Below are 113870 nucleotides of genomic sequence, written 5' to 3' on the forward strand. Positions count from 1 at the left end.
AATACCGACGCCAAGGGCGAACGCTTCCTGGTGCTCAAGAGCGGCCGCCGCTACCAGGGCGTGCCGACACAGGCGGACTTCCAGACCATGGAATTCGAGCAGTACATCATGCGCATCGAGAGCAAGCAGCAGGAACTGGGCGCGGAACTGGGCGTGCGCGCCATGAGCACCATGGCCCTGGTCGCCGATCCGAATCCCTACACCATGGCCGAGTTGCTGTGGCGGGTCAGTGCGCCGCTGATCGGCCTGATGCTGATCCTGCTGGCCATTCCGCTGGGCTTTGTCAATCCGCGTGCCGGCAGTTCGGCCAACCTGATCATCGCCCTGCTGATTTTCTTCACCTACAGCAATCTGATCAAGGTCGTCGAAGCGAGCGTGAAACAGGGGCGCCTGACCTTCGGTCTGGCCTGGTGGCCGCTGCACCTGCTGGCGGCGCTGGCCGTGGTTGCGCTGTTTGCGTGGCGCCTGAATGTGAATCACCGCTATCATCCGCTGGTCCTGCTGGCGGCTTTCAAGCGCGCGCGCCGCGCCGGCAAACCAAGTAAAGCGGTATCGAAATGAAGATTTTACAGCGCTATTTTGCGGTCTCGATATTCCAGGCGGTGCTGTTCGTGCTGCTGGCCTTTCTGGCTTTGCAAGCCTTCATCGACCTGACGGGCGAGTTGCCCAAGGTGGGCCGCAACGGCTACACCATCCAGTATGCCTTCCTGTATGTGCTGGTGCTGGTGCCGGGGCACGTGTACGAGGTGATGCCGATCGCGGCGCTGATCGGCACCATCTACACGATGGCGCAGTTTGCCGCCAGTTCCGAATTTACCATCATGCGCGCATCGAGCATGTCGACGGCGATGGCCGCCGGTTTCCTGTTCCGCATCGGTATCGTCTTCGTCGTCATCACCTTCATCTTCGGCGAGGTGATCACGCCGCGCACGGAGCCGCTGGCCGAACGCCTCAAGCTGACCTCGCGCGGCGCGGCCGTGTCGAGCGAGTTTCGCTCGGGCCTGTGGACCAAGGACATGGTCAAGAGCGACGGCCTGACGGGTACCGTCACCGGCTCGCGCTTTTTCAATGTGGGCGAAGCGCGTGCGGACGGCCAGCTGAAAAACGTCAAGCTGTATGAATTCGACACCGATATGCGTTTGCGCACCCTGACCGTGGCCAAAGGCGCGACGTATCAGGGCAATAATATCTGGCGTCTGACCGATGTGACGGAAACCTCGTTCTCGAACAGCGCGGCCACCTCGCCCGGCTTCGAGCCAAAGCTGGCGAACTACTATGGGCAGGAAACGAGTCTGGTGCGCACGGTGCAGAGCGCCAGCAAGGACATGACGTCGGAAGTGACGCCGAAGATCCTGACGGTGTCGGCGTCCGACCCCGAGCGCATGTCGGCCAGCGAACTGGCCGTGTACACGCGCCACCTGGCCGAGAACAAGCAGGAAACCGAGCGTTTCCGCATCGCTTTCTGGAAAAAGCTGATCGATCCGCTGGCCATCTTCGTGCTGATGGCGCTGGCGCTGCCGTTCGCCTACATGCATACGCGCAGCGGCGGCATCAGCCTGAAGATCTTCATCGGCATCATGATCGGCGTGAGCTTCATGCTGGTCAACACCCTGTTCTCGCATCTTGGCTTGCTCAGCACCTGGCCGGCCTTCCTGACGGCGGTGGCGCCGAGCGCCCTGTATCTGCTGCTGGCGCTGGGCGCCCTGTGGTGGGTGGAGCGGCACTGATGGAGACGAACGTGAAACAGGCATTGATCTTGTTTGCCCATGGCGCGCGCGCCGCATCGTGGGCCTCCCCCTTCGAGCGGCTGCGCGACCTGACCCAGGCGCGCATGCCCGGCGCCAGCGTGCACCTGGCCTTCCTGGAACTGATGACGCCACGCCTGCCCGAGCTGGTGGCGAGCCTGCTGGCCGAGCTGCCCGCCGGCGCCATCCTCGACGTCACCGTGGTGCCCGTGTTCCTGGGGCAGGGCGGGCATGTGCTGCGCGACTTGCCGTTGCTGCTGGAAGAACTGCGCCAGCAGCATCCGGCACTGCGCCTGAAGGTGGTCGAGGCGGTGGGCGAGAACGCCAGCGTGCTCGCCGCCATCGCCGATTACTGCGTGGCGGCGCCAGGTTCCAGCCCTTTGCCTTGAGCGGCATCGACATCGTCTACCTGTGGGTAGACGGCGCCGATCCCGCCTGGCGCGCGCGCCGGCGACACGCCTATGCCGCCTGGGCGCAGGCGCATCCCGGCCAGCTGGCCCTGCACGGCAACGTGGCGGGGCGCTACCGCGACAACGGCGAACTGCGCTATAACCTGCGCGCGCTCGAGCGTTTCTTTCCCGGCCATGGCCACATCTATCTGCTGACGGACCGGCAAGTGCCCCACTGGCTGCGCGCATCAAAGCGCCTGACGGTGATCGACCATGCGATCCTGATGCCCGATGCCTCCCTGCCGGTGTTCGACTCCGGTCATATCGAATCGTACCTGCACCATATTCCGGGATTGTCCGAACGCTTCCTGTATCTGAACGACGACGTATTTTTCGGCGCGCCGTTCGAGCCTGCATTCTGGTTTGGCGGAGAAGGGGACCGGCGTTTGAGTGTTTTCACGGAGAGCGCGCTGCACGATGATGTGCCGGGCTTGCGCGCCGACGTGGCGGCGCCCGTCAATTGCGCGACCTTGTCGCGGCAATGGCTGTCGTCGCAGTACCCCGCTTACCGGCATGAACCGCGCCTGTATGCGCATGCGCCGCGGCCCATGCTGAAAAGCGCGCTGCATGCGCTGGAAGGGCTGGCGCCGGCCATGTTTGCCGCTGTGCGCGCGACGGTGTTCCGCTCGTGGCAGGTGCCGGCATTGCTGCCCGACCTGGTGCCGCGCTGGATGGTGCATCAGGGGATTGCGCGCTCGCGCATGCTCGACCCGCTGCATATCGCCAGCGGCGATGCGCAGGCGCCGCAGCAGCTTGAGGAACTGGCGGCGCGTTTCGGCAGCTTGCCGTTTTTCTGCATCAACGATACCTGCGACGAGGCCGGGGACGACGACCCGCGCCTGCTGCGCGTGGCCGCTACCTTGCAGCGGCTGCTGCCGCTGCCGTCATCGTTTGAAGTTGCTTAAGCCGCTTTCTTCTTCGGCGCCAGGCTGATGCGGGCGGCGGCCGTGCTGTCGGACAGCGAAGTGAGGAACAGCAGCAAATAGGCGCCCAATTCGAGCACTTCTTCGCCCAGCAGCGCGTAGGCGTCCGGCATGCCATGAAAGACCTTCTTGTCGAAAGGCCAGCCAGCGACCATCAGCAAGCCGCCGATGGCCGTCAGGATGGTGATGCGCATGCTGAAAATCTGCGGCGCATGGGCAAACACCTTGCGCGCGCGCGGCGCGAAGAAGATCAGCAAGCGTATCAGGATCAGCAACTCCACCAGACGCAGGGCTTTTTCCAGCTGCGCCCAGGCGGGCGCCGTGCCGAACTGGTCGATATCGAGTTCGCGCAGCAGGAAGCCGAACAGCAGCGCGCACAGGCCCGCATGCATGAGGAAGCGCAGGGACTGGCGGTCAGTCTCTTGCCAGGCGCGCACGCCGTGCACGGTGCAAGCCAGGGCCAGGAACAGCGCCTGCAGCCATTCCAATAAGTGGTTTTCATCGTCGATATTCGGGAAGACCGTCCACAGGGCGATGGAGGCGAGCATGCTGAGCAGCACGGCGCTGGCGACGCCGACATTGCTGCGGCTGAGCGAAGTCAGGGCTTCGCGCATGGAGGTGAAATTCATGTGTGGTCGTAAGGCTAAAGTTGCGCGGCGCGGTATTGCAGCCTGCGGGCGCAGCTTTTTTCGGGGAGGGTCAGCCGGGATACCGCACGGCAAGCGCTATGGCGGGGCGAAGCGTGAATTTATTGCTATCACGCAACAACTTCTCGAGAAAAGATGCGTGAGCATCGTATCATGTTTCCCCGGAAGACGTCGGTTACTGACTTTAAAGTCGGTAAAATACGCTGTGTTTATTCAAGCATGGCGCGCCAGAATGGCGGCCGTTTCTTCGATGGACTGGTGCGTGCGCGCGGCCATGGCGTCGCCCAGCATCACCAGCACGGGGCCGTGGGTGTCGCCCAGGCCGTGCGCCAGGGCGCTCAGCGTCAGGCGCACGATGCGCTGGTCCGGGCGGCTGCAGTTTTCTATCACCACCACCGGGGTGTCGGCACGGCGGCCCTGGGCCAGCAAGCGCTGCGCCGTGGCGATGGCTTCGCGGCCACCCATGTATTGCACCAGGGTATCGCAGTCGGGAATGCGCGTCTGGTCCGGTTCGCCCGGCGCCGTGCTGGACGTGAAAAAGGCCACGCTGCGCGACACGCCTCGCTTGGTCAGCGGCTGCTGTGTTGCGGCCGCCGCCGCCAGCGCCGTGGTAATGCCGGGCACCACTTCGACGGCGATGCCCGCTTCTTCCAGCGCCCGCAATTCCTCGTCGGCACGGCCGAACAGCATGGGATCGCCCCCTTTCAGGCGCACCACGACGGCGTGCTTGCGCGCGTTGTCGACCAGTTGCTTGTTAATAAACGCCTGCGCCGTCGACAACTGGCCGCAGCGCTTGCCGACCAGGATTTTTTGCGCCTGCGGGCACAGCTCCAGCATCTCTTCGGTGACCAGCGCGTCGTGCAGCACGACGTCGGCCTGCGCCAGCAGGCGGGCGCCACGCAAGGTCATCAGGTCTTGCGCGCCGGGGCCGGCGCCGATCAGGTAGACCTTGCCGGGGAGAGATGCGGAGTTGTTCATGCTAGCCTTCTTCAGTCGAGATACGGGTTACAGCCGAACCATGCCCGCGGCCACGGTCTGGTGGGTGACTTCATCGATCAGGATGAATGCCCCCGTGGCGCGGATATCGGCATACGCATCGGCCGCCAGCGCCTGCTGCACGTTCAGGCTGATGCGGGCGATGTCGTTCAATTTCAAGCCTTCGGCCGGATGGCGCTGCTGCGTATTGATGTCGAGAATCGACTCGATCGCCGTCACCTTGGCCGCCGTCTGCCTGGTGCCGTGCTTGATCCAGTACTTGCGGCGCAGGTCCAGCGCGTCTTCCGACAGCCAGCACACGTCGGCCACTACCTGTTTCAGCAAGGTGGCGGGGCGCTCGCTGCTGGCCAGCAAGTCGCCACGCGAAATGTCCAGATATTCATTGAGCAGCAGGGTCACGGACTGGCCCACCACGGCCGTCGGCAGCGAACCGTCGAGGGTGACGATGTCTTTCACTGTCGCCGTCTGGCCCGATGGCTGCACCACCAGGGTGTCGCCGATGCTGACCTTGCCGGCCTCGATGCGGCCCATGTAGCCACGGAAATCGTTCGCTTCGTGGCCGTTGTGGCGCGCCACCAGCTGCACGGGGAAGCGGAATGGCGTGTCGTGCGATTCGTCGTAGACGGACAAGGATTCAAGCAGCTCGATCAGGGTCGGGCCCGTATACCAGCCCAGCTTGTCGCCGCGCTCGACGACGTTGTCGCCGGTGAGTGCCGACAGCGGGATCGGCGTGATGTCCTTCAGGCCCAGCGACTGGGCAAATTCGCGGTAGGCGGCGACGATGCGGTTGTACACCGTTTCATCGTAGTCGACCAGGTCCATCTTGTTGACGGCCACGACCACGTGCTCGATCTGCAGCAAATGGGCAATCGTCGAATGACGTTTGGTCTGTATCAGCAGTTCCACGCTGCCGTCTTCACCGAGTTTGACTTTCGATACGTCGATCAGGATGATGACGGCGTCGGCCGTGGACGCTCCCGTGACCATGTTGCGCGTGTACTGTTCATGGCCCGGCGTGTCGGCGATGATGAACTTGCGCTTCGGCGTGGCAAAGTAGCGGTAGGCCACGTCGATGGTGATGCCTTGCTCGCGTTCCGCTTCCAGGCCATCCGTCAGCAAGGACAGGTCGACCGTGTCGCCCACCGTGCGCTTGTGCTTGGAGCGCGACATGGCGTCGAGCTGGTCGGCGAAGATGCCCTTGCTGTCGAACAGCAAACGGCCGATCAGGGTGCTCTTGCCGTCATCGACGGAACCGGCTGTAATAAAGCGCAACATGCCGCGTTCAACGCTGTCGGTGAGAGTGGTGCTGGAGATTGCTGCGTTCATTAGAAATACCCTGCTTTCTTGCGTTTTTCCATCGAGGCTTCGGAAGTCTGGTCATCCATGCGGGTGGCGCCACGTTCCGTGATTTGCGTGATTGCCGTCTCGGCGATGATGGCGTCCACCGTCGCCGCGTCGGACGACACGGGGCAGGTGCACGAGATATCGCCCACCGTGCGGAAGCGCACGACTTGCGTTTCCACCGTTTCGCCGTCGCGCGGCGGTGTCAGATCCGTCAGCGGCACCAGCAGGCCGTTGCGCGGGATCACCTGGCGCTCGTGCGCGAAGTAGATCGGTGGCAATTCCAGTTTCTCGCGGGCGATGTATTGCCACACGTCCAGCTCCGTCCAGTTCGAGATGGGGAAGACACGCATGTTTTCACCGGGATGCACGCGCGTGTTATACAAGTCCCACAGCTCGGGGCGCTGGGCTTTCGGGTCCCAGGCGCCAAATTCGTCGCGGAAGGAAAAAATGCGTTCCTTGGCGCGGGCCTTCTCTTCATCGCGGCGCGCACCGCCGATGCAGGCGTCAAAGCCATGTTCGGCGATGGTTTCCAGCAAGGTCACGGCTTGGGCCGCGTTGCGCGAATCCGTGGCCGGGTTGCGCAGGCGCACGGTGCCGCGCTGGATCGAGTCTTCGACGGAGCCGACGATCAGGCGCTCGCCCAGCTCGGTCACTTTTTTGTCGCGGAAAGTGATGACTTCCGGGAAGTTATGGCCCGTGTCGATATGCACGAGGGGAAACGGGAACTTGCCCGGGCGGAAGGCTTTCTCGGCCAGGCGCAGCAGGACGACGGAATCCTTGCCACCGGAAAACAGCAGGGCGGGATTGGCCGATTCGGCCGCCACTTCGCGCATGATGTGGATGGCTTCCGATTCAAGGCTGTCGAGGTGACGCTGGTTCAAAATATTGCTCATATAGGATGCTTTCTTGTTCTGTGTGTCTGTTCAGGCTGCCACGGATTTGATGCGTATCAGTTTGCCGTCCACCATGTGCAGGCCGCATTCCTTGGAATCCGGGTTTTCCCACCACCAACGCCCGGCGCGCACGTCTTCGCCCGGCTGCACGGCACGCGTGCACGGTTCGCAGCCGATGGACGGGTAGCCCTGGTCGTGCAGCGCGTTGTACGGCACGTCGTTCGCGCGGATATAGTCCCACACATCCTGCTCGGACCAGTCGGCCAGCGGATTGAATTTCGTCATCGCGTGTGCCGCGTCGTCTTCCTGCACGTGCAATTCTGCGCGCGTGGTGGACTGGGCGCGGCGCTGTCCCGTGACCCAGGCCTTGTTGCCGGCCAGGGCGCGGCCCAGCGGTTCGACCTTGCGGATACGGCAGCATTCGCGGCGCATCTCGACGCTGTTATAAAAGGCGTTGAGGCCGTTCTGTTCCACGTAGGCGGCGACAAGCTCCGGTTGCGGGCGGTACAGGGTGATGTCGTGGCCGTAGCGGGTTTTCACCTTGTCGAGCACGGCCAGGGTTTCCTGGTGCAGCCGTCCCGTTTCCAGGGAAAAGATGCCGATCGGCAGCTTTGCCTTGAGAATCATGTCGGTCAGCACCATGTCTTCGGCTGCCAGGCTGGACGCGAACACGGCCGGCGAAAAATCCGCGGCGATGCGTGTCAGCGTTTGCTCGGTGGCGTGAATCAAAGAAGTCAGATCGCTCATGATGGGTCCTCAGATGCCGGCCGCGTTGTCGAGGTCAGGATTCTGGCCTTCGCGGTGGTGGCGGCGGAACAGCGGCGATTTCTGATCCCACGAGGCCTGGTAGGTTTCCGAAAAGACCGACAAACCTTTCAGGGCGTCATGGATGCTGCGGTCCGGACGCGTCGCATAGGCATCGAAGCCGACGCGGTGCATGGAAAACAGCTGGTCGCGCAGCACGTCGCCGATGGCGCGCAATTCACCCTGGAAACCCAGGCGGGCGCGCAAATTGAACGCGATGGAATAGCCGCGGCCATCCGTGAATTTCGGAAAGTCCACGCCGATGACGGGCAGTTGCGCCACGTCGGCCGCCAGTTCTTCCGGCCGTTCGTCGCTGGCCAGCCACACGCCGATGTCGGGCAGGCGCGCCGTCAGGGTTTCGCGCTGGGCTTGCCACACGGGCAGGGGGACGATGACCTTGCCGGCAGGCACAACCACCGTTTCCGGCGTGTCGGTCTCATCGAGGCGCAGCAAGCCCCAGGTATTCGGCACCACGGCGGCGTTCTTGATGATTTCTTCGCGTACTTCAAACATATTCGTCTTCTCCCACCAGGTTGCCGACCGTGATCGGCGTTGCATATACGTGTTCCTTGAACGGCGCCAGGCCCAGGCGCTGGGCCGTATCGACGAAGCGCTCGCCTTCATGGCGGTCGCGCACGTAGACGTGCAGCAGGCGGCCGATGACTTCAGGCATCTGCAGGGAAGAGAACGATGGTCCGATAATCTTGCCGATGGCCGCGTTGTTGCCTTGCGCGCCGCCGATCGACACTTGATACCATTCGCTGCCATCCTTGTCGACGCCGAGGATGCCGATGCTGCCCACGTGATGGTGGCCGCAGGCATTGATGCAGCCGGAAATATTCAGTTCGATCTCGCCGATGTCGTGCTGGAAGTCGATGCTGTCGAAGCGTTCCGCGATGGCGGCCGCGATCGGCAGCGACTTGGCGTTCGCCAGCGAGCAGAAATCGCCGCCCGGGCAGCAGATCATGTCCGTCAGCAAGCCGATGTTCGGCGTGGCCAGGCCGTGCGCCTTGGCTTCCTGCCACAGTGCGAACAGTTTCGACTGTTCCACGTCGGCCAGCACCAGGTTTTGTTCATGCGTCACGCGCAGTTCGCCAAAGCTGTAGCGGTCGGCCAGATCGGCCACGAAGTCGATCTGCTCGGCCGTCGCGTCGCCTGGCGGCACGCCCGTTTTCTTCAGGGACAGTACCACGGCCACGTAGCCTGGGCGTTGGTGCGGCTTGACGTTGCGCGCCAGCCAGTTCACATACGCCTTGTTGTCCGCGTGTTCGGCCTGGTAGTCGAGTTCTGGCAGGGCAAGGTAGGCGGGCGGATTGAAGAAGTCCGCCACGCGCCGCATTTCCTCGGCCGTCAAGGTTTCCGGACCATCCTTCAAATCGACCCATTCCGCTTCCACCTGGCGCGTGAATTCTTCCACGCCGATGGCTTTCAGCAAAATCTTGATGCGCGCCTTGTATTTGTTGTCGCGGCGGCCGTGCAGGTTGTACACGCGCATGATCGCCTGGATATACGTGAGCAAGTGCTGCCACGGCAGGAAGTCGCGCACGACGCTGCCCAGGATCGGCGTGCGGCCCATGCCGCCGCCGGCCATCACCTTGAAGCCCACTTCGCCAGCTTCGTTGCGCACGGCCGTCAAGCCGATGTCGTGCACGGCGATGGCGGCGCGGTCTTCCTCGGCACCATTGATGGCGACCTTGAATTTGCGGGGCAGGGCGATGAACTCGGGGTGGAAGGTGCTCCACTGGCGCAATACTTCCGCGTACGGGCGCGGATCGATGATTTCATCGGCGGCGACGCCCGCAAACGGGTCCGATGTTGTATTACGGATACAGTTGCCGGACGTCTGGATCGCGTGCATTTCCACGGAAGCGAGGTCCGTCAGGATATCGGGCGTCTGTTCCAGCTCAATCCAGTTGAACTGGATGTTCTGGCGCGTCGTGAAGTGGCCATAGCCGCGGTCATACTTGCGCGCGATGTGCGCGAACATGCGCATCTGCTTGGACGACAGCAAGCCGTACGGCACGGCGATGCGCAGCATGTAGGCGTGGCGTTGCATGTACAGGCCGTTTTGCAGGCGCAGCGGAATGAATTCCTCTTCCGTCAGTTCATTGGCGATACGGCGCGCAACCTGGTCTCGGTACTGGGCGATGCGTTCTTTGATGATGAGGTGGTCGTACTGATCGTAATGGTACATATCAATTCCTAAAAAAGCCGGGGTGCTTGAAGATTGCCTGGGATGATGTTCTTGATACTGCTCTTGTCACTTGTTCGGTCATTAATAGATTAGCTTCACTGCCACGCCGGTCAAGGTCATCGCCAGTAAGACTCTTAAAAACTGTTCCGGCACGGATCGCGCGACCCAGGAGCCGAGCGTGATGCCGGGCAGGGAGCCGACCAGCAAGGAGGCCAGCAATTCCCAGTGGATGGAGCCGAGCCACCAGTGGCCCAGCGCGGCGATGGCCGTCAGGGGCACGGCGTAGGCGATGTCGGTGCCCGCCACTTCGGCCGAGCTCATGCGTGGATACAGCATCACCAGCAAGGTCGCGCCGATGGCGCCGGCGCCGATCGACGAGACCGTCACCAGCACGCCCAGCACGGCGCCGGCAATGATGGTTGCGGCGGCAAGCTTGCTGCCTTGCAATTGTTTCTCAGGGTGGGCATTGATCCAGGCCAGCATGCGGCCCTTGAAAATGAGTGCCACGACGGTCAGCAGCACGGAGCCGGCGATCGAGTAACGGATGATCTGGCCGATTTGCGGCGACAGGGTGCCGAACGATTTGAGCGCCAGGGTCGCGATGACGGCGGCGGGCAGGGCGCCGATGCACAGGCGCTTGACGATATCCCAGCGGATGGTGCCGCGCAGGCGGTGCGTCAGGGTGCCGGCGCTCTTGGTGATCGAGGCGAAGGCCAGGTCGGTACCCACCGCCACGGAAGGCGGTACGCCAAACAGCAGGGTTAACAGCGGCGTCATCAGCGAGCCGCCGCCCACGCCGGTCATTCCTACGAGTAATCCTACGGCAAATCCTGAGACTATATAAGACAAAGTCATGCTTGCACCCCCAAAGTACTCGCAATAGTAATAAACTTAGTGTTTATTCCAAACTACTAAGTACGCATTTGCTTATATGCGATATGCGTATATGCATGCATGCAAAATCATGGGTGGGGCGGAAACTCGGCAAATCACGGCAATCTAGGGCAAACCAGCAATGAATCTCCATCAACTGCGCTTCGTGCGCGAAGCGGTCCGGCAGAACTACAACCTGACGGACGCCGCCAAGGCCTTGTTCACGTCGCAACCGGGCGTATCGAAAGCCATCATCGAGCTGGAGGAAGAGCTGGGCGTGGATATTTTTACGCGCCACGGCAAGCGCATCCGCGGCTTGACGGAGCCGGGCCGCCTGGTGCTGGAGTCCGTCGAGCTGATTATGCAGGAAATCGACAGCATGAAGCGCATCGGCAAGGAATTCGCGGCGCAGGACAGCGGCAGCTTTACCATTGCCACTACGCATACACAGGCGCGCTACACCTTGCCCAAGGTGGTGCAAGCTTTCATGCTGAAGTTCCCCAAGGTGCGATTGTCTTTACTGCAAGGAAATCCGCGCCAGATCGCCGAGATGGTGCAGCGCGACCAGGCGGATCTCGCCATCGCCACGGAATCGATCGCCGCCATCGATGGCCTGATCACCTTGCCATGCTATCAATGGGAACACGTGGTGGTGGTGCCCGTCGACCATCCGCTGCTCAAATCGAAGTCCGTGACCCTGGAAGAAATCGCCGCCTTCCCCCTGATTACCTATGACAGCGCGTTCGCCGGACGCAACAAGATCGACCATGCTTTCGTGCTGCGCGGCCTGAAGCCGGACATCTTGCTCGAAGCCATCGACGCGGACGTGATCAAGACTTATGTCGAGTTGGGCATGGGGATTGGTATCATAGCGGGTATGGCCTTCGATGCCGAGCGCGACAAAGGCTTGCGCGCCATCCCTGTCGGGCACCTGTTCGGCATGAATGTGTCGCGCGTGGCCGTCAAGCAGGGCGCGTATTTGCGCAGCTATATTTATACCTTTATCGAGTTGCTGACGCCGACCTTGAACCGCAAGCTCATCGAGCAGGCGATGAGCGGTGATAAAGAGCACTACGAACTATAACAATGCATGAAGTCGGCCGGGCGAGGTGCCTGGCCAAGATTATTTAAGAAGAGAAGAAACAATGATTACCGATCAGCTTGCCAAATATTACGCCACCATCGCGCAGCAGTACGAGCGCGTCTATGACAAGCCCGAACGCCAGGAAGACCTGGAAGTGTTGCGCGACAAGGTCGCCGACGTGCTGGAAGGCCACACCGTGCTGGAACTGGCTTGCGGCACCGGCTACTGGACGGAAGTGGTCGCCGAGTCGGCCGAGTCCGTACTGGCCACCGATATCAACGATGAAATGCTGGCGCTGGCCCAGGCACGCGGCTTGCCCGACAACGTCACCTTCGCCAAGCTCGATGCCTTCAACTTGCCCGACGACATGCTGGGCAAGTTCACGGCCGTGTTCGCGGGTTTCTGGTGGTCGCACGTCAAGCGCGAAGACCAGGACAAATACCTGAAGCAATTGCGCACGAAGCTGGGCAAGGACATCCTGCTGGTGCTGATCGACAACTCGTATGTCGATGGCAGCAGCACCGTGATCGCGCGCACCGACCTGGAAGGCAATACGCACCAGTTCCGCACGACGGAGGCGGGCGAGCGCTATGAAGTGCTGAAGAATTTCCCATCGGATAGCCACCTGCGCAAGAAGTTTGCCCACTCGGCCCGCGAAATCCGCATGAAGCGCCTGGAATACTACTGGCTGTTGAGCTGCCGTCTGAAGTAAGGCTGATCTGTCTATATGGTAGCGGTAGGTCGGATTAGCCCGTAGGGCGCAATCCGACAGGCGTTGCCGAAGGTGCTAGTCGGATTATGCGTGGCCTTGTCCCGCTAATCCGACCTACGGTAAATAGGCCTTGCCGCCGCATGAATCGCCTCCGGGCGGTTTTTTTTCGCCTGTTGTTTTTATCTGACAAGATGTTGTTCCAAAAAACAACATCTTGTCGATGTCATATTGTTGAAGTATTTCGTGGGCATGATTCGGTTCAGCAGCTAAGCAGCACCATTCTTGTCCAACCTAATGTAGAGAATCTCAAGTGAAAAAAATTACTCTGGCAGCATTGATCATCGGCACCTTCGCAGCAGCTACGGCACAAGCACAATCGAACGTCACCGTGTACGGCCTGGTTGACCTCGGTATTGCCAAGACCACTGGCCAGCCGACGGTACAACGCGAAAACAATGCGTCGCGCCTCGGTTTCAAGGGTACGGAAGATCTGGGTGGCGGCCTGTCCGCAATTTTCAACCTGGAAAGTGAATTCCTGGCCGACACCGGTGCGCAAAAAGGCGTGTTGTTCGACCGTCAAGCGTACGTGGGCTTGAAAGGCGCTTTCGGTACCGCCATCCTGGGCCGCACCAAGAATCTGGTCGATGGCACCATCGCCCGCGTCGACCCATTCAACACCTACGGCGTGGTCGGCAAGAACAATGAAACCCTGCTGCGTTCGGGCGTCGGCACGTCGCGCGTCAACAATGCCGTAACCTACAACAGCCCAAGCTTTGAAGGTTTCGTGGGCAGCCTGCAATACGTGCTGAGCGAAGTCAACAGCGCTGACGCGGGTGTGATCGGCCTGGCAACCTACGACAATGGCCCGATCAGCCTGCACGCCGGCTACGAAAAAGCCGTACAAGCAACGGCAACGGCCGCCAAGCCTGACCTGTGGTCCATCGGTGGCGGCTATAAATTCGGCCCGGCCAAGATCACGGCCGCCTACTCGAAAGGCGACACCAAGGTTGCGACGACTGGCGAATTCAAGTCCTACTTGATCGGCCTGAACTACACGGTGGGCGGCGGCGATGCCAAAGTGTCGTATGGCAAGCAAGAGCAAAGCAACAACAAGTTCAAGGATCAGGACACCATCAAGGAATTCGGCGTCGGTTACGACTACCACCTGTCGAAGCGCACCGACGTGTACGCTTACGCTGGCCGCGAGCGCGTCAAGTCGCTGACTTCGTACCAGATCGGTCTGGCACACAAATTCTAAGCATCATTCGATGTGACGAAGCAAAGGCGCCTGCGGGCGCCTTTTTTATTGCATCGCCGCGGATGCCGCCTCGGCATTCATGGGCAGCGAGATGTCGATGCGTGTGCCGCCCAGCTCGCTATCGGCGCCGATATGGATGCTGCCGTTCAAGCCCCAGACCCGCTCGCGCATGCCCAGCAGCCCTAGTGCCGTGGCTTTTTCCAGGTCGTGTTCGGCAATGCCGCGGCCGTCATCCTGGATGGTGATGGCCAGCGAGGAATCGATGCGGTGCAGGGCGATGGTGATGTGGTTCGCTTCGGCATGGCGCGCGATATTCGTCAGTGCTTCCTGCACGATGCGGTAGATGGCCGTGCTGCGCGCATCGTCGAGCACGAGGTCGGCCTCGTCGGCCAGCAAGTCGAAATGGATGGCGCGGCGCAGCAGGAAGTCGTGGCGCAGTTTTTGCAGCGCAAAATACAATCCCCCTTCATCGAGCGCGCGCGGGCGCAGGTTGCTGGCGATGCGCCGCAGCGAGGTAATGGCCGTCACCAGCAAGCCGTCCATGCTGTGCAGCAGGGCTTGCAGGGGCGCGGTGGTGTCCGTGTGCTGGCGCACCAGGGTCAGGTCGACGCGCAAGGTGGCCAGCAATTGCCCCAGGTCATCATGCAGTTCGCGCGCGATATGCTTGCGTTCTTCTTCGCGGATGGTTTGCAGCGCGCTCGACAATTCACGCAATTGCGAAAAGGAGCGGGCCAGCTGTTCATGCATCTGCTGACGCGCCGTAATGTCGCGCACGATGATGGTAAAGACGCTGTGGCCGTCTTCCTGCATGGCCGAGAGCGATCCTTCGAGGGGAAACATGACGCCATCGCTGCGCCGTCCCGTCAAGGTGTAATCGGTGGCGCGCCGGCCCGTCAGGCGCAGTTCCTGGCTGATATCGCCAAACGGCGGCTCGCCATCGTGCTTGCCCAGGCCGCCGAGGGTGCGCAAGTCGCGCAGGATGTAGTGACCCAGGCGCATGCCGCGCATGCCGGCCGGCGTGTCATCGAACAATCTGGCCGCTGCCGCGTTCGCATGCAGGATGATTTGCCGGCTGTCGATGCTGATGATGGCGTCGCTGGCGCTGTCGATGATGGCTTGTCCGCGCGCCTGCTGCTGCCGGCGGGCTTTCAGTGGCGGAAACAGGCACAGCAAAAGCGCAGCCGCCATACCCAGCGGCAAGATGCGCAGCAGTGCAGGACTGCCTCGGTCGGGCATGGGGCTTCTCCTTGCGAACGTGTACGAAGGCAGACAGGACAGCGATGGAGAGTTGGACTTTATCTAGCCTATGCCTGCTGGTGCGGCGCGGCTTGATGTGGCGCAGGAAGGGGAAAGGAAGAGATCAAGGCGCCGCACCGGCCTGGGCCGGGCGGCGGCGGAGTCTTACATTTGCTTGAACAGGTGCAGGAAGCTGCGGCTCACTTCGAGCTTGTCGGATTTGCCTTTGATGAGCACCAGGTGGCGGCCGCGGATGTCGCGCGTCACGCCTTCGATGGCATTCACGTTGACCAGGGTGGCGCGGTGGATTTGCCAGAACAGCGAAGGGTCGAGCTCTTCGGCCAGGTCGCGCACGGGCTTGCGGATCAGCGCTTCATACTTGGCCGTCTGCACGCACGTGTATTTCTCGTCAGAACGGAAGAACAGGATCTCTTCCACGGGGATCATGCGCAAGTCCTGGCCGATGCTGGCCTGTATCCATTGCAAATACGTGGGCTTGGCCGTGATTTTTTCCGCCAGCTGCGACAGCATGGCCGTGACGCTGCTGTTGACGTCCAGCGCCGGCTTGTTCAAGTGCGTTTTCAGGCGCTCCACCGTCACCAGCAGACGCTCATGCTCGGGCGGCTTGAGCACGTAGTCGACGGCGCCCCGCTCGAAGGCTTCGACGGCGTGACTGTCATAGGCAGTGACGAAGACGATATGCGTCTTGCTGCCTATTGCATGCGCCGCCTCCATGCCCGTCTTGCCCGGCATGCGGATATCGAGGAAGGCAAAATCGGGTTTGAGTTGTTCCACCAGTTCGATCGCCTCGTCGCCATTCTTGGCTTCGCCGATGATTTCCAGTTCAGGCCATGCCTGGCCCAGGCGCAGGCGTAGCTGGTCGCGCATCAGTCTTTCGTCGTCGGCAATAATAGCGGTAGGCATAGGTCTCAAGTGTGAACAGGCGAAGATTGATTATTCAATGATTTAGCGTTTTTATCAACTACTCTGTCTTACTTGGACAATTGATATGGCACTTCGATCACGGCGCACACGCCGGACGGTTGATTTGGCGTAATGGTCAGGCTGCCCTCGTCGCCATGCAGCAGCTTCAGGCGTTCGCGTATGGTGGGCAAACCCAGTCCCGTGCCATCGCTGGGTACTACGCCAAAGCCCAGGCCGTCATCGGTGACGGTCACGCGCAGCTTGCTGTGCGCCACTTCGGCCACGATGCGCAGGGTGCCGCCTTCCGGTTTGACTTCCAGGCCGTGCTTGATGGCATTTTCCACCATCGATTGCAGCATCATGGGCGGGAAGGCGGCGCTGCGCAGGCCGTCGGGAATCTGGAAGTCGACGGTCAGGCGTTCTTCCATCCGCATTTTCAGCAGGTTCAAGTACGCTTGCACCATGTCCGCTTCACGGCCCAGGTTGGTAATCAGGGCGTTGTCGCGCATTTGCGGCAGCACGGCGCGCAGATACTGGATCAGGCTGCGCTGCATCTTGGCCGCGCGCGGCGGATCGACCTGGATCAGGTGTTCGACGGAGGCAAGCGTATTGAACAGGAAGTGCGGCTCGACTTGCGCCTGCATCATCTGCATCTTCGCTTCGCTGAGCTGGCGCTGCATGGATTCGCGCTCGGCCGCCTCATTTGCGGTGACGGTTTCCGCTTCGGCGCGCTTCTTGCCGCCGACCAGGGCCTTCATGGCGAACAGGGCCAACACCAGCAAGGAGACAAAACTCTTGAACCATGTCGAGGCTTGCTGGTGGTAGCGCGACACTTTTTGCTCGGCGGCATCATCGACCGCTTCTTCGATGGCATTCGACAACTCTTCGCCGATTTGCGGCGGTAATTCGATATGGACTTCTTCCCCTGAAGCATTGGTGGTCACCGGATAGTTGGGCTTGGCGGGGGCGGCTGGTGGTTGCGGCGGTTCCGGCGGCACGGCACTGGCTTTTGCGTCCGCCTCGGCGGCATCGGCTGGATCGCTGACCGCCTCGGCCGCGCTGCTGCGGCGATTCTTGCCGCTGCGGGGATTGAAATGGATGCCCGTATCGTCGATCAGGATATTGGTTTCCCCCGAACCCTTGCTGCTGCGTTTATGCGACTTGATGACCACTTCTTCGTCCGGGCTGGACGAGAACAGCTCATCTTGCAAAATGGAGCCGGCGATCAGAGCCAGCGCAGCGAACAGGAAGAATTTCCACCAAGACAGTTGGGTGACCCAGGTCGTCGTCGCGTCGAATGCCCGTTGTAACCAAGCGAGGATGGTTTTCAACAATTGGGGCAGGCTGGAAATCGGAAGCATGAGGGGACACTTTCAAGTACTAGAGTTTAATCGACGCAGTGGGCAAGTTTAACCCCTTGTTGAGTAGCGTCAGAGTCTGATATTGCCACTGTGCCTAAAGACCACGAACTACGCCAGCCGATTGCGACAGGCTGCACAAAAAGGCGCTTGAAGTGAAGACAAGGCTTGCTGGGCGGTGAGCGCGGGAAAATAGCGCTTGCGGCGCGCGCGGGGCAGGGCTATAATTCGCCCCCTCGCTGAACGACGCATGCAAATGCCGAGTAAAGTGAGAAAAAAGAAGGAGTTGACGGATGTAGTGAAATGCTTCATACTCTTCCTTCTTCGCAGCTGACAAACACAACGCTTTGTCGATAGCGCGAGAGTAGCAAATAAGCAGTAACCGAATACCGTTCTTTAACAATTAACAGTCGATAAGTGTGGGCATTTGATGTAAGTGCAGCGCTGCGCAAGCAGCGTAAAACTTAAAATATCAAATGTTCACGAAGAAATAAATGAAATAGGCGCTACGAAAGTAGTGGCCTGTCAGTTGTTTTTGAAGTGAGCGACCCGTCAGCAATGACGGTGCCGGTAAAACGGCAAAGTAACAGAGATTAAACTGAAGAGTTTGATCCTGGCTCAGATTGAACGCTGGCGGCATGCCTTACACATGCAAGTCGAACGGCAGCACGGAGCTTGCTCTGGTGGCGAGTGGCGAACGGGTGAGTAATATATCGGAACGTACCCTGGAGTGGGGGATAACGTAGCGAAAGTTACGCTAATACCGCATACGATCTACGGATGAAAGTGGGGGATCGCAAGACCTCATGCTCGTGGAGCGGCCGATATCTGATTAGCTAGTTGGTAGGGTAAAAGCCTACCAAGGCATCGATCAGTAGCTGGTCTGAGAGGACGACCAGCCACACTGGAACTGAGACACGGTCCAGACTCCTACGGGAGGCAGCAGTGGGGAATTTTGGACAATGGGCGAAAGCCTGATCCAGCAATGCCGCGTGAGTGAAGAAGGCCTTCGGGTTGTAAAGCTCTTTTGTCAGGGAAGAAACGGTGAGAGCTAATATCTCTTGCTAATGACGGTACCTGAAGAATAAGCACCGGCTAACTACGTGCCAGCAGCCGCGGTAATACGTAGGGTGCAAGCGTTAATCGGAATTACTGGGCGTAAAGCGTGCGCAGGCGGTTTTGTAAGTCTGATGTGAAATCCCCGGGCTCAACCTGGGAATTGCATTGGAGACTGCAAGGCTAGAATCTGGCAGAGGGGGGTAGAATTCCACGTGTAGCAGTGAAATGCGTAGATATGTGGAGGAACACCGATGGCGAAGGCAGCCCCCTGGGTCAAGATTGACGCTCATGCACGAAAGCGTGGGGAGCAAACAGGATTAGATACCCTGGTAGTCCACGCCCTAAACGATGTCTACTAGTTGTCGGGTCTTAATTGACTTGGTAACGCAGCTAACGCGTGAAGTAGACCGCCTGGGGAGTACGGTCGCAAGATTAAAACTCAAAGGAATTGACGGGGACCCGCACAAGCGGTGGATGATGTGGATTAATTCGATGCAACGCGAAAAACCTTACCTACCCTTGACATGGCTGGAATCCCCGAGAGATTGGGGAGTGCTCGAAAGAGAACCAGTACACAGGTGCTGCATGGCTGTCGTCAGCTCGTGTCGTGAGATGTTGGGTTAAGTCCCGCAACGAGCGCAACCCTTGTCATTAGTTGCTACGAAAGGGCACTCTAATGAGACTGCCGGTGACAAACCGGAGGAAGGTGGGGATGACGTCAAGTCCTCATGGCCCTTATGGGTAGGGCTTCACACGTCATACAATGGTACATACAGAGCGCCGCCAACCCGCGAGGGGGAGCTAATCGCAGAAAGTGTATCGTAGTCCGGATTGTAGTCTGCAACTCGACTGCATGAAGTTGGAATCGCTAGTAATCGCGGATCAGCATGTCGCGGTGAATACGTTCCCGGGTCTTGTACACACCGCCCGTCACACCATGGGAGCGGGTTTTACCAGAAGTAGGTAGCTTAACCGTAAGGAGGGCGCTTACCACGGTAGGATTCGTGACTGGGGTGAAGTCGTAACAAGGTAGCCGTATCGGAAGGTGCGGCTGGATCACCTCCTTTCTAGAGTTTGCACGAATCATGTAAATGATTCACGCATCAAATGTTCACACTTATCGGCTGTTAGTCAAAGAAGAAACAGTAGTCGTAGAAGTTCCGCGTTGGGGCTGTAGCTCAGCTGGTTAGAGCACCGTGTTGATAACGCGGGGGTCGTTGGTTCGAGTCCAACCAGCCCTACCAGTAAGACCCGAGTCGTAGAAATATCCTGGGGGATTAGCTCAGCTGGGAGAGCACCTGCTTTGCAAGCAGGGGGTCGTCGGTTCGATCCCGTCATCCTCCACCAAAGTTTTACTCGAAAGTGCAAACGTAAGCCAGTCAGGTTTAGGTTTGATCTTTTAGCGATCAAAGCTGTTTCGTTCTTTAACAATCTGGAAGAAGTAAAGATTATTTATTGATCGGTTTGCCGTAAAACGCAGATCGATGGGTAATGATTGTATGTATCAACAAACAAGCAACAACGTTGTACTTTCTTATCCCTGTAGCGCTCTTTTCGTTTGAAAGAATGAAGAGGCTAACGTTATAGGGACAAGCGAATAAGTGCACATGGTGGATGCCTTGGCGATTACAGGCGATGAAGGACGTAGTAGCTTGCGATAAGCTGCGGGGAGTGAGCAAACACACTTTGATCCGCAGATTTCCGAATGGGGCAACCCACCCTTTTAGGGTATTGCATACTGAATACATAGGTATGCAAGGCGAACGCGGCGAACTGAAACATCTAAGTAGCTGCAGGAAAAGAAATCAACCGAGATTCCCAAAGTAGCGGCGAGCGAAATGGGAAGAGCCTGTACGTGATAGTCGGACCGATAACAGAATCCTCTGGAAATAGGAGCCATAGCGGGTGATAGCCCCGTATGTGAAATCGGACCGGTGGTACTAAGCGTACGACAAGTAGGGCGGGACACGTGACATCCTGTCTGAATATGGGGGGACCATCCTCCAAGGCTAAATACTCGTAATCGACCGATAGTGAACCAGTACCGTGAGGGAAAGGCGAAAAGAACCCCGGAAGGGGAGTGAAATAGATCCTGAAACCGTGTGCATACAAACAGTAGGAGCGGACTTGTTCCGTGACTGCGTACCTTTTGTATAATGGGTCAGCGACTTACATTCAGTGGCAAGGTTAACCGCATAGGGAAGCCGTAGAGAAATCGAGTCCGAATAGGGCGATCAGTCGCTGGGTGTAGACCCGAAACCAAGTGATCTACTCATGGCCAGGATGAAGGTGCGGTAACACGCCCTGGAGGTCCGAACCCACTAATGTTGAAAAATTAGGGGATGAGCTGTGGGTAGGGGTGAAAGGCTAAACAAACTTGGAAATAGCTGGTTCTCTCCGAAAACTATTTAGGTAGTGCCTCAAGTATCACCATCGGGGGTAGAGCACTGTTATGGCTAGGGGGTCATTGCGACTTACCAAACCATTGCAAACTCCGAATACCGATGAGTGCGAGCTTGGGAGACAGACGTCGGGTGCTAACGTCCGGCGTCAAGAGGGAAACAACCCAGACCGCCAGCTAAGGTCCCAAAGATTGGCTAAGTGGAAAACGAAGTGGGAAGGCTAAAACAGTCAGGATGTTGGCTTAGAAGCAGCCATCATTTAAAGAAAGCGTAATAGCTCACTGATCGAGTCGTCCTGCGCGGAAGATGTAACGGGGCTAAGCCAGTCACCGAAGCTGCGGATATGCGTAAGCATATGGTAGGAGAGCGTTCTGTAAGCCTGCGAAGGTGTCTTGTAAAGGATGCTGGAGGTATCAGAAGTGCGAATGCTGACATGAGTAGCGATAATGGGGGTGAAAAGCCTCCACGCCGTAAGCCCAAGGTTTCCTGTTCAACGTTCATCGGAGCAGGGTGAGTCGGCCCCTAAGGCGAGGCAGAGATGCGTAGCTGATGGGAAGCAGGTTAATATTCCTGCACCGTCGTATGATGCGATGGGGGGACGGATCGCGGAAGGTTGTCTGACTGTTGGAATAGTCAGTTTCTGTCTCATAGAAGGCGCTTAGGCAAATCCGGGCGCGGAATTCAAGGGGATGGGACGAGTGAACTTGTTCACGAAGCAATCGGAAGTGGTTCCAAGAAAAGCCTCTAAGCTTCAGTCATACGAGACCGTACCGCAAACCGACACAGGTGGGCGAGATGAGTATTCTAAGGCGCTTGAGAGAACTCGGGAGAAGGAACTCGGCAAATTGGTACCGTAACTTCGGGAAAAGGTACGCCCCGGTAGCTTGACTGGTTTACTCCAGAAGGGTGAAAGGGTTGCAATAAACTGGTGGCTGCGACTGTTTAATAAAAACACAGCACTCTGCAAACACGAAAGTGGACGTATAGGGTGTGACGCCTGCCCGGTGCTGGAAGATTAAATGATGGGGTGCAAGCTCTTGATTGAAGTCCCAGTAAACGGCGGCCGTAACTATAACGGTCCTAAGGTAGCGAAATTCCTTGTCGGGTAAGTTCCGACCTGCACGAATGGCGTAACGATGGCCACACTGTCTCCTCCCGAGACTCAGCGAAGTTGAAATGTTTGTGATGATGCAATCTACCCGCGGCTAGACGGAAAGACCCCATGAACCTTTACTGTAGCTTTGCATTGGACTTTGAACCAATCTGTGTAGGATAGGTGGGAGGCTTTGAAGCGGGGACGCTAGTTCTCGTGGAGCCAACCTTGAAATACCACCCTGGTTTGTTTGAGGTTCTAACCTTGGTCCGTTATCCGGATCGGGGACAGTGCATGGTAGGCAGTTTGACTGGGGCGGTCTCCTCCTAAAGTGTAACGGAGGAGTTCGAAGGTACGCTAGATACGGTCGGACATCGTGTTGATAGTGCAATGGCATAAGCGTGCTTAACTGCGAGACTGACAAGTCGAGCAGGTACGAAAGTAGGACATAGTGATCCGGTGGTTCTGTATGGAAGGGCCATCGCTCAACGGATAAAAGGTACTCTGGGGATAACAGGCTGATTCCTCCCAAGAGTTCATATCGACGGGGGAGTTTGGCACCTCGATGTCGGCTCATCACATCCTGGGGCTGTAGCCGGTCCCAAGGGTATGGCTGTTCGCCATTTAAAGTGGTACGTGAGCTGGGTTTAAAACGTCGTGAGACAGTTTGGTCCCTATCTGCCGTGGGCGTTGGAAATTTGAAGGGGGCTGCTCCTAGTACGAGAGGACCGGAGTGGACGAACCTCTGGTGTACCGGTTGTCACGCCAGTGGCATTGCCGGGTAGCTAAGTTCGGAAGAGATAACCGCTGAAAGCATCTAAGCGGGAAACTTGCCTTGAGATGAGATTTCCCAGAGCCTTGAGCTCTTTGAAGGGTCGTTCGAGACCAGGACGTTGATAGGCTGGGTGTGGAAGTGCAGTAATGCATTAAGCTAACCAGTACTAATTGCCCGTACGGCTTGTCCCTATAACCTTAGCAGGTACAGAGGATAAGACGGTACAACGTTGCGTGTGTGTTGATACCATTCATTACCCCAATCTTTGCTTCTTCCAGATTCATGGCCTTGTCGTCCTACAGGAGACAAGCGTCAGTACAAGTTATGCCTGATGACCATAGCAAGTTGGTCCCACCCCTTCCCATCCCGAACAGGACCGTGAAACAACTTTGCGCCGATGATAGTGCTGCAACCAGTGTGAAAGTAGGTTATCGTCAGGCTTGTTATACGAAAAAACCCCCATCGGTGACCCGGTGGGGGTTTTTTTACGTCCGCTGGTTTTGTGTACGCCAGCGATTGCCGGATTTTTGAAAGGGATATCTTGTCTGCTATGCATACGCTGGAACAATTACGCACTGGCCAACTGGCCGGCCTGCGCCGCCTGAAGCTGTCGTGCGGCTTGACGGACTTCCCACGCGAGATATTCGACCTGGCCGACAGCCTGGAAATCCTCGACCTGTCCGGCAATGCGCTATCTTCGCTGCCCGACGATCTGCCGCGCCTGCACAAGCTGCGCATCATATTTTGCTCGGATAATCTGTTCACCACCTTGCCGGCCGTGCTCGGTTCCTGTCCTGGGCTGGAAATGATCGGTTTTAAGGCGAACCGGATCGGCCACGTGCCGGCCGCAGCCTTGCCATCGGCACTACGCTGGCTGACGCTGACCGACAATGCCATCGAAGTCTTGCCTGATGAACTCGGCAAGTGCGGGCAATTGCAGAAACTCATGCTGGCGGGAAATTGCCTGAGCAGTTTGCCGGCATCGCTGGTGAACTGCCGCAAGCTGGAACTGGTGCGCATCGCCGCCAACCGTTTCACGGCGCTCCCCGATTGCCTGCTGGCCTTACCACGCCTGAGCTGGCTCGCGTATGCGGGCAATCCCTTTACGGAAGCGCGTGAACTGGCGGCCCTGAGCGGCGCCGGGACGGCGGGCGTGGCTTGGCCGCGTTTGCAACTGGCGCAGCAGCTGGGCGAGGGGGCATCGGGCGTGATTTTCCGTGCCCGCCTCGATGGTGTTGAGGATGTCGCCGTCAAAGTATTCAAGGGGGCGATGACCAGCGACGGCTTGCCGCGCAGCGAAATGGCTGCCTGTGTCGGCGCCGGCGCCCATCCGGGGCTGATCCCCATCCTCGGGACGCTCGATGCGCATCCGCAAGGGGCGCTGGGACTGGTCATGCCGCTGATCGACGTGGCCTATCGCAACCTGGCAGGGCCGCCCAGCCTGTCATCATGCACGCGTGATGTGTATGCCGAAGGCGTGCGCTTTGAGGCACCGCAAGCCTTGACCATTGCCCAGGGCATCGCCTCGGCCGTATGCCAGCTGCATGCGCGCGGCATCGTGCATGGCGACTTGTATGCACACAATATCCTGTATGCGGACGGTGGCGCCTGCCTGCTGGGCGACTTCGGCGCGGCGTCGATGTTTGCGTCCGGTTCACCGCATGGGGAGGTACTGCAAGGCATAGAGGCGCGTGCCTTTGGCGTGCTGCTGGGCGAGTTGATCGCGCATTGCGCGGCGTCCATGCCCAGTCTGCAGGCCATGATGGATGCTTGCCTGCAGGAAGAAGTATTGCGACGGCCCAAGTTCGACGTGATCGAACGGGCATTGCGGCAGATGCTCCCCGCATAAAAAAATGGCGCAGCCTTCGCAGGCTGCGCCATTTTCATGTCATGCTGACAATATTCAGCCCGCTACCAGGATTTCTTTTTCCGGCAGGGCGATCTGGTTGTCGACGCTGAACTGGTAATCCTTGAAGACGTGTTCGGCCGTCAGGATCTGGTATTCGCCGTTGTCGAGCTTGTGCGTGGTGTCCTTCAGGCGATACGTGTAATGGCCGCAGGTCCAGCAGTTGAAGTTGCGCATGTGCGTGCACAGGCAAGTCTTGTCCATCACGACGACGGTTTTTTGTTCCGGATGGGCCGCCACTTCGCGGTTGTACGAGTTGATGTATGCGCAGTTGCCCGTCGCGTCGAGCAGGTAGCCATACGATTCGCAGCCTGGACGGATGCCGGCGCCGATGGCGGGCGTGTTCTTCAGCATGCGCATCGGGTAACCGGTCGGCGAGACGCCGTTGACGATGATGTCTTCTTCCGAGGCCTTGTAGTATTCCTGCTTGACCTTGTTCGGCAAGCCGCATTCCTTGGTGACGGTAAAGCGCGTCGCCACTTGCACGCCGGCTGCGCCCGCTTCCAGGAAGGAAACTGCGTCGCTGCCCGTGAAGATGCCGCCGGCGGCGATCAGCGGGATGTCCAGCTGTTCGGCTTTCAGGTAGGCCAGCAGTTCAGCCGTGATCGTGTGCAGGTCGTAATTGGCCCAGTCCATGCCGAAACCCAGGTGGCCGCCGGCCAAGGGTCCTTCGACGATGATGAAGTCGGGCAAACGGTCCAGCTTGGCGTTCTTGCGCAGGAAAATCTGCAAGGCGCGCACGGACGAGACGATGATGCCCAGCTTGGCGTCACGGAAACGCGGATGGTCGGCCATCAAGGCGAACGAGCCGAAGTGCAGACCGGCGGACAGGGTGATGCCGTCGATGCCGGCGTCCAGTGCCGCGTTCAGGCGCACGCGCAAGGTTTCACGGGGGCCATTCATGGTCAGCTTTTCCATGCAATTGACGAAGATCAAGCCATCGCCTTTTTTTGCTTCCATGGTGCGGCCGATATGCAGGCGCTGCGCTTCCGCCAGGCGGCCCAGGTCGAACTGCACCACGGCCTTGTCGCTGTTATTGATGTTGAATTTGTACAGTTTCGTCTTGTCTTTGACGAAGGTGGTATCGAAACGGCGATCCGACACGTCTTCCACCATGGCATCGGAGATATGCCCGATACCGTTCAGCCGTGCCGCTTCCAGGGCCAGCTCCGACGTGGAAATATCCACACCCATTCCGCCTATCATGATGGGCACATATTCTTTTTTGCCAAATCGCAGGCGGAAATCATCAACACGTTTCATTGCTATCCTTAGACTACCGTGGTTATCACTGAGCCAGATGTACGGTCAAGCCCGCTGCCGGTCAGGCGCGCGGGCGCATGTAGCTGTGCGCAGCTTCAATTCTACCCCAAGCGGGCAGGTGCTCCGAGGCAGCTTGCCGCCATGCCGGTGCAAGCGCAGGCCGGAGCGTGCGCATCATCGAAATTAATCGCGGAAATTGTTAAATTCCAGCGGCATGTCGGGCACGTCCTTGCGCAGCATGGCCATGGCCGCTTGCAGGTCGTCGCGCTTGGCGCCCGTGACGCGCACGGCTTCACCCTGGATGCTCGCTTGCACTTTCATCTTGCTGTCCTTGATGACGCGCACGATTTTCTTGGCATCATCCGATTCGATGCCATTCTTGATCTTGATGATCTGCTTGACCTTGTCGCCGCCGATCTTCTTGATGTCGCCTTCGTCGAGGAAGCGCACATCGACCTTGCGTTTGGTCAATTTATTGGTCAGCACGTCGCGCACCTGGCTGAGCTGGAATTCCGAATCCGCGAATGCGGTCAATTCGTTTTCCTTGTGTTCGACGCGGGCATCGCTGCCCTTGAAGTCGAAGCGGGTCGTGATTTCCTTGTTGGATTGCTCGACGGCATTCTTGACTTCGATCATATCGGCTTCGGAGACTACATCAAATGACGGCATGGTCTGTTCCTTTTCTTGTTAAAGCGAGCGCGCGCTCGGCGCACTGGGCCTTGGCGGCTGATTCTGCACCATGGGACGGCCCTGTTAAAGATGCGACATTTTAACGGACAACGGGCAAGTCGCCCTTGTCCTGAGGTGGTTTTTTGTCGCTTTCGCTCTATAATCGAGCAAAATTTCCCTATCCCATGCATCCAGAGCTCACCATCGAACACAATTACAACCTCCAGCGCCTGAATACCTTCGGCATCGCGGCCCATGCGGCCGCCTACGTACGCATTACTTCGCAGGCCCAGCTGCAGGCCGCACTGCAAGATCCCGCCCTGTCCGCCATGCCGCGCCTGATATTGGGCGGCGGCAGCAACATCGTACTGACGGGCGATTTTCCCGGCGCCGTGCTGCACATGGCCACGCGCGGCATGCGCCTGGCGCAGGCGGACTTCGAGACGATACTCGTCACGGCCGCGGCCGGCGAAAACTGGCACGACTTCGTGCAGTGGACCCTGGCACAAGGCGTGGGCGGACTGGAAAACCTGTCCTTGATCCCCGGCACGGTGGGTGCGGCGCCTATCCAGAATATCGGCGCGTATGGCGTGGAAATCAAGGATTATCTGCATAAGGTGAGCGTCATGCACAGCGCCAGCGGCATCGTCTTCGACATGGACCGCGACGCCTGCCGTTTCGCCTATCGCGACAGCATCTTCAAGCAGGCCGACGGGCGCGAGCTGATCGTGCTGGAAGTGACGTTTGCCTTGCCCGCCGAGTGGCAGCCGAACTTGCGCTACGCGGAACTGGCGCAGGCCGTGGCCGAGCGCCATCTTGCCGAGCCGACGCCGCAACAGGTGGCCGACACGGTGATGGCGATCCGCCGGCGAAAATTGCCGGACCCGGCCGTGATTGGCAATGCGGGCAGCTTCTTCAAGAATCCGGTGGTGTCACGCGAGCAATGTCTTACCTTGCTGGAACGTTTCCCCGCCTTGGTGCACCATGCGCAGCCCGATGGCACGGAAAAGCTGGCGGCCGGCTGGCTGATCGATCAGTGTGGCTGGAAGGGGAAAAACCTGGGGCCCGCGGGAGTGTATCCCAAGCAGGCGCTGGTTCTGGTGAATAATGGCGGCGCTCGTGGCGCGGACATTACCCGGCTGGCGGAAGCGATACAGGATGATGTAGAGGCGAAATACGGCGTGCGCCTGTCGCCCGAGCCTGTGTTTGTTTAATCAAGCGAAGTGGCAGACGTAATCCACGGTTTCCGTTGTTTCGATGTCAAAATAGCTATTGCCCGGGATTTTGAATTCCGTGCCCGCGCCATAGCTGTGCCACTCCGTCGCGTCGGCCAGGCGCACCTTGCACAGGCCGCCGACGATTTCCATCGTTTCCGGCGCGCCCGTGTTGAAGCGCAGCGATGACGCGAAAATCACGCCCACGCTTTTCTTCGTGCCATCGGCGAGGATGACGTTGTGCGAGACGCATTTGCCGTCAAAGTAGATATTCGACTTCTTGACGACGCTGACATTGTCCAGTTGTGTGCTCATGCTTCACTTTCCTTGCTGTTAAAAATCAGTCCTGGACGTCATCGGCGCTCAGCACGCTGTTGCGTCCGCCGCGCTTGGCCGCGTACAGGGCCTGGTCGGCGCGGTTGATCAGTTGCTCGACCGTCGAGTCGGGCGAAGGCACGACGGTGGCCACGCCGATCGAGATGGTGACGATGCCCGTGCCTGCCGCCGGGTTCTCGATCTGCAAGCCTTCCAGATGGCGCCGGCATGCTTGGGCGATCAGCAGCGCGCCGGCCGCTTCCGTTTCCGGCAGAATCAGGGCGAATTCCTCGCCCCCGTAGCGGGCGGCCAGGTCGGCCGGGCGTTTCAAATGTTCCGTGAGCACGGCGGCAACTTTTTTCAGGCACAGGTCGCCGGCCAGGTGGCCGAAATGGTCGTTATAGCTCTTGAAATGGTCGATATCGCAGAACAGCAGGCTCAACGGTGCTTTGTCGCGCTGGCCCCGCTGCCATTCAAAATGCAGGGTTTCATCGAAACGGCGGCGGTTGGCGATGCCCGTCAAGCCATCGAGGGCGGCCAGTTTCTGCAATTCAATGTTCGCGTCCGCCAGGTTCTTTTGGCTTTCGCGCAGGAAACGAAAAGCCTGGTCGCGCTGCAGGCGGCTGATGTGCGCGTTGGAATGGTAGCGTATGCGCGCCAGCAGCTCCAGGCGGTCCGGCAGTTTCACCACATAATCGTTGGCGCCGACGGCAAAGCTGTGGGCCTTCAGTTTCGGGTCGTCCTTGGCCGACATCACGATCACCGGCACGTGCGCGAGCGCCTCGTTTTCGCGGTACTGCTGGATCAAGGCGAAGCCGTCGATGCCCGGCATCACCAGGTCTTGCAGGATGACGGTCGGTTGCAAACGCAGCGCCGTGTCCAGCGCCTGCGTGGCGTCGGTCACATAATGAAATTCGATATCCTGCTGGTCGCTGAGCATGCGGCGGACTGCCTCGGCAATGATCAACTGGTCGTCCACCAGCAGCACGCTGACCTTGAATTCGGTCAATGCGGGTTCATGCTGGGTGAAGCTGGAGGAGAATTCTGGCATTGCATTCTTTTCAGATGTTAGGGGAGGGCTCTCACCCATTGTTGAGTTTGGCGCCCAGACGGCCGCGCAGGCTGGCGCCTATTCTATCCAATGGCAGGATTTGCTGCGCCGCATCGAGTTCAGCCGCCGCGCGCGGCATGCCATACACGGCGCTGCTGGCCTGGTCTTGCGCGATCGTCGTCTTGCCTGCGCGGCGCATGGCCAGCAAGCCGTCGCCGCCGTCGCGCCCCATGCCTGTGAGCAATACGCCGATGGCGTCGCCGCGCCAGTGCTGCGCCACGCAGTTGAAGAAGACATCGACGGACGGGCGGTAAACATAGTCGCGCGGTGCTGCATCGTAACCCAAACGATAATTTTGATCTAGCAGCAAGTGGTCATTGGTCTTGGCGATCAGTACCGTGCCGGACACCAGTTCATCGCCTTCGGCGATCACGCGCACGGGCATGCTGAGCTGGTCGTCCAGCCATTTGGCGAAGTGCGAGGCGAAGGTTTCATCGATGTGCTGCACCACCACGATGGCGCAGCCGGGCGGCGCCGTCCAGCCGGCCAGCACCTTGGCCACGGCCGAGGGGCCACCCGTCGAGGCGCCGATGGCCACCAGGGTCGATACCTGGCCGTCGCCCCGTTCGCCGTTATTGCCGTTCGCCGGGCGCGGCGGCGGTGCTTCGGCGCTGTGGCGTATCAGCTTGCCGATGGTCTTGATCTTGGCCAGCAGTTCGCTGTCGCCGCCCACTTCCCCCTGCAGCACCGGCGTGGCCGTGACGTCGAGCGCGCCCGCGCCCAGCGCGCGGAAGACCTGGTTGACATTGTCCTGCGGGCGGCCCGTGACGACGAGGATGGCGCACGGGCTTTGCTCCATGATCAGGCGCGTCGCTTCCACGCCATCCATCTCCGGCATGTTCAGGTCCATCAGGATCAGGTCGGGGCGGTTGCCCTCGCACATGCGCACGGCCTCGAGCCCCGTGCGGGCGATCCACAGCACCTGGTGTTCCTGCGTACTGGCGACCACCCGGCGCAGGGCCTCGGCGGCCATGGCGACATCGTTGGCAATGGCAATTTTCATGAATGACGGCTCATAAGCGGGCATCTCCTATCAGGTCGGCCACCGCGTCGAGCAAGGTCTCGTCGTGGAAGCTGCCTTTGGTCAGATAATAATCGGCGCCGGCGGACAGGCCGCGCGCGCGGTCTTCCGGGCGGTCCTTGTACGAGACGATCATCACCGGCAGCTTGTGCAGGTGCAGGTCCTTCTTGATCAGCGAGACCAGTTCGATGCCATCCATGCGCGGCATGTCGACGTCGGTGATCACCAGGTCGTACTCGCCGCTGCGCACCACGTTCCAGCCGTCGATGCCGTCGATGGCCACGTCGACCTCGAAACCGCGCGCCAGCAGCAGCTTGCGCTCCATCTCGCGCACCGTCAGCGAATCGTCGACGACGAGGATGCGCTTGGCGCGGCGCTGCTGCGCGTGGCCCGCCTGCGCCAGCTGGTGCAGGCCGCCTTCGTGCAGCAGCTTGTCGATCGACAGCAGCAAATCGGGCACGTCGAGGATCAGCACCGGCTCGCCGTCGTCGAGCAGGGCGGCGGCGGAAATGTCGCGCATCTTGCCGAAGATCGGATCGATGGCCTGCACCGCCAGGCTTTGCTCGCCGCGGATGGCGTCGACCACCAGCGCATAGCTTTGCTTGCCGCGCCCGATCACCACCACCGGCAAATCGTCGGTCTGGCTGGCCGCTTCGCCCAGTTCCAGCACCTGCGCGGCCGACACAAGGCCCAGATGTTCGCCCTTGAGTTCGAAGAACTGCTTGTTTTCCAGGGTATGGATGGCCGCTTGCGGCACGCGCACCACGCTTTCCACCTTGACGATGGGGATGGCATAGGCTTCGCCGTGCACGTCGACCACCAGCGCGCGCACGATCGATTGCGTCAGCGGCAGGGTGATCAGGGCGCGGAAGCCGCGGCCCGGCTCCGATTCCAGGCGCACCGTGCCGTTTTGCTGGCGTATCGTCTCGTGCACGATGTCGAGGCCCACGCCGCGCCCGGACAATTGATTGGCCGTCGCCTTCAGGCTGAAGGCGGGGAGGAACAAAAACTCCAGCAGCTCGCCCGGCGACAGCGCGGCGGCCATGGCGGGACTGGCCATCTTGCGCTCGATGACGGACTGGCGGATTTTTTCCAGGTCGACGCCGCGCCCGTCGTCGCTGATCTCGATGCTCAGCATGCCGGCGCGGTGGCGCGCCTCCATGCGTATCGTGCCCATCGCTTCCTTGCCCGCGTCGATGCGTTCGTACGGGCCTTCCATGCCATGGTCGATGGCATTCCTGAGCATGTGGTTCAGCGGGCTTTCGATCTTCGCCAGGATGTCGCGGTCGACCAGGGTGTCTTCGCCTTCGATCTCCAGCTGCACTTCCTTGCCCAGGCTGCGCGCCAGGTCGCGCACCATGCGCGGAAACGCATGGATGCCGTCGCGGAAAGGGCGCATGCGCAGGGCCAGCACTTCGTCGACCATGCCTTGCGAGACGGCCAGCAGGCGCCGCTCATAGGTTTCGATGTCGGCGATGTGCTCGAGCATGAACTGCTTCAGCGGTTGCGTCTTTTGCAGCGCCAGCAGGGACTTTTCCATCAGGCCCGGGTCGGCCAAGCGGGCAATGGCTTCGTGCAGGTGCTCGATGGCGGAAAACAGGCTGCTCTGGTTGCGCTTGAAACGCTGCAGGGCACCGACGAACGGGTGCATCTGGTGCGCATTGATGCGCGATTCGCTGGCCAGCGACAGCAGCTTGTCGAAGTTTTGCGCCACAGCCTTGGCCGGTGCGGCACCCGCACGCGGGGCAGGCGCGGCCGCCGACTCAGGCTCTTCGCCTGCCAGGCCGCTGGCCACGGGAGCCTGCAGTTCGGTCGGGTTGGGCGTTTCCTGCGGCAAGGGGGCGGGAGCGGAGGCAGGCAACGAGGGCAGGGCCGGCAATTCGGGCAGGTCGGCGATGCCGGCGATGGCGTTCAGGGTCTGGTCGATCTGCGCCGCATTGGCGGCCAGCCACGCTTCGGCGCCCGCATCGTCCAGGCGCGACAGCTGCACGATCAGGTCGACGCCCGACAGCAGTACGTCGACCCGTTCCGGCGTCAGCTTCAAGCGGCCGTGCTGGGCGGCGACAAAGCTGTCTTCCATGCCGTGCGCCAGCTGCACCACTACCTGCAGGCCGACGATGGCGGCGGCACCCTTGATCGAGTGCGCCGCGCGCATCATCGCCTCGACGGCCGCCGCGTCGCCCGCATGGCGCTCCATGGCCAGCAAGCCGTCGGTGAGAATCTGGGTCTGGCTGTCCGCCTCCATGCGGAACAGGTCCAGCATGGAAAAGGCGCTCAGGTCGCCGTGCTGGTCCTGGCTCATCGTAATAGTCTCGCAAGTTGAAAGCCGATCAGCGCCGTGTCGAGGCAGCCGATGCGCATGTCGCCCTCGGTGATGACGCCGGACAGGAAGCGCGACAGGCCCTTGTTGATGGTCGCCGCCGGCGCCTGCACCTTGGCCGAGGCGTAGCGCACGATGCCGTGCAGGTCGGCCACGGGCAGGGCGTAAGCTTGTTCTTCCCAGCGCAGCAGCAGCAGGCGCGCAAAGGTGTGGCGGCCGCGGGCCGGCGGCGCGCCCTGTTCGTCGATGCCAAGCAGGTGTGCCAGCGACATGCATGGATACAGCTTGCCGCCGATATTGACGATGCCGGACAGGCCGCGCCCGCTGCGGTGCGGCAGCACATGCGGCTTGGCTTGCGGCGCCACGGCGTCGAACACGCGCGTGGGCAGCGCCAGCCATTCGCGGCCGATGCGAAATACCAGCGCCGAGCTGTCGCGCACTTCGCCGCCCGCATCGATCTGGCGGAAGTGGCTGGCCCAGTCGCGCTGGTAGTGTTCGTCCACGGGGCGTTGCAGGTTGCGCTGGGCGGCGCCCGCGTACACGTCGCAGTTGCGGCAATGCACGTTGGCTGGCAGCTTGGGGCAGCTCTGGTCGCCGACCACGCCGATATGGTTCCAGCAGTCGTCGATGGTGGCGGGGGACTCGGTGGCGATGAGATTTGTCATGCTTGCCCCTTAGTTGGACGCCTGGCGGCGCTCGTAAATGCGTGCCGCGCGCGCCTTCAGGGTGGCGGCGGCCGTTTGGTTGCCATTGCGTTCGGCCAGCAGGGCCAGATGGCACAGCGCCTCGTAATGGTCGGGCTGCAGGTAGATGCAGCGGCGCCAGTAGTCGTCGGCCAGGTCCATCTTGCCGGCCAGTTCGTTGATGATGCCCAGCATGAAATACGCTTCCGCCGCCTCGGGCACTTTCGCCAGGTGCGCGTGGCATTTGTCGCCGGCCTCGCGCAACTGGCCGCGGTCGGCCAGCAGGCGCGCCTCTGCCAGCAAATCGGCTTGCGCTGCCGGCGCGGGCGATGGCACGGACACGGGGCGCGTGCGCGGCACCGCCGGCGCGGCGGAAGAGGGGGCTGCTAGTACAGCGCGCCCTGGCGCGGGCGGCACGCTGCGCAGGGGACGCGCGACAGGCAGCGGCGCCACTAGCACGGGGCTGGCCGGCGCCGCTGTTTCCTTCTTCAGGGCGAAAGCCTGGCGGAACTGCAGCGGCGCAAAGCCGTTCTGGCAGAACGACGGCACTTCCGCATAACCGGCCAGCAGCATGCCGTCGTCGGCCAGCAGGGCGGACAGGTTGGCGATGGCGGCGCGCGTGGTCGGTTTGTCGAAGTAAATCAGCAGGTTGCGGCAGAAGATGACGTCGTAGTGTTTGCTGCAGCTGGCGGTATCGAACTGCAGCAGATTGCCCTGCCTGAAGGTCACCTGGTCGCGCAGGGAGTCGATGATGCGGTAGGCGTCGTCGGCCACGTGCGTGAAATAGCGTTCTCGGAAGGCCACGTCCTGCGCGCGGAAGGCGTTGCGGCCATACACGCCGGCCTGCGCCCGCTCGATGCAGCCGGGGCTCAAGTCATACGCGTCGATGCTGAACGCCTGTTTCGGCACACCGCCGTCGCGCAGCGCCATGGCCATCGAATACGGTTCCTCGCCGCCCGCGCACGGGATCGACAGGATGCGCGTGGCACGTCCGCGCGCCCAGCGCTCCTGCACCAGTTCGACGGTGGCGTAGAACGCTTGCGGATCGCGGAACAGCCACGATTCGGGCACCACCACCAGTTCGATCAATTGCGTCATTTCGGCCGGCGTGAGCGCCTGGAGGTAAGCCTGGCTATCGGCAAAGCCCGTCCGCTCCATGCGCTGATTGACGGCCCGCTCGGCCACGGATTTGGACACCGACAGGCCCGTCGCGCGGCGCAGCAGGGCTTGCGCCGTCATGCCGCGCTCGCGTCTTGAAACAGCAGCGCGCGCACGTCCGGCGGCAGCAGGTGATCCAGCTCGACCAGCTGCACGATGCCGTCGGCGTCGCTGGCCACCTGGCCCAGGAAGGGCGCCGTCGCCACGCCGCTGTCCTCAAGCCCTTGCGGGTCGATATCGGCGATGCCGCGCACCTGCGAGGCCAGCAGGCCCAGCGCATGCATGGCGCCGTCCGGCGCGCGGTAGTCGACGATGACGATGCGCGTGTCGAACTGCGCGGCGGCGGGCGGCAGCCCGGCCAGGCGCGACAGGTCGATCACGGGCACGGGCGTGCCGTGCAAGTCCATCAGGCCGGCCACGTAGTCTGGCGTGAGCGGCAACTGCTTCAGCTCCAGCAGCGGCAGCACGCGCACGATGCTGGCCAGGGGCAGGCCGTAGCGGTCGCGTCCGATGTGAAAGAGCAGCACTTTCATGGGATCAGATGGTGACGGCGAAGGTCGACACGCTCGACTGCAGGTCGCCCGCCGCATATTGCAACTGGTGCACCGCCTCGCTGGTGGCTTTTAATGACTCCACCGTTTGCTGGGTGGCGTCGTTGAGCTGCATCATGGTGTCGGAAATCTGCGACGCGCCGATCGCCTGCGACTGCATGCCTTGCAGCACGGCGTCGAACTGCGGCGTGAGTTTCTGCACCTGGTCCATGACGGACGACAGCTGCTCGGCCACTTGCCGCACTTCGCCCACGCTGCGGCGAATTTCTTCCGAGAATTTATCCATGCCCATCACGCTGGCGGACACGGCCGATTGCATTTCCTTGAGCATTTGCTCGATATCCCAGGTGGAGACGGACGTCTGGTCGGCCAGGCGGCGGATTTCCGTCGCCACGACGGAGAACCCGCGGCCCGCCTCGCCCGCCTTTTCCGCCTCGATGGCGGCGTTCAGCGACAGGATGTTGGTCTGGTCGGCCACCTTCGTGATGGTGATCAGCACGCTATTGATATTGCTGGCCTTTTCCGACAGGGCGGCCAGCTTGGCGTTGATGGAATCGGTGGCCGAAACCATGTGCTGCATGGTCGAATCCATGCGCTTGAGGTTGTTCTGCGCTTCGGCCGTCGCATTCGTCGTGTAGTCGGCCACGGCGGTGGCGTCTTCCATGGTTTTGAGCAACTGGCTCGTGTTGGCCGAGATTTCCTTGGTGGTGCTGAGAATTTCCACGCTCGTTTGCGCTTGTTCAATCCCCGTGGCTTCCTGCTGGCGCGCCGAGGCGGCGATTTCCGTGGCGGAGGTCGTCACCTGGATGCCGGCCTTTTGCACATTGTTGAGCAGGCTGCGCAGGTTTTCGAACATCTTCGCCAGACCATTGCCCAGTTGGCCGATGGCATCGCTGCCCGTGATGCCGACCTTGCCCGTCAGGTCGCCCGAGGCTGCCTTGGACACCACTTCCAGCAGGGAATCGACCTTGGCCCGCAAGGTGTTGGTGGCGGCCAATTCGTTGGCCTGGTTGTCCTGGATGGTTTGCGCCATGCGGTTGAACTCTTCCGTTACCTTGCCCAGCTCGTCGCGCGAGAGGATGGCGGCGCGCGCGCCTTGCTCGCCGCCGGCGATGCGCCCGACGGCGTCCGTCAGGCTGTTCAGCGGGCCGAGGATGGCACGGCCCAGCAGATAGGAAATGCCCAGCGCCAGCACCACGCACAGCAGGCCGCCCAGGGCCAGGGTCAACATCATGGTTTCCTGCAATTTTGCCGTGGTGGCCGTGCGTTCGGCCAGCAAGCGGGTTTCCTCGGCGGCCACTTCGTCGAGCAACTTGTTCGCTTGCGCGACAGCCGGGTAGCCGCTTGGCGGCATGGAGCGCGCCACCGCTTCCGTGGCGCCCGGGGCATTGCCCAGCGCGCGGCGCTTCTCGATCAGCGGAGTGATCCATTCCTTGACCCAGGTGGTGGTCAGCTGGTCGATCTTGCGGAAGCGTTCCGACTGCAGCTTGTTGTCGACCGTCATGGCGATGGCTTTTTGCGTGTGTTGGCTCAGCATTGCCGTTTCATCGGTTTCCGGGGTCAGCGAGGCTTCGTTGCCGGTCAGGATGAAACCGCGCGCTTCCACCTGGATTTGCAGGATGGAATTGTGGATCTTGTCGATCTCGACCAGCACTTCCATCGTATGGCGGTCCCATGCATTAGCCTCGGACAGCCGCGAAAAGCTGTTGTAGGCCACGCCCAGCAGGATCAGGATGATGGCCACGATGGAGCCGAAGCCCAGGTACAGTTTATTCTTGATACTCAGGTCTTTGAACATGGTGGCTCCGGAAGCGGGAAGTTTTCGACTAAGAGCGCCTAACAGAACCGTAGCGAGCGGTAGCGAGTTGCGGCTGAGAAGCGCAACTGTGCGCATGCACAGTGAGCATCGCAGGCCGCAAATCGCGCCGCGCAGTAGGTTATGTTAGGTGCTCTAAATTGCACTGTAGCATTTTGCCATGCGGACAGCAAAATGGGGGTGATCCGGGCGCGCGCAGGGCCGTAAATCGCGGACGAGTGCGTTTCAAACGCAAAAAAGCCGCCCGTGGGCGGCTTGAGCTGGCGCGGGAGCAGGTGCCCCCTGGCTAACTAATTACTTCTGGCCCCGTTTTTCGCGGGCGATGGCGGCGATGCGCATGCGCAAGGCGTTCAGCTTGATGAAGCCGCCGGCATCGGCCTGGTTGTAGGCGCCGCCGTCTTCGTCGAAGGTGGCGATGTTCATGTCGAACAGCGAATCCGTCTTCGAATCGCGGGACACAACGATGACATTGCCCTTGTACAGCTTGATGCGTACCCAGCCGTTCACGGTTTCTTGCGTGTGGTCGATCAGGGTTTGCAGGGCAACGCGCTCGGGCGCCCACCAGTAGCCGTTGTAGATCATCGATGCGTAGCGTGGCATCAGGTCATCTTTCAGGTGGGCCACTTCGCGGTCCAGGGTGATCGATTCGATGGCGCGGTGGGCCTTGAGCATGATGGTGCCGCCCGGGGTTTCATAGCAGCCGCGCGACTTCATGCCGACGTAGCGGTTTTCCACCAGGTCCAGGCGTCCCACGCCATGCTTGCCGCCAACCTTGTTCAGTTCGGCCAGCACGGTCGCCGGCGACATGCGCACGCCGTTGATGGCGACGATGTCGCCTTTTTCGTATTCGATGTCCAGGTATTCCGCTTCGTCCGGCGCCTTTTCAGGGCTGACGGTCCAGCGCCACATGGTTTCTTCCGCTTCGGCGCTCGGGTTTTCCAGGTGGCGGCCTTCAAAGCTGATGTGCAGCAAGTTGGCATCCATCGAGTATGGCGCGCCGCCGTTCTTGTGCTTCATGTCGATTTCGATGCCGGCGTCTTCCGCGTACTTCAGCAGTTTTTCGCGCGACAGCAGATCCCACTCGCGCCATGGGGCGATGATCTTCACGCCTGGCTTCAGGGCGTAGGCGCCCAGTTCGAAACGCACCTGGTCGTTGCCCTTGCCGGTCGCGCCGTGCGAGATGGCGTCGGCGCCCGTGGCGTTGGCGATTTCGATCAGGCGCTTGGCGATCAGCGGACGGGCGATCGAGGTGCCCAGCAGGTATTCGCCTTCATACACGGTGTTGGCGCGGAACATCGGGAAGACGAAATCGCGCACGAATTCTTCGCGCACGTCTTCGATATGGATGTTTTCCGGCTTGATGCCGAATTTGATGGCCTTGGCGCGCGCCGGTTCCAGTTCTTCGCCCTGGCCCAGGTCGGCCGTGAAGGTGACGATTTCGCACTGGTAGTTATCTTGCAGCCATTTCAGGATGACGGAGGTGTCGAGTCCGCCGGAATAGGCCAGGACTACTTTTTTAATGTCGCTCATATTGCTTCCAGTTGTCGTTGTCGATGTATGTATTGCGATGCTGCCAGGTTTTTTATGCAGTGCCAGGCGAATTATTCGATTTTACCGAGTAACAGGTATTCGATCAGCGCTTTTTGCACGTGCAAGCGGTTTTCCGCCTCGTCCCACACCACCGATTGCGGGCCGTCGATCACTTCGGCGGCCACTTCCTCGCCGCGGTGGGCGGGCAGGCAGTGCATGAACAGCGCGTCGGGCGCCGCGCGGGCCATCTTCGCGCCATCGACGATCCAGCCGTCGAAGGCGGCGATACGGGCCGCGTTTTCCGCCTCGTAACCCATGCTGGTCCACACGTCCGTGTTGACCAGGTGCGCGCCTTCGCAGGCGTCGGACGGGTTGGCAAAGAAAGTGTAGCGCTCCGTCTTGACTTGCGACAGGTCGATGTCGTAGCCCTTCGGCGTCGATACGTTGACGTGGAAGCCGAACACTTCGGCCGCCTGCAGCCACGAGTACAGCATGTTGTTGGCGTCGCCGATCCAGGCGACGACCTTGCCGGCGATCGAGCCGCGGTGTTCGATGTAGGTGAAGATATCGGCAAAGACCTGGCACGGGTGGTGTTCATTGGTCAGGCCATTGATCACCGGCACGCGCGAATTGGCGGCGAAACGCTCGATGATTTCCTGGCCGAAGGTACGCACCATGATGATGTCGCACATGCGCGACATGACCTGGCCCGCGTCTTCCACCGGCTCGCCGCGGCCCAGCTGGGAGTCGCGCGTGTTCAGGTAGATGGCGGCGCCGCCCAGCTGGTGCATGCCGGCTTCGAACGACAATCGCGTGCGGGTGGAGTTCTTTTCAAAGACCATCACCAGGGTGCGGTCGATCAGCGGATGGTAGATTTCGTAATTCTTGAACTTGCGCTTGATCAGATGGGCGCGTTCGATCACATATTCATACTCTTCCAACGTGAAATCGGAGAACTGGAGGTAGTGCTTGATCGGTTTTTTTGTCGACATAATGACCACTTGAAGATGCGCAGGCCGCCGGCGGCGTGCCTTTCCCGCCGGGTTGCATCAGCGTACAACATCTCGTCTGATGACTGCCTCGCCCGGCGCGCTGCTGTGTTGATCGGTGCCCGCGCCTGTTTGTCGCGCGGGTCGATGCGGTTTGCCAAGTTGTAAATCATGCAATGGCAGGGACTTCAGCCATTCAATTATAAGGGTTTTGCTTTTAGATTGGAAAGACTGGCCGGACGGGTACTTGTGTAGACAAGTATCCGCGTCCAGCCATGGTCTTGCCGGCATCAATAGATGCTGGCCGGGCTGGCCGCATCGATCTGCGGCGCCACCAGGGGCAAGTCCAGCGTGAAATGCGTGCCGGCGGGGCTGCTGGCCACCTGGATGGTGCCGCCCAGCAGGGCCGTGACGATGTTGTAGCTGATCGACAAACCGAGGCCGCTGCCGCCCTGGCCCAGCTTGGTGGTAAAGAACGGGTCGAAGATGCGCGACAAATGCTGTTCGGCGATGCCGCCGCCATTGTCGGCGAAGACGATCCGCACGCGCGCGCCATCGGGCGTGGCGGACAAACGCATGCAGCCCTTGCCGGCGGCGCCGTCATTGGGCGCGGGAGCGAAGGCGTGCAGCAGGGCGTTGTTGATCAGATTGGTGATCACCTGGCCGAACGGGCCCGGATAGCTGTCCAGCGAGATGCCGAACGCGATATCCGTCTCGATGCGGTGGCCCGAGCTGCGGATGCGGTTCATGACGGTGGCGATGATTTCATTGCTCACCTGCTGCAGGTCGAACTGGCGCCGTTGTTCGGTGGTGCGGTCGACGGCCACCTGCTTGAAGCTGTTGACCAGGTCGGCCGCGCTGTGCAGGCCGCGCATGACCAGCGCCGATGCCTTGCCCGCATCGTCGATGTAGGCGGCCAGGTCCGAGCGGCGCAGGCCGGGACCGTTCATCAGGCGTTCCACGTCTTCCGTCTTTTGCAGCATGGTGCTGGCGATCAGCAGGCTGTTGCCGATCGGGGTGTTGAGTTCATGCGCCACGCCGGCCATCAAGGAACCCAGGGCGGCCAGTTTTTCCTGCGATACCAGTTGCGCCTGGGCGTCTTGCAGTTGCCGGTAGGCGCTGGCATTGTCGAGCGCGATGGCGCCATACGCGCACAGGGTGCGGAAGATCAGGCGTTCGCGTTCGCCGTAGGCATGGGCATGGCAAGCCTGCACCGTCATCACGCCCAGCACGCGTTCGCCCACCGTCAAGGGCACGTACAGCACGCTCTGGTTATGCAGGGTGCCGGGCACGGTGTAGGCGTGGCGCTTGGGCGGCACCTGGTCGATATACACTTCGCGCCGGCCCAGCAGGCAGCGCACGGAATAGGCGCGTGGGTTGCTCAGTGGAATGGCGTTGTCGGACAGGGGTCGGCCTGCCTCCACGCCGTGCGCGCGGCGCAGCGCCGTGCCCGCCGCATCGAGCATGTAGACGGCAAAGGTATTGACTGGGAGCAAGGCATGCACGTGGCGGTCCAGTACCTGGAACACGGCGCTGGCGTCGAGGTGGGTGGTGATTTCCTGGCCGATGGCCGACAGCCGCTCCAGGGTCTCGCTGGTCTGCTGCAATACTTCGGCGCGGCGCGCTTCGGAGGCGGCCAGTTCGCGGTGGTGATAGCCTTCCGAGCGCGCATGTTCCGTCTGGTGGTAAACCTGCATGGCGGTGGCGCGGTTGCTCGCCTGCTGGGTGTGGCTTTTTTCGCGCGCCACGCCCGCATCGAGGGCGATATCGTAGGCGCGCGCATAGTCGCCCGCATGCGCGTACTCGCGCGCCAGCGCATCGAGCAGTTCGCCCGGCGGCACATAGCCTTCGATGGAGTCGGCCACCTGCAGTGCCTGGTGCAGGAAATGCAGGGCGGGATTGCGTTCCTGCATGCCTGCGGGCGGCGGCAAGTCGTGGCGCGCATGCAGCATGGACAAAACGCGCAGCGCCGCCACCTGGTGCATGGCGTCGCCTTGCGCCGTGGCAAGCTGGCAAGCCCGTTCGGCCGCCTGCAGCGCCTCGTCCGGACGGTCCAGGTAGGACAGCGCGTGGGCGCTGCCGCGCTGCGCCATGCTGCGGAAATCGGCCTGGCCCAGCGCTTCGGCGCGCTGCGCCAGCCGGCTGAAGGCGTCGAGCGCCGTGTCGTAGTCGCCCTTGTCCAGGCTCAGTTCGCCCAAGTGGAACAGGGCATTGGCATAGGTGCGCGCGCCCGCCACGGGGGCCAGGATGTGCAGCGCTTCGCGCAGCAGTGTTTCGGCGTCGGCCAGGCGCCCCAGCTTGCGCATGGTTTCGGCCGTATGCGTCTGGCAGGCGCCGATGCTGCGCGGCCAGCCGGTGGGACGCGCCAGGTCCAGCGCGCACTGCATCCATTCGAGGGCCGATTCGTTGTCGTTGAGGCTGGAGAAACAGTCGCCGATATTGATGGCGGCCGTGATCGCGCCGCGCAGCTGGCCGCTTTCCAGGGCCGCCTCATAGCTTTGCATGTAGTGGCCGGCGGCCGTGCCCAGGTCGCGCGACGTGTGCGCCAGCAAGCCGCGAAAGTCGTGCACCCAGGCGGCCAGCGGCGCGGGCAGCTTGCCGCTGGCGCCGTCGGTCTGGAAGTGGCCGCCCCATCGGACCTGGGCGGCCGGCGCGTCGTGCAAGACGGCCCAGCGCGCCGTGGCCGCGTCGGCCAGGCCGGCGCGCATCGCATCGCCGGCGCTACGCGCTTGCTGCGCCGCGGCCAGCAGTTCGGCGTCGCAGCGGGCATGGTCGCCCCGGTCGACGGCGATCGAGGACAGCAGCCAGTGGGCGTCGGCGCAGCCGGCGCCGTCGCCGTGTACTTCGCAGGTGGCGCGCGCCGCCAGGGCCAGGCTTTCGGCCGCATCGAGTGCGCCTTGCAGCCATGCCACTTCCGCCTGCACCAGTTGCAGACGCGCTTGGGCGCGGGCCAAGGCGGGTGGCGACAGTTGGACGTGGGGCAACAAGGCTGCCGCTTCGGCTGCATGGTGCAGAGCCTGTGCGCAGTTGCGCTGGCGCAAATGCCATGCCAGCAACAGCAGCAGCGGTACGCGCCCGGTGCCGCGCAACGGCAGCAATGCGCTTTCCCACTGCGCTACGTCATGTTCGAGCGCGAACATTTCCATTCAAGCATTCTCCCCGCAAACAGTGGCGCCAGCCTGCGACCGCACAGGCCATGCGTCATCGCATTGTAAGCTGCATTCAGGGGAATTGTTCAGTCCGCAGGGCAGAATTGTGCGTCCCGCCCGGCCGCCACGACAGGGCGTTTCTCCGGCCGTGCTACGGCCGGCCGCAGGCGTCTAGCGTGACACGAGGCGGATGCGGGCGCTGCCGTCCATGGTGCTGGCGCTGCGCATGTCGGCAGGCATGCGCAAGCCGGGCAGGAACTGGGCGTCGTCGATCACCACGCGCTCGCCCGTATTGCTGAAAACGAAGGTCGAGCCCTTTTTGCTGACAAACTGGCCCGGCCCGGTGGGATAGATTTCCACGCTGGGCTTTGCATGCAATTCCCTGTCGTCGATCAGGCGGCCAAAGAAATGGGTGTCCTGCTGCTGGACTTCCAGCCGTTGTCCATTCGACAGACGGTATTGCTGCTCGATGTCTAAGGCTTCCTGTGCCGTGACGTGATAGTAGGTGCCAGAGGTGACGCGCACGCTGTCTGCGGCTTGCGGCGTCATCGCGGTTTGGGCCTGGGCTGTGCCGCCGGCAAGGGCAAAGATAGCGACGAGGAGGGGGAGTAAGCGTTTGGTCAGCATGACATTCACCTTCGATCAGGATGGCAGGATGGAGAGTAGTTAGATCGTGTGGTCGCTGGCGGGTTTCCGGCAGCGACTGGTGTCAAGTTAGCAAACGCGCCTGGCCATCGCCAGCGGCAGGCGACGGGCGGCAGGTTTGACGCGCTGAAATGCCTAAAACGGCGGATGAACGGTTTTGGGATTAAAGTCGAAAAGCAAGCTCGGCCGCAAAATTAAATTTTGCCGGCCGAGGTTTTGTTGTGGCTTTATTCGTGCTGCGGCATTTGCTTAATACAGCGTCTGCGCCGATTCGTGCAGCAGCTGGCCATACAGGGTATGGCGCATCTTGGCGATCTTGCCTTCCGACAAGGCTTGCAGGATGGCGCATTGCGGCTCGATCAGGTGGCGGCAGTTATAGAACTTGCAGCCGCCCAGGTAGGGCTGGAACTCGCGGAAAGCCCGCTCGAGCATGCCTTCGGACAGGTGATACAGACCGAATTCCTGGAAGCCGGGCGAGTCGATGATGGAACTGTTGGCGCCCAGTTCATCGAGCTTGTACAGCCGCGTAAAGGTCGTCGTGTGTTTGCCCGTGTCGAGCGCGGCCGAGATTTCGCGCACGGCGATGTCGGCGTCCGGCACCAGCAGGTTGATCAAGGATGACTTGCCCATGCCCGACTGGCCGATCAGGATCGACGACTGGCCCGCCAGCAGCGGCGCCAGGGTGGCCACGGCGTGCTCAGGTTCGGCGCGTGCCGACACTTCATCGACGGGATAGCCCATCGAGGAATACGGCAGCAGGCGCTCGCGGGCCCGTTCCAGCGAAGCGGTCACGTCCGTTTTGTTCAGGATGATGCGCGCCTCGATGCCGGCCGCGTCGGCCGCCACCAGCGAGCGCGAGATCAGGTCGTCGGCAAAGCCCGGTTCCGTCGCCACGACGATGAACAGCTGCGTCAAATTGGCGGCCAGCAGCTTCGATTTGTACTGATCCGAGCGGTACAGCAGGGTCTTGCGTTCCTCGATGCGGTCGATGACGGCCTGGTCGTTCGAGGTGCGCGTCAGGTGCACGATGTCGCCCACGGCCACATTGGTTTTCTTGCCGCGCGTTACGCATTGCAGCTTGGCGCCGTCCACGTCGGCCAGGTAATGGCGGCCGTGGGCGGCAATGATGACGCCCGTCAACTTGCCTTCGCTCATGGGGCCACCTGGCTGCTCTGGTAAATGAGGTCGGCCTTGGCGGCGCAGATGAAGTCGTTTTCGGACAGGCCGCCGGCGCCCTGGTTGACCGAGTGCGTGTCGTAGCGCACGGCGCAGGTTTTGTAAGTAATGATGAGCTCCGGATGGTGGTCTTGCGTATGGGTCATATAGGCCAGGGCGTTCACGAACGCCAGGGTCTGGTAGTAATTCTTGAAGCCGAAGTCACGGCACAGCTTGCCATTTTGTACTGTCCATTGCGGCAGCAGCGCGTGCAGGGTGGCGACGCCGGTGTCGCCCAGCGCGTGCTGGCGCGGCGCGCAGGACAGTTGGGCCAGCTCTTGCAGTGTGGATGGCGTATTCATGTCGTAGCCCCTTTCAGGTGGCGGATGCGCACGCTGGCCGGCGGGTGGCTATCGTAAAAGGCCGAGTGCAGCGGGTCGGGCGTCAGGGTCGACGCATTGTCTTCATACATTTTCACGAGGGCCGAGACCAGGTCGTCCGCCTGCGTGTGCGTGGCGGCAAAGGCGTCGGCTTCGAATTCGTGCTTGCGCGAGCTGAGCGAGGTCAACGGTCCCAGCAGGAAGGTAAAGACGGGCAAGGCCAGCATGAACAGCAGCAGGGCCAGCGCGTCCGTCGGCTGGCCCGTCAATGCCAGCGCGACAGGGTCGACGCCCAGGCCCGCATAGAACCATGGCTGCGTTTTCAGGAAGCCCAGCAGCGCCAGAAAGCCCAGCGAGATGACGAACATCATGGCGATGCGCTTGACGATGTGCTTGAGCTTGAAGTGGCCCAGTTCATGCGCCAGCACGGCCTCGATCTCCTGCGGCGCCAGGCGCGACAGCAGGGTGTCGAAGAAGACGATGCGCTTGTTGGCGCCAAAACCCGAGAAATACGCATTGCCGTGGGCGCTGCGCTTCGAGCCGTCCATGACGAACAAGCCTTTCGAAGCGAAACCGACGCGCTGCATCAAGCCTTCGATGCGGCTTTTCAGCGCTTCGTCGGCCAGCGGCGTGAATTTGTTGAACAGCGGGGCGATGACGGTCGGGAACAGCACCATCATCAGCAGCTGGAAGCCGCTCCAGACGAACCACGCGTACAGCCACCACAGGCCGCCACTTTTCGCCATCAGGGTCAGCACGACCCAGATCAGCGGCAAGCCGATGGCCGCGCCCAGGCCCACGCCCTTGAGCATGTCGGTGAAAAACAGCTTGCGCGCCATGGTGTTGAAGCCGAAACGTTGTTCCAGCACAAACTGGCGGTAATAGTCGAAGGGCAGGTCGATCAGGCCGGAAATGACGGCAAAGGCGGCGATCAGACCGATCTGGTACAGCATGGGCGAACCGGCGCCCATCCATTCATTCAGGTGCAGCGCCAGCCATTGCAGGCCGCCCAGCAAGGTGAAACCGATCAGCACGGCGTAGTTGACCAGCAAGGTCAGCAGGCCGAACTTGGTCTTGGCCACCGTGTAGTCGGCCGCCTTCTGGTGCGCGGCCAGCGGGATTTTTTCCGCGAATTCGGGCGGGACTGCCGCGCGGTGCGCCAGCACGTGGCGGATCTGCCGCGAAGCGAGCCAGAAGCGCACGGCCAGGGTCAAAACGAGGATGGATACAAACAAAATCGAAAACGCGAGTGAATACATTCTGTGCCTGTGAGAAAATGGCTGATTATTTAGTTTGATTAGGCCAAGAGAGAATTATGTCACAAGCGACCGACTTAACCGCATCCACCCCCGCACCCGCCGTGCCAGCACGTCCCAACGAGATGAACCTGGTCTGGGTCGACATGGAAATGACGGGCCTGGAGCCTGATACCGACCGCATCATCGAGGTGGCGGTGGTGGTGACGGACATGCACTTGAACCTGCTGGCCGAAGGCCCCGTGTTCGTGATTCACCAGTCGGATGAAACCCTGAACAAGATGGACGCCTGGAACAAGGGCACGCACGGCCGCTCGGGCCTGATCGACAAGGTGAAAGCGTCGACCGTGACGGAAGCCCAGGCGGAAGCGGAACTGATCGCGTTCCTGAAGAAATACGTGCCTGCTGGCAAGTCGCCCATGTGCGGCAACACCATCGGCCAGGACCGCCGCTTCATGGTGCGCGGCATGCCGAAGCTGGAAGCATTCTTCCACTATCGCAATGTTGACGTATCGACATTGAAAGAGCTGTGCAAGCGCTGGAAGCCGGAAATCGCCACCGGTTTCAAGAAACACCAGAAGCACACGGCGCTGGCCGATATCCTCGAGTCGATCGAAGAATTGAAGTACTACCGCGAGCATTTCATTAAATTGTAATGGGGTTGTCGGCTTAGGCGCTGCGCGCTAAGCCGACCTACGGGGCATTGCAACCTCTGGCGTAGGTCGGGTTAGCGCCTTGGCGCGTAACCCGACACAGCTACGGGGCATTGCAACCGCTGGCGCAGGTCGGGTTAGCGCCTTGGCGCGTAACCCGACACAGCTACGGGGCATTGCAACCGCTGGCGCAGGTCGGCGTAGGTCGGGTTAGCGCCTTGGCGCGTAACCCGACACAGCCGCCTCAAAGGCAAGGCTGTGCCAAACCCCATCCTCACCCCGCCACTCCAGCGCAAACGCTCCCGTTTGCCGCAAGTCCGTAATCCAGCGCACTTCGCCAGGCTGGCGGTAGTATTCCGCGCACTGGCCGAACCCCTGTTCCAGCCGGCAAATCACCAATCCTTCGCCCGCCACGGCGCACCATTGCTCATGGTCATCGATCAAGGCCACGGCCGGGTCGCCATAGAATTCGCCCAGGCTGGCGTGACGCCCATCGGCGGCCGTCACCCTGGCATGTTCGTATTCGTGCTGGACAATATAGTCGGCGCTGCGCGCCAGTTCGTGTGTCGTCATGCTGTCTCCACGGTAGGCCAGACGGTTTCCTGGTCGGCGCGCGCTTCGGCGATCAGCCATTCGCAAAACGCGTGCACGAGGGGCCGCGTTTCCGCCTGGGGCGAACGCAGCAGATAATAGCAGTGGGGGCCGCGCACCGCGTGTTCGAACACGCGCACCAGGCGGCCCGAGCGCAGGTCGTCGCCGATCAGGGGACTGGCGGCAATGGCCACGCCCTGGCCGCTGGCGGCTGCGTCCAGGCATAGATACGTGTGCGAAAAGCGCGCGCCGCTGTTGCCGCTATTGCCGCTGTAATGCACGCCGCAGCTGTGCAGCCAGCGCGTCCAGTCGATTTCGCCGGGCAGGTGCACTTCCGGCTCGTCGTGCAGCAGCGGATAGCGCAGCAGGTCGGCCGGCTGGCGCAGGCTGGCCGCGTTGGCGCGGAAACCGGGGCTGCAGACGGCGGAAAACCATTCTTCCATCAATAAATCCACTTTGAGGCCCGGATAGCGGCCTGGTCCCAGGCGGATGGCCACGTCCACGCCATCGCGCGCCAGGTCGACCGGGTGCATGGACGCCAGCACGCGCAGTTCGATCTGCGGGTAGCGGTCGCGCAGCCGGCCCAGGCGCGGCATCAGCCAGCGCGAGACGAGCGAGCTGGTGGCCGTCACCGTGACGACCTTGTCGTCGCCCTGGCGCCGCGCCTGCTCGGAGACGTCGGCCAGCTGGTTGAGTATCGGCCCCAGCGAAGCCGCATAGCGCTGGCCGGCGCTGGTGAGCACCACGCCGCGCGGCAGACGCTGGAACAGCACGATGCCGAGCCACGCTTCCAGCTGTTTGACGTGGTGGCCGATGGCGCCGGCCGAGACGTGCAATTCTTCGCCCGCGCGCTGGAAACCTTCATGGCGGGCGGCCGCCTCGAAGGCGTGCAGGGCGGCGAGCGGTGGCAAGGGACGTGACATGGCGTTCTTAATAGAATTGAGCCTCAGTAATATTCGGCCTATCCGTGAAGAATATTGGTTTGTTTCATTTTGCGCAAGCGAATATGATGCCGCTCATGCGTGAAACGACCCGCAACAGGATTCACGCATGCATCATCTTCCAGCCTTGCTTGGCATTAATATTTACAACGCTTGGGAAAACCGTCGCGAGCGGCAGTGATTTGTGGCTGAGAAGCGCAACCGTACTTCAGTACGGTGAGCATCGCCGGCCGCAAAGCGCGACGCGCAGCAGGTTTGCCCTGGCGTACTCAAAGAGGTTTAGTCATGTCTGATCGCCGCGCCGTTGCGCTGGTGTTGCTGTCGGCCGCCGGTTTCGGCAGTTCCGCAGTGTTTGCCAAGGCGGCCTATGCGTCCGGGGTCAACCCGTCGACCATGCTGGCCTTGCGTTTCGTCATCGCCGCCATGCTCTTGCTGCCGCTCGTGTGGCTGGGCGGCTGGCGCTTGCCGCGTGGCCGCCTGCTGGCCGGCTACATGCTGATGGGCCTGATGTACACGGCCCAGTCGCAAGGCTATTTCAATGCCCTCATGTATGCCAGTAGCGGCCTGTGCGGCATGCTGCTGTACGTGTATCCCGTTCTGGTCACCATCCTCGCGCTGGCCCTGGGCTGGGAAAAGCTGGACCGGCGCATGCTGGTGCTGATGGCGCTGGCCATTGCCGGCATGGCCATCACCCTGGGCGGCAAGCTGCAGGGCCAGCCCATCGGCATCGCCCTGGCCTTGATGGCGGCCGGCGTGTATGCCGTGTACATCCTGTTTGGCAACAGCCTGTCGAAAAGCCGCGAGAATATTCACCCATTGGCCGCTTGCGTCGTGATTCTGGGCACGGCGGGCCTGTCGAACAGTGCGATTGCCTTGTGGCAAGGCGTGTCCTTGCCGGGCACGGCGACGGGCTGGCTGGCCGTCAGCGCCATCGCCCTGTTCTCGACGGCCATCGCGATCGCCGCCTTCTTTGCCGGCGTGGCGCAGATCGGCGCGGCCAAGGCGTCCATCATTTCCACGTTTGAACCCGTCATCACGATGGCGTTCGGCGTGACCTTGCTGAAGGAATCCGTCAGCGGCACGCAGTTGCTGGGCGGCGCCATGGTGCTGGCCGCCGTGGTCTTGCTGGCGCAGCGGCCCGCGCCCAAGGCGGCGGCCATGCCGGGCGTGCAGGCCAGCGCCTGATCCTGTTTTTCCCGAACTGATCGGTTGTCTCGATCGGTCTCCTTTGCGCCGCGACGGGTTTCCTGTCGCGGCGCTTTTTTTATGCGCGCACAAATAAGACTTGATTGCGAATGATTCTCATTTATAATTAACGTCAATTTCCCCACCACCAGCCAGCCCATGCCAGCCAGTGTTCGCCTTGAAAGGAGACACCGTGTCGAGCACGTTCCCCATTTGCAATATCGAGCTGGTCACCAGTGAATTTGCCCGCCTGCGCCGCGAAAAGAAGGCCCGCCACCGCGACATCGCCGAGGAACTGGGCATAGCCGAAGGCGAGCTGATCGCCGCGCATGCGGGCCTGTCGCTGGCCGATGGCGCCTTGCTGGGCGCCGAGCGCCTGCAGGCCGACTGGCCCGCCATCGTCGCCGCGCTGGAGCCGCTGGGCGAAGTCATGGCGCTGACGCGCAACGCCTCGTGCGTGCATGAAAAGACGGGCGTCTACCGCAAGGCCAGCCACAACAACCACGTGGGCCTGGTGCTCGGTGGCGACATCGACCTGCGCGTGTTTTACCGCCAGTGGGCGCATGGCTTTGCCGTTCGCGAGATGGGCGAGCACGAGGTGCAGCGCAGCCTGCAATTTTTCGATGCGGCCGGCCACGCCGTGCACAAGATTTTCCTCAAGCCGCAAAGCGACCTGGCCGCCTACGACGCGCTGGTGACGCGCTTTGCCGACACGGACCAGGCGGCCGGCATCGCCGTGACGGCGCCGGCGCCGTCGCCGGCCGAACTGCCCGATGCGCAGATCGACGTGGCCGGCTTTCGCGCCGCCTGGGCCGACTTGCGCGACACGCATGAATTTTTCACCGTGCTGAAAAAATATGCGGTCTCGCGCCTGCAGGGCCTGCGCCTGGCCGAAGCGCGCTTCGTGCAGCAGATCGACAAATCCTGCGTGCTCGACCTGCTCAACGATGCCGCGCTGGAAAAGGTGTCCATCATGGCCTTCGTCGGCAATGCGGGCATGATCCAGATCCACTCGGGCCCCGTGCACAAGATCGCCGTGATGGGGCCGTGGATCAATGTGCTCGACCAGCGCTTCAACCTGCATTTGCGCGAAGACCATATCGCCAGCGCCTGGGTGGTGAAAAAGCCGACCGTTGACGGCCTGGTGACGTCCGTGGAACTGTTCGATGCGAAGGGCGACACCATCGTCATGTTCTTCGGCGAACGCAAGCCGGGCGTGCATGAATTGTGCGAATGGCGCCATATCGTCGACAGGGTGGCGCGGGAGGGCGAACTATGCGCCGCATGATCGCCGCCAGCGTGGCGCGCCGCATCGCGCTGAAAAAAATGGGGGCGGGAGCATTGGCCCTGGCCGCGCCGATGCAGGTGCTGGCGGCAGTGACCGACGCGGGCAAGCCGCTGGCCAAGGCGCGGCGCATCGTCAGCGTGGGCGGCGCGCTGACGGAAATCGTCTACGCGCTCGAGGCGCAGGGCGAACTGGTGGGCGTCGATACGACCTCGCTGTATCCGGCCGTGGCGCAGCAGCTGCCGCAGGTGGGCTATGCGCGCACCCTGTCGGCCGAGGGCGTGCTGTCGCTGGCGCCCACGCAGCTGATCGCCACCGAGGAAGCGGGGCCGCAAGCGGTGCTGCGCCAGGTGCGCGAGGCGGGCGTGCCGGTGGCGGTGCTCAGCGCGAACAACCAATTCGAAGGCTTGCTCGAACGCGTAAAGCAGGTGGGCAGGATCACGGGACGTGCCGACCCCGCCGCGCGCCTGGCGCAAAGCCTGCAGCAGCAGTGGAGCGGCGCCCTGGCCAAGGTGCAGCAGCGCCAGCATGCGCCCGTACGCGTGCTGTTCATCCTCGCCCATGCGCCGAACCAGGTGATGGTGGGCGGGCGCGAGACGGGCGCCGATGCCATGCTCGCGTATGCGGGCGCCGTCAACGTGATGGGCGGGCAGGGCGGATTCGCCGGCTACAAACCGCTGACGCCTGAAGCCGTGATCGCCGCGCGGCCCGACATCGTGCTCGTCACCGACCAGGGCTTGAAAGCTTCGGGCGGCGTGGACGGCATCTTGAAACTGCCAGGCCTGGCGCAGACGCCGGCCGGGCGCAAGCACCGCATCGTCTCGCAGGAAGCCATGCTGCTGCTGGGCTTTGGCCCGCGCATGCCGCAGGCGCTGGCGGAACTCGACGCCGCTTTCGCCAAAGCCATGGCCGCATGAACGTGGCCTCCCTGGTCTCCGCCGCGCCCTGGCGCTGGCCACGCTGGGGCGCCGGCGGGCTGCTCGCCGCCGCACTGGCTGGCGGCTTGCTCGTCGCCGTGCAGGCGGGCGCCGTGCCCGTGACCCTGGCCGACTGGCTGGCGCCGTTTCAAGCGGGCGACGCGGCGCTGTCCGGCGGCGCGTACGTGCTGTGGCATATCCGTTTGCCGCGCGCGCTGTTCGCCGCCCTGATCGGCGCCGCGCTGGCGCTGGCCGGCGGCCTGACGCAAGGGCTGTTCCGCAATCCGCTGGCCGACCCGGGACTGCTGGGCGTGAGCAGCGGCGCCGCCTGCGCGGGCGCGGCCACCATCGTTTTCACGGCCAGCCTGCACGTGGCGCCCGAACTGCGCGTGTGGCTGCTGCCTGCCGCCGCGTTTGCCGGCGCCATGCTCATTTGCGTGCTGCTCGACCGGGTCGCCCGCTGGGCCACGCCCGGTTCCATCGTCGGCCTGCTGCTGACGGGCGTGGCGCTGAACGCCATCACGGTGGCCGTCATGGGCCTGTGCATCTACCTGGCCAGCGACGATCAATTGCGCACCCTGACTTTCTGGACGTTAGGCTCGCTGTCGGCCGGCAGCTGGCGCCAGGTGGCTGCCCTGCTGCTGGTGCTGGCGGCCGCGCTGTGGGCCACGCGCTTCCTGATGCGCTCCCTGAACGCGCTGGCGCTGGGCGAGGCGCAGGCGCTGCACGTGGGCGTCGACGTGGGCCGCCTGCGCACGCAGGTGATCGTGCTGGTGGCCGTGCTGACGGGGTTTGCCGTCGCCTGGTGCGGCGGCATCGGCTTCATCGGCCTGATCGCGCCGCACCTGGTGCGCACCTGGCTGGGCGCCGACCAGCGCAAGGTGCTGCCGCTGGCGATGCTGATGGGCGCCTTGCTGCTGCTGTTGGCCGACACCCTGGCGCGCACGGTCGCCATTCCCGCAGAAGTCCCCGTCGGCATTTTCACGGCCTTGCTGGGCGGGCCATTTTTCCTGATGCTGTTGCGGCGCTTCCGCCACGGCACCGCCTGAAAGGATGCGCATGACGCCCCTGCTGGAACTCTCTTTCGCCACCACGCAACTGGGCCAGCAGTATTTCGGCCCGTTCAATCTGCAGGTGGCACCCGGCGAGCGCGTCGCCATCCTCGGCCCCAGCGGCGCGGGCAAGTCGACCCTGTTGAAACTGATGGCGCGTGAACTGCATCCGCAGTCGGGCCAGGTGGTCTTCGCCGGCCGGCCGCTGGCGCAGTGGCCGCTGGCGGAACTGGCCCTGCGCCGCGCCGTCCTGCCGCAAGGTTCGACCGTGGCTTTCGGCTTGCCGTGCGAACTGGTGATCGGCCTGGGGCGGGTGGCGCGCCTGGCCGACCCGCAGCTGGGACGGATCGTGCAGGACGCGGCCGCCCTGGCGCACGCCGCGCATCTGCTGGGGCGGCGCCTGGACACCCTGTCCGGCGGCGAGCAGGCCAGGGTGCAGCTGGCGCGCATCTTCGCGCAGATGTGGGATGTGCAGGATGGCTTGATACTCGTCGACGAACCGCTGGCGGCGCTCGATCCCGGCCTGCAATTCGATTTGCTCGACAGCCTGCGGCAGTTTTGCGCCGCGCGCGGCCACGCCGTCGTCGCCATCCTGCACGACATCAACCACGCCTTGCTGGGCTTCGAGCGCTTGCTGCTGGTGCGTTCGGGCCAGCTGGTGGCGGATATCGCCAGCGATGCCGGCGCCGTGCCCGCGCTGGCCGCGCTATATGGCATCGCCCTGACGACGGCGACCAGCAGCGACGGCCACGTGTGCGTCATCCCTGCGAGAAGCGCGGTGCGCAGGGCCGCCTGATCGATCCATTTACCAGACGTCCGCCGCGCGCGGCCGCGCCATCTGGCCGCTGCCCAGCAGCCAGACCATCAGGGCATCGGCCTGTTCGCGCGTGGCCGTCACCTCCTGCACGATGCCGAACGCTTTCATGGCGCCGGCCGCCAGCGCCTGCAGACGCGCGCGCTGCTCCGCGTCCGCCTCGACCGATACGAGGCCGCGGCAAAGGGCGGCCAGCGCCACCTTGTTATGCTTGAGCCACAGGCCGCGCCGCTTGCGGTCGATGTGCGCTTCATCGCTGCGTTCCGCTTCAAACAGCAGGACGAACGGCTCGCCATGGCGCAGCAGGGCGTCCATGTCGTTTTCCCACAGCGGGGCATAGCCGTCGACGGCCGTTTCAGGGCGAAAGCGCACGATGGGAAAGTCGCTGACGTCGTGGATGGAGAAATGGGCGGGATTCGGTTTCATGGCGTGCTTCCTTGCGAGGTGGTTGAAAATGCTTGCCAGCCGCCGCCCAGCGCCTTGTAGACCTGGACCAGCGACAGCGAGGCGGTGGCGCGGCTGTCGACCAGCGCCGCTTCGTTGTTCAATAAGGTGTTTTGCACGTGCAGCACGTTGATCAAGTCCGTGCCGCCCTGGCGGTACCGCAGTTCCGCGCTGCCCAGCGCCCGCCGTCCCTGCCTGACGGCTTCATCGAGGCTGGCCTGGCGGCGGGCGTTGGCCTGGTAGCCAGAGAGCGCGTCTTCCACTTCGTGCCAGGCGGCCAGCACCGTCTGGCGGTAGGCGATGGCCGCTTCCTGCTGCTGCGCCTCGCGCAATTGCAGTTTGCCGCGCAGGCGGCCGCCATCGAACAGGGGCACGCTGAAACCGGGGCCGAAGGCAAAGCGTTTGGCGTCCCAGCCGATGTCGGACAGCTGCATCGCTTGCAGGCCGATGCTGCCCGACAGCGTGATGCGCGGATAAAAATCGCCTTGCGCTACGCCGATGGCGGCCGTGGCCGCGTGCAGCTGCGTTTCGGCACGGCGGATGTCGGGACGCCGCTCGGCCAGGCCGCTCGGCACGCCCAGTTGCACCTGCATGGCCACGGCCGGAATGTCCTTGCCCGCCGCCAGTTCCGCCTGCAAGGCTTGCGGCGGCAGCGCCAGCAAGAGGGCGAGGGCGTTGCCCAGGCGCGCTTCGCGCTGCTGCAGCGGCGGCAGGCGTGCTTCGATGGTGGCCACGTGGGCCGCCGCCTCGGCTTCGTCGAGTTGCGTCGCCACGCCTTCGCGCAGGCGGATGCGGGTCAGGTCCAGGGTATGGCGGGCGATATCGAGCAGCTGCTGCGTGATGGCCAGCGTCTGCTGCGCGCCGCGCAGCTCGATGTAGTCGCGCGCCGTCTCGGCCAGTACGGCCAGCAGCACGCCGCGCTGCGTTTCCAGCGCCACGTCGACGTGCGCGTCAGCCGCTTCCACTTCACGGCGCACGCGGCCCCACAGGTCCAGCTCCCAGGCGGCGTCGAGGTTGCCTTGCCACAGGTTGTAGGCTGACTGGCCGTTGTTGCGCGACGGGTCGCTCAAGCCCTGCTCGCTGTTGCGCGCGCGGCCGTAGCTGCCATTTGCGCCCAGGGACGGGCCTTGCGCGGCACCGGCCACGCCGCGCGCGGCGCGGCTTTGTTCCAGCCGGCTGCCGGCCGCCAGCACGTCGAGGTTGGCGCCGGCGGCGCGCTGCAGCAGGGAAGACAGGGTGGCATCGCCGAAGCCGTCCCACCAGCGTTGCTCGATGGCGGCGTCCTGCTGGGCGGCGAAACGGGCATCCTGCGCCTGGCGCCATTGCTGCCCCAGCTCGTGGTGCGGAGGCTGGAAGTCGCTGCCGACGCTGGCGCAGCCGGCCAGGCCCAGGGCCGTGAAAATGATCAGTGCTTTCATCGCGCGCTCACCTGTTGCAGCAGTTGACGGCGCATGGCCGCAGCTGTACTAATGCGCACTTCGGCCGACATGCCCACGCGCAGGCGGCTGCCGTCATCCTGGCCCGGATCGAGCGCGATCCTGACGGGGATGCGCTGCACCACCTTGGTGAAGTTGCCGGTGGCGTTTTCCGGCGCGATGGCGGCAAAGGTCGCGCCCGTGGCGGGCGCGATGCTGTGCACCGTGCCGCGCAGGAGCATGCCCGGATAGGCGTCGACGGCGATGCTGGCGCGCTGGCCCTGGCGCACGTGCGTGAGCTGGGTTTCCTGCAGGTTGGCGATGACGAAGCTGCGGTTCAGGGGCACCACGGCCATCAGGCTGGCGCCGGGCGCCACCAGGGCGCCGACGCGCACGGCGCGGCGTCCCACGATGCCGTCGATGGGGGCGCGCAGCTGCGTATGCGACAAATCAAGTTCGGCCCGCTGCAGGCTGGCGCGGGCGCGCAGCAGGGCCGCTTCGGCCGCGCCTTGCTGCGCCTGTAAAATGTCCGTCTGCTTGCGGGTGGCGACGAGGGCGGCGCGGTTTTGCGCCAGGCGCGCCCGGCTCACGTCGAAGCGCGATTGCGCCTGCTGCGCGTTCTGCACGCTGCCCGCGCCCTGGCCTGCCAGGTGCGTTGAGCGGGCCAGTTCCTGCTGCGCCAGCTTGTCTTCCGCCTGGTTGGCGTCGACCAGGGTCGTGGCTTGCTCGATCACCGATTGCTGGCGCTGCAAGGTGGCGCGGGCATTGGCCAGCTGCGCTTCGGCGCCGGCTACCTCGGCGCGGGCCGAGGCGGCGGCGGCCTGATAGTCGCGGTCGTCGATGCGCGCCAGCAGCTGACCCGCCTTGACAGTCTGGTTGTCTTCCACCAGCACTTCCCGCACGATGCCGCCCACCTTGGGGGAGAGCACGGTGTAGTCGGCGCTGACGAAGGCGTCGTCGGTGCCTTGTTCGTCGCCGCGGGCGAACAGTAGTTGCCAGGCGCAAAAGGCGAGGGCGCAGGCCAGCAGGGCCAGGCCGAGAAGAAATGCGCGTGAGCGCAGTATGGTTGTTTGCATGGGGATGCTCTTTCTTGAAATAAAAGTCAGGCTGCGCGCGGCGGATAGACGCGCGTCGGCAGGATGGGAATGATCACAATCATGGCCAGCGCGATGGCCGCCACGCACAGGTACAGATCGGACGAGGTCAGGGTGACGACTTGCGCATGCATGCGCGCACTCAGGCCCGGCACGTCCACGACGCCAGGCAGGTTGCCCAGGCGCTCGCTGAGCACCGTCGAATGAAAATGGTTGCGGCGCGTGATCAGCGCGTCGAGCACGCCGGTGGCGACGACGGCCGACATGCCCTTGATGGTGTTGAACCAGGCCGAGGCGAAGGGGCCATCCTGCGGCGCCAGGCCCGTGGTGGCCAGCAGCAGCAAGGGAATCACGGCCATCGGTTGCGCGAAGATCTGCACCGCCTGCAGCAGGTAGAAGTGCGTGCGTATCCAGTCCGGCGACATGCGCGCACCCAGCACGCAGGACAGGGCCAGCAGGGCCAGGCCGATGGCCAGCACCCAGCGGCAGTCGACGGCGCGGATATTGCACAGGGCGGCCACCAGCGGCAGGGCGACCAGCTGCGGCAGCGCCACCATCAGCATCACGGGCGCCGTTTGCAGCGGGCGGTAGGCGTGCACCTGCGCCAGGTAGGACGAAGGGATCAGGATCACGGCCAGCAGCACGAACAGCACGCCGCCCAGGGTCAGCAGGGCGTGGCTGAGGTTACGCCGCGACAGCAGCTGCAGCTTGAAGAACGGCAGCGGATGCGACCATTCATTGACAAAGAACAGCACCAGCAGCAATAGACCGCCACCCAGCAGCACGCAGATCAGGGGCGAGGCGAACCACGCCAGGCGTTCGCCCTGCAGCAAGCCCACCACCAGCATGCTGATGGCGGGCAGACCCAGCAGCAGGCCGCGCCAGTCGAATTGACGGAAACGCTCGAGGCGCAGCGGGTCTTGCGGCAAGCCCCACGACACCATCAGCAGCGCGACGATGCTGCCCGGGACGACTTGCCAGAACGCCCATTGCCAGCCCAGGTACTCGGTCCAGAAGGCGGCCAGCGGCGTGCCCAGGCTGGGACCGAAGGTGGCGCTCAGCGCGTAGCCGCCCAGGCCATACAGCTTGATGTTCGGCGGCAGGAAGCGCAGCGCCACCGTCATCAGCATGGGCGGCAAGGCGCCGCCGGCCGCGCCCTGCACCACGCGCAGGAACATCAGCACGGACAGGTTCGGCGCGAACGGGCAAAGCACGCCGGCGGCCATGCAGACGACGATGGCGGCGGCCGTCAGGCGGCGCAGCGAGAAGGTGACGGAGCACCACGGCGCGAACGCCATGGCCGACACCGAGGCGGCCGCATACAGGGCCACGAGCCAGCTGGCGTCGTCGCGCGCGATGCCCATGGCGCCGCGGATGTCGGCCAGCGCGACCTTGGTGATGTTTTCATTCAGGCCCGATACCAGCACGGCCAGCAGCACGCCGGCCAGGCCGGTGGCCAGGCGCGGACCAAAGACGGGTGGCGCCGGCGGTGAAGGGGGAGGCGGCGCCATCGTCGGGATGGCGCCAGGAAGCAATACAGCGGACACAGGGAACTCCGTGGATGAGAATCAGTCCACGCAGTATAGGTAGCCGTTAATCTTGTGAAAATTGATAATTGATGAAGTCTCGATTGCGTCTGGCGCAATGATATTGGGTTCAGCGCCTACGCGCCCGGCGCGCTGCCGCACAGCGACTTGATCGTCGCGCGCAGCCAGCGGTGTGCGTGGTCGTGGTCGAGGCGCGGATGCCAGGCCTGGAATACGTCGACGTTGTCGACGGGAATGGGCAGCGCGAAGGTGCGCAGCTTCAATCCCAGCCGCTCGACGATGGGCAGCAGGGGCGTGGGCATCAGCGGCAGCAGCAGGCGCGAATCGGCCACGGCGAAGATGGCGGACTGAAAATTGGGCGTGATCAGCGAAACGCGGCGCGTGTAGCCCCGCTCGGCCAGGGCCGTGTCGAACGGGCCGCGCGCCAGGCCGCGGCGCGACACGCTGATATGTTCGTACTCGGTGAAGCTGTCCAGGTTCATGGGGCCGTCGAAGATCGGGTGGTCGCTGCGGGCGATGCCGACAAAGCCGCTGCTAAACAGCTGCTGCAGCTTGATGTCGGGCGCAAAGGCGCGTCGCGCGCTGATGTACAGGTCGATGCGGCCCGCGTGCAGGGCGTCGTTTTCCGTGGCGCCATCGCCTTCGGGCACGAAGCGCAGCACCGTGTTCGGCGCATGGCTGGCCAGCAGGTCGCGCAGCTTGCCGCCGTAGGCGCCGACGAACACGTCGTTGGCGCACAGGCTGAAGGTGCGTTCCAGGGTGCGCAGGTCGACTTCGCGGCCGGACGTGAAGACGGCGTGCGCCTGTTCCACCACGCCGCGCACCTGCTCGCGCAGTTCCAGCGCGCGCGGCGTCGGCGCCAGGCCGCGCCCGGAGCGCACGAAGACGGGGTCGCCGATGGCGTCGCGGATGCGCGCCAGGGTGCGGCTCATGGCCGGCGCGCTCAGATTCATGCGCCGCGCGGCGGCCACGGCGCTGCCTTCCTCGAGCAGGATGTCGAGGGCGACGAGCAGATTCAGGTCTGGGAGTTTCATGCGGCGATTATAGCCCGGGGGCCAGCGCCAGCACTGCGCCGGCAGGACGCCGGCGCAGTGGGGCTGCTATTGCGGTATTACTCGGCTGCCGGCTCGGCGCCGCAGCATTTCTTGAACTTCTTGCCGCTGCCGCAAGGGCAGTCGTCGTTGCGGCCCACTTTCGGCTCTTCGCGCTTCAGGGTTTGCACCGGTGCTTTGCGGCGAGGCACCCAGAAACGGTGGATGGCCGGCAGGTTCGCTTCCAGTTCCTGCGCCAGCTTGTGCGCCTTGACCGGGTCTTCCACCAGTTTCAGCTCTTCTTCCTTGATTTCGTCGGCGCCCAGCAGGTAGATCGGCTGCATCAGCGCGGCCACTTCGGAATCCCAGATTTCGTTCCACGAACCGGGACGCAGTTCCATGCCGTCCCAGAAGCCCCAGCACCACGCTTCGGCGTCGATCAGGGTCTGGCCTTCGTAGTCGTGTTCGACGAACAGGGCTTCGAATTCCTTGGGTGCCACTTCAAACGTCACCAGCACTTCGTTCATGAAGCGCATGATCAGGTTGACGATGCGCTCTTCTTCCTTGCTGTTCTTGAATTTCGGCGCATCCTCGGCATCTTCGCCCCACACGCGCGGCAACCACTCGGCCGGCATGATCGGTTCCGGACCGATGGCGACGGCCGTCAGATAGCCGTGCAGCATATCCATGGTCATGGCGTCTTCGGAGCACCGGTCCGACAACAGGAATTGGTCTAATTCGTCAAATTCTTTTTCTGATAATGGCTGTTCGAGTGACATGGCTTGCTCTTTGATGAAATGTAAGGCGCCAGTATACGCCTTGCAGCGCTTCATCACCGAAGTGTTTGCACCGGCGGCCCGCGCGCGCCTTACAATGTCGCTCATGCACAATGAAAACCAGCCGCACGAGGACGACCGGCCCGTCCATCCCTTTTCCGCACTGAGCCCCGATTGCGTGCTCGACGCCCTCGACAGCGTGGGCTTGCGCGGCGATGGCCGCCTGCTGGCGCTGAACAGCTATGAAAACCGCGTCTACCAGGTGGGCATCGAAGACAGCGCGCCGCTGGTGGCCAAGTTTTACCGCCCTGAGCGCTGGAGCGATGCAGCCATCCTGGAAGAACACGCGTTCGTGTCCGAGCTGGTCGAGCGCGAAATCCAGGTGGTGCCGGCGCTGGCGATCAACGGCAGCACCCTGCACCAGTACCAGGGCTTCCGCTTTGCCGTCTTTCCCCGCCACGGCGGCCGCGCGCCCGAGCTGGACGACCCGGCGACCCTGGAATGGATAGGGCGCTTCATTGGCCGCATCCACGCCGTCGGCGCGCTGTCCACGTACAAGGAACGCCCGGCGCTCGATCACCAGACGTTTGGCGTCGAACCGCGCGAGTTCTTGCTGGAGGGTAACTTCCTGCCGCCCGAGCTGCTGGCCGCGTATTCCAGCGTGGCGCAGCAGGCGCTCGACGGCGTCAAGCGCTGCTATGACCGCGCGGGCGACGTAGCCGTGCTGCGCACGCATGGCGATTGCCATGGCGGCAACGTGCTGTGGACGGACGCCGGCCCCCATTTCGTCGATTTCGACGACAGCCGCATGGGGCCGGCCATCCAGGACCTGTGGATGATGCTGTCGGGCGAGCGCGGCGACCAGGTGCGCCAGATGAGCGACATCCTGGCCGGCTACGAAGATTTCTGCGATTTCGACCCGCGCCAGCTGTACCTGGTCGAAGCGCTGCGCACCCTGCGCCTGATCCATTATTCGGCCTGGCTGGCGCGCCGCTGGGACGATCCCGCCTTCCCCGTCGCCTTCCCGTGGTTCAACACGCAGCGCTATTGGCAGGACCGCATCCTGGAATTGCGCGAACAGGTGGCCTTGATGGACGAAGCGCCGCTCTGGCCCATTTGACCTAAACGTGGGAAAAGGGCGGTAAACGTCCTTCTTCTTGCCGCGCTGATTTGTGCATGCCTGTTCGATAATGGTGGTAATAAATTCCCATAAGCAACGGAATTCACCCGAATAAGCGAGAAATCATGCAAGCACAGCAAAATCAGCGCCAGGCCGCCTCCCTCACCGTCGCGTATTCCGCCGACGACGAGTTCGACCAGGACAGCATCGTTTCGCTGCATGATTTCAAGGACCTGGAGCGCAAGGTGGAAGCGCCAGCGCCGGTTCCAGCCGCTCCTGCCACTCCTATGCCCGAGCCGCAAGCCGAGCCGGCAGCGGAAACCGATACCAAGGCGCCCGCCGCCGAACGCCAGAAAATGGAATTGAAAGCCATCCACGAGGCGATTGCCCGCGTGGAAGCGGAAGCGAAGGCCACCTGCGCCGCCGAGAGCCGTGCCCTGGCCGAGGCGCGCGTGCGCTCGCTGGCCGAGGACCGCGCCGCCATCGATGCGGCCGCCGCCGCCGCCGCGCAGCAAAATGCGCAGGCGGCCGAAGAAGCGATCGCCGCCAACCGCGAACGTCTCGACACCATGCGCGCCGCCGCGCAGGCCAGCGTGGCCCGCCTGGAAGCCGTCAAGCAAGAGACGGCCGAACTGCGCGCCCGCGTGGAGTCCGACAATGAAATCCGCCTGGCTGCGGAACAGCGCGCCCGCGCCGAGCAGGAAAGCCGCTTGCGCGCCAGTGAGCAGGTGGCGGTGCAGTCGGAACTGGCCGAGCAGGCTGCCCGCGCCGCCGAAGAATTGCAGGTGCAGACGGAGCAGGCGCGCCTGCAGGCCGTCGAGCGCGTCGCCGCCGTGCAGGCGGCCAAGGAAGAAATGGTGGGCATCGCCTCGGCCGACGCCCGTGTCGCCGTGCTGGCCCGTGAACGCGAGCGCCATGCGCACGGTGCGCGCCAGACGGCGCAGATGCTGGCCGAAGCGGAAAGCGAAGCGCTCGATCTGACGGTGCAGCGCGAGCGCGCCGACCAGATCGCGCTGGAATCGGCCTTCAACCGCGCCGCCGCCGAAGTGCGCGCCCTGGAAGAAGCGCGCGCGCTGGCGCACCTGGAGCAGGAACGCGAAGCCATCGCGCTGGCGCAGGCGGAATCGGAACGCCATGCGGCGCAGTCGCTGCGTTTGCGCCTGCAGACGGAAAAGGAATTGCGCGACGCGGCCATCCACCGCGAGCGCCTGGAAATGGTCGCCGTGGCCAGCGCGCAGGCGCGCCGCGATGCCGACGTGCGCATCCTGGCCGCCACCGAGGCGCGCATCGAGGTGGACCGCCAGCTGCGCGCCGTGGCCCTGGCCCGCGTGACCGCCGAACAGGATGCGGAAATCGCCGGCCACGCCAAGCTGGAAGCGGAAACGGCGGCCCTCGAAGAAACCAAGGCCCGCGAAGCGGCCGAGCAGGCTGCCGCTGCGGCAGCGGCCCGCGAACTGGAAGAGCAGCAGCGCGCCGCCAGTCTGGCGCAGGAACGCGCCGAACTGGCGCGCCAGGCGGCGGAACTGGCCGCCAGCCAGAACGACGCCGAGCAGGCCGAGGTCGATGCCGGCAAGGCGACACTGGCTGCGCAGGAACAGGCAGCGCAACTGGCGCAGGAAAAAGCGCGCCAGGCAGCGCAGCTGCTGCAGGCGGAGCAGGAGCGCCTGGCTGCCGAACAGGCCGCCATCGCCGCCTTGAAGGAAAAACTGGAAGCGGAAGCGCTGGCGTGCCACGCGGCGCAGGAACGCACGGCCGCCGAAGCGGCGCAAGCGGAACTGCTGCGCGGCCAGCATGCGGCCGAACAGGCCTTGCGGGAAGCGGCGCAAAAGGAAGCGGACGCCATTCGCATCCTGATGGACCAGGCGCTGGTCGAGGGCGAAAAAAAGGCCGCTGCCGCGCAAGCCGTGCAGGCGCAGGCGCGCCTGGCCGTGGAACTGGGACAAGTGCATAGCGAGCGCGCCCGCGTGGAGGAAGACAAGGCGCAAGCTGCCGAAGCGCTGCTGGCGTCCGAGCGCGATTTCGTCACGGCCGAGCGCGAGTCGCTGGCGCTGATCGCGCAAAAACTGGTGCAGCAGCGTCAGACCAGCAGCGCCGAAGAGCGTGCCTCGCAAGCGATCGCCGGCCGCCTGGAAGCGGAAAAACAGGCGACGGCGGCAGCCGAAGCGCGCGCCGCCATGGAACAGCAGGCGCTCGATGCCATACGCCAGCGCGAGCAGCTGGAACTGGCGGCGCAGCAGGCCGCCAGCGAGAAACTCGACGCGCAGCAAGCCTTGCTGGCCAGCGCCCAGGCCCACGCCGCCCTGCAGCGCAAGGCGGCCGAGACGACGCGCGCGATGGCGGCCGCCAAACAGCAGTTGCTGGAACGCGATACGGCCCGCGCGCAGCAGCAGGAGCGCGAACTGGCGGCCCTGCGCGCCAGCCTGGAGCAGCCGCAAAGCGCGTTTTCCAGTTCATTGACCGCCGCCCGCGCGAAAGCCGAACAGGTGAGTTCGGCCAGTCTGACGCGCGAAGTGATCGAGCGGCTGACGCAGCCTAACGAGTCGGCCGGTGCAGTCTGGCGTTCGCGCTGAGAGCCTGAAAACCCGATAACAGCCGGGGTCGGACCCTCAGGGTCCGACCCCAGTCCCAGGTTTGGGTTGCATCTGTATTCCCATCAGAACTTGCGTCCTACCCCCACCAAAATGACATCCGCATCGCGGTGATAATCGGTGATGACCCGGTTCCACGCCACGTGCGTCACCCAGCGGCGGTCAACGTGGTAGCGGGCCACGGCCGACAGCAAGCCCGTCAGGCGCGTGTTGTGGCCCTGGGTGTCGCGGCCGTCCCACGCCACGTAGGGCCCGCCGCCCATGCCGAATTCCACCTTTTCATTCAGTGAGCGGATCAGCCACAGCTGGGCGGCGATGCCGCGGCGGTGCGCCAGGTCGGTGTTGCCTTCGTCGAGGGCGGTGACCGTCCAGTCCACGTATTTTCCCGCCGCGCGCCGGTATTCCAGGGTGACCGGGCGCGAGGACTCCGAGCGCAAGCTATTGACGATGGTGTGGCCGGTCGATAAGGTCAAGGTGTCGTCGTGCGCCCAGTTCTGCAAGTGCAGCTTGGCACCCGGCACGCCGTCATAGCGGTAGCCGGCGCCGATCAGCAGGTGCGTGGTGTTGTCCTTGCCGCTGGGCTTGATGCGGTTGAGCTGCGCTTGCGCATACCAGCGGTTGTCGAACTGCCAGCGCGCCTGCAGGCTGACGATGGAGCCCCAGCCGTGGTCATTGTCGAAGTTGTGCAGGCCGTCGTCGGTCTTGGCCGTGTCGAAGAAAAAGTAGCGGCCCGCGCCGGCGCCCAGCATCAGGCCCTGCTCCACTTTTTTCGTGCGCAGCCAGACCTGGCCCGCCATGCCGTCGCGGTGATGGTCTTGCGGGTGGCCTTCATTGATGTACGACAGGCTGACGGCATTGTAGTCGCCCACCGGCTGGGTGTAGCTGATGGCCGCGACAAAGGTACGCTCGTTGGTCGTGTTGACTTTCAGGGCGCCGGCCATGCCGGAGATATCCTGTGCCTGGGCGGACAGGGCGAGCGAGGCGGCCAGCAAGGTCAGGGCGGCGGGGCATATGCGCATGGTATTTCCGATAGTGGTGATACACGCTAATGGTGGGCTGGCTGGACGTGCTGCGCTAGCGCAAGCATTGTGTGTTTTTACTACAGCAATGAAAAGTTCCAGTCAGGACTAATTGCGAGTGTATAAGAAAGAGAGAATGTGTGAGGCGCGCCATGCGGCTGGAGAGCGGGGAGGGGCGCCGGCGCGAGTATGGCTGGCCGGCGCGATGCTGCTGAAGTTGCTGGACTTGCTGTGGTATTGCTGTCTGTATTACTGACTCAGGACGACTTTATCGGCAAAATATTCCGTCTCGCCGAAGCATTGCGTGGGCACGCCCTTGTGCTGGCTGTAGGTGACGAGGATGCGCTTGCCTGCGGCGGCCGACAGTTGCTTCGCCACTTCCTCGTCGCGCACGCTGAACTGGAATTTTTCCGGGATGGTGCCCGGCAGCGCCGTCAGCAGCAATTCACCCTCCCATGTCTTGCAGATCCAGCCCCGCTTGGAAAACTTTTGCAGGTAACCCGCCCGTTCGCCTTCCGAGTACGAGAAGCTGAGGGCCATCCACGTGTAGGCGGCCAGCAGCAGGAAGCCGGCTACGAGGAAGATGACGAAGGCGAAGGTGACTTTTTTGGTCGTAGGGGTCATGGTAGGGTTATCTAGGTAAAAAATGGGGATGCTTAAAAATGTTCAGGGCAAGGCGCATTGCCGAAGACAGTACGACTAGTACGGCAAGGCAATGCAACGCCGCCATGGACTTTTTTAAGCGTTCCCTCAGTCTTTGCGGCCGGCTTTCCAGTTCAGGCCAAAATTGTATCGCTCGTCCATGGCCTGGTGCGCCGTGATTTTACCTTGGCCGCCGAAGTATTCCACCAATTTTGTCACCTGCAGGTTGCCGCCGTGGTTTTCCAGCATGGCGATGGCGCACATGGCGTGCGGGCTGTCTGTGTCGAGGCGTACTTCTACGGTCGGCTGGCCGGGAATTTCGATCGTCACGACGCCATCCGTGGCGGCCCAGTTCGGCACGCCTTCGTAGATGAACGCGTACACGAGCACGCGCTTGATCTGGTCGAAATGGGTGCCGTTGATGAAGATGTTTTCACCGCTGCTGACGCTGCCCGTGCGGTCGTCGCCTTCCAGGTGGATGTACGGTGGCCTGTCATACGCGCCCCAGCTGTTGCCCAGCGCCTGCACGGCGCTCTTGGCGCCATTGCTCATCTCGAACAGGCAGCCGATGTCGAGGTCGATGCCGCCCGAACGGCCGGCCGGCTTGTTGAACAGCTTGCCGAGGAAGCCCGTGTCCAGTTTCGAGGCGGGCGCCTGGCCTTGCGACGCGTTCTGGTTCCAGTTCAGATTGACCCGGATGCGGCCATAGCCGCCGCTGTCGCGCTTGTCGAGCGAGATCTTGTCGCCGCGCTTTTCCAGGCGAATTTTTGAGAGCGAGATTTTATTCGCCGCTGGCGGGGCCGCTGGCGCCGGCGCAGGCACGGGAGCCGGCGACGGAGAGGATTGCGCTGCCTCGCTGCCGCCGAAGTGCTTCAGCAGCGCCGCCAGGCCGCCCGCGAAACCCTGGCCCACGGCGCCGAAGCGCCAGCTGCCGTCGCGGCGATACAGTTCGCCGATAATGACGGCTTTCTCATCCTGGAAGTCATTGCCCGTGAAGGCAAACGTGGCGGCCTGGCCCAGTGCCATGCTGGAGTTGCCCAGCGCGCGCATGCTGCCCTGTTCCGTCGCGGCCGTGAAGACCAGCTTGTCGATCGAGGCGGGCAGGCGGGAAAGGTCGACCTGGAAGGTGGAGCGGGGACCGTTCAGCTCCACCGTGACGGCGTTGTCCGGCGCGCTTTTCTGGTTGTAGAACACCATGTAGCGGTCGTCCGACAGCTTGCCGGCCGCATCGACGCCGAAGCAGCTGACGTCCACTTCCATCGAGCCCGAAACGATATCGAGCGTGACGGCAAACGGGCCGTTCAAGCCCAGGTCAGCCAGTTTGCCTTTTTGTCCGCGTGTGAAATTGGTCATGGTCGTGCAATCCCTTCGTCGCTTGAGAGTTGAGTCAATGAGGTATTCGCCTGGTGCGCGGCGGCGTTGTCGGCCGCATGGCGGATGCCGAACAGGCGCGCCTGCTCGATGATGCGCAGCGCCCAGCTGCTGTGCGTGGCCACTTCGCACATCGATTCCTGCATGCGGAACACGGCCGGGCTGTCGGGGTCGATGATGCGCAGCGCCAGTTCGATGTCCGACTGCGCCACCTGGTAGTGGCGCTCGATCTGCGGCACCTGGTCCGGATGGATGGCCGTCTTGGCGATCATGCCGTGCGCCATGTCCTGCGCCACTTCGGCATCGAGCCAGCTGCCCTGCGACAGGTGCTCGAAGACGGGCGCCGTCAGCTGGAAGCCGTGCGGCTTGAAGATCGTCACCAGGCGGCCGATGACCTGGCCCAGCGGCGTCTGGTAGATGGTGCCGCTGGTGGGGCGGCGCAGGCCCAGCAGGGCCAATAAATCGTTGCCGCCGATGCGCAGGGCCAGGATGCGGCGCCGCACTTCCGGCGCCGACAGGAGGATGCGGAACTGCTTCATTTCCTCGTCGTCGAACACTTCCGCCGTTTCCAGGGTCGGCATCAGCAAATGATGCGTGTGGCGCACGAGGTCGAAATACGTGGCGAAATTGTGGCGCGTGGATTTCGGCAGCACGAAGCCGCTCAATTTGTCGGCGCCCGGCATGGCCAGCACGCGCGCCAGCACCTCGAGATTACGCACGCGCACGAAGCGCAAGGTGTCCGATTCGTCGGCCATGTTTTGCAGCGCCAGCGACAGGTTGAACAGCGCGTAACTGAGGTCGCGTTCCGCGATGGCGTCTTCGGTGCACAGGATGACCGAACGCAAATGGCTGAATTTGTCGCCATTGGCGATCGCCAGCAAGTCCTTGTGCGTGGTCGGCACATACATGGAGGCGCCCAGCGCCGCTTTATGTTCGCTTTGCGGGTGTAGGGAGTTGTTATCCATCGACTGCGCTCCTGATAAGGGCGACCGCCTGGTAAGGCAGCGCCGGTTCTACTATGACGGGTATGGCTTTTTCCTGCGCCAGAAGCAGCAAATGTGCCACGTCCGGCGCATTCGTGTCGCGCACGATCAGGCGCTCGGGCACGCGGCGCAGCAGCACGCGCGTCGCTTCGCCGATGCCTGGCTTGATCAGGTTGATGTCGCTGATGCCGTATTGCTGCTGCGCGGCGGCCATGTAGGCTTGCGAGCGGGCCGCCATGGCTGGCGCATCGCTCGCTTCGGCCAGCGGGATACCGCTGCTGGCGGCAATCGCCATGGCGTCGGCCACCAGGCCGTCGGCGAAAGCGCGCGACTGGTCGTGCTGCTCGAACTGCGCGTAGTACACGCAGCCATGGAAGTCGTCCGGGCCGATGGCATCATTCAATACGGAGCGGCTGACCAGGCCCGAGACGGTGGCATTCAAGATGCTCGACGGGATCAGGTAGTCGCCCGACGAGGCGGCGCAGGCGGCCGTGCCGGCCAGGTCGGACAACACGAACAGGCCGCCATCGATCGCCGTGCCATTGGCCGCGTTGAAATCGTGGACCGTCTGGCGCAGCTCGCGCGAAATCACGCCCTTGCCCGTCCAGCCGTCGACGAAGACGAGGGAGTCGGCCGCATGGCCCTGCGCCAGGATGTGCTGCAGGGCGTTCGCGTCGATGCCGCGGTCGCGGATGATGGAGACGGAATAATGGCTGCACTCGCGCTGGAAGACCTGGCGCAGCAAGTGCCCGAGGATGACGCCCACGGGCGTGCCGGCGCGCGCCAGCGACACGAGCGTGATGGGCCCCGTGCGGCGCGCCGCGATCAGGGCGGCCAGGCGCAGGCAGTCGCGTGCCATCTGCAGGCGGTTGGCCGCGAACGCGTTCTGGAACAGGGCCAGGTAGGCGGGCGAAGGCAGGGATTCCGGCGACAGCATCTCGCTGTAATGGCGCTGGCCCGACTGGATCAAGCGCTCTTTTTCGGCCAGGTCGAGGATGGGTTCGAGCGCCATCGGCGTCAACAGAAACTCCACGTCTTCCTGGCGGTAGCTGCCGCTGAAATGCAGCGTGCTGTCGGTCATAGCGCCGCCACCGTGAGGGCCGCCAGCTGGGTGCCGTTGGGGATGATGGCGTAGTCGCAGGCGGCCATGAAGCGGGCGTCCGAACGGCTGTCGCCCATGCCGAAGCTGACGATGGGGCCATGTTCGGCTTCCAGTTCCGCGCGCAGGTAGGCCACGGCGCGCGCCTTGTTCAAGGTTTTCGGCAGCACGGCCAGGTTGTTGCCGTTGCGGTGGATGAAGTAGTCGGCGCCTTCGCCGGCGATCCACTGCTGCAGCACTTGCTCCTCGATGTCGGCCAGGCGCTCGCCGCGCGCTTCATGGTCCTTTACGACAATGTAGAACGGCGTGTTGTAATCCTCGATCAGGCGCGCGCGCGAAGGCATGCCCGTCTTGATTTGAAAATCGTCGATGATACGCATGGCGTCCCGCAGGCCGGGCAGGGCCGTCTGCATGTCGTTCTGCATCAGGGACAGCCAGCCAGCGTCGAGCGCGCCGCCCGGCTGCAGCACGATGCCGCCGTAATCGAGCACGCTGTAGCTGGTAAACGGCAGGTCGACACGGCGGAATGCGTCGCCATTCCTCGCCGTGGCGGGGATCAATGTCATGCCGCTTTGCGCGAATTCAAAGAAGGCGCGCTGGCGCGCCGTCGTAAACGAGCAGGCGTCGCCATTTTTCAGATAGGCGGCCGCTTGCAAATCGGTCTCGCCAGGGCATTTTTTCGGGGTCTGGAACAGTGTGTCGTCCAGATCAACAAACAGGAATTTCTTCAATTTTGGTCTCTGACTGAAAGTGGAACAGGCGGCCGTTCAATTGGCCGGCGAGTTGCATGAGGGCGGGGCTGGTCGGGGTTTCATGGCAGATGAACACGTGCTGGTACTGGCCAGGCGCCACGTTGTACAGGTAATTGGCGATGCCTTCGCCGTAATTGTCGTCGCAGTGGACGATATGGCCGACGGAGCCCCACGACAAAATGGGCGAGCGCGTGGTCGACTGCACCACGACGTTCTTGCCCAGCGCTTCGAGTTCGCGCGCCAGCAAAAACGACGGGTGCATGAATTCGCCCGTGCCCAGCACCAGCACGGAATCGCCGGCGCCGATTTCCTGCGCCAGCTGCACCGCCAGGCCCTGCGGCGGCGCCAGGGCGCGTCCCACGCCGATGCGGCCAAAGGCGGGGCTGGCACCCCGTTCTTCATTCGCCTCGAAGCGCTGCGCGCTGGCCGCCACGGGGGCTGGCGCATCGCCGGCCTGGAAGGCGTAGTGGCCGGACAGCGCCGCGCCGATGGTCGTGGGCAGGCCGAAACGCTCACTCAAGCCCGCGTTGGCGGCTTGGCCCATGAAGTTGGTGATCACGCCCAGGTGCAGCTTTTCCAGTTGCGGATAGCGCGCGCGGCACACTTGCACCAGGTTGGCGAAGGTGTTGCCGGTCGACGCTTCATCGTCGATCAGCACCAGGCTGCGGGCCGTGGAAAACAGGGCGCTGGCCGCGTCCGACAAATGCAAAAACTGGCGCGGCGCGTGGCTGTGCGATTCCTCGAATTCGAAGAAGGGCACCGTGCCCACGCGGTAGCGCGAGCTGTGCAAAAACAGAGCCTTGCAGGAAGAGCCGGGGTTGGCGCGCAACCACGCTTCGAACACGCCCTGGCCCAGGCCGACGGCCGTTTCCGCCATGGCGATGAAGACGACGGGGCCGGGCAGGCTGGGGGGAATCTGCGCGGCCAGGTCGTCGTGGATGGCTTGCATGGCGCGCGGCGTGACGGGCCAGTGCTTGCCCAGCACCTTCGAGAGGAACAAAAAGCCGCGTTTGGCGTTGGCGCGCGCGGCAAAGCCGATCAGCCAGTCCAGCGGAAAGCGCGCCTCGTCCACTTTCAGGGTCAGCTCGCCCGTGGGCATTTGCTGCTTGACGAGGTTCATGGCAGCTCCACGGCATAGGCGGCTTCGCCCACGCGCATGCCCTCGCGGATGGCGGGCACGGCGAGCTTGTCGAAACCGTGGTCGAAGCCGGCCAGCGCCAGGTAGGGCAGGTTGGGGCCGGCCGCGCAGGCCATGCCGATGCCGCCCGACATGCGCGGATTGATCTCCAGCAGCGCCAGGCCGTTCGCCCCTTCGCGGAACTGGATGTTGAACACGCCATTGAGCCGGTAGTCGCGCGCCAGTTTGTCGCAGGCCGCCAGCAGGTCGTCGCGCAGTTCGATCAGCTGGCCGCTGCCGCCCCCATGCAGCTTCTTGCGCGGCACGGCGCAAATGAGCTTGCCCTGGTCGGCGACGCAGTCGGCGCTGTATTCGTGGCCGTCGAGGTATTCCATCAGCAGCAGGGTTTTAAATGTACCCATCTGCGCCAGGCCGGCGCGCAGCTCCTGCGCATTGATCTGGTAGGCGGCGCCGGCCAGCAGCAGCTGGGCGCTGGTGCGTTCTTCATCGAGTATGGCAAAGCCCAGGGCATACACGGATTCGGACGGTTTGATGCACAGCTTGCGGTGCAGCGGGCGCAGTTCGGCGTAGGCGGCGTCGTATTCTTCAATGGTGGTGACGGCGCGGTAGTCGGCCGGGCGCGCCATGGGCAGGTCGAGGCCCTCGCAGAAGCGCGCCTTGTCATGCATCAGGGTCAGGGTGTCTTCGCTGGCCACGCTGAGCACGCGCGTGCCGATGGCGGCGAAGCGCGCGCTGGCGCTGCCGATCAGGCCCGCTTCCTTGCCGGGCCAGAAAATCGTGATGCCCCGGTCGCGGCAAAATTCCAGGCACCACTCGACATAGTTGTGGCCCGTCAGGCCCGACGGTTCGACCGCGTATTCGTGCGCCGACAAAAAGGCGGCCGCATGCGCGTTCGTATTGCTGCACACGATGTGATAGCGGGGCGCGCCACTGGTGGCGGCCATATCGGCTTCGCGGATCAGGCGCATCGCCGTGCCGACCGAGGAAAATGTTTTGTTGAACCAGACTCTTTGCATGTACGGGGACCGGGTGGAAATAGGAGAAGCCGCGCGCAGGTGCGCGCGCGGGCAGTGTAGCCAGAAAAACTTAACATGGCCTTAGAAAAACGCCAGCCCAAACCTGCTGCGCGTCGTGGACGCGGCCTGCGATGCTCACTGTGCCTCCGCACAGTTGCGCTTCTCGGCCACGTCCCCATCCGCTCGCGACGGTTTTGGCGGGCGTTTGGGAATCAGCCAGCCTTGCCGCTGGCCGTCCACTTGAGGAATGCGTCGCGGTTGCGCGAGCAGATGAACACCTTGCCCGAGCCGGAAAAGCGCAGCACGATGCCTTCGCCGCTGGTCACGCTGTTGACGATATTGCCGAGGAAGCCGCCGATGCCGCCGCCGCTGGCACCGCCGCCCGTGGTCACGGAAATCTCGTACTTCAGGCTGTTGTCCCAGCACACGACGTGGGAATTGTCGATCACGACGTCCTTGCCCGGCTCGACGTCGAGCTGGAACATGGAGCCGAAGCCCGACACCACCACTTGTCCCGTGCCGGCCGTCTCCATGACGAAGAAGCCGCCCGACTGGGCGAACAAGGCGTTGCCGATGCTTTGCGTGCGCACTTTCATTTCCGTGCCCGAGGTGGCGGCGACAAAGGCGCCGTCGTTGAGCAGGTACTGGCGCGCGCCCACGTCGACCACTTCGATGGCGCCCGGCAGGGTGGGCGAGAGCAAACAGTCGCCGCTGCCGCGCACCGCTTCGATGTGCTGCTGGAAGAATGATTCGCCGTTGGCGAAGCGGCGCATGATGGCGCTGCCCAGGCCACCCGTCATCTTGCCCTTCAAATCGAGCGCCGTTTCCATCATCACCATCGCATCGGATTCGCAATAGATGGTTTCGCCCTGCTTCATGCTGACGTGCAGGAAGGGATCGACGTCGCCCGTGACACTAAATACTGGCATGATAAATCTCCAAAAAAAAGCCGCCTGATCTGTGCAGGCGGCAGTAATGATATGACAAAAGTGCAATTCACCCCGGAAAACCGTCGCGCGCACGCTCGATGCGCGGCGCAGCAGGTTTAACGAGCGTAAATTTAAGCGTTGACGCCGAACGAGCGGGCGAGGGGACCGAGGCCGCCGTTGAAGCCCTGGCCGATGGCCTTGAACTTCCATTCGCCGTTGTAGCGGTAGATTTCGCCAAAGATCATCGCCGTTTCCGTCGAGCTGTCTTCGGACAGGTCGTAGCGGGCGATTTCTTTTTCGCCTTCCGCGTTCAGGCAGCGGATGAAGGCTTTCGAGACCATGCCGAAGTTCTGGCGGCGCGCGTCGGCGTCGTGAATGGTGACGGTGATGCTGATGCGGTCGATGTCGGCAGGTACGCGGGTCAGGTCGATTTCGATGCGCTCATCGTCGCCTTCGCCTTCACCGGTCGTGTTGTCGCCCGTGTGCACGACGGAGCCGTCGGTCGACTTCAGGTTGTTGTAGAAGATGAAGTCAGAGTCGCCACGGACTTTGCCGTCGCTTTTCAGGAGGAATGCACTGCCGTCAAGGTCGAAGGTGGCGCCATCCGTCGAACGAGGATCCCAGCCGAGGCCGACGATGATCTTCTTCAGGTTCGGTGCTTCCTTGCTCAGGTTGACGTTGCCGCCTTTTTGCAAACTGATTGCCATGTGGTGCTCCTTAAATAATTAAACTTGATCATGCCTTCATGGGATGAGCGCAAGGCGCTCGTGCCATCACTCTCTCAATTGGGGGCGGAACCCCCGATTTCAAGCTTGTGCCGCGTGCCGTTTGCGGTAACGCAAGGACGACCACAGCGAGACCAGGATGAAGGCCACGCCCGACAGGCCCGTGAACCACTCCGGAATATGGTACTTGACGGACGCCAGCATGATCAAGGCGAGGATGCCGATCGCATAGTGGGCGCCGTGCTCGAGGTAGACGAATTCGTCCAGGGTGCCCTTGTGCACCAGATACACCGTCATCGAGCGCACGAACATGGCGCCGATGGCCAGGCCCAGCATGATGATGACGACGTCGTTGGTGATGGCGAACGCGCCGATCACGCCGTCAAAGCTGAACGAGGCGTCCAGCACTTCCAGGTACAGGAAGCCGCCGATACTGCCGCGCGCGACCGTCTTTACCAGGTCGCCATTGCCGTTCTTGGCGGGCGCGGCGCTTTCTTCTGCGTCATCCTGCAAGTCCGGCTCGCCTTCTTCCAGCAAGCCGCTGATCCAGTTCACGCCGATGTAGACGGCGATGCCGACGATGCCCGAGGCGAGCACGCTGTATTTGGCTTGCGCAGGACCCATCGCCACGCAGGCGGCCACGGCGCCCATGGTGATCAGGACGGCCAGGCTTTCCGTGCCCAGCGCGTTGACTTTTTCCTCGGCCCAGCCCAGCCAGTGCAATTCCTTCTCGTCGTCGAACAGGAAGTTCAGGAACACCAGCAGCAAAAAGGCGCCGCCGAAGGCCGCCACTTGCGCGTGGTTGTCCGTCAGGTGCTTGGCATACACGTCCGGCGTCGTGGTCGCCATGGTCCACACGTCGACCAGGCCCAGGCCCGTGGCGACGGATACGATGACGAGTGGGAACAGCAGCCGCATGCCGAAAACGGCCACGAGGATACCGACCGTGAGGAACAGTTTTTGCCAGAATTCATTCCAGTGGCGCAAGACGGAGGCATTCACCACGGCATTGTCGAACGACAGCGACACTTCCATGACGCCCAGCACGCCCGTGATCCACAGCGCATTGATCAGGCCGGGCATGCCGCCATGGCTGTAACCCCACCAGCCCGACACCGCCATCAGGATAAAAGTGACTAAAAAGGAAATTCTGAAATGCCGCATGAGTACCCCGTTGCAAGTGAAAGACGTTTGATTATCCGCGCCGCTGTGCGCGCCGCGCTCAGTGTTGATATACGTCAATTGTTGTATATGCCATGATTTTATATTAGTTGCCGCCCGGGGCGGCGTTTTATAGACCGGCGACAGACAGTTCTGCTGGCGCGGACGATCTGCGATAATTGCGGCGCGCCCATCCGGCTGCCGCAGTCTCTTGCACACTCTCGACATATATAGAAGAAGGAATACCCCGTGGATATCGCTTACCTCGTCACGCCCCTGATCACCTGGATCCTGGTCGGACCGATCAAATTCCTGATCAACAGTGTCCGCACGCGGCAATGGGCGTTCGGCCTGGTCGGCAATGGCGGCTTTCCCAGCAACCATAGCGCCGTCGTGTCCAGCATGGCCACCTTGATCGCCTTGCGCGAAGGCATAGGCCATCCCGCCTTCGGCGTGGCCGTGACCCTGGCCTTCATCGTCATCATCGACGCCAACAGCCTGCGCCAGCACGTGGGCAAGCAGGCGGCCGCCATCAACCGCCTGGCGGGGGAAGCGGCCAGCCCCGCGCACAAGACCTTGCGCGAGCGCATGGGCCATACCCTGGTGGAAATCGCCGGCGGCCTGTGCACGGGCGTGGCCATCGGTTTCCTGATCAACTACGTGTTTGCCCGCTAAGCACTCGTTTCCTCTAGTCAAAACCCCGCTTCAAGGCGGGGTTTTGCGTTTCAGGGCGCAAAAACTACGTTTCATCCACTGATTAAAGCATTACAGGAAACGGCCGATTGACATGCCCGGATGCGCTCATGGATACTTTGGCGCTTGTGGTTTTAATAAAAATATATGCCTGCCATCGCCTGCAGCCCTATCCGGGCCGCCGGGACGGCCGTGGCGCTATCTATCCGGAGAATTACCCATGTTGCGCAAAACCCTGTTTGTTCTGGCAATTGCTTCTGCCTTGGCCGCCTGTGGCAAAGAGTCCAAAGATCCCGGCAAGGGCGGCAAGGATGGCAAGGAACAGGCGGGCGCTAGCGTCAATCTGCTGGTGTCCCCGGAAGACTTGCTGACCATCCAGAGCAATGCGCTGGCATCGGGCCCCGTCATCACCGGCTCCGTGCAGCCCGAGCGCAACGCGGACTTGCGCGCCGAAGTGTCGGCCGTGGTGATCCAGGTGATGAAGGAAAACGGCGAAATCGTCAAACGGGGCGACGTGCTGGTGCGCCTGGACGAAACGGCCATCCGCGACAGCCTCAATTCGGCCGAGGAAGCCAGCCGCGCCTCGAGCCAGGTGCTGGAGCAGTCCGAACGCATGTTCCAGCGCATGAAAACCCTGCGCGCCTCGGGCATGACGTCGACGCAGGCGCTGGAAGACGCGGAAATCCGCCGCAACAATGCGCAAAGCGATTTGTCCGCCGCGAAGAGCCGCGCCGCCCAGGCGCGCCAGCAGCTGCAGCGCACCCTCGTGCGCGCGCCGTTCGACGGCATCGTGAGCGAGCGCAAGGTATCGAATGGCGATACGGCGCAAATCGGCAAGGAATTGATCAAGGTCATCGATCCGACCAGCATGCGCCTCGAGGGCCTGGTATCGGCCGACAAGATCGGCGTCGTCAAGGTGGGCCAGCCCGTGCTGTTCCGCATCAATGGCTATCCCGGCCAGGATTTCGCGGGCAAGGTGCGCCGCGTCGATCCTGCCGCGAACGCCGTCACGCGCCAGGTGGCCGTGCTCGTCGATTTCAATGACAAGCAACAGCCGCGCGTGGCCGGCCTGTACGCGGAAGGGCGCATCGAGACGGAAACCGTCAGCGCGCTGATGATCCCCGATTCGGCTCTGGTGAAGGCCGGCGACGTCACGTACACGTGGAAAGTCAAGGACAAGGCCTTGCATAAAGTCACACTGCGCATCGGTGCGCGCGACGTGCGCACGGGCCAGTGGGAAGTGCAAAGCGGCCTGGCCAGCGGCGACACCGTGCTGCGCACGCCCGGTTCGACCTTCAAGGATGGGCAGAAAGTGGAATTGACGGCAGCCAAGGCCGTACCGGCAGCCGCCATGGCCAGCAGCAGCGCCGCCGTTGCCGGTAAAGGAAACTAAGCCATGTTCCTTTCCGATTTCAGTATCAAGCGGCCCACCGCCACCATTGTCCTGATCCTGGCGATGATGTGCGTCGGCTTGCTGGCGCTCAAGAAACTGCGCGTCAACCAGAATCCGGACGTCGAAGTGCCGTTCATCGTCGTCAGCATTCCTTACCCTGGCGCATCGCCCGACACGGTCGAGCGAGAAGTAGTGAACCGCCTGGAAAAGTCGCTGCAAAGCATTTCCGGCGTGACCGAAGTCAACAGCGATTCAAATGAAGGTGCGGCCAGCATCTTCCTGAAGTTTTCCTTCAATACCAATTTGATCGAAGCGTCCGACAATATCCGCAATGCGATTGCCGCCGTGCGCTACAAGTTGCCGACGGAAATGCGCGAGCCTATCCTGCAGCGCATCGACCCGGCTGCCGAGCCGATCATGCAGCTGGCGCTGTCGTCGAACTCGCAAAGCCATGCGGAAATTTCGCGCCTGGCCGAGGACGTGCTGTCGGACCGCTTCCGCACCGTCGATGGCGTGGCGCTGGTCAACGTGGGTGGCTCGCTCAAGCGCGAACTGTCCGTGCTGTTGCGGGCGGAAAAATTGCGTGAATACAATGTGTCCGTCAGCGACGTCGTCACCGCCCTGCGCAACCAGAACACGAATGCCCCCGTCGGCAAGGTGCGCGGCACCCTGGACGAGAAAAGCATCCGTCTCGTGGGCCGCATCGAGTCGCCAAGCGACTTCGAGAAAGTAGTGATCAAGCGCCGCGGCGAGGAAATCGTGCGCCTGGCCCAAGTGGCCACCATCGAGGACGGCTTTGCCGAAGTCAACAGCCTGAGCATGCGCAGCGGCAAGCCCAACGTGGGCATTTCGATCACCCGCGTGCGCGACGCTTCCACCGTCAGCGTGGCCAACAAGATCCGCGACATGGTGGCGGACATCAACAAGACCTTGCCAAAAGGCACGATCCTGCAAGTGACGCGCGATGGCGGCGAAAACGCCCAGCATAGCTTGAACAATGTGATCGAATCGCTGGTGCTGGGCGCCGTGCTGACGATTTTCGTCGTCTACGCCTTCCTGAACTCGTGGCGTTCGACCCTGATCACGGCGCTGAGCCTGCCGACGTCCGTGATTGCCGCCTTCATCGCCGTGTGGCTGTGCGGCTTTACCCTGAACTTCATGACCCTGCTGGGCCTGTCGCTGGCCATCGGCGTGCTGATCGATGATGCCATCGTCGTGCGCGAAAACATCGTGCGCCACATGCAGATGGGCAAGGACCGCCGCACGGCCGCGCTGGAAGGTACGGCCGAGATCGGCATGGCAGTGGCCGCCACGACCTTCTCGATCATTGCCGTCTTCATTCCCGTGGCCTTCATGCCGGGGATCTCGGGCGAATGGTTCCGTCCGTTTGCCTTGACGGTGACGTGCTCGGTGCTGGTCAGCCTGGGCATTTCGTTTACGCTCGACCCGATGCTGTCGGCCTACTGGGGCGACCCCGTCGAGGAACACTCGGCGCCGAAAAAAGGCATCGGCCGTGTGCTCGATAAATTCAACCACTGGTTCGACCATCAGGCCGACCGCTATGGCCGCGTGATCGCCTGGGCCCTGCACCACCGCCGCTGGATGGCCTTCATCGCCGTCATCAGCCTGGCGGGCGCCATCGCCCTGCACATCACGCACGGCGGCACGAGTTTCTTGCCGGCATCCGATTCGGGCAATCTGATGATCAATGTGCGCACGCCATCGTCGAGCAGCATCGAGTATTCGCGTCTGAAACTGGAAGCGGCGGCCGTGCTGGCGCGCACCTTGCCTGAAACCAAGGATACCAACAGCTCCATCAATGCGGGCGGCGGCCGCGTGTATGTCGACATCGGCAAGCGCAACACGCGCAAGCGTTCGGCCAAGGAAATCGCCGTCGAGCTGCGCGAGAAGATGTCGCGCCTGGTGGGCGCCGAATACGTGGTGCAGGACGACTTGAGCAATGGTTCGCAAAAGCCGATCCAGGTGGAATTCACCGGTCCCGATTCGCGTAAACTGATGGAAATTACCAACGCCTACATGGACAAGCTGCGCGCCATTCCCGGCGCCGTTGACGTGGGCCTGTCGGAGCAGGACCCGAAGAACGAGCTGCAGATTGAGCTCAACCGCGGCCTGGCCAACTCGATGGGCATTTCCGTCAATGACGCGGCGCAATCGTTGCGCGTGGCGTTTGCCGGCGTGGAAGTGGGCGACTGGGTCGATCCGACGGGCGAAACGCGCGACGTGGCCGTGCGCCTGCATCCCGACGACCGTGTGGCATCGGAAAACATCGAGCGCCTGCCGATCAGCGTGACGGGCACGTCGCAAATGGTGCCGCTCGACCAGATCGCCACCATTACCATGGGCAAGGGCCCGTCCGGTATCGAGCACAAGAATGGCAAGCGCACGATCACCGTGTCGGCCAATGCGCAGGGCCGTTCGAACGGCGAAGTGACGAGCGATGCCATGAAACTGGCCAACTCCATCGACTTCCCGCCCGGCTACGGCCTGGCGCTGGGCGGCGCCGGCCAGGACCAGCAGGAGCTGTTCACGGAAATGCTGATCGCGCTGGTGATGGGTATCGGCCTGATGTATTTGATCCTGGTGATGCAGTTCGGTTCCTTCACGGCGCCGGTGGCCGTGATGATGTCCTTGCCGCTCAGCCTGATCGGCGTGGTGGTGGCGCTGGTGATCACCAACAACACCCTCAACCTGATGAGTTTTATCGGCATCATCATGCTGATGGGCCTGGTCGCCAAGAACGCCATCCTGCTGCTCGACGCGGCGCGCAAGCGCGAGGAAGAGGGCCATGGCCGCGAAGATGCGCTGATGTATGCGGGCCGCATGCGTCTGCGCCCCATCCTGATGACGACGTTCGCGCTGATCGCCGGCATGTTCCCCGTGGCGCTGGGCCTGGGCGAGGGTGGCGAGTTCTACCGTCCACTGGCGATCGCCATCATCGGCGGCACCATCACTTCGACGATTCTGACCCTGCTGGTCGTGCCGACCTTCTATGACAGCATCGAAATCGCCCGCGATGGCGCCGTGGCCAAGTTCCACCGCCGCGCCGCGCGCATGCCCGTGGTCGTGGCCATGATATTGACCCTGATCGAATGCGTGCTGACCCTGCTGATGGTGCGCTTCGTCTACCGCATGCTGAAGAAGGCCGTGCTGTTCCTGATGGGACGCCGCGCGCCGAAAGCGGCGTCGGTCAGCCTGCAAAAGTAAGTCAGGCAGCCTCGGCTGCGCAATCCTTGTGCCAGGTCAAAGAGCCTTCTTCGGAAGGCTCTTTTTACGTCTGGTGCTCTACAATCGTAGGACGGGTGGGCAGGATCGCCAGCCTGGTATCGCGATACTTTTGCGATATTTTTCAACGGCAATGTGGCACGGCAACGTAACGGACCAGCACCATGTTCTTCAGCATCCGGCAGCCCATACTCGGCATCCTCATGGCATGCCTGCTGGCCGCTTGCGCCGTCGGGCCGGACTTCCGGCCTCCCGCCGCCCCTGGCGGCGACCGCTACACGCCGGCACCGTTGCCGGCGCACACCGTGGCGGCCCCTGGTCCCGCCGGCCAGGCGCAGCGCTTCGTGCCGGGCCAGGATATTCCCGCGCAATGGTGGTCGCTGTTCCAGTCGCCGGCGCTGGACCAGCTCGTGCGCGGCGCCCTCGCGCGCAGTCCGGGCCTGGCGTCGGCCCAGGCGGCCCTGCGCCAGGCCGATGAAAACTACCGCACCCTGTCCGGCCGCCTGCTGTATCCCGAAGTGGGCGCCCGGCTGGGCGTCAGCCGCGAAAAAAACAGCAGCCTGGAAGGGGCGGGCGGCGTCCTCAATTTGTACAATGCCTCGGTGAATGTGTCGTATGCGCTGGATGTATTCGGCGGCAACAAGCGCCAGCTGGAGGGCTTGCAAGCGCTGGTCGACTATCGGCAGTATCAGCTCGAAGCCGTGTACCTGGCCCTGACGGCCAACCTGGTGACGGCGGCCATCCGCGAAGCGTCGTTGCGCGCCCAGCTGCAGGCCACCGGCGAAATACTCGACGCGCAGCAAAAGCAGCTGGACCTGATCGAGCAGCAATTGCGCTTCGGCGCCATCGGCCGCGCTACGGTGCTGGTCCAGCGCAACACGGTGGCGCAGACGCGGGCCAGCGTGCCGCCGCTGGAAAAGGCGCTGGCCCTGACGCGCCACCAGCTGTCCGTGTATGCGGGCCGCTTGCCCAGCGAGCCCGGCATGCCTGAATTCGATCTGGCGTCGCTGCGCCTGCCGCAGGACTTGCCCGTCTCCCTGCCGTCGGCCCTGGTGCGTCAGCGTCCCGACATCCGCGCCAGCGAAGCGCTGCTGCAGCAAGCCAGCGCGCAGATCGGCGTCGCCACGGCAGCCATGTATCCCCAGTTCACCCTGACGGGCAATGCCGGCGTGCTGGCCACCAGCGTTCCCGCGCTGCTGCACGCCGGTTCTGCCTTGTGGGGCGTGGCGGCCGGGCTGGCACAGCCTATTTTCAATGGGGGCGCATTGCGCGCCCAGCGGCGTGCCGCCATCGCCGCCTACGAGGGCGCGGCGGCCGATTACCGCGCCACCGTGCTGGCCGCCTTCCAGAATGTGGCGGACAGCTTGCGCGCCCTCGAGGCCGATGCCGCCGCCTTGCAGCAGCAAGCCGAGGTGGAGGCGCTGGCCAGCGAATCGCTGGCGCTGAGTACGCAGCAATTCAAGCTGGGCGCCATCAGCTACCTGAGCCTGCTGGACGCCCAGCGCACCTACCAGCAGGCCAGGATGGGGCTGGTGCAGGCGCAGGCGGCCCGCTATGCCGATAGCGCCGCGCTGTTCCAGGCGCTGGGCGGCGGCTGGTGGAACCGTCCTGCGCTGCAGGCCGTTTCCATGGCGGCAGACTGACGGGCTGGCAAGGCAAGGTCTTGCAACACGACACGCGCAATGGCAGCCGCAAGCAACAACAAGGAGCGTATCCATGACGAAACGCACGAAACGCATGCTCATCATGCTGGGGGCGGTGGTGCTGTTGATTGCCCTGCTGGCGCTGGGATTTTTCCTGCACATCCGCCAGCTCATGGCCAGTTCGCCCAAGCCCGCGCCGGAAACGGTGTCGGCGACCGTCATCCGCAAGGTCGAGTGGCAGCCGCACCTGGCGTCCGTGGGCACCTTGGTGGCCGTGCGCGGCGTCGACGTGACGAGCGAAATCGCCGGTCTCGTCAGGTCCATCCATTTCAAGTCCGGCCAGGAAGTGAAGGCGGGGCAAGTGCTGCTGCAGCTGAATGCGGACGCCGACCTGGCGCAGCTGCGCGCCCTGGAGGCGGCGGCCGAACTGGCCGCGTCCGTGCTGGCGCGCGACCGCCAGCAATTTGCCGTGCAGGCGATCAGCCAGGCGCAGGTCGACAACGACGTGGCCGACCTGAAAAGCCGCAAGGCGCTGGCGGCCCAGCAGGCGGCGCTGGTGGACAAGAAAACCATCCGCGCGCCGTTCGCGGGCAAGCTCGGCATCACCACGGTCAACCCGGGCCAGTACCTCAATCCCGGCGACAAGATCGTCACCTTGCAAACCATCGATCCCATCTATGTGGACTTCTATATTCCGCAAAAGCAGCTGGGCGGGCTGCGGGTGGGACAGGTGCTGAACCTGTCCAGCGATGCGCATGCGAACACGGCGTTTGCGGGCAAGGTCAGCGCCATCAGTTCCAAGGTCGACCCGGCCACGCGCAATGTGCAGGTGGAGGCCACGGTGCCCAATCCCCAGCGGCAGTTGTTGCCGGGCATGTTTGCCAACGTCAAGGTGGAGGTGGGAGAAAAAAAACAGTACCTGACTTTGCCGCAGACGGCGATCACCTACAACCCGTATGGTTCCACCGTCTTCGTCGTGCAGCCGGCGCAGCAGGCGCCCAAGGCCGCCGCGCCGGGCAGCGCCGCCCCCGCCGCCCCACCGCCGAAGGCGGGCGAGCTGGTGGTGCGGCAAGTGTTCGTCACGACGGGCGAAACGCGCGGCGACCAGGTGGCCGTGCTGACGGGGCTCACCGAGGGCCAGCAAGTCGTCACCAGCGGACAGATCAAGCTCAAGAACGGCAGTCCCGTGGTGATCAGCAACGTCGTCGAGCCGCGCAATAATCCGCAGCCCACGCCGCAGGAACATTGAGGCGCCGCCATGAACTTCACCGATCTCTTTATCCGCCGGCCCGTGCTGGCGATGGTGGTGAGCCTGCTGCTGGTGGTGCTGGGCTTGCGCTCCCTGTTCAGCTTGCCCATCAACCAGTATCCGAAGACGCAGAACGCCGTCGTGACGATCTCGACCACCTATTACGGCGCCGACGCGCAGACGGTGGCCGGTTTCATTACGCAGCCGCTGGAATCGGCCATCGCCCAGGCGCAGGGCATCGATTACCTGTCCTCGTCGAGCAGCAGCGGCGTGTCGACCATCACGGCCACCCTGCGCCTCAATTACGACGCGAACCGGGCTTTGACGGAGATCAACACCCAGGTCAGTTCCGTGAAGAACCAGCTGCCCGCCCAGGCGCAGACGCCCGTGCTGACGGTGCAGATGGGGCAGACGACGGACGCCATGTACCTGGGCTTTTACAGCAAGACCTTGCCGACGAATAATGTGACGGATTACCTGAGCCGCGTGGTCAAGCCCAAGCTCGATTCCATCAGCGGCGTGCAGACGGCGGAACTGCTGGGCGCACGCCTGTTCGCGCTGCGCGCCTGGCTCGATGCGGACAAGATGGCCGCGTTCGGCGTGACGGCGGCCGAGGTCAGCACTGCCCTGGGCAATAACAATTATCTGGCCGCGCTCGGGTCCAGCAAGGGGCAGATGGTGACCGTTCCCCTGACGGCGGGCACGGACCTGCATTCGGTCGAGGAGTTCAGGAAGCTCGTCGTCAAACGTAGCGGCGACTCCATCGTGCGGCTGGAAGACCTGGCCACCGTCGTGCTGGGTTCGGAAAACTACGATTTCAACGTGGCCTTCAGCGGCGTGCGCTCCGTCTTCATCGGCATCAAGGTGGCGCCGGAAGCCAATATCCTCGACGTGGCCAAGCGCGTGCGCGCCAGCTTTCCCGATATCCAGTCCCAGCTGCCGGCCGGGCTGACGGGGGAGATCGTGTACGACTCGACGTTCTTCATCAATACCTCCATCAGGGAGGTCATCAAGACCCTGGTCGAGGCGCTGCTGATCGTCACCATCGTCATCTATCTGTTCCTGGGCAGCCTGCGGGCCGTGATCGTCCCCGTGATCGCCATGCCGCTATCGCTGATCGGCACGTTTACGGCCATGCTGGCGCTCGGCTATTCCATTAACTTGCTGACCTTGCTGGCCATCGTGCTGGCCATCGGCCTGGTGGTCGACGACGCCATCATCGTGGTGGAAAACGTGGACCGCCACATGAAGCAGGGCCAGCCGCCGCTGGAAGCGAGCCTGCTGGCGGCGCGCGAACTGGGCAGCCCGATTCTGGCCATGACGGTGGTGCTCATCGCCGTGTACGTGCCCATCGGTTTCCAGGGGGGACTGACGGGTGCGCTGTTTACGGAATTCGCCTTCACCCTGGCCGGCGCCGTGGCCGTGTCGGGCATCGTGGCCCTGACCCTGTCGCCCATGATGTGTTCGCGCTTTTTCCGTCCGGAACAGGATAGCGGCCGCTTCGTGCAAGCCATCGACCGCGTCTTCGGCAAGGTGCACGACACGTACCAGCGCCTGCTGCATGCGCTGCTCGACACCTGGGTGGTGCTCATCGTCATGGCGGCGCTATTGATGGTGGTGTTGGGGCTGATGTTCAGGATGTCGCAGTCCGAGCTGGCTCCCGAGGAAGACCAGGGCGTCGTGCTGTCGCAGGTGGTGGGCGACCCGACGGCCACGTCGGACCAGATGCAAGTGTATGCGGAGCAAATCTACCAGGTGGCCAAGGCCATGCCCGAATACAGCCAGATGTTCCAGATCACGGGCGTGCCGACGGTCAACTCGGGTTTTGGCGGCATGCTGATGACGCCGTGGAACGAGCGCACGCGCAGCGCCAAGGAAGTGCAGCAAGACTTGCAGGCGGGCTGGAACCGGATCGCCGGCGCCCGCGTGGCCGCCTTCCAGTTTCCCGCCTTGCCCGGTTCCTCGGGCTTGCCCGTGCAGTTCGTCATCGCCACCACGGAGCCGTTTGAAAATCTCGATGCCATCGCGCAGCAGGTGCTGGAGAAGGCGCGTTCATCGGGCAAGTTCTATTTCATCGATACGGACTTGAAAATCGACAAGCCGCAAGCGACCGTCGTGATCGACCGCGACAGTGTCGCCGCGCTCGGCATGACGCAGCAGGATGTGGGGCAGGCGCTGGGCGCTGCTCTGGGCGGCAACTACGTCAATTACTTTTCCATCGCCGGGCGTTCCTACAAGGTGATCCCGCAGGTGTTGCAGGTGGACCGCCTGAACCCGTCGGCCGTGCTGGATTTCCACATCAAGACGCCCGGCGGCACGATGATACCGGCCAGTACCGTCGCGCATATCCAGTACGACGTCGTGCCCGAGTCGATCAACCGCTTCCAGCAACTCAATTCCGTGACGCTTGCCGGCGTGTCCGGCGCCTCGCAGGGCGAGGTGCTGGGCTTCATGCGCGACACGCTGGCCCAGGTGGCGCCCAGCGGCTACACGGCTGATTATGCGGGCCAGTCGCGCCAGTTCGTGCAGGAGTCGGGCGGTTTTGTCGTCACCATGCTGTTTGCCGTGGTGATCGTTTTCCTGGCGCTGGCGGCGCAGTTCGAGAGTTTCCGCGATCCCGTCGTGATCCTCGTTTCCGTGCCGCTGGCCCTGTTTGGCGCCACCATGTTCATCTTCCTCGGCTTTGCGTCGATCAACATCTACACGGAGGTGGGCCTGGTGACCCTGATGGGCCTGATCAGCAAGCATGGCATCCTGATCGTGGAAGTGGCCAATCAGCTGCAAAAGACGGGCAAGAGCAAGCGCGAGGCGGTGGAAGAAGCGGCCGCCGTGCGCCTGCGCCCCATCCTGATGACGACGGCCGCCATGGTGTTTGGCGTGCTGCCCCTGGTGATCGCCTCGGGCGCGGGCGCGGCCGGGCGCCACGCGATGGGGCTGGTGATTTTCACGGGCCTGTCCATTGGCACCTTGTTTACCCTGTTCGTGGTGCCCGCCATGTATCTGTTCCTGGCGGCGGACCACCAGGCGCTGAGCGCACGGGGGGCTGGCAAGGCGGTTCCGGCCCACTGAGGCGCGGTGGCTGCGAGATTGTTGCGCTCTGCAATAAAAAGAGCCTTCATCGGAAGGCTCTTTGTTGCGTATTCTGCTACGGGCTTGCAGCCCGGCCGGCCGTCGGGGCGGAGCGCAGGCGGTATTTAGCTGCCGCGTGGTGGGGTGGTGCCGGTCCCTGTGCCCGTCCCGCCCCCTGTGCCAGTTCCTGTCCCTGTCCCGTTACCGGTGCCAGTACCCGGCGTCGTGTTGGGCGTGGTGGTCGGCGGCGTGGTCGTGCCGTCGGGATTGGTGGTCGTGCCCGGTGCAACGGATGGGGTAGCGGGCGTGGTGGTGTCCGGCGTGGTGGTGCCGCTGGTGCCCGAGGTGCCGCTGCCGCCCGTGCCGGGCGTGGTGGCGGGCGTAGCTGGCGTGGCCGGGGCGGTGGTGGTTTCGTTATGCTTGTTGCAGCCGCCCAGCAGCGCGCAGACGATGGCGGTGCCGAGGACAAGCTTGCTGGTGCTAGGGAGTGGGGCCGTCATGATTGTTCCTTTCTCGTTGGAAAGCTGTCGTGGGTAGTCATACCTTGCCAACTGCCTGCCACGGTGCGGGCAGGCCGTCGTAGCAAGGCTGGCATCGCTTGCAAAAAATTAGAGTGGGCAGGTGCGCGCAGGTTCACCGGATTTACAAATCAACGGCTATCGGCAGCAGGATCGGCGATCCGTTTTGATATGGCGCAAACGCGCCACGTGAACGAGAAAGAAAGGGCCAGGACAGGACGTCCCGGCCGCGGGCGAGGGCCTTATTTGACGGCAGGGGCCTTGCTCACTTCCACTTCCCAATCCACGCCTGACGCGACGTGGTGTTTGGCGGCGAAGTCGCCCTGGCTGATGGCCACGGCCACGTCGAGCAGGCTGTTCAGGTAAACCAGCGGCTTGCCTTTGGCGACGCCGCCAAACGTGTGCTCGAACGGCGCCGTGACCTTGGCCACTTGCTTGCCCTTGTGCAGGATGCGTACTTGCAGCGGATCGTGTAGTTTCACCTGCAATTCGTCGAGCAGCGATTTCGGGATATTCGTCCAGACATTGCCATATTTCACATCGAGCACGGGCACGATGCCGCGGATGGTATTGCCGTCGCGTACGGGTTTTTGGTACGCGATCTTGACCACGGATACGCTGGGCAATGACGGGCCCACCTGTTCGTAGGTGATGGCGCCCGAGGCCAGGCGCGCGCCCACGTACGCGTACACGTCGCGGCCATGGAAAGTGTAGGACTCGGCGGAGCCCGCCAGGCGGTTGACCTTTTCATCGATTTCACGCAGTTCGGCCACGCCGTCGCGCTCGGCGATCAACGTGAACAGACCGTTGTCCGGCCCCACGAAGTAGCGTCCGCTCTTGGTTTTCAGCACCACCGACTTGCGCGCCGTGCCCACGCCCGGGTCGATGACGGAAACAAACACCGTGCCTTGCGGCCAGTAATTGGCCGTCTGGTACAAACGGTAGGCGCCCAGCCAGATGTCGTAGTCGGGAATCTGGTGGGTCAGGTCCGAAATGGTGAGCTGGGGATCGACGCCATAGGCGACACCATGCATGGCGGACACGGCGCCGTCGGCCGTGCCGAAGTCCGTCATCAGCACCAGCGGCGCGGCAGCCTGGGCACTGGATAACAGGAGGGCGCTCAGGCAGGCGCCGGCGGCGAGATGGGAGATTCGTTTGATGATCATGATTTATCCTTGTCCGTGTCAGAACGTGTAGCTTAATTTAGCGTAAAAGTAGGCGCCATTGACGCCGATGGGGTTGATGAAATTGTAGGGCAGGGCGCCGCCATACGTGGCGTTGTTCGTTTCCCGCACGCGCTGCGGATAGCGGTCGAGGATATTGTTGCCGCCCACGCTCACCGTCAGTTGCTTGCTCAGTTTCAATTGGCCTTCCAGGTCCAGCGACCAGACGGCGCCGAAGCGCTGGGCGGGAATGCCGTCGATCAGGGGCGCATCGCTGTCGTAGGAAAAATCTTTCAGCTCGCCAAAGCGCGTGGCGCGCGCCTGCACGCCCCAGCCTGCCGCCTGCCAGTCGGCGCCGAGTATCAATTTGCTGGTGGGCGACGCATGTTTGATGCGGAACAAACTCGTCTCCGTCAGCAGGGTCAGACTCGGATCGATGGCGGCTAGCGCGGTGGAACTTTGGCGCACCTTGTCGAGACTGGTCTTGTTCAGGTTCAGGGCCGCATTCAGGTTCAGCTTGCCTGACGTGAAGGCCAGATCGTGGTTCAGTACCACGTCTAGGCCTTTGGTACGCGTGTCGAGCAAATTGGCCAGGTAGGCCACGGACTGGATATCGCCGCGGCCATTCGCGGCCAGGTAGGCCGTGACGGCGTCGCTTTGCAAGTCGCTCGAACGCGTGATGCGGTCGCGGATGCGGATCACGTAGGCGTCCACCGTCACGCTGGTGGCGGCTGCCGGTTTCCAGGCCAGGCCCAGCGAGACGTTGGCCGATTTTTCCGGTTTCAGCTGTTGTGCGCCGAAGCTGCGCGCCAGCGGGTCGCTGGCCGGCAGCAGGGCCGCCGTTTGCAGGGCCGTGCCATCGGCGTTGAAGTTCAAGGTGGCGAAGCGGAAACCCGTCTGCACAAGGGCCGGTGCGCGGAAGCTGTTCGACAGCGAGCCGCGCACAAGAAAATTGTCCGTCACTTTATAGCGCGTGGACAACTTGCCCGTGCTGGCGCTGCCGAAGTCGCTGTAGTCGGAATAGCGGGCGGCGGCGCCCACCAGCAGGCGCGGCGTGAGGTCGCTTTCCACGTCCGCATACACGGAGCGGATTTGCCGGCTGCCATCGTAGGCGTCCGACGGGCGCAGGCCCGGTCCCGCCTGCGCGCCCGGTGGCGCATCGGTGAAGCTGCCGGCCGCATACGAGGCAGCATCGCCGGCCGAGCTGGTGTAGGTTTCGCGCATCCACTCGGCGCCCACGGCCACGCTGAACGGAGCGGGCAAGCCGATGTCGATGCTGCGCGTGGCATCGATATTCAAGGCATTCTGGCGGAAGTCGAAACCGGCCAGATTGAAACGCGTGGGACTGGCCGCGCCCAGCGAAGCGTTGACGGAGTGGCTTACGCCGTAGTCAAAGCGGTCGCTGCCGTGGCGCGCGCTGGCGTCCCAGTTCCACGCGCCCGCGCTGCCGCGCACGCCGGCAACGATGCTGAGGTCGCGCTTGTCGCCGTTGGTGACGGGGCGGTAGCCGTGCGGATACAGGGCCGGCACGTTCGACGGGTCGCCCGGATAGCGGAAGTAGGCGCTGCCGTCCGATGTGCGTTCGTTGAGGGTGGCAAACGAGTACAGGTCGAGGCCGCTGGCCAGGGTGAGCTGGGTGTTGTAGAACAAATAGTTGTTGCGCTGGCGCGAGTCGCCCGACTTGAACACCACCTTGCCGTCGAGCGCCTGGTCGGCCGGCGTGAAGTTGTAGGACGTCCAGCCCGCGTCGCTGGGGCCGGCCCGTTCCGTGGGCGAGCGGCGCCGCGTTTCAGCGCCGAAGCGGAAGAATCCCGCTTCGCCCAGCGGCACGCCGTAGTCGGCGTTGACGATGACGGTCTGGCCATCCGTCAGGGTTTGATCGGTGGGCTCGAAATGCGTGTGGTTGGCGCCGTAGCTGACGGAGGCGGCGCCGCCCGTGCGCGCCTTTTTCAGCACGATGTTGATGACGCCCGCCACGGCGTCGCTGCCGTACTGGGCGCCGGCGCCGTCGCGCAGGATTTCGATGTGGTCGATGGCGTTCGGTGGAATGGCGTTGATGTCGACCGGCACGGTGCCGGCAAAGCTGCTTTCCGTGTCCAGCACGGCGCTCGTGTGGCGGCGCTTGCCGTTGATCAGCACCAGCACCTGGTCGGGCGCCAATCCCCGCAACTGGATGCCGCGCACGGAGTCCGACGCGCCGCTTGACTCGATGCGGGGGAAGTTGATCGACGGCGACAGGTTTTGCAGGGCCGCGCCCACGTCGCCCGTCGACAGCGCATTGCTCACTTCACGCGCGCCGAAGCGGTCGATGGGCACGCTGCTGTCGAATACGGTGCGGTTGCGCGCGCGCGAACCGACGACGGTGACCTGGTCGATGCTGGCGCTCGCTGGCGTGGCGGCACCGGTGGCGGTGTCATCAGCCTGGGCCCAGGCGGGCGCGGCGCCCAGCATGGCGCAGGCCAGCACGATGGCGCGCAACTGCGTGGCGGGAATGGATGGTGAGGCGTATGAATGGCGCGGATGCAAGGCGGTGTCCTTTGGGCTCGATTAGTGTTAGTACGGAAACAGTTGCAATGAGCTTAAGGGAGGTGGCGGTGTGCGCTAACGATTCTTTCTGGATATGCTTATGCTGTTGTTTTTATGCCGCCAGATTGCGCAGCAGGGCGGGAATCTCGGCCGGGATTTCGCGCGCCAGGTAGCCGAGGATGCCGAAGCGCAAGGCCAGTTGCTCGCCCGCCAGCGCATGCAGGGCGATGCCCCAGGCGCACGCTTGCTCCAGCGGTGCGCCGCGCGCGGCCAGGCCCGTGATGATGCCGGCCAGGGTGTCGCCGGAACCGGAAATGGCCAGGCCGATATTGCCGCCCGCATGCGTCCAGGTCGTGCCATCGGGCATGGCGATGACGGTCAGCGCGCCTTTCAGCGCGACGATGGCATGCCAGCGCCGCGCCGCGTCCATGGCGCAGGCATGCGGGTCGGCCAGCACGGCATCTTTGGTCACGCCCATCAGCTGGGCCAGCTCGCCCGCGTGCGGCGTCAGCAGCACGGGCTGCTCAAAATGGAACTGCGGCGGCTGGCGCACGACCTGCATGGCGCAGGCGTCGAGAATCAGCCGGCTGCCGGCAAACAGGGGCAGCAGGTGGCGCATCAGCTCGCAGCTAGCGGCTGTGTCGCACATGCCGGGCCCGACGAGCACGGCATCGACCTTGCCGGCCAGCGGCGCCAGCTGGTAGCGCGCCTCGTGGCGGAAGCCGCCCAGCGCCGTTTCATCGAGGCCGATGACCCGCGCCTCGGGCATGGCGACGGCCACTTGCGCCGCCACCGAGGCGCCCGTCGCCAGGGGCAGCTTGCCTGCGCCCGCGCGCATGGCCGCCGTGGCCGCCAGCACGATGGCGCCCGGCATTTCCTCGGAGCCGGCGACGATCAGCAGATGGCCGCGCACTTCCTTGTCGCCATCGGGCTGTGGCATGGGCAGGGGCCAGGAGCGCAGCAGGGAGGGCGTGATGTCGGTGGCGTCCATGGATGACCTCCGAAGGATCAGGATTTCGGCGCCGCCGGCATGTCGGGCTGGGCCGTGACGGGTGTGCCGGCCGCTTCCAGCGGCGCAACAAAATTGCACAGGTCCAGCTGCAGCTTGCCGCGGCTGCCAAGGGCGGGATTGAAAACGTAGGAGGTGACGCCGCAGTTGGGCACGTCGGCTGCCTTGTCGATGGCCAGGATGGCTTGCTCGTCGCAGCGCTCGAGCAGGTAGCGGAAGCAGTTGACGATGACCTGGTGGCCGACGATCAGCACCCGTTCGCCCCGGTATTCGCGGGTGATGGTGTCGAGCACGCTGCGCAGGCGCAGGATGACGTCGCACCAGCTTTCGCCGCCCGGCGGGCGGAAATAAAACTTGCCGACGTGCTGGCGCTGTTCGTGCAATTCCGGGTACTTGCTGGCGATGCCGTGCACGGTCAGGCGGTCGAGGATGCCGAATTCCTTTTCGCGCAGGCGCTCGTCGGCCACCACGGCGCCCAAGCTGTCGGCATTGATGCGCGCCAGCACGGCTTGCGCCGTCTGCTGCGCCCGCACGTAGGGCGAATACAGCACGACGGTCGGTTGTTGTTCAGGGGGGAGGGTGGCGAACCAGTCGCCGAGCGCTTGCGCCTGGCGCGCGCCAAGCTCGGAGAGGGGGACGTCGACATCGCGCTCGGCGATGGCGATTAATAACTGTTTTTCCGCTTCGGCGGCATCGCGCGCCACGTTGCCGGCACTTTGGCCGTGACGCACGATCCAGATTTGCTGCGGCCATTTCTGTTCCATCGCCTTGCGCCTTCCTCCGTATTGATTGCGATCCAATATAGACGAAAGCGGCAAGGCGCGGCGCGCAACTCGTTGGGCTTTCAGGCGGCGTGTTCCGCCTCATCCAGGTCAGGCGCGTCGTCGCTGTTGTAGACGGCCAGGTCGGTTTCGCCCATGACCCGGCTGGTGACGGTGCCGGCCGTGATCGAGCCGCTCACGTTCAGGGCCGTGCGGCCCATGTCGATCAGCGGTTCGACGGAGATCAGCAAGCCGGCCAGCGCGACGGGCAAGTCCATCGCCGACAGCACGATCAGGGCGGCAAACGTGGCGCCGCCGCCCACGCCGGCCACGCCGACGGAACCGATGGTGATGATGGCCAGCAAGGGCAGCAGGAAGCTGATGGTGAACGGATCGACGCCGACCGTAGGGGCGATCATGACGGCCAGCATGGCCGGATAGATGCCGGCGCAGCCATTCTGGCCGATGGTCGAGCCGAACGAGGCGGCGAAGTTGGCGATGCCTTCCGGCGTGCCCAGGCGCTGGGTTTGCGTCTGCACGCTCATCGGGATGGAACCGGCGCTGGTGCGCGAGGTAAAGGCGAAGGCCAGCACGGGGAAGACTTTTTTCACGAAGCGCAGCGGGTTCAGGCCCACGCCGGCGATGATGGCCAGATGCACGAGGAACATCAATATCAGCGCGCTGTACGAGGCGACGACGAAGTTGATCAATTTCAAGATGTCCGTGTAGCTCGACGACGCCACCACTTCAAACATCAGCGCGAACACGCCGTACGGCGTCAGGCGCAGCACCAGGGTGACCATGCGCATGACGATGGCGTGCGCCACTTTCATGAAGTGCTCGAAGGACGCGAAAATTTCCGGCTTTTTCGCCGCGATGCCCGTGGCCGAGATGCCGATGAAGATCGAGAACACGACCACGGCGATGGTCGACGTCTTGCGCGCGCCCGTCATGTCGAGGAAGGGGTTGGTCGGCACGAAGCTGACCAGCAGTTTCGGCAGCGACAGGGCTTTCGCCGTTTCCAGCGAGCCTTGCAGCTGCACGCCGCGCGCCACTTCGGCCGCGCTCGAGGTCAGGCCGACTGCCGTCAGGCCGAACAGCTTGGCCATCAAAATGCCCAGCGCGGCGGCGATCGTGGTGGTAATGAGCAGGGTGCCGATGGTCAGCGCGCTGATCTTGCCCAGGGAACTCGCATCCTTGAGCTTTAAAATGGCGGAGATGATGGAGACCATGATCAGCGGCATGATGATCATCTGCAGCAGTTTGACGTAGCCGCTGCCGACGATGTCGATGTATTCATTGGTGCCCGCGATGACGGGCGAACCGGCGCCGTACAGCCACTGCACGGCCGCGCCCAGCAGCACGCCCAGGCCCAGGCCCGTGAAGACGCGCACGGTGAACGTCGCGTGTTTGCGTTGCTGGTGGAACATGAAGGCGAAGACGATCAGCGCAACGAGCAGGTTCAGAATGATGTTAATTGCCATGAAGGGGCCTTATCTTGGTTTTATTCGAGACTGCGGAGAGCACTTTACTACAAGTCATTGCTGCCCCAGCCTGGGGCGAAAGGGCAAGCACTGTACAGTACTATGGGGGTGTTTTACGCGATACTGCTGCGAATATTACGCTATATAAATATGCTCCACAGGCATAAGCCTTCAGGATAATTGTGAAATTGGCTATTTCGTGCCAGCATGGTTTTCCCGTTTGTTAATATGCGCGCGTGATTTTAATAAGGAAAAAAATGAATGCTTTAACGGAAGTACAAGTGCTGGATGCGGAAGAGCGCTTGCGCCTGGCCATGATGGCGTCCGACGTGGCCGCGCTGAATGTCTTGCTGGCCGACGAGCTACTGTTTACGAATCACCTGGGTCATCTGCTGAGCAAGCATGCGGACCTGGCTGCGCACGAGCAGCGCCTGCTGGCCATCACGGACTTGCGCGCGTCCGAGCGCCATGTGCGCATCAACGGCAACGTGGCCGTGGTCTCCGTGCGCATGCAGCTGACGGGCAAGTATCACGACGTGGAAACGCATGGCGACTTCCGTTTTACGCGCGTGTGGGCGCAGGATGCTGCCGGCGCGCTGCAAGTGATCGCCGCCCATTCGGGCGTCGTGGCTTGAGGAGCACGGTTTAGTGGATCATCGTTCCAAAGGGCAGCTGTTTGAAGCTGTCATCGCCGCCGGCCCCGCCACCCTGGCCATCACGGCCGGCTATCCCCTGCTGCTGTACAACCTGGTGCGCACCTGGGCCGACGCCCCCGGCGCCAATGCGCTGGCCGCGCTGCTGCTGACGGGCGGCCTGTGGGCCTTGCTGGAATTCTGGCGCATCGCGCTGGCGACAGTGGCGCGCAAGGCCTATGCATTCAACTGGCGCTTCTGGCTGGCCATCGCCGGCTTCCTTGCCTGCTTCGTGCGTTTCGTGCCGGACATGCCGGCCGGATTGATGCTGCTGTTGCTGGTGCTGCCGGCGCTGGCGTGGACGCATTTCATCTTGTTGCAGATCAAGCGACCGCGCGACCTGTAGGGTTTATTCTTCCTCTTCGGCTTCTGCCTTCAGCCAGGCTATCCGCCCATTGCCCGCCTCATGCAGATGGGCGAGCAGGGCGGTGGCCGCCGTTTCAGGCAGGCTGAAGTCGAACAGCACATCTTCGCCATGCGCCACGTTCAACAGGGTGGCGCCGGCGCCATCGAGTTCGCGGCGCAGCATGCCTTCCATCGCATACGGTACCGTGCAGCGCAGGGTGCGCTGGCGCACGATGGCCGTCTTTCCCGCCTGCAATAACGCTTGCGCCACGCTGTCCGTATAGGCGCGCACCAGGCCGCCCGCACCGAGCTTGATGCCGCCGAAATAGCGCACGACGGTGGCCAGCACGCCTTCGAGGTCCTGGTGGCGCAGCACGTCGAGCATGGGCCGCCCGGCCGTGCCGCTCGGTTCGCCATCATCGACGGCCGCCGATTGCCCGCCCGCCAGCAGCGCCCAGCACACATGGCAGGCGCCCGGATGCTGCGCCTTCAAGTCATTGACCACCTGCTGCGCGCTGGCGCGGTCGGTCATCGGCTGCACGCAACCGATGAAACGGCTTTTCTTGATGATCAGTTCGCTGTGGACGGGGGCGGTAATGGTAAACGGCATGGCGGGTGCGAAGGCGGGCAAAGCAGCATGATAGAGGAAATGCGCGCCGGGGACGAGTCAGCCCGCTCACGCGGCCGCGACGGCCACCAGTTCGCGCAGCGCCGCATCGCGCACCTGCAGGATGTCGAACAGTCCCAGCGCATGCAGGGCGGGCAAGGCGTCCACAATGTCGCGCTCGGCGATAGCCTTGTCGTCGACGCTGCTGGCCTCGTCCAGCCACAGCCGGGCATTGGCGAGAAAAGCGCCCACCGTGCCCTTGCGCACGGTGACGCCATTGAACTGGCCCTGGTTTTGTTGATCCGGTAACACGTCTTCTGCACGCATGCTGAACTCCTGAAGGTTGGAAAGACTTCACTGTATGATGGCCGGATTGTCTTGTCTGCGTTGTTTATGTCATTCGATACGTCAAATCCGCCAATCTTGCCGCCAGCACCGCCGCTGCGCGCCATGCGCATTGTCCAGCCGCAGGAAAGGGTGACGGGGGCGCACCGCCATGCCAGCGGCCAACTGTTCGGCGCCATGCGGGGCTTGCTCTCCGTTACGGCCGACAGCGGACATTGGGTGGTGCCGGCCAGCCACTGCGTGTGGGTGCCGCCCCATCACGTCCATGCGCTGCGTTCGCACGGCCCGTTTGCGGGCTGGAGCGTGTATGTGGACGAGGCCAGCTGCGCCGGCTTGCCCGTCGCGCCTTGCGTGATGCGCGTCTCGGGCTTGCTGCGCGAGGCGGTGGGCCGCGCCAGCACCTGGGGCGCGGGCGCGCTGGACGCGCGGCAGGCCCGGGTGGCGGGCGTGATCCTCGACGAGATCGCCGCCGCGCCGCACGAATCCTTCGGCTTGCCCCTGCCCACGGACCCGCGCCTGCTGCGCGTGGCGCGCGCCGTGCTCGACGACCTGGCCGACGAGCGTGGCGTGGAAGCGCTGGCCGCCTGGGCCGGCGTCTCGCCGCGCACCCTGGCGCGCCGATTCACGATCGAGACGGGCTTTACGCCCTCCGCCTGGCGCCAGCGCGCCCGCATCGTGCGCGCCCTGGAACGATTGGCCGCCGGCCAGCCCGTCACGACGATTGCGCTGGACCTGGGCTACGACAACGTCAGCGCCTTCATCGCCATGTTCAAGCGGGTGATGGGGGTGACGCCGGGGAGGTATGGGGATGGCAATGAATCGGGAAATATCGGTATTGGATAAAGCGCAACTGGCTGTTGATAGAGGCGGCCAAGGCTGAAATCGTGTACGAATGCCGGACCTGACCCCGGCCCCTTGCGTGACCCCGGCCCCTTGCGGAATTTTTCAGGAATAGTTGTTGAACTCTGAGTTGTAAAGCGCTGATTGTCCTTGTGTGCTAGGTTCTCTTTCGCTGCGATGCGAATATTTCTGATATCACTGATGTGATTGGTTTTAAGGTTGGTGGGTTAGGGACCCAGGTTTCAGGGGGCACCCTTGATACCGTAATGGGTTTTGGCGATAACTCATAACCAGCCATAATTTTCAGGGCAGCTTCTTTTGTGAAGTAACGGAGCGTGTGTTGTTGCATAACAATTTTGGTTGGACTTAGGGATCTAGCGAACAGAAGTTCATAGGCTTCTTCTTTTTCGCTAGTATTTAAATAATCGATCTCATCTATTTTCAGAAAAGCTTTTGCAATATGTTCCCAGATTCGTATTTCTATTTCTGGTTTCTTGTCGCGAGAGAAAGATTCATGCCATCCTTCCTCACCTTCTGGAAAAACTTCATGCAGAATATGGCTGACGATAGATATTCTTTCTTTTTGAGCTTTGCTTAAAGTGCTAGTGCCAATGGGTAGCTGTATTATTTCTTCAAGAGGGATTGAAATAATTTCACCATACTTCTCTTGGTATTGATCATTTATTGGAGGTTCTGGTTCTTGGGTTGTTATTAGATCAACCGAAATAATAGGCCGGTCATGCTGATGCTCAGTATTTAAATTGGAGCAGACCTCAAGAACAATATGTCGCGCTATTTTTGCCGGAATTCGGAAAAATTCTCGGGAATTATTTACGCGGAAAGCAGCAAGGCGGCGATGTACTATGCGTTCTGCAATTCTGCAGTCCGCAACACTGCATGCAAATAGAACATCAAACGGTTCTGGTACTCCAGTGGCTCCTGAGTACAGTTGTTTTGCTCGGGAGTTGGTTTGTTTTTTTGTCATTCCAATCTTTAAAATGTTTCTTTGGAAAGACTTGTTCTTTAGAATGTATAGCTGACTCGAGTCCATGTTTTTAACGTGTTGGAATAGCTGGAAAATGGAGTATATCAGCTAACGTTGCTTATTTATTACTTTGGTTGCTATAGTAATTTTTTCTTGATAAGGCGCAAATTGGCCAAAAAAAAGCCAACCGCGAACGGTTGGCTTCTCTGAAGTATTTGGTAGGCCGTGCGGGATTCGAACCTGCGACCAACGGATTAAAAGTCCGCTGCTCTACCAGCTGAGCTAACGACCCAAAAACTTTTTACTACTACTGCGGTAACGCTGTGCCGTATCAACATGCTTGCCATGATGACGGCTGAATCTTGGTAGGCCGTGCGGGATTCGAACCTGCGACCAACGGATTAAAAGTCCGCTGCTCTACCAGCTGAGCTAACGACCCAAGGGCGGCTATTATGACGGCCAACGGCGGTTTTGGGAAGGGCCGGGGTGGAAAAAAGCCTTGCGTGGCCCTCATGCTCGGTCTAAGATAGGTAGATAGCCTACCTATTTAACTCATTCCATGCCCACTACCGAAGACCTTCCCATCCCCGAACGCGCGCTGGCGCTGTCCGATGACTTGCGCGTGGCGTTCAAACGCCTGTTGCGCTCCATGCAGCGCGAAGGGGGCGAGCTGGACGCCCATGTGTCGATGATGCAGTACATGCTGCTGGCCCTGATCCACGAGCAACCGGGCATCGGCGTGGCCGCGCTGGCGCGGCTGCAGAACGTGCGCGGGCCCACCGTCAGCGCCCAGGTCAAGTCGCTCGAAGAGGCGGGGCTGGTCGAGCGCAGTGCGCCCGATCCGCAGGACCGCCGGCGTTCGGGCCTGCACGTGTCGGCGCAAGGCCTGGCCATGCTCGAAACCTTGCGCGCGCGGCGCCGCGATGCGCTGGCGCGCCGCATCGCCCGTCTGACGCCGCAGCAGGTCGATGCGCTGGAAGCCGCCATGCAGCCGCTGCTTGAGATCGGCCAGGCATGAGCGGCCACGATCACGCCGCAGGCGCAGACAAAGGCGCCGCGAAACCCGTCACCGAGCGCGAAGTGCGCGCCATCTATCTGGGCCTGATGGCCGTGCTGGGCCTGGGTGCGCTGGACCAGAGCATCGTCGCCACGGCCCTGCCGCGCATCGTCGACGACCTGGGCGGCATGGCGCATCTGTCGTGGGTGGTGACGGCGTATGTGCTGGCGTCGACGGCCACCATGCCCCTGTACGGCAAGCTGGCCGACCAGTACGGCCGCCGCCCCATGATCTTCACGGCGCTGCTGACCTTTTTGCTCGGCTCCGTGCTGTGCGGGCTGGCGCAGAACATGACGGAGCTGATCATCTTCCGCGCCATCCAGGGCCTCGGTGCGGGCGGCTTCATGCCGCTGGCGCAAATCATCATCGGCGACATCGTGCCTCCGGCCGAGCGGGGCAAGCGGCAGGGCATGGTGCCCGTCGTGTTTGCCGTCACCAGCGTGCTGGGGCCCGTGCTGGGCGGCGTCATCACGGATGCCCTGTCGTGGCACTGGATTTTCTATGTCAACCTGCCCATCGGCGCGGCCGCTTTTGTCATCATCGCGCGCGCCATGCGCAAGCCGGCGCGCACGCATGCGCACAAGATCGATTACCTGGGTTCCGCCTTGCTGACGGGCGCCGTCACGGCGGCCCTGCTGGTGCTGGCGCTGGGCGGCACGGAGTGGCCGTGGGACTCTCTCGCCGTCAAGGTGTGCGGCGGCATTGCCGTGCTGCTGGGCGCCTGGCTGGCCTTCCGCGTGGGCAGGGTGGACGAACCCGTGCTGCCGCCCGACCTGTTCGAGAACCGCACTTTCAATATCGCCAGCCTGGTGATGGCCATGACTTTCATGGGTCTGATGGGCGCCAGCGTCTTCTTTCCCCTGTTCTTCCAGCTGGTGATGGGTACGAGTCCCGCCGAATCGGGCGTGATGACGGTGGCGATGATGGTGGGGCTGGTGGCGTCGTCGATGTTCAACGGCCGGGTACTGTCGCGCTCGGGCAAGTACAAGATGGTGCAGGTGGCGGGACTGGCCGTGGCGCTGCTGGCGTTTGCCGTGCTGGCCTGGGCCATGGAAACGTCGCGCGGTTACTGGGTCATCGAGCCGGCCATCTTCCTGCTCGGCACGGGATTAGGATTGGTGATGCCGAACATGACGATCGCCGTGCAAAATGCCTTGCCCCTGGCGCGCCGCGGCGTGGGCACGGCCATGCTGGCCTTTTTCCGTTCGCTGGGCGGCTTGCTCGGTGTGACGGCGTCCGGCGCCATCCTCGCGCACCAGTTGCACCAGCATGGTGTGGAAGCCGTGTCGGCGCTGGGCGCGCATGCGGCGGTGCAGACGGTGGAGGTGTACCGCCATGCGATCGCCAGCGTGTTTGGCGCCGGCGCCGTGCTGCTGCTGGTGGGACTGGTTGCCTTGCTGTTCTTGCCGGAACTGCCCCTGGAGGGGCATCCGGCGGCGGCGAAGGCGAAAGATGATCAGTAGCGTTCGAGCCAGTGCGCGTACGGCGCCGGCAGGGTCCACGAGGCGCGCTCCACGCCGAGCTCCTTGGCGGCAAAATATGCCCAGTGCGGATTGGCCAGGTGCGCTTTGCCGACCATCACCACGTCGAGCTGTTCTTCCTTGACGACGCGCTCGGCGATGGCCGGCGTGCCGAAGCCCCAGGCGGACGAGACAGGTACGCCCGCCTCCGTGCGCACGCGCTCGGCGATCGGTCCCATGAAGGCCGGGCCCCACGGAATCGACACGTCGGGAATGGTAAAGCCCATGCTGACGCTGATCATGTCCATGCCCGCATCCTTGAACTGGCGCACGAGGCCGATCGATTCGAGCAGGGTTTGCTCGTCGCGGCCGTCGAATTCCAGCACGCCGAAGCGGATGGTCAGCGGCAGGTGCTCGGGCCATACTTCACGCACGGCTTTCAATGTTTCCAGCAGGAAGCGGCTGCGGTTTTCCACGCTGCCGCCATAGATATCGTCGCGCTGGTTCGAATGGGCCGAAAAGAAGCTTTGCGCCAGGTAGCCGTGGGCGAAGTGCAGTTCCAGCCACTCGAAGCCCACTTCACGGGCGCGAATGGCCGCGTCGACGAAGTTCTGTTTCACGCGGGCGATATCGTCGAGGTCCATGGCGCGCGGCACCTTCGGCAGGCCGCCGCCGAAGGCGATGGCGGACGGCGCGATGGTTTGCCAGCCGCGCGCGTCGCCTTCAGCAATGTGGTCGTCGCCTTCCCATGGGCGGTTGGCGCTGGCCTTGCGGCCCGCGTGGGCGATCTGGATGCCGGGCACGGAGCCGGCCGCCTTGATTGCTTTGACGACGGGCACGAAGGCTTGCGCCAGGTCATCGTTCCAGATCCCCGTGCAGCCTGGCGTGATGCGGCCTTCGGGCGCCACGGCCGTCGCTTCGACGATCACCAGCCCGGCGCCGCCACGGGCCATGCCCGCGTAATGCGACAGATGCCAGTCGTTGGCCTGGCCATCGACGGCCATGTACTGGCACATGGGCGGCACGGCGATGCGGTTGCGCAAGGTGATGTCTTTGAGGGTGTAGGGCTGGAAGAGGGCGGACATGGTGGCCTTTGTGTGTGTTGATGAAAAAGTAGGGGGAGATGCTGATTCGGTAGTTCGTAAATATTCGAAGAATGGAATTAGTATAGCGCATGCTGTATGATTCTGCACATGCGTCCACACAAACATCCTCCCGCCAGCGAATTCGTCCTCGAGCGCGTGCTCTACGCCTTGAGTGATTCGATCCGCCTCGACATCGTGCGCCACCTGGCTAGAGTCGACGCGGCCGCTTGCGGCGACCTCGACGGCGGGCGGCCGAAATCGACCGTCTCTCACCATTTCAAGGTCTTGCGCGAAGCGGGCCTCGTCTACACGGAAAACGCGGGCACGACGCACATGAACACCCTGCGCCGCGCCGATATCGAGAGCCGTTTTCCCGGCTTGCTCGACGCCATCCTCGCGCAGCAGCCGCACGCGAATCAGTCCTGAGTCAGCCCTGAATCTGCCGTAGAATGCCTGCAAGATTGCCGAATTTGCAGCATGGGCGGGCAGTCCTGACCTGAAGGGCTGACGACGCATGAAAATTTTTGCACGATATCGCTGGCGGTGCGCCGCCGCTTTCGTATTGCTGACTGGCTGCTGGCCTTACACGGAGCCGGCCACGGGCGAATATGCTGCCGTGCTGCGGCGCGGCGAAAAGGTGACCAAGGCCGATACCTACGGACGGTTTGCCGCCTTGTCGGTCGAGTACCGCCAGGGCGGCGGCTCCCTGATGTCCACCGAGAATCACTCCATGCGGCTGATATATAACGACAAAATCGTCGTCAAGACCACCGATGGCATCGAACGCTGGACCGATTTCGCCCAGCCCGTGTATTTCGTCAAGCGGCAGGAAGACGACGGCATGCTGGCGCTGGTCCACGAGCAGGCGGGCAAGGCCGTGGTCGAGAAGATTGCGGCGTCGGAATACGGCTACCGTGGTAACGAGACGTACGTGCATGGCTTCCCCCTGTCTCCCGGCGTGCGCTATTTCCCCGTCGATCAGCGTCCCGGTTTCCTGTTGCGTGGCCTGCCGCTGAAAACCACCGTGCTGCCCAGTCCGCCCGAAGGCGACGGCCACCTGCAAGCCCATGTTCTGGCGGCCATCTCGCCCGACGGGGCATCGTTTGCCTATGTCGACAGCGAATATGCGCCGTCCGTGGTGCTGGTGGTCGATGCGGACGGCAAGCGGCGCGATCCCATTCCCTTGCCGAGAATCTACCTGGCGGACGCGCCCAGCTATCAATTCAACCCATACGAGCGGCTGTGGGCCTGGTCGCGCACGGCGTTCGCATGGCACAAGAACGGCGCGGGCAGCTGGGAGGTCCGTCCGGACGGTATTGCGCCTGGCGCTGCCGGCGCGCGCAATGTGGTCGAGGAATTGTTTATCAGCGATCAAACCGGCTACCGGACCTGCTTTGCGGCCGCCAATGCCGCCTGTCTGCCGGGCTGGCGCGCCGCAAACGCCGCCGAGCAGGCCAGGACTTTTGTGCGGGACGGCGCCGCGCCGCCGTTTGCCTACGTGCCATCAGCCCCAACGGCCGCTTTTGGCTCCGCGGTCGGTGTGCTGTTGCTGTCCAGGGAATGCTGCCGTGTGCCGTCCTACCATCTGTATCTGGATGGCGCGCCGGCAGCGGTGACGGCGCAATTGTCCGCGCGCTTGCGCGAGAGCAAGACGCCTTTCGTGCGCGTCGATGAGTGTCCGCGCCGCACTGGCAATGACGGCAAGTGCGAGGCGCAACTGGCGCAGCAGCTCAAGCGGCCGGAATCGCTGGGGCGCGAACTGGAACAGTTGCTCGATACCTGGGAGGAGCGGGATGGCGTGCTGTTCGTCATGCCGTCGATGGTGGTCGCGGTGCGCGCGAACGCGCAGGGCGGCAGCGTGATCCAGACCCTGTTGCGCGCCGATTTGTCGCGCAAGGACTGATGCAGCTCATCTGCCGCGCGTCACCAAAGTGCCAGGCTCGGCTATGATGTCGGCCTTTCGGTAAATCCTCGGCCGCGCGCCTGTTGCGCGATGGGCTGGCGACACTACCTGGCACGGCAAGGATTGGGAATGACGGCAGCAGCAGTGGTATCACAGGCGGACCTGGCAAATCGTCCGCAGTTTGGCTGGATCAATGGTTTGAAGGCAGGCGCGGCGCAGTTGATCGTGTTGCACCATCTGGCGTTTTACGGGCCCATGTCCGACTACGTGCAGCCCCTGTGGCCCGAGTTGCTGGGCTGGCTGGGCGGCAGCGCGCGCATCGCCGTGCAAGTGTTTCTCGTCATTGGCGGCTTCCTGGTCGCCAAGTCCCTCTCTCCCGCAGGCCGTCCCGGCATCGCCACGCCGCTGCAGGCCGTCTGGCGCCGCTATGCCAAGCTGGCGCCGCCTTTCCTGGCGGCCACCTTGCTCGCGGCCATCATCACCCCTGTGGCTGGCATCTGGATGATGCACGACTCCATGTCGGCCGCCGTCACCCTGGGCCAGCTGAGCGCCCATGCCTTGCTGCTGCATGGCGTGCTCGGCTATGAGTCGCTGTCGGCCGGCGCCTGGTATGTGGCCATCGATTTCCAGCTGTACCTGCTGACGGTATTGCTGCTGTGGCTGGGCGGCCGCCTGGCCGGCCAGCGGCGCGGGCACTGGCTGATGCCGCTGGCCATCACTGTGGGCATCACTTTTTCCCTGTTGTATTTCAACCTCGATGCGGGCTGGGATAACTGGGCGCCGTATTTCTTCGGCAGCTATGGCCTGGGGCTCATGGCCTGGTGGGCCAGCGACCCGGCCCGCAAGCCCGGCGCCATGACCGCGCTCATGGCCATGGCCGCCGTGCCCGTCCTGCTGGCCCTGGCCGTCGACTACCGCAGCCGGATCGCCCTGGCCCTGATCGTCGCCTGCGCCCTGTTCCTGTTCGGCCGCGCCCGCACCCCGTCGCAGGGCCGTGCCTGGAACATCGTCAACACTCTGGGCCGCATCTCGTATGCAGTCTTCCTCGTGCACTTCCCCGTCAGCCTGCTGGTGAATGCGCTGTTTATCAGCTATGTCCCGCTCGAGCCGGAGTGGCAGGCGCTGGGCATGCTGACGGCTTGGGGCGCCAGCCTGGCGGCCGGCGCCGCGTTTTACCGCTGGGTGGAGGTGCCGCTGGGGCGGGTCGTGGGCGCGGTGGTCGCGCATCTGGCTGGAAGGCCGGCGCTGGCGTCGCGTTAACGACTGGTTTTCGATATGCGGGGGAGGGAACTTTGAGTCAGCGATGGCATCCCGCGCAGGTGATGCTGCCGAAAACAAAAAAGCCAACCGCGAACGGTTGGCTTCTCTGACGTATTTGGTAGGCCGTGCGGGATTCGAACCTGCGACCAACGGATTAAAAGTCCGCTGCTCTACCAGCTGAGCTAACGACCCAAAAACTTTTTACAACAACTTCGGTAACACTGTGCCGTAAAAAAATGCTTGCTATAACAACTCGCAAGCAGATCAGTACTGCGTATTCGTGGTAGGCCGTGCGGGATTCGAACCTGCGACCAACGGATTAAAAGTCCGCTGCTCTACCAGCTGAGCTAACGACCCGAAGAAGAAAGATTATAGGGGGTGCCCGGGATTCTGTCAAACCTAACGGGCAACTTTTTCCCCGCTTTTACTTTTTGCCGGCCCGTTCCTTGGCCGCTTGCGCCGCGCTGGAGTCCGGGTAGCGCGAGATCAGCGCGTTCAGCGTCTTGGTGGCGTTCGGCTTGTCTTTCAGCTCCGTGTAGCAGCTGGCGATGTTGAGCATGGCGTCGGGCGCCTTCGGGCTGTCCGCGTAGTGTTTCAGCACCGCCTGCTGGGCCGTGATGGCGTTTTTGCAGTCGCGCTGGGCGTAATAGGCGTTGCCCAGCCAGTATTGCGCGTTGGCTGCGTACGGCGATTCCGGATAGCGCTTGACGAAGGCGTCCAGGGCCGTGACGGCGCCCTTGTAGTCGCCCGACTTGAACAGGCCGAACGCGGACTCGTACGCGCTTTGCTCGGACACGCCGACGGCCGCTTCCTGGCCGTCGATGGTGACCTGGCGCGGTTCGAGCTTGCGCAGGCGCGCGTCGATGTCGGTGTAGAAATCCTTCTGGCGCTTTTGCACATTCGCCAGGTCGTTGCCCAGCACTTCGATCTGGCCGCGCAGGCGGGCGATCTCCTGCATGGTCTGGTCGTGCTGGTTGAGCAGGCTCAGGGTGCTGGTCTTGTCCGCCTTGGCGTCGATGCGGCCGTTCAGGTCGCGCGCCATCGCGTCGACCTTGGCGCGCAGCTCGAGGATGGCTTTGCGTGCTTCGTCGTCGTCGAACAGGGCGGCGTTGGCGTGCAGGGGCAGGTAGGCAAACGCGGCCATCAAGGCGGCGGCGACGCCGGCTTTCGAGAATGTCATCATGGGTCGGGCTTTCTAAGGTTACGCAAAACATGCAAACGGGGCGCCGGGCGGTGAATCACCGCGCTGCGCCCCATTATTATGCCTATGACTGGCCAGTTAGGTAAGCGCCAATGCTGCCGCGCTCACCCGTCAACATCAATAAACGATGTCAGCGCGGCGGTTTTCAGCCCATGCTGCTTCGTTGCTGCCTTGTGCTTTAGGCTTTTCTTTGCCCAGCGACACGGCTTCCATTTGGCCTTCCGGCACGCCCAGGGCAGCCATCGACTTGCGCACGGCTTCAGCACGTTTCTGGCCCAGGGCCAGGTTGTACTCAGCGCCACCGCGTTCATCGGTGTTACCTTGGATCAGGATCTTGCGCGATGGGGTTTTCACCAGGTAAGCAGCGTGGTTTTGCACGACTGGGGTGTCCGCTTCGCGTACGACGTATTTGTCGAAGTCGAAGTAGATGCTGCGGTTAGCCAGCACGCCTTTTGGATCGTCCAGTGGATCGACCGATGCGGTCGTTACTGGCTGAACTTGACGGGTGTCAACTGGAGCTGCGACTTTTTCAGGAGCGCGCTCAACCACTGGGGTCTCTGCAACTTTGACTGGGGTGCTGCAGGCGGACAGCAGAGCTGCGGTAGCGGCGATGAAAGCCAAACTTTTAAAGTTACTCATTTTTATTCTCCGGGTCATGGTTAAAGGTGAAACTGTACAGCATTTACTTCATAAAAGGACCCCAGGTGGGCTCCTTGATATTGCCAGCTTGCGTAGTCAAACGCTGTTTGACGCGGCCATCCACCGATACCACTGCCAGCGACTTGCGTCGTCCGGATTCGGTCGCGTACATGATATATTTCCCGTTGGGCGAAAAGCTCGGTGATTCGTCGTTGGCGGTGTCCGACAGGCGCAGTTCCTGGCCACTAGCCAGGTCGAGCGCGTAGAGCTGGAAATTGCCGTCGCGACGGGAAATATAAGCGAGTGTCTTCCCGTCGGACGAAATCCGCGGGCTGATGTTGTAGGAGCCGCCAAACGTCACGCGCTTGGCTTCGCCACCGCTGGTCGACATGCGGTAGATTTGTGGTCCGCCGCTGCGATCGCTGGTGAAGTAAATACTTTGGCCATCGGCCGAGAATTGAGGTTCCGTATCGATGCCGCTGCTGGTGCTGACGCGGCGCAAGCCGCTGCCGTCGGCATTGACGGTGTAGACCTGGGTATGGCCGTCGCGCGACAGGGCCACGGCCAGGCGCGAGCCGTCCGGGCTCCAGCTCGGCGCGGAATTGCTGCCTTTTTCATTCGACACGATGGTGCGCTGGCGCGTCACCAGGTTTTGCACGTAGACGATGGGCTTTTTCTTTTCAAACGACACGTATGCGACCTTGGTGCCGTCCGGCGACCATGACGGCGAAATGATCGGCTCGTTCGAGCGCAGGGCGACCTGGATGCCTTCGCCATCGGCGTCGGCGATTTCCAGGCGGTATTCGCGGCCCGATTGCGTGACGTAGGCGATGCGGGTGGCGAACGCGCCCTTGACGCCCGTCAGCTTTTCATAGATGTCGTCGGCGATCTTGTGCGCCAGCAGGCGGTTGAACTGCGGCGCGGCCGCATTGTTCATGCTGGAAATCTGCGCGCCCTTGATGGTGTCGAACAGTTTGTAGCGCACGTCCAGGCGGCCATCGGCCATGCTTTGCACGCTGCCGGCCGCCAGCGCGTCGGCGCCGCGCGATTTCCACTGCTCGTAGCTGACGGGCGCCGTTTCCGCCACGGGCGCATCGGCGTCGATCAGCTTGAACACGCCGCTGCGCGCCAGGTCGGCCTTGATAATGCCCGACAGCGATTGCGGCGCCGCCGATTCATTGACGAAGCTGGCCACAGCCACCGGGATCTGGTTGCTGCCGATCCCCGTAATCTCCACGCGCAGCTGCGCCTGGGCGCTTGACGCTCCCAGCATCAGGCTGGCGCAGAGCACGACATAGCTCATTTTTTTCATGGTCATCATTTAGGCAAATCCTTCATCTCGAATATGAGTTCAATCTCGCGTTCCACGGTGCCGTCTTTTTTCTTCGGCAGTGGCGACGATTTATTAATGGCGTTTTCCACCGAGCTGTCATACGCCGGCAGGCCGCTGCTTTTAATCTTTCGGACCGAAATAATTTCCCCAGTTGGCAGTTGCTCGATCTTGAACACGGCGCGCGGGTTGCCCGGCACCTCCGTGCTACCGCTGTACGCGATATTGCTCTTGATCTTGCTCGTCAGGGCAGCGACATAGCCGCTGTCCTTGCGTGGCGCGGTCGCTTTCGCGGCCGTGCCCGTCGTGCCGTTGCCTGCCTGCGCCATCAGGCGCTTCATATCATCGGCACGCAATTTGTCTGCCGCCGCTTTTTCTGCAGCTGCTTTTTTTGCCTTGGCGGCTTTTTCCGCCGCCGCTTTTTTCTCGGACAGTTCTTTCTCTGCTTTTTCTTCCGCCGCTTTCTCTTTCTCTTTGGCCAGCTTGGCTTTCTCCAGCTTGTCGGCCTTTTCTATTTCCAGCTTTTCAGCCTTGTCTTTTTCTTTCTGCTTCTGTTTTTCCAGTTCGCGCTTTTCTTCCTCGCGTTCCTTCTGTTCCTGCTTGCGGCGTTCCTGCTCTGCCGCTTTCTCTTTTTCTTCCTTCAGCTTGGCCTTCTTGCGTTCCAGGGCGATCTCCGCCTCGCGCAAGTCGACCTTCGGCTCGGGCGCGGCCACGGGCGGTGGCGGCGGCGGGGCCGGCTGTTCCACTTGCGGTTCCGGCGGCGGGGCTGGTGTCGGCTCCGGTTCCGTCGCCACTTCGGGCGGCGGCGCGGCCGTCTGCACTTTCATGTCCCACACTTCCGCTTCGACGGCGACAGGTTCCGTATTTTGCCAGTGTACGCCCACCCACAGGAAAAACAGCAGGCCAAGGTGCATCGCCAGCGCCAGGCCCAGCGAGGGCCAGCGGCTGCGTTCGCGCGGCACGCTGTAGGGCTTGCCGAGTACATGGTCGATTTGTTTGTTCTGCAAAGTCTAGTCTATCTAAAAACGGTCAAGTCTGGAAACAGGATGCTGCGCTTACTTGGTGGCCAGGCCGACACGGGTAATGCCCATCTTTTTCGCTTCCGAAATGAGCTGGATCACATCGTCGTACTTGCTTTCCTTGTCGCCCGCGATCATCACGGGATAGTCTGGATTGCTCTCGTGCAAACCGCGCAGCTTGCGCAGCAGGGCGTCGCGGTTCGGTTCCGTTTCCGGCGCCAGCTGTTCCTTGCCGATGACGCCGATCGACAGCGAACCATTCGGTTTCAGCACGATCTGAATATAGTCATCGGGCGGTTTCGCCGACTTTTCCGCGTTGGGCAGGTTCACCACGCTGGGATTGTTCGACGACGGCATCACCATGAAAATGATCAGCAGCACCAGCATCACGTCGATATACGGCACGACGTTGATCTCGGACTTGAACTTGCGGCCACGGCCACCGCGCATGCCGCCGCTATTGAATGAGGAACCCATGGACGCTGCTCCCTCTTAGCGCGACTGGCGCTGCAAGATGTTGGAGAATTCCTCGACGAAGCTTTCGAAGCGGATCGCCAGGCGGTCGATGTCATGCGAAAAACGGTTGTAGGCGACGACGGCGGGAATGGCCGCGAACAGGCCGATGGCCGTGGCGATCAGCGCTTCGGCAATGCCGGGCGCGACGGCGGCCAGGGTTGCTTGCTGCACGTTGGCCAGGCCGCGGAAGGCGTTCATGATGCCCCAGACGGTACCGAGCAGGCCGATGTACGGCGAGACGGAGCCGACGGACGCGAGGAAGGCCAGGTGCGATTCGAGCACGTCCATTTCGCGCTGGAAGGCGGCGCGCATGGCGCGGCGTGCGCCGTCGAGCACGGCGCCCACGTCCAGCGCTTCGCGCGAACCGTAGGAAGCCTTGCCCTTGATGAATTCGCCCATGCCGGCGTCGAAGATGCGGGCCAGCGCGCCGCTCTGGTCGCGGTTGCCGCTGGCGTTCTGGTGCAGCGCATGCAGGTTGCCGCCGGCCCAGAAGCTGCGTTCGAATTCGATGGTTTGCTTGCGCGCCTGGCGCACGGCAAACATCTTGCGGAAAATGTAGGTCCAGCTGGTCAGGGAAATCAGCAGCAGCAGGGCCATGATCAGTTGCACGATCAGGTGGGCATTGGTGATGAGCGCGAGGAAAGAAAGATCTTGTGTAACGTTCATTGGCAGGCAGTCTGTTGGGTGAATTATCCGGGGGTGGCGGTAGGGCTCAGGTGGCGCGCATGCGGGCCGCGACTGCATCAGGCACGGCGCGCGGGCGCAGTGCCGAATCGACGCAGCCGATCTTGACGCGGGCCGTGTTGAGCAGGCGGTCGCCGCACCAGGCTTGTTGCAGGAAAACGATGGAGGCACGCCCCATTTTTTCTATGCTTAAGGTTAATCTTACCGTGTCATCGAGCCTGGCTGGCGCATGATAGTCGGCGTTGACGCTTTTGACAACGAACATCGCGTCGTGCTGTTCCAGCAGTTCCTGCTGGCCCACGTCGATGGCGCGCAGCCATTCCGTGCGTGCGCGCTCGAAGAATTTGAGGTAGTTAGCGTAATAGACGATGCCGCCGGCGTCGGTGTCTTCATAGTAGACACGTACGTTCCAGGTAAAGACTGAAGGCATGTTTATTGCGCCAGTAGTGAGATTGAGCAACATTTTACGCGATTTTTCTTCTTGTGACTGTGGGCGCTTGCTGGAAAGCCATGCAAAAGCTGCATATAAGTTGCACCGCAGCATTGTAAATCCGGGGCGGGCAATGGCAAGCCTCGTAACATACGCTTACAAGCCGCAGCCAGGTTTAAGTCCAGCTTAAGCGCCGCGGCCTTGTCCGGGCTGCGGCGGCGCGCGGCGATTATAGCCGCACGGTTGCATTCCTTGCTCAATTTGGGCACTTAACTTACAATTTGACTTCCATTACGTCTCACGTGACTGGCGAAAAGTCGGGCGATCTCCCTGAGTGGCGATCGGCAAACCGGCGAAAGGTGGGCACCCACCGGGAAACGTGAGATTTTTCATCAGCCGTTCGCCTGGGTAGCCACTATGGAAAAGCACGAAGAGGCTGCCCGTCCAATGTTGTTATTCACTTAACGCCGGCTCCCCTCATTCGATCCAACCTGCCAGTACAAGCACCCTCATACTTGGAGTTTTTACATGTTTGCAAAAGATCACACCCTCGCCAACGTCGATCCTGAATTGTTCGCCGTCATTCAAAAAGAAAACACGCGCCAGCACGATCACATCGAACTGATCGCCTCGGAGAACTACACGTCGCCAGCCGTAATGGAAGCGCAAGGCTCGCAGTTGACGAACAAGTACGCCGAAGGCTACCCGGGCAAGCGCTACTACGGCGGCTGCGAATACGTCGACGTGGCCGAGCAACTGGCCATCGACCGCGTCAAGAAACTGTTCGGCGCCGAATGCGCGAACGTGCAGCCGAATTCCGGCTCGCAGGCGAACCAGGGCGTGTTCTTCGCCATGCTGAAACCAGGCGACCTGATCATGGGTATGTCGCTGGCCGAAGGCGGTCACCTGACCCACGGCATGCCGCTGAACATGTCCGGCAAATGGTTCGATGTCGTCTCCTACGGTCTGACGGCGGAAGAAGACATCGACTACGAGGCGATGGAGCGCCTGGCCCGCGAACGCAAGCCGAAACTGATCATCGCCGGCGCATCCGCGTTCTCGAAAAAAATCGACTTCGAACGCTTCGGCAAGATCGCCAAGGAAGTGGGCGCCTACTTCATGGTCGACATGGCCCACTACGCGGGCCTGATCGCCGCCGGCCTGTACCCGAACCCGGTGCCGTTCGCCGACTTCGTCACCTCGACCACGCACAAATCGTTGCGCGGTCCGCGCGGCGGCATCATCCTGATGAAGGCCGAGCACGAAAAAGCCATCAACTCGGCTATCTTCCCTGGCATCCAGGGCGGCCCGCTGATGCACGTGATCGCCGGCAAGGCCGTCGCCTTCAAGGAAGCGCTGAGCCCTGAATTCGTCGAATACCAGAAGCAAGTGATCAAGAACGCCGACGTGCTGGCGAAAACCCTGATCAAGCGCGGCCTGCGCATCGTGTCCGGCGGCACCGAATCGCACGTCATGCTGGTCGACCTGCGCGCCAAGAACCTGACGGGCAAGGAAGCCGAAGCCATCCTCGGTTCCGCGCACATCACCTGCAACAAGAACGGCATCCCGAACGACCCGCAAAAACCCTTCGTCACCTCGGGCATCCGCCTGGGCAGCCCGGCGATGACGACGCGTGGTTTCAAGGAAGCGCAAGCGGAAGAAGTGGGCAACCTGATCGCCGACGTGCTGGACAACCCGCATGACGCCGCCACCATCGAGCGCGTCAAAGCGGCCGTGAAAGTGCTGGCCGACGCGCACCCTGTGTACGCAGCATAATTATTTGTCCAGAATGTGTCATACGGAGTAAGATTCCGTATGACACATTCCTTCGTGCCCAAGGGCGCCCGGAGTGATTCGGGCGCCCTTTGTACAAGGGCGGCGATTTCCCGTAATTATTACTATAAAGTTGTAACCAGCCCATGAAATGTCCATTTTGCCAGCACGGCGACACCCAGGTTCTCGATACGCGCGTATCGGAGGAAGGGGATGCCATTCGGCGGCGCCGCCGCTGCGGCAAATGCGACAAGCGTTTTACCACGTATGAGCGCATTGAACTTATCATGCCGGCCGTCGTCAAAAAGAATGGCAGCCGGACGGAGTTCGCTGCGGATAAGTTGCGCGGCAGTTTGATGCTGGCCTTGCGCAAGCGTCCCGTCGCGGCCGCCTCGGTGGATACGGCCATCGCGTCCATCCAGGAAAAACTGCTGACCAGCGGCTTGCGCGAAGTCGATTCCGGCTATATCGGCGAACTCGTCATGCAGGAACTCAAGCGCCTCGACAAGATCGCCTACATCCGCTTCGCTTCCGTCTACAAGAATTTCGAAGACCTGGCCGAGTTCCAGGATGCGATCGCCGAAGTGGGGCAGGCGCGCAAGCCCTGACGCCTGCTCGAAGCCTCTTGTTCGACGACGGGGCTGCTCATGTGCCCCGTTTTGCGCCCCGTGTTCACCACGCCAGCGCTCGCCTGGCAAGCGGCCTGATCAATAACTACACCGTTCTTCTCCCTTTATCGCTGCGCTGTTTGCGCTTGCGCAGATCCCGTTTTTTGCGCGCGCCTATCGTGTAGCTGGGCCGCCTGTTCTTGCGACTCTTTCTGCGGAAGGGAGCAAGGCATGCGCAAGGGCGGTCGCACTATGTTTCCAGCGGGTGGCAGCAGCCTCGTCGAGGTGCTCGTGTCGCTGCTGCTGTTGGCGCTGGGCCTGCTCGGTGCCAGCATTTTGCAACTGCACTCCCTGCGCGCGCGCCATGAGTCGGCGCTGTTGTCGGCGGGCGCGCAGCTGGCGGCCGGCATGGCCGAGCGCATGCGCGCAAACGGCGTGCTCATGAATGGTCCCGATGCGGGCAATCCCTACCTGAACGTGGCCTACGCGGCGGCGGACGACGCCGAAGCAGGCGGCACCGCGCCGGACTGCTTTGGCGCTAGCGCCTGCAGCGCGGCCGAACTGGCGCAATTCGACATCGCCGAATGGAAGCAATCGCTGCATGCGGCCTTGCCCGGCGCGCGCCTGCATATCTGCCGCGATGCCTCTGTCTGGGATGCCGCCGCGCAAGGCTTGCACTGGGCGTGCAGCGGCGGCAAGGGCGCGCCCATCGTCATCAAGCTGGGCTGGCGCGGCCGCTTGCCCGATGGCTCGCCCGCCGTGAATGCGGCAGGCGAGTCGCTGCCCAGGCTGGTATTCCAGCTGGGCGGAGGCGGCGCATGAACGGCGTGCATGCCGCGTGGCGCTGGCGGCGCGGCATGAGCCTCGTCGAATTGCTGGTGGCCCTGTCGCTGGGCGCGCTGCTGATGCTGGCCGCCAGTAGCGTGCTGCTGGCGGCCAGCGGCAGCTATGGCGACCAGTCCGCCAGCGCGCGCCTGGACGACAATGGCCGCTATGCGCTCGACACCATCGCCCGCGCCGTGCGCCAGACGGCGTACGTGAATTGGGACAGCAGCGCCGCGCCCGTCGCCCATGCCGATGACGACAGCGCCAATGTCGCCGGGCTCGACGCGCGCAGCCTGGGCAAGAACAGCGAAGGCATCAGCGGCGCCTTGCCCGGCGCCCTGCATGGCAGCGACGTGCTGGCCCTGCGCTATTACGGGGCCGGCAAGGAAGAGGGTGGCGACGGTTCCGTGCTCAATTGCGCCGGCTTTGGCGTGGGTGCCGCGCAAACGGAGGCGCAGCGGGGCTGGAGCATTTTCTATGTGGCGCAAGGCGCCGATGGCGATGGCGAGCTGCGCTGTAAATACCGTGGCGCGAACGGCTGGGGCGCGGATGCCGTCATTCGCGGCGTCGACGGTTTCCAGGTGCTGTATGGCCTCGACACGGATACGCCGCCCGACGGCGTGGCGAACCGCTATGTCAACGCCAGTGCGCTCGACGCCTACGATGCGGCGCTGGTGCTGGTGGGCGCCGATGCGGCCGCGCGCCAGCGCGATTTGCGCCGCCGCACGCATTGGAAGCGCGTGGCCAGCGTCCGCGTGGCCTTGCTGCTGCATGGCGAGGCGGACCAGGCGGACAAGATGGCGGAGCTGGGGCCGGCGCAGTTCGACCTGTTCGGCAAGGCATATGCCGAGGCGCACGGCGCCGGCGACACGGGCGTGCGCATCGCGCGCGCGTCCTTGCCCGCCGCGACGCGCTCCCGGCTGCGGCAATTGGTGCAGACGAGCATCATGCTGCGCAACGGGCCGGCCTAGGCGGGCGGCACGATGGCTGGCGCGGGCGTCCGCTGCTGCCTACCTCGTTGCGTGCCTTGTTCACCTTGCGCGCGCCACAGTGGCGCCACCCTCGTGTATGTGCTGTGCCTGTTGGTGATCATCTTGCTGCTGGGCATATCGGCGGCGCAGATGGCCTTGCAGGGCGAAAAGGCGGCACGCGGCGAGCGCGACCGGCAGATCGCATTTCAGGCGGCGGAGGAAGCATTGATGGATGCGCAGAACGATATCGAAGGCTTGCCCGGCGCGCCGGGGCGTAGCAGCCTCTTTGCGCCAGGCAGTGCGGCCGGGTTTGCGGACGGTTGCGGCGAGGCAGGCGCACTGGGCCTGTGCCTGCC

100 protein-coding genes, 6 tRNA genes, 3 rRNA genes and 1 riboswitch (2 of these 110 only partly in view) are annotated in these 113870 nt (G+C 62.9%); of the genes, 41 read left to right on the forward strand and 68 right to left on the reverse strand.

Features of this window, described 5'->3' with window-relative positions; translation table 11 throughout:
* The 4 genes in view from lptF to AC3RCG_RS08640 are tightly spaced (each overlapping or abutting the next) and all read left to right on the forward strand, a layout consistent with a single transcriptional unit that may run on beyond the window.
* Positions 1 to 561, forward strand: partial view of an LPS export ABC transporter permease LptF gene (gene lptF / locus AC3RCG_RS08625; protein ID WP_070219476.1) — the 3' end only. The gene continues 585 nt to the left of window position 1, outside the view; only the last 561 of its 1146 coding nucleotides appear in the window; its start codon lies beyond the left edge, outside the window; the stop codon is at positions 559 to 561.
* On the forward strand, positions 558 to 1727 hold the full coding sequence (gene lptG, locus AC3RCG_RS08630) for an LPS export ABC transporter permease LptG (RefSeq protein ID WP_070219475.1): 1170 nt from the start codon (positions 558 to 560) through the stop codon (positions 1725 to 1727). The genes lptF and lptG overlap by 4 nt, the downstream gene beginning before the upstream one ends.
* Complete coding sequence (locus tag AC3RCG_RS08635) at positions 1727 to 2134, forward strand: sirohydrochlorin chelatase (RefSeq protein WP_492403587.1); 408 nt, start codon at positions 1727 to 1729, stop codon at positions 2132 to 2134. Before lptG ends, AC3RCG_RS08635 begins: the two co-directional genes overlap by 1 nt.
* Positions 2131 to 3099 (forward strand): Stealth CR1 domain-containing protein, encoded by a 969-nt coding sequence (locus AC3RCG_RS08640; protein WP_492403585.1) that lies wholly within the window; start codon positions 2131 to 2133, stop codon positions 3097 to 3099. The genes AC3RCG_RS08635 and AC3RCG_RS08640 overlap by 4 nt, the downstream gene beginning before the upstream one ends.
* Here AC3RCG_RS08640 and AC3RCG_RS08645 read toward each other — a convergent pair.
* From AC3RCG_RS08645 to AC3RCG_RS08680, 8 genes are all read right to left on the reverse strand, one after another.
* Positions 3096 to 3746, reverse strand: a complete 651-nt coding sequence (locus AC3RCG_RS08645; RefSeq protein ID WP_492403583.1) for a hypothetical protein — start codon at positions 3744 to 3746, stop codon at positions 3096 to 3098. The genes AC3RCG_RS08640 and AC3RCG_RS08645 overlap by 4 nt on opposite strands.
* A 231-nt stretch (positions 3747 to 3977) precedes the next feature.
* The gene (gene cobA, locus AC3RCG_RS08650) at positions 3978 to 4742 is read right to left on the reverse strand and encodes a uroporphyrinogen-III C-methyltransferase (RefSeq protein WP_492403581.1); all 765 of its coding nucleotides are present in this window, start codon (positions 4740 to 4742) and stop codon (positions 3978 to 3980) included.
* Positions 4743 to 4769: 27 nt separating this feature from the next.
* Positions 4770 to 6086 carry a sulfate adenylyltransferase subunit 1 gene (locus AC3RCG_RS08655; protein WP_492403579.1) on the reverse strand — a complete coding sequence of 439 codons (1317 nt, stop codon included), beginning with the start codon at positions 6084 to 6086 and terminating at the stop codon, positions 4770 to 4772.
* Positions 6086 to 6997 (reverse strand): sulfate adenylyltransferase subunit CysD, encoded by a 912-nt coding sequence (gene cysD / locus AC3RCG_RS08660; protein ID WP_492403577.1) that lies wholly within the window; start codon positions 6995 to 6997, stop codon positions 6086 to 6088. Before cysD ends, AC3RCG_RS08655 begins: the two co-directional genes overlap by 1 nt.
* A 30-nt stretch (positions 6998 to 7027) precedes the next feature.
* A complete protein-coding gene (locus AC3RCG_RS08665; RefSeq protein WP_070290524.1) occupies positions 7028 to 7744 on the reverse strand; it encodes a phosphoadenylyl-sulfate reductase in 717 nt (238 codons plus the stop codon).
* Between the two features lie 9 nt (positions 7745 to 7753).
* Positions 7754 to 8314: a DUF934 domain-containing protein gene (locus AC3RCG_RS08670; protein WP_409026937.1), complete on the reverse strand. Its 561-nt coding sequence runs from the start codon at positions 8312 to 8314 to the stop codon at positions 7754 to 7756.
* Positions 8307 to 9995 carry a nitrite/sulfite reductase gene (locus tag AC3RCG_RS08675; protein ID WP_409026936.1) on the reverse strand — a complete coding sequence of 563 codons (1689 nt, stop codon included), beginning with the start codon at positions 9993 to 9995 and terminating at the stop codon, positions 8307 to 8309. Before AC3RCG_RS08675 ends, AC3RCG_RS08670 begins: the two co-directional genes overlap by 8 nt.
* An 81-nt stretch (positions 9996 to 10076) precedes the next feature.
* A complete protein-coding gene (locus AC3RCG_RS08680; RefSeq protein ID WP_121668792.1) occupies positions 10077 to 10850 on the reverse strand; it encodes a sulfite exporter TauE/SafE family protein in 774 nt (257 codons plus the stop codon).
* Between the two features lie 160 nt (positions 10851 to 11010).
* On the opposite strand from AC3RCG_RS08680, the gene AC3RCG_RS08685 reads away from it, so the two are divergent.
* From AC3RCG_RS08685 to AC3RCG_RS08695, 3 genes are all read left to right on the forward strand, one after another.
* A complete protein-coding gene (locus AC3RCG_RS08685) occupies positions 11011 to 11952 on the forward strand; it encodes a CysB family HTH-type transcriptional regulator (RefSeq protein WP_034751505.1) in 942 nt (313 codons plus the stop codon).
* Positions 11953 to 12013: 61 nt separating this feature from the next.
* Positions 12014 to 12664, forward strand: coding sequence for a class I SAM-dependent methyltransferase (locus tag AC3RCG_RS08690; protein WP_070219464.1), 651 nt, complete (start codon positions 12014 to 12016; stop codon positions 12662 to 12664).
* A gap of 310 nt (positions 12665 to 12974) precedes the next feature.
* Positions 12975 to 13922, forward strand: a complete 948-nt coding sequence (locus AC3RCG_RS08695) for a porin (protein ID WP_052140115.1) — start codon at positions 12975 to 12977, stop codon at positions 13920 to 13922.
* A 45-nt stretch (positions 13923 to 13967) separates the two neighbouring features.
* Here the strand turns inward: AC3RCG_RS08695 and AC3RCG_RS08700 are convergent, their stop codons facing one another.
* From AC3RCG_RS08700 to AC3RCG_RS08710, 3 genes are all read right to left on the reverse strand, one after another.
* A complete protein-coding gene (locus tag AC3RCG_RS08700; protein WP_492403573.1) occupies positions 13968 to 15158 on the reverse strand; it encodes a PAS domain-containing sensor histidine kinase in 1191 nt (396 codons plus the stop codon).
* 165 nt (positions 15159 to 15323) lie between these two features.
* Positions 15324 to 16082 carry a LytR/AlgR family response regulator transcription factor gene (locus AC3RCG_RS08705; RefSeq protein WP_492403571.1) on the reverse strand — a complete coding sequence of 253 codons (759 nt, stop codon included), beginning with the start codon at positions 16080 to 16082 and terminating at the stop codon, positions 15324 to 15326.
* Between the two features lie 68 nt (positions 16083 to 16150).
* A complete protein-coding gene (locus tag AC3RCG_RS08710) occupies positions 16151 to 17443 on the reverse strand; it encodes a sensor histidine kinase (protein ID WP_070290529.1) in 1293 nt (430 codons plus the stop codon).
* 592 nt (positions 17444 to 18035) lie between these two features.
* Here AC3RCG_RS08710 and AC3RCG_RS08715 point away from each other — a divergent pair.
* The 6 genes from AC3RCG_RS08715 to AC3RCG_RS08740 all read left to right on the forward strand — a co-directional run bounded on the left by AC3RCG_RS08715 (position 18036) and on the right by AC3RCG_RS08740 (position 24618).
* A 16S ribosomal RNA gene (locus AC3RCG_RS08715) occupies positions 18036 to 19566 on the forward strand.
* 100 nt (positions 19567 to 19666) lie between these two features.
* A tRNA-Ile gene (locus AC3RCG_RS08720) sits at positions 19667 to 19743 on the forward strand.
* 27 nt (positions 19744 to 19770) lie between these two features.
* Positions 19771 to 19846: transfer RNA gene (locus AC3RCG_RS08725), tRNA-Ala, on the forward strand.
* Between the two features lie 240 nt (positions 19847 to 20086).
* Positions 20087 to 22960: ribosomal RNA gene (locus tag AC3RCG_RS08730) — 23S ribosomal RNA — on the forward strand.
* Positions 22961 to 23096: 136 nt separating this feature from the next.
* Positions 23097 to 23209: ribosomal RNA gene (gene rrf / locus AC3RCG_RS08735) — 5S ribosomal RNA — on the forward strand.
* Together the 16S, 23S and 5S rRNA genes with 2 tRNA genes alongside form the textbook arrangement of a ribosomal RNA operon.
* A gap of 110 nt (positions 23210 to 23319) precedes the next feature.
* Positions 23320 to 24618 carry a leucine-rich repeat-containing protein kinase family protein gene (locus tag AC3RCG_RS08740; RefSeq protein ID WP_492405377.1) on the forward strand — a complete coding sequence of 433 codons (1299 nt, stop codon included), beginning with the start codon at positions 23320 to 23322 and terminating at the stop codon, positions 24616 to 24618.
* A gap of 54 nt (positions 24619 to 24672) precedes the next feature.
* On the opposite strand, the gene AC3RCG_RS08745 is transcribed toward AC3RCG_RS08740, so the two are convergent.
* Both AC3RCG_RS08745 and AC3RCG_RS08750 read right to left on the reverse strand, forming a co-directional pair.
* Positions 24673 to 25938, reverse strand: coding sequence for a nitronate monooxygenase (locus AC3RCG_RS08745; RefSeq protein ID WP_070290627.1), 1266 nt, complete (start codon positions 25936 to 25938; stop codon positions 24673 to 24675).
* A gap of 183 nt (positions 25939 to 26121) precedes the next feature.
* On the reverse strand, positions 26122 to 26607 hold the full coding sequence (locus AC3RCG_RS08750) for a YajQ family cyclic di-GMP-binding protein (protein WP_034759416.1): 486 nt from the start codon (positions 26605 to 26607) through the stop codon (positions 26122 to 26124).
* A 185-nt stretch (positions 26608 to 26792) separates the two neighbouring features.
* On the opposite strand from AC3RCG_RS08750, the gene murB reads away from it, so the two are divergent.
* Entirely contained in the window at positions 26793 to 27821 is a 1029-nt protein-coding gene (gene murB / locus AC3RCG_RS08755; protein WP_492405374.1) for a UDP-N-acetylmuramate dehydrogenase, read from the forward strand.
* Here murB and ppnP read toward each other — a convergent pair whose 3' ends face one another.
* The 15 genes from ppnP to AC3RCG_RS08830 all read right to left on the reverse strand — a co-directional run bounded on the left by ppnP (position 27822) and on the right by AC3RCG_RS08830 (position 45903).
* Positions 27822 to 28136 carry a pyrimidine/purine nucleoside phosphorylase gene (gene ppnP / locus AC3RCG_RS08760; protein ID WP_492405372.1) on the reverse strand — a complete coding sequence of 105 codons (315 nt, stop codon included), beginning with the start codon at positions 28134 to 28136 and terminating at the stop codon, positions 27822 to 27824. It lies immediately after the preceding gene.
* Between the two features lie 25 nt (positions 28137 to 28161).
* Positions 28162 to 29187 (reverse strand): diguanylate cyclase, encoded by a 1026-nt coding sequence (locus AC3RCG_RS08765; RefSeq protein ID WP_070220067.1) that lies wholly within the window; start codon positions 29185 to 29187, stop codon positions 28162 to 28164.
* Positions 29188 to 29218: 31 nt separating this feature from the next.
* Entirely contained in the window at positions 29219 to 30250 is a 1032-nt protein-coding gene (cheB, locus tag AC3RCG_RS08770; protein WP_492405370.1) for a chemotaxis-specific protein-glutamate methyltransferase CheB, read from the reverse strand.
* Between the two features lie 10 nt (positions 30251 to 30260).
* Positions 30261 to 32570, reverse strand: a complete 2310-nt coding sequence (locus AC3RCG_RS08775) for a hybrid sensor histidine kinase/response regulator (RefSeq protein ID WP_070290631.1) — start codon at positions 32568 to 32570, stop codon at positions 30261 to 30263.
* The gene (locus AC3RCG_RS08780; protein ID WP_070220073.1) at positions 32567 to 33253 is read right to left on the reverse strand and encodes a chemotaxis protein CheW; all 687 of its coding nucleotides are present in this window, start codon (positions 33251 to 33253) and stop codon (positions 32567 to 32569) included. The genes AC3RCG_RS08775 and AC3RCG_RS08780 overlap by 4 nt, the downstream gene beginning before the upstream one ends.
* 9 nt (positions 33254 to 33262) lie before the next feature.
* A complete protein-coding gene (locus AC3RCG_RS08785; RefSeq protein WP_492405367.1) occupies positions 33263 to 34510 on the reverse strand; it encodes a CheR family methyltransferase in 1248 nt (415 codons plus the stop codon).
* Entirely contained in the window at positions 34507 to 34962 is a 456-nt protein-coding gene (locus AC3RCG_RS08790) for a chemotaxis protein CheW (protein WP_492405365.1), read from the reverse strand. Before AC3RCG_RS08790 ends, AC3RCG_RS08785 begins: the two co-directional genes overlap by 4 nt.
* A 4-nt stretch (positions 34963 to 34966) precedes the next feature.
* Entirely contained in the window at positions 34967 to 36778 is a 1812-nt protein-coding gene (locus AC3RCG_RS08795) for a methyl-accepting chemotaxis protein (protein ID WP_121668798.1), read from the reverse strand.
* Positions 36779 to 37090: 312 nt separating this feature from the next.
* Entirely contained in the window at positions 37091 to 38326 is a 1236-nt protein-coding gene (locus AC3RCG_RS08800; RefSeq protein ID WP_034759383.1) for an argininosuccinate synthase, read from the reverse strand.
* A gap of 71 nt (positions 38327 to 38397) precedes the next feature.
* On the reverse strand, positions 38398 to 39318 hold the full coding sequence (argF, locus tag AC3RCG_RS08805) for an ornithine carbamoyltransferase (RefSeq protein ID WP_070220082.1): 921 nt from the start codon (positions 39316 to 39318) through the stop codon (positions 38398 to 38400).
* A gap of 287 nt (positions 39319 to 39605) precedes the next feature.
* Positions 39606 to 42455: an ATP-binding protein gene (locus AC3RCG_RS08810; protein ID WP_256267223.1), complete on the reverse strand. Its 2850-nt coding sequence runs from the start codon at positions 42453 to 42455 to the stop codon at positions 39606 to 39608.
* Between the two features lie 180 nt (positions 42456 to 42635).
* Complete coding sequence (locus AC3RCG_RS08815; RefSeq protein WP_070220085.1) at positions 42636 to 43091, reverse strand: hypothetical protein; 456 nt, start codon at positions 43089 to 43091, stop codon at positions 42636 to 42638.
* A gap of 267 nt (positions 43092 to 43358) precedes the next feature.
* Entirely contained in the window at positions 43359 to 44264 is a 906-nt protein-coding gene (gene rsgA, locus AC3RCG_RS08820) for a ribosome small subunit-dependent GTPase A (RefSeq protein ID WP_034785059.1), read from the reverse strand.
* Entirely contained in the window at positions 44261 to 44626 is a 366-nt protein-coding gene (locus AC3RCG_RS08825) for a 4a-hydroxytetrahydrobiopterin dehydratase (RefSeq protein ID WP_070220087.1), read from the reverse strand. Before AC3RCG_RS08825 ends, rsgA begins: the two co-directional genes overlap by 4 nt.
* Positions 44623 to 45903: a M48 family metallopeptidase gene (locus AC3RCG_RS08830; RefSeq protein WP_492405361.1), complete on the reverse strand. Its 1281-nt coding sequence runs from the start codon at positions 45901 to 45903 to the stop codon at positions 44623 to 44625. The genes AC3RCG_RS08825 and AC3RCG_RS08830 overlap by 4 nt, the downstream gene beginning before the upstream one ends.
* A 56-nt stretch (positions 45904 to 45959) precedes the next feature.
* Between AC3RCG_RS08830 and orn the strand changes: the two genes are divergently transcribed.
* The gene (gene orn / locus AC3RCG_RS08835) at positions 45960 to 46556 is read left to right on the forward strand and encodes an oligoribonuclease (protein WP_170846480.1); all 597 of its coding nucleotides are present in this window, start codon (positions 45960 to 45962) and stop codon (positions 46554 to 46556) included.
* A gap of 207 nt (positions 46557 to 46763) precedes the next feature.
* Here orn and AC3RCG_RS08840 read toward each other — a convergent pair whose 3' ends face one another.
* Entirely contained in the window at positions 46764 to 47126 is a 363-nt protein-coding gene (locus AC3RCG_RS08840) for a hypothetical protein (RefSeq protein ID WP_409026928.1), read from the reverse strand.
* Positions 47123 to 48067, reverse strand: coding sequence for a transcriptional regulator GcvA (gene gcvA, locus AC3RCG_RS08845; protein ID WP_070220093.1), 945 nt, complete (start codon positions 48065 to 48067; stop codon positions 47123 to 47125). The genes AC3RCG_RS08840 and gcvA overlap by 4 nt, the downstream gene beginning before the upstream one ends.
* A 303-nt stretch (positions 48068 to 48370) precedes the next feature.
* On the opposite strand from gcvA, the gene AC3RCG_RS08850 reads away from it, so the two are divergent.
* The 5 genes from AC3RCG_RS08850 to AC3RCG_RS08870 all read left to right on the forward strand — a co-directional run bounded on the left by AC3RCG_RS08850 (position 48371) and on the right by AC3RCG_RS08870 (position 53320).
* Entirely contained in the window at positions 48371 to 49270 is a 900-nt protein-coding gene (locus AC3RCG_RS08850) for a DMT family transporter (RefSeq protein WP_070290640.1), read from the forward strand.
* 193 nt (positions 49271 to 49463) lie between these two features.
* Positions 49464 to 50558: a hemin-degrading factor gene (locus tag AC3RCG_RS08855; RefSeq protein ID WP_492405358.1), complete on the forward strand. Its 1095-nt coding sequence runs from the start codon at positions 49464 to 49466 to the stop codon at positions 50556 to 50558.
* Positions 50546 to 51472, forward strand: a complete 927-nt coding sequence (locus tag AC3RCG_RS08860) for a heme/hemin ABC transporter substrate-binding protein (protein ID WP_492405356.1) — start codon at positions 50546 to 50548, stop codon at positions 51470 to 51472. Before AC3RCG_RS08855 ends, AC3RCG_RS08860 begins: the two co-directional genes overlap by 13 nt.
* Positions 51469 to 52521, forward strand: a complete 1053-nt coding sequence (locus AC3RCG_RS08865) for a FecCD family ABC transporter permease (RefSeq protein ID WP_492405354.1) — start codon at positions 51469 to 51471, stop codon at positions 52519 to 52521. The genes AC3RCG_RS08860 and AC3RCG_RS08865 overlap by 4 nt, the downstream gene beginning before the upstream one ends.
* Positions 52522 to 52531: 10 nt before the next feature.
* Positions 52532 to 53320, forward strand: a complete 789-nt coding sequence (locus tag AC3RCG_RS08870) for an ATP-binding cassette domain-containing protein (protein WP_492405352.1) — start codon at positions 52532 to 52534, stop codon at positions 53318 to 53320.
* Positions 53321 to 53329: 9 nt separating this feature from the next.
* Here the strand turns inward: AC3RCG_RS08870 and AC3RCG_RS08875 are convergent, their stop codons facing one another.
* From AC3RCG_RS08875 to AC3RCG_RS08900, 6 genes are all read right to left on the reverse strand, one after another.
* On the reverse strand, positions 53330 to 53764 hold the full coding sequence (locus tag AC3RCG_RS08875; RefSeq protein ID WP_070310859.1) for a hypothetical protein: 435 nt from the start codon (positions 53762 to 53764) through the stop codon (positions 53330 to 53332).
* Positions 53761 to 55200, reverse strand: coding sequence for an efflux transporter outer membrane subunit (locus tag AC3RCG_RS08880; RefSeq protein WP_121668801.1), 1440 nt, complete (start codon positions 55198 to 55200; stop codon positions 53761 to 53763). The genes AC3RCG_RS08875 and AC3RCG_RS08880 overlap by 4 nt, the downstream gene beginning before the upstream one ends.
* Entirely contained in the window at positions 55197 to 56273 is a 1077-nt protein-coding gene (locus tag AC3RCG_RS08885; RefSeq protein WP_121668802.1) for an HlyD family secretion protein, read from the reverse strand. The genes AC3RCG_RS08880 and AC3RCG_RS08885 overlap by 4 nt, the downstream gene beginning before the upstream one ends.
* A 26-nt stretch (positions 56274 to 56299) precedes the next feature.
* On the reverse strand, positions 56300 to 57838 hold the full coding sequence (locus AC3RCG_RS08890) for an MFS transporter (protein ID WP_492405349.1): 1539 nt from the start codon (positions 57836 to 57838) through the stop codon (positions 56300 to 56302).
* Positions 57839 to 57954: 116 nt separating this feature from the next.
* Positions 57955 to 58872, reverse strand: coding sequence for a LysR family transcriptional regulator (locus AC3RCG_RS08895; RefSeq protein WP_492405347.1), 918 nt, complete (start codon positions 58870 to 58872; stop codon positions 57955 to 57957).
* Positions 58873 to 58949: 77 nt separating this feature from the next.
* Positions 58950 to 59648, reverse strand: a complete 699-nt coding sequence (locus AC3RCG_RS08900; protein ID WP_492405345.1) for a UPF0149 family protein — start codon at positions 59646 to 59648, stop codon at positions 58950 to 58952.
* A gap of 103 nt (positions 59649 to 59751) precedes the next feature.
* On the opposite strand from AC3RCG_RS08900, the gene AC3RCG_RS08905 reads away from it, so the two are divergent.
* The gene (locus AC3RCG_RS08905; RefSeq protein WP_139143072.1) at positions 59752 to 60765 is read left to right on the forward strand and encodes a serine/threonine protein kinase; all 1014 of its coding nucleotides are present in this window, start codon (positions 59752 to 59754) and stop codon (positions 60763 to 60765) included.
* Positions 60766 to 60890: 125 nt separating this feature from the next.
* The gene (locus tag AC3RCG_RS08910) at positions 60891 to 63335 is read left to right on the forward strand and encodes a coiled-coil domain-containing protein (RefSeq protein WP_492405343.1); all 2445 of its coding nucleotides are present in this window, start codon (positions 60891 to 60893) and stop codon (positions 63333 to 63335) included.
* An 83-nt stretch (positions 63336 to 63418) separates the two neighbouring features.
* Here AC3RCG_RS08910 and AC3RCG_RS08915 read toward each other — a convergent pair whose 3' ends face one another.
* The 11 genes from AC3RCG_RS08915 to AC3RCG_RS08965 all read right to left on the reverse strand — a co-directional run bounded on the left by AC3RCG_RS08915 (position 63419) and on the right by AC3RCG_RS08965 (position 74191).
* Positions 63419 to 64372 (reverse strand): hypothetical protein, encoded by a 954-nt coding sequence (locus AC3RCG_RS08915; RefSeq protein WP_492405341.1) that lies wholly within the window; start codon positions 64370 to 64372, stop codon positions 63419 to 63421.
* 249 nt (positions 64373 to 64621) lie between these two features.
* On the reverse strand, positions 64622 to 64996 hold the full coding sequence (locus AC3RCG_RS08920; protein WP_096234439.1) for a DUF8785 domain-containing protein: 375 nt from the start codon (positions 64994 to 64996) through the stop codon (positions 64622 to 64624).
* Between the two features lie 126 nt (positions 64997 to 65122).
* Positions 65123 to 66367 carry a TerD family protein gene (locus AC3RCG_RS08925; protein ID WP_070224710.1) on the reverse strand — a complete coding sequence of 415 codons (1245 nt, stop codon included), beginning with the start codon at positions 66365 to 66367 and terminating at the stop codon, positions 65123 to 65125.
* Positions 66364 to 67350: an HpcH/HpaI aldolase/citrate lyase family protein gene (locus AC3RCG_RS08930; protein ID WP_492405338.1), complete on the reverse strand. Its 987-nt coding sequence runs from the start codon at positions 67348 to 67350 to the stop codon at positions 66364 to 66366. Before AC3RCG_RS08930 ends, AC3RCG_RS08925 begins: the two co-directional genes overlap by 4 nt.
* Positions 67343 to 68449: a cysteine protease StiP family protein gene (locus AC3RCG_RS08935; RefSeq protein WP_070224708.1), complete on the reverse strand. Its 1107-nt coding sequence runs from the start codon at positions 68447 to 68449 to the stop codon at positions 67343 to 67345. The genes AC3RCG_RS08930 and AC3RCG_RS08935 overlap by 8 nt, the downstream gene beginning before the upstream one ends.
* Complete coding sequence (locus AC3RCG_RS08940) at positions 68446 to 69198, reverse strand: HAD family hydrolase (RefSeq protein ID WP_070224707.1); 753 nt, start codon at positions 69196 to 69198, stop codon at positions 68446 to 68448. The genes AC3RCG_RS08935 and AC3RCG_RS08940 overlap by 4 nt, the downstream gene beginning before the upstream one ends.
* Positions 69176 to 70339: a phosphoribosyltransferase domain-containing protein gene (locus AC3RCG_RS08945; protein ID WP_070224706.1), complete on the reverse strand. Its 1164-nt coding sequence runs from the start codon at positions 70337 to 70339 to the stop codon at positions 69176 to 69178. Before AC3RCG_RS08945 ends, AC3RCG_RS08940 begins: the two co-directional genes overlap by 23 nt.
* Positions 70336 to 71373, reverse strand: a complete 1038-nt coding sequence (locus AC3RCG_RS08950) for an ATP-grasp domain-containing protein (protein WP_492405335.1) — start codon at positions 71371 to 71373, stop codon at positions 70336 to 70338. Before AC3RCG_RS08950 ends, AC3RCG_RS08945 begins: the two co-directional genes overlap by 4 nt.
* Positions 71374 to 71585: 212 nt before the next feature.
* A complete protein-coding gene (locus tag AC3RCG_RS08955; protein WP_035826041.1) occupies positions 71586 to 72302 on the reverse strand; it encodes a TIGR00266 family protein in 717 nt (238 codons plus the stop codon).
* Between the two features lie 131 nt (positions 72303 to 72433).
* Complete coding sequence (locus tag AC3RCG_RS08960; RefSeq protein WP_046682304.1) at positions 72434 to 73009, reverse strand: TerD family protein; 576 nt, start codon at positions 73007 to 73009, stop codon at positions 72434 to 72436.
* Positions 73010 to 73108: 99 nt separating this feature from the next.
* Positions 73109 to 74191, reverse strand: a complete 1083-nt coding sequence (locus tag AC3RCG_RS08965; RefSeq protein WP_070224703.1) for a DUF475 domain-containing protein — start codon at positions 74189 to 74191, stop codon at positions 73109 to 73111.
* A gap of 246 nt (positions 74192 to 74437) precedes the next feature.
* Between AC3RCG_RS08965 and AC3RCG_RS08970 the strand changes: the two genes are divergently transcribed.
* From AC3RCG_RS08970 to AC3RCG_RS08995, 6 genes are all read left to right on the forward strand, one after another.
* A complete protein-coding gene (locus AC3RCG_RS08970) occupies positions 74438 to 74863 on the forward strand; it encodes a divergent PAP2 family protein (protein WP_070224702.1) in 426 nt (141 codons plus the stop codon).
* Between the two features lie 238 nt (positions 74864 to 75101).
* Positions 75102 to 76274, forward strand: a complete 1173-nt coding sequence (locus AC3RCG_RS08975; protein WP_070224701.1) for an efflux RND transporter periplasmic adaptor subunit — start codon at positions 75102 to 75104, stop codon at positions 76272 to 76274.
* Positions 76275 to 76277: 3 nt separating this feature from the next.
* Positions 76278 to 79499, forward strand: coding sequence for an efflux RND transporter permease subunit (locus AC3RCG_RS08980; RefSeq protein ID WP_070312445.1), 3222 nt, complete (start codon positions 76278 to 76280; stop codon positions 79497 to 79499).
* Between the two features lie 182 nt (positions 79500 to 79681).
* On the forward strand, positions 79682 to 81160 hold the full coding sequence (locus AC3RCG_RS08985; protein WP_492405331.1) for an efflux transporter outer membrane subunit: 1479 nt from the start codon (positions 79682 to 79684) through the stop codon (positions 81158 to 81160).
* Between the two features lie 73 nt (positions 81161 to 81233).
* Positions 81234 to 82409 carry an efflux RND transporter periplasmic adaptor subunit gene (locus AC3RCG_RS08990; RefSeq protein WP_492405329.1) on the forward strand — a complete coding sequence of 392 codons (1176 nt, stop codon included), beginning with the start codon at positions 81234 to 81236 and terminating at the stop codon, positions 82407 to 82409.
* Between the two features lie 9 nt (positions 82410 to 82418).
* Positions 82419 to 85478 (forward strand): efflux RND transporter permease subunit, encoded by a 3060-nt coding sequence (locus AC3RCG_RS08995; protein WP_492405327.1) that lies wholly within the window; start codon positions 82419 to 82421, stop codon positions 85476 to 85478.
* 125 nt (positions 85479 to 85603) lie between these two features.
* Here the strand turns inward: AC3RCG_RS08995 and AC3RCG_RS09000 are convergent, their stop codons facing one another.
* The 6 genes from AC3RCG_RS09000 to AC3RCG_RS09025 form a co-directional block, all read right to left on the reverse strand.
* Positions 85604 to 85978: a hypothetical protein gene (locus AC3RCG_RS09000; protein WP_175444823.1), complete on the reverse strand. Its 375-nt coding sequence runs from the start codon at positions 85976 to 85978 to the stop codon at positions 85604 to 85606.
* A 260-nt stretch (positions 85979 to 86238) separates the two neighbouring features.
* A complete protein-coding gene (locus AC3RCG_RS09005) occupies positions 86239 to 87162 on the reverse strand; it encodes an SAM hydrolase/SAM-dependent halogenase family protein (protein ID WP_492405324.1) in 924 nt (307 codons plus the stop codon).
* An 18-nt stretch (positions 87163 to 87180) separates the two neighbouring features.
* Positions 87181 to 89685 (reverse strand): TonB-dependent receptor plug domain-containing protein, encoded by a 2505-nt coding sequence (locus AC3RCG_RS09010; protein WP_492405322.1) that lies wholly within the window; start codon positions 89683 to 89685, stop codon positions 87181 to 87183.
* 112 nt (positions 89686 to 89797) lie between these two features.
* Positions 89798 to 90676, reverse strand: coding sequence for an NAD(P)H-hydrate dehydratase (locus AC3RCG_RS09015; RefSeq protein ID WP_492405320.1), 879 nt, complete (start codon positions 90674 to 90676; stop codon positions 89798 to 89800).
* 17 nt (positions 90677 to 90693) lie between these two features.
* Positions 90694 to 91458 (reverse strand): histidine phosphatase family protein, encoded by a 765-nt coding sequence (locus tag AC3RCG_RS09020; protein WP_492405318.1) that lies wholly within the window; start codon positions 91456 to 91458, stop codon positions 90694 to 90696.
* A gap of 80 nt (positions 91459 to 91538) precedes the next feature.
* Positions 91539 to 92939, reverse strand: coding sequence for an L-cystine transporter (locus tag AC3RCG_RS09025; protein WP_070224693.1), 1401 nt, complete (start codon positions 92937 to 92939; stop codon positions 91539 to 91541).
* A 257-nt stretch (positions 92940 to 93196) separates the two neighbouring features.
* Here AC3RCG_RS09025 and AC3RCG_RS09030 point away from each other — a divergent pair, with 257 nt between their 5' ends.
* Complete coding sequence (locus AC3RCG_RS09030) at positions 93197 to 93574, forward strand: nuclear transport factor 2 family protein (protein WP_070290666.1); 378 nt, start codon at positions 93197 to 93199, stop codon at positions 93572 to 93574.
* A 13-nt stretch (positions 93575 to 93587) separates the two neighbouring features.
* Positions 93588 to 93977 carry a hypothetical protein gene (locus tag AC3RCG_RS09035; protein ID WP_070224691.1) on the forward strand — a complete coding sequence of 130 codons (390 nt, stop codon included), beginning with the start codon at positions 93588 to 93590 and terminating at the stop codon, positions 93975 to 93977.
* A gap of 3 nt (positions 93978 to 93980) precedes the next feature.
* On the opposite strand, the gene AC3RCG_RS09040 is transcribed toward AC3RCG_RS09035, so the two are convergent.
* Together AC3RCG_RS09040 and AC3RCG_RS09045 are read right to left on the reverse strand one after the other, a co-directional pair.
* Positions 93981 to 94586 (reverse strand): IMPACT family protein, encoded by a 606-nt coding sequence (locus AC3RCG_RS09040; protein ID WP_492405315.1) that lies wholly within the window; start codon positions 94584 to 94586, stop codon positions 93981 to 93983.
* Between the two features lie 66 nt (positions 94587 to 94652).
* The gene (locus tag AC3RCG_RS09045) at positions 94653 to 94910 is read right to left on the reverse strand and encodes a hypothetical protein (RefSeq protein WP_492405313.1); all 258 of its coding nucleotides are present in this window, start codon (positions 94908 to 94910) and stop codon (positions 94653 to 94655) included.
* Between the two features lie 66 nt (positions 94911 to 94976).
* Here AC3RCG_RS09045 and AC3RCG_RS09050 point away from each other — a divergent pair, with 66 nt between their 5' ends.
* Positions 94977 to 95771: an AraC family transcriptional regulator gene (locus tag AC3RCG_RS09050; RefSeq protein ID WP_492405311.1), complete on the forward strand. Its 795-nt coding sequence runs from the start codon at positions 94977 to 94979 to the stop codon at positions 95769 to 95771.
* A gap of 154 nt (positions 95772 to 95925) precedes the next feature.
* Here the strand turns inward: AC3RCG_RS09050 and AC3RCG_RS09055 are convergent, their stop codons facing one another.
* The 3 genes from AC3RCG_RS09055 to AC3RCG_RS09065 form a co-directional block, all read right to left on the reverse strand.
* Positions 95926 to 96819, reverse strand: coding sequence for a GIY-YIG nuclease family protein (locus AC3RCG_RS09055; RefSeq protein ID WP_409026899.1), 894 nt, complete (start codon positions 96817 to 96819; stop codon positions 95926 to 95928).
* 150 nt (positions 96820 to 96969) lie between these two features.
* A tRNA-Lys gene (locus tag AC3RCG_RS09060) sits at positions 96970 to 97045 on the reverse strand.
* Positions 97046 to 97116: 71 nt separating this feature from the next.
* Positions 97117 to 97192 (reverse strand) — tRNA-Lys (locus AC3RCG_RS09065).
* Positions 97193 to 97312: 120 nt separating this feature from the next.
* On the opposite strand from AC3RCG_RS09065, the gene AC3RCG_RS09070 reads away from it, so the two are divergent.
* Both AC3RCG_RS09070 and AC3RCG_RS09075 read left to right on the forward strand, forming a co-directional pair.
* Positions 97313 to 97771, forward strand: a complete 459-nt coding sequence (locus tag AC3RCG_RS09070) for a MarR family winged helix-turn-helix transcriptional regulator (RefSeq protein WP_070312452.1) — start codon at positions 97313 to 97315, stop codon at positions 97769 to 97771.
* Entirely contained in the window at positions 97768 to 99273 is a 1506-nt protein-coding gene (locus AC3RCG_RS09075; RefSeq protein WP_492404255.1) for an MDR family MFS transporter, read from the forward strand. The genes AC3RCG_RS09070 and AC3RCG_RS09075 overlap by 4 nt, the downstream gene beginning before the upstream one ends.
* Here AC3RCG_RS09075 and AC3RCG_RS09080 read toward each other — a convergent pair.
* On the reverse strand, positions 99267 to 100355 hold the full coding sequence (locus AC3RCG_RS09080) for an NADH:flavin oxidoreductase/NADH oxidase (protein ID WP_492404257.1): 1089 nt from the start codon (positions 100353 to 100355) through the stop codon (positions 99267 to 99269). The genes AC3RCG_RS09075 and AC3RCG_RS09080 overlap by 7 nt on opposite strands.
* 108 nt (positions 100356 to 100463) lie before the next feature.
* Here AC3RCG_RS09080 and AC3RCG_RS09085 point away from each other — a divergent pair, with 108 nt between their 5' ends.
* From AC3RCG_RS09085 to AC3RCG_RS09095, 3 genes are all read left to right on the forward strand, one after another.
* Positions 100464 to 100781 (forward strand): ArsR/SmtB family transcription factor, encoded by a 318-nt coding sequence (locus tag AC3RCG_RS09085; protein ID WP_492404259.1) that lies wholly within the window; start codon positions 100464 to 100466, stop codon positions 100779 to 100781.
* An 88-nt stretch (positions 100782 to 100869) separates the two neighbouring features.
* Positions 100870 to 102258: a hypothetical protein gene (locus AC3RCG_RS09090; RefSeq protein ID WP_492490423.1), complete on the forward strand. Its 1389-nt coding sequence runs from the start codon at positions 100870 to 100872 to the stop codon at positions 102256 to 102258.
* A 129-nt stretch (positions 102259 to 102387) separates the two neighbouring features.
* The gene (locus tag AC3RCG_RS09095) at positions 102388 to 103518 is read left to right on the forward strand and encodes an acyltransferase family protein (RefSeq protein WP_070312455.1); all 1131 of its coding nucleotides are present in this window, start codon (positions 102388 to 102390) and stop codon (positions 103516 to 103518) included.
* 116 nt (positions 103519 to 103634) lie between these two features.
* Here AC3RCG_RS09095 and AC3RCG_RS09100 read toward each other — a convergent pair.
* The 9 genes from AC3RCG_RS09100 to ybgC all read right to left on the reverse strand — a co-directional run bounded on the left by AC3RCG_RS09100 (position 103635) and on the right by ybgC (position 109337).
* Positions 103635 to 103710: transfer RNA gene (locus tag AC3RCG_RS09100), tRNA-Lys, on the reverse strand.
* An 89-nt stretch (positions 103711 to 103799) separates the two neighbouring features.
* A tRNA-Lys gene (locus AC3RCG_RS09105) sits at positions 103800 to 103875 on the reverse strand.
* A 67-nt stretch (positions 103876 to 103942) separates the two neighbouring features.
* Complete coding sequence (gene ybgF / locus AC3RCG_RS09110; RefSeq protein WP_492404263.1) at positions 103943 to 104701, reverse strand: tol-pal system protein YbgF; 759 nt, start codon at positions 104699 to 104701, stop codon at positions 103943 to 103945.
* Positions 104702 to 104836: 135 nt separating this feature from the next.
* Positions 104837 to 105358, reverse strand: a complete 522-nt coding sequence (gene pal, locus AC3RCG_RS09115; protein WP_034759187.1) for a peptidoglycan-associated lipoprotein Pal — start codon at positions 105356 to 105358, stop codon at positions 104837 to 104839.
* 43 nt (positions 105359 to 105401) lie between these two features.
* Positions 105402 to 106670, reverse strand: coding sequence for a Tol-Pal system beta propeller repeat protein TolB (gene tolB, locus AC3RCG_RS09120; protein WP_070219589.1), 1269 nt, complete (start codon positions 106668 to 106670; stop codon positions 105402 to 105404).
* A 5-nt stretch (positions 106671 to 106675) separates the two neighbouring features.
* Entirely contained in the window at positions 106676 to 107695 is a 1020-nt protein-coding gene (tolA, locus tag AC3RCG_RS09125; RefSeq protein WP_492404265.1) for a cell envelope integrity protein TolA, read from the reverse strand.
* A 48-nt stretch (positions 107696 to 107743) separates the two neighbouring features.
* Positions 107744 to 108184 (reverse strand): ExbD/TolR family protein, encoded by a 441-nt coding sequence (locus tag AC3RCG_RS09130; protein WP_226939836.1) that lies wholly within the window; start codon positions 108182 to 108184, stop codon positions 107744 to 107746.
* Between the two features lie 15 nt (positions 108185 to 108199).
* A complete protein-coding gene (gene tolQ / locus AC3RCG_RS09135) occupies positions 108200 to 108889 on the reverse strand; it encodes a protein TolQ (protein ID WP_046682323.1) in 690 nt (229 codons plus the stop codon).
* A gap of 46 nt (positions 108890 to 108935) precedes the next feature.
* Positions 108936 to 109337 (reverse strand): tol-pal system-associated acyl-CoA thioesterase, encoded by a 402-nt coding sequence (gene ybgC, locus AC3RCG_RS09140; RefSeq protein WP_121668826.1) that lies wholly within the window; start codon positions 109335 to 109337, stop codon positions 108936 to 108938.
* A 292-nt stretch (positions 109338 to 109629) separates the two neighbouring features.
* Positions 109630 to 109754: riboswitch (ZMP/ZTP riboswitch) on the forward strand.
* A 111-nt stretch (positions 109755 to 109865) separates the two neighbouring features.
* On the opposite strand from ybgC, the gene glyA reads away from it, so the two are divergent.
* The 5 genes from glyA to AC3RCG_RS09165 all read left to right on the forward strand — a co-directional run.
* Complete coding sequence (gene glyA / locus AC3RCG_RS09145; protein ID WP_099409960.1) at positions 109866 to 111113, forward strand: serine hydroxymethyltransferase; 1248 nt, start codon at positions 109866 to 109868, stop codon at positions 111111 to 111113.
* A gap of 143 nt (positions 111114 to 111256) precedes the next feature.
* Positions 111257 to 111718 carry a transcriptional regulator NrdR gene (gene nrdR / locus AC3RCG_RS09150; protein ID WP_034759169.1) on the forward strand — a complete coding sequence of 154 codons (462 nt, stop codon included), beginning with the start codon at positions 111257 to 111259 and terminating at the stop codon, positions 111716 to 111718.
* 252 nt (positions 111719 to 111970) lie between these two features.
* Positions 111971 to 112540 carry a type IV pilus modification protein PilV gene (gene pilV / locus AC3RCG_RS09155; protein ID WP_099409959.1) on the forward strand — a complete coding sequence of 190 codons (570 nt, stop codon included), beginning with the start codon at positions 111971 to 111973 and terminating at the stop codon, positions 112538 to 112540.
* Positions 112537 to 113514: a PilW family protein gene (locus AC3RCG_RS09160; RefSeq protein WP_492404269.1), complete on the forward strand. Its 978-nt coding sequence runs from the start codon at positions 112537 to 112539 to the stop codon at positions 113512 to 113514. The genes pilV and AC3RCG_RS09160 overlap by 4 nt, the downstream gene beginning before the upstream one ends.
* Positions 113515 to 113565: 51 nt before the next feature.
* Positions 113566 to 113870 carry the beginning of a pilus assembly PilX family protein gene (locus tag AC3RCG_RS09165; protein ID WP_492404271.1) on the forward strand. It continues 322 nt past the right edge of the window, so 305 of the gene's 627 nt are visible here — the first part of the coding sequence; it begins with the start codon at positions 113566 to 113568; its stop codon lies off the right edge, out of view.

It is taken from the genome of Janthinobacterium sp. GW823-FHT01H08, from assembly GCF_058797855.1.

Coding starts and splice junctions, on each gene's coding strand:
- AC3RCG_RS08785 (WP_492405367.1), bottom strand. CDS start 34,510: ATGACGGCGCAAGCCCTGCTGCGCCGCGCGACGGGCCTGTCGGTGTCC.
- AC3RCG_RS08675 (WP_409026936.1), bottom strand. CDS start 9,995: ATGTACCATTACGATCAGTACGACCACCTCATCATCAAAGAACGCATC.
- AC3RCG_RS08790 (WP_492405365.1), bottom strand. CDS start 34,962: ATGAAAGTGCTGCTCTTTCACATCGGACGCGACCGCTACGGCCTGCCC.
- AC3RCG_RS09070 (WP_070312452.1), top strand. CDS start 97,313: ATGCCCACTACCGAAGACCTTCCCATCCCCGAACGCGCGCTGGCGCTG.
- AC3RCG_RS08950 (WP_492405335.1), bottom strand. CDS start 71,373: ATGCAAAGAGTCTGGTTCAACAAAACATTTTCCTCGGTCGGCACGGCG.
- tolQ (WP_046682323.1), bottom strand. CDS start 108,889: ATGAACGTTACACAAGATCTTTCTTTCCTCGCGCTCATCACCAATGCC.
- AC3RCG_RS09055 (WP_409026899.1), bottom strand. CDS start 96,819: ATGGACTCGAGTCAGCTATACATTCTAAAGAACAAGTCTTTCCAAAGA.
- AC3RCG_RS08655 (WP_492403579.1), bottom strand. CDS start 6,086: ATGAACGCAGCAATCTCCAGCACCACTCTCACCGACAGCGTTGAACGC.
- tolB (WP_070219589.1), bottom strand. CDS start 106,670: ATGAAAAAAATGAGCTATGTCGTGCTCTGCGCCAGCCTGATGCTGGGA.
- AC3RCG_RS08955 (WP_035826041.1), bottom strand. CDS start 72,302: ATGCCAGTATTTAGTGTCACGGGCGACGTCGATCCCTTCCTGCACGTC.
- AC3RCG_RS08865 (WP_492405354.1), top strand. CDS start 51,469: ATGAACGTGGCCTCCCTGGTCTCCGCCGCGCCCTGGCGCTGGCCACGC.
- AC3RCG_RS08900 (WP_492405345.1), bottom strand. CDS start 59,648: ATGTCACTCGAACAGCCATTATCAGAAAAAGAATTTGACGAATTAGAC.
- AC3RCG_RS08670 (WP_409026937.1), bottom strand. CDS start 8,314: ATGTTTGAAGTACGCGAAGAAATCATCAAGAACGCCGCCGTGGTGCCG.
- AC3RCG_RS08880 (WP_121668801.1), bottom strand. CDS start 55,200: ATGAAAGCACTGATCATTTTCACGGCCCTGGGCCTGGCCGGCTGCGCC.
- AC3RCG_RS08800 (WP_034759383.1), bottom strand. CDS start 38,326: ATGAGCGACATTAAAAAAGTAGTCCTGGCCTATTCCGGCGGACTCGAC.
- AC3RCG_RS09080 (WP_492404257.1), bottom strand. CDS start 100,355: ATGTCCGCCCTCTTCCAGCCCTACACCCTCAAAGACATCACCTTGCGC.
- AC3RCG_RS08795 (WP_121668798.1), bottom strand. CDS start 36,778: ATGTTCAAAGACCTGAGTATCAAGAATAAACTGTACCTGGGCTTCGGC.
- orn (WP_170846480.1), top strand. CDS start 45,960: ATGTCACAAGCGACCGACTTAACCGCATCCACCCCCGCACCCGCCGTG.
- AC3RCG_RS08945 (WP_070224706.1), bottom strand. CDS start 70,339: ATGAACCTCGTCAAGCAGCAAATGCCCACGGGCGAGCTGACCCTGAAA.
- AC3RCG_RS08920 (WP_096234439.1), bottom strand. CDS start 64,996: ATGACCCCTACGACCAAAAAAGTCACCTTCGCCTTCGTCATCTTCCTC.
- AC3RCG_RS08935 (WP_070224708.1), bottom strand. CDS start 68,449: ATGACCGACAGCACGCTGCATTTCAGCGGCAGCTACCGCCAGGAAGAC.
- AC3RCG_RS08665 (WP_070290524.1), bottom strand. CDS start 7,744: ATGAGCGATCTGACTTCTTTGATTCACGCCACCGAGCAAACGCTGACA.
- AC3RCG_RS08995 (WP_492405327.1), top strand. CDS start 82,419: ATGAACTTCACCGATCTCTTTATCCGCCGGCCCGTGCTGGCGATGGTG.
- AC3RCG_RS08860 (WP_492405356.1), top strand. CDS start 50,546: ATGCGCCGCATGATCGCCGCCAGCGTGGCGCGCCGCATCGCGCTGAAA.
- ybgF (WP_492404263.1), bottom strand. CDS start 104,701: ATGATGACATTCTCGAAAGCCGGCGTCGCCGCCGCCTTGATGGCCGCG.
- AC3RCG_RS09025 (WP_070224693.1), bottom strand. CDS start 92,939: ATGGCAATTAACATCATTCTGAACCTGCTCGTTGCGCTGATCGTCTTC.
- AC3RCG_RS08745 (WP_070290627.1), bottom strand. CDS start 25,938: ATGAAACGTGTTGATGATTTCCGCCTGCGATTTGGCAAAAAAGAATAT.
- AC3RCG_RS08840 (WP_409026928.1), bottom strand. CDS start 47,126: ATGACGACACACGAACTGGCGCGCAGCGCCGACTATATTGTCCAGCAC.
- AC3RCG_RS08905 (WP_139143072.1), top strand. CDS start 59,752: ATGCACAATGAAAACCAGCCGCACGAGGACGACCGGCCCGTCCATCCC.
- AC3RCG_RS08635 (WP_492403587.1), top strand. CDS start 1,727: ATGGAGACGAACGTGAAACAGGCATTGATCTTGTTTGCCCATGGCGCG.
- AC3RCG_RS08815 (WP_070220085.1), bottom strand. CDS start 43,091: ATGCTGACCAAACGCTTACTCCCCCTCCTCGTCGCTATCTTTGCCCTT.
- AC3RCG_RS08915 (WP_492405341.1), bottom strand. CDS start 64,372: ATGCGCATATGCCCCGCCGCCCTGACCTTGCTGGCCGCCTCGCTCGCC.
- AC3RCG_RS09160 (WP_492404269.1), top strand. CDS start 112,537: ATGAACGGCGTGCATGCCGCGTGGCGCTGGCGGCGCGGCATGAGCCTC.
- cobA (WP_492403581.1), bottom strand. CDS start 4,742: ATGAACAACTCCGCATCTCTCCCCGGCAAGGTCTACCTGATCGGCGCC.
- gcvA (WP_070220093.1), bottom strand. CDS start 48,067: ATGTCACGTCCCTTGCCACCGCTCGCCGCCCTGCACGCCTTCGAGGCG.
- AC3RCG_RS08780 (WP_070220073.1), bottom strand. CDS start 33,253: ATGACAAATCTCATCGCCACCGAGTCCCCCGCCACCATCGACGACTGC.
- ppnP (WP_492405372.1), bottom strand. CDS start 28,136: ATGAGCACACAACTGGACAATGTCAGCGTCGTCAAGAAGTCGAATATC.
- lptG (WP_070219475.1), top strand. CDS start 558: ATGAAGATTTTACAGCGCTATTTTGCGGTCTCGATATTCCAGGCGGTG.
- AC3RCG_RS08750 (WP_034759416.1), bottom strand. CDS start 26,607: ATGCCGTCATTTGATGTAGTCTCCGAAGCCGATATGATCGAAGTCAAG.
- AC3RCG_RS08930 (WP_492405338.1), bottom strand. CDS start 67,350: ATGGATAACAACTCCCTACACCCGCAAAGCGAACATAAAGCGGCGCTG.
- AC3RCG_RS08685 (WP_034751505.1), top strand. CDS start 11,011: ATGAATCTCCATCAACTGCGCTTCGTGCGCGAAGCGGTCCGGCAGAAC.
- AC3RCG_RS08925 (WP_070224710.1), bottom strand. CDS start 66,367: ATGACCAATTTCACACGCGGACAAAAAGGCAAACTGGCTGACCTGGGC.
- AC3RCG_RS08775 (WP_070290631.1), bottom strand. CDS start 32,570: ATGAGCCAGGACCAGCACGGCGACCTGAGCGCCTTTTCCATGCTGGAC.
- AC3RCG_RS08985 (WP_492405331.1), top strand. CDS start 79,682: ATGTTCTTCAGCATCCGGCAGCCCATACTCGGCATCCTCATGGCATGC.
- AC3RCG_RS08830 (WP_492405361.1), bottom strand. CDS start 45,903: ATGTATTCACTCGCGTTTTCGATTTTGTTTGTATCCATCCTCGTTTTG.
- AC3RCG_RS08740 (WP_492405377.1), top strand. CDS start 23,320: ATGCATACGCTGGAACAATTACGCACTGGCCAACTGGCCGGCCTGCGC.
- AC3RCG_RS08705 (WP_492403571.1), bottom strand. CDS start 16,082: ATGCCTACCGCTATTATTGCCGACGACGAAAGACTGATGCGCGACCAG.
- AC3RCG_RS09085 (WP_492404259.1), top strand. CDS start 100,464: ATGCGTCCACACAAACATCCTCCCGCCAGCGAATTCGTCCTCGAGCGC.
- AC3RCG_RS09030 (WP_070290666.1), top strand. CDS start 93,197: ATGAATGCTTTAACGGAAGTACAAGTGCTGGATGCGGAAGAGCGCTTG.
- AC3RCG_RS08710 (WP_070290529.1), bottom strand. CDS start 17,443: ATGCTTCCGATTTCCAGCCTGCCCCAATTGTTGAAAACCATCCTCGCT.
- AC3RCG_RS08645 (WP_492403583.1), bottom strand. CDS start 3,746: ATGAATTTCACCTCCATGCGCGAAGCCCTGACTTCGCTCAGCCGCAGC.
- AC3RCG_RS09040 (WP_492405315.1), bottom strand. CDS start 94,586: ATGCCGTTTACCATTACCGCCCCCGTCCACAGCGAACTGATCATCAAG.
- AC3RCG_RS08810 (WP_256267223.1), bottom strand. CDS start 42,455: ATGTTCGCGCTCGAACATGACGTAGCGCAGTGGGAAAGCGCATTGCTG.
- murB (WP_492405374.1), top strand. CDS start 26,793: ATGCATCCAGAGCTCACCATCGAACACAATTACAACCTCCAGCGCCTG.
- AC3RCG_RS08910 (WP_492405343.1), top strand. CDS start 60,891: ATGCAAGCACAGCAAAATCAGCGCCAGGCCGCCTCCCTCACCGTCGCG.
- AC3RCG_RS08895 (WP_492405347.1), bottom strand. CDS start 58,872: ATGAAACTCCCAGACCTGAATCTGCTCGTCGCCCTCGACATCCTGCTC.
- AC3RCG_RS08875 (WP_070310859.1), bottom strand. CDS start 53,764: ATGAAACCGAATCCCGCCCATTTCTCCATCCACGACGTCAGCGACTTT.
- AC3RCG_RS08825 (WP_070220087.1), bottom strand. CDS start 44,626: ATGAATACGCCATCCACACTGCAAGAGCTGGCCCAACTGTCCTGCGCG.
- AC3RCG_RS08850 (WP_070290640.1), top strand. CDS start 48,371: ATGTCTGATCGCCGCGCCGTTGCGCTGGTGTTGCTGTCGGCCGCCGGT.
- cheB (WP_492405370.1), bottom strand. CDS start 30,250: ATGAAAATTGCCATTGCCAACGATGTCGCCATGGCCGCCGAGGCCCTG.
- AC3RCG_RS09020 (WP_492405318.1), bottom strand. CDS start 91,458: ATGGAACAGAAATGGCCGCAGCAAATCTGGATCGTGCGTCACGGCCAA.
- AC3RCG_RS08700 (WP_492403573.1), bottom strand. CDS start 15,158: ATGCCCGACCGAGGCAGTCCTGCACTGCTGCGCATCTTGCCGCTGGGT.
- AC3RCG_RS09050 (WP_492405311.1), top strand. CDS start 94,977: ATGTCATTCGATACGTCAAATCCGCCAATCTTGCCGCCAGCACCGCCG.
- AC3RCG_RS09090 (WP_492490423.1), top strand. CDS start 100,870: ATGAAAATTTTTGCACGATATCGCTGGCGGTGCGCCGCCGCTTTCGTA.
- AC3RCG_RS09015 (WP_492405320.1), bottom strand. CDS start 90,676: ATGGACGCCACCGACATCACGCCCTCCCTGCTGCGCTCCTGGCCCCTG.
- AC3RCG_RS08965 (WP_070224703.1), bottom strand. CDS start 74,191: ATGCGGCATTTCAGAATTTCCTTTTTAGTCACTTTTATCCTGATGGCG.
- AC3RCG_RS08690 (WP_070219464.1), top strand. CDS start 12,014: ATGATTACCGATCAGCTTGCCAAATATTACGCCACCATCGCGCAGCAG.
- AC3RCG_RS08980 (WP_070312445.1), top strand. CDS start 76,278: ATGTTCCTTTCCGATTTCAGTATCAAGCGGCCCACCGCCACCATTGTC.
- AC3RCG_RS08975 (WP_070224701.1), top strand. CDS start 75,102: ATGTTGCGCAAAACCCTGTTTGTTCTGGCAATTGCTTCTGCCTTGGCC.
- nrdR (WP_034759169.1), top strand. CDS start 111,257: ATGAAATGTCCATTTTGCCAGCACGGCGACACCCAGGTTCTCGATACG.
- AC3RCG_RS08680 (WP_121668792.1), bottom strand. CDS start 10,850: ATGACTTTGTCTTATATAGTCTCAGGATTTGCCGTAGGATTACTCGTA.
- AC3RCG_RS09130 (WP_226939836.1), bottom strand. CDS start 108,184: ATGGGTTCCTCATTCAATAGCGGCGGCATGCGCGGTGGCCGTGGCCGC.
- pal (WP_034759187.1), bottom strand. CDS start 105,358: ATGAGTAACTTTAAAAGTTTGGCTTTCATCGCCGCTACCGCAGCTCTG.
- AC3RCG_RS08870 (WP_492405352.1), top strand. CDS start 52,532: ATGACGCCCCTGCTGGAACTCTCTTTCGCCACCACGCAACTGGGCCAG.
- AC3RCG_RS09095 (WP_070312455.1), top strand. CDS start 102,388: ATGACGGCAGCAGCAGTGGTATCACAGGCGGACCTGGCAAATCGTCCG.
- ybgC (WP_121668826.1), bottom strand. CDS start 109,337: ATGCCTTCAGTCTTTACCTGGAACGTACGTGTCTACTATGAAGACACC.
- AC3RCG_RS09045 (WP_492405313.1), bottom strand. CDS start 94,910: ATGCGTGCAGAAGACGTGTTACCGGATCAACAAAACCAGGGCCAGTTC.
- AC3RCG_RS08990 (WP_492405329.1), top strand. CDS start 81,234: ATGACGAAACGCACGAAACGCATGCTCATCATGCTGGGGGCGGTGGTG.
- rsgA (WP_034785059.1), bottom strand. CDS start 44,264: ATGAGCGAAGGCAAGTTGACGGGCGTCATCATTGCCGCCCACGGCCGC.
- argF (WP_070220082.1), bottom strand. CDS start 39,318: ATGTCGACAAAAAAACCGATCAAGCACTACCTCCAGTTCTCCGATTTC.
- AC3RCG_RS08960 (WP_046682304.1), bottom strand. CDS start 73,009: ATGGCAATCAGTTTGCAAAAAGGCGGCAACGTCAACCTGAGCAAGGAA.
- AC3RCG_RS09075 (WP_492404255.1), top strand. CDS start 97,768: ATGAGCGGCCACGATCACGCCGCAGGCGCAGACAAAGGCGCCGCGAAA.
- glyA (WP_099409960.1), top strand. CDS start 109,866: ATGTTTGCAAAAGATCACACCCTCGCCAACGTCGATCCTGAATTGTTC.
- AC3RCG_RS08885 (WP_121668802.1), bottom strand. CDS start 56,273: ATGCAAACAACCATACTGCGCTCACGCGCATTTCTTCTCGGCCTGGCC.
- AC3RCG_RS09000 (WP_175444823.1), bottom strand. CDS start 85,978: ATGACGGCCCCACTCCCTAGCACCAGCAAGCTTGTCCTCGGCACCGCC.
- AC3RCG_RS09005 (WP_492405324.1), bottom strand. CDS start 87,162: ATGATCATCAAACGAATCTCCCATCTCGCCGCCGGCGCCTGCCTGAGC.
- cysD (WP_492403577.1), bottom strand. CDS start 6,997: ATGAGCAATATTTTGAACCAGCGTCACCTCGACAGCCTTGAATCGGAA.
- AC3RCG_RS08765 (WP_070220067.1), bottom strand. CDS start 29,187: ATGCCAGAATTCTCCTCCAGCTTCACCCAGCATGAACCCGCATTGACC.
- pilV (WP_099409959.1), top strand. CDS start 111,971: ATGTTTCCAGCGGGTGGCAGCAGCCTCGTCGAGGTGCTCGTGTCGCTG.